The 113471-nt window shown below is 68.9% G+C and carries 109 protein-coding genes, 2 tRNA genes and 1 other RNA gene (2 of these 112 cut by a window edge); 38 read left to right on the top strand and 74 right to left on the bottom strand.

Features of this window, described 5'->3' with window-relative positions; genetic code table 11:
- The 17 genes from JD292_RS02135 to JD292_RS02055 form a co-directional block, all read right to left on the bottom strand.
- Nucleotides 1-686 carry the 5' portion of an FtsK/SpoIIIE family DNA translocase gene (locus JD292_RS02135; protein ID WP_200131090.1) on the bottom strand. The gene continues 2194 nt to the left of window position 1, outside the view, so only the first 686 of its 2880 coding nucleotides appear in the window; its start codon is at nt 684-686; the stop codon falls past the left edge of the window.
- 122 nt (nt 687-808) lie between these two features.
- Nucleotides 809-1831 carry a lipid II:glycine glycyltransferase FemX gene (locus JD292_RS02130; RefSeq protein ID WP_200131089.1) on the bottom strand — a complete coding sequence of 341 codons (1023 nt, stop codon included), beginning with the start codon at nt 1829-1831 and terminating at the stop codon, nt 809-811.
- Nucleotides 1828-3444: a murein biosynthesis integral membrane protein MurJ gene (gene murJ, locus JD292_RS02125; protein WP_200131088.1), complete on the bottom strand. Its 1617-nt coding sequence runs from the start codon at nt 3442-3444 to the stop codon at nt 1828-1830. Before murJ ends, JD292_RS02130 begins: the two co-directional genes overlap by 4 nt.
- Nucleotides 3444-4535 carry a lipid II:glycine glycyltransferase FemX gene (locus JD292_RS02120; protein ID WP_369411109.1) on the bottom strand — a complete coding sequence of 364 codons (1092 nt, stop codon included), beginning with the start codon at nt 4533-4535 and terminating at the stop codon, nt 3444-3446. The genes murJ and JD292_RS02120 overlap by 1 nt, the downstream gene beginning before the upstream one ends.
- Nucleotides 4536-4538: 3 nt before the next feature.
- The gene (locus JD292_RS02115; protein WP_200131087.1) at nt 4539-6215 is read right to left on the bottom strand and encodes a ribonuclease J; all 1677 of its coding nucleotides are present in this window, start codon (nt 6213-6215) and stop codon (nt 4539-4541) included.
- Between the two features lie 15 nt (nt 6216-6230).
- Nucleotides 6231-7208 (bottom strand): 4-hydroxy-tetrahydrodipicolinate synthase, encoded by a 978-nt coding sequence (gene dapA / locus JD292_RS02110; protein ID WP_200131086.1) that lies wholly within the window; start codon nt 7206-7208, stop codon nt 6231-6233.
- A 71-nt stretch (nt 7209-7279) separates the two neighbouring features.
- A complete protein-coding gene (locus tag JD292_RS02105; protein ID WP_200131530.1) occupies nt 7280-7843 on the bottom strand; it encodes a dihydrofolate reductase in 564 nt (187 codons plus the stop codon).
- Between the two features lie 19 nt (nt 7844-7862).
- Entirely contained in the window at nt 7863-8672 is an 810-nt protein-coding gene (locus tag JD292_RS02100) for a thymidylate synthase (protein WP_200131085.1), read from the bottom strand.
- Between the two features lie 116 nt (nt 8673-8788).
- On the bottom strand, nt 8789-10387 hold the full coding sequence (locus JD292_RS02095; RefSeq protein ID WP_200131084.1) for an APC family permease: 1599 nt from the start codon (nt 10385-10387) through the stop codon (nt 8789-8791).
- Nucleotides 10388-10532: 145 nt separating this feature from the next.
- Nucleotides 10533-10994, bottom strand: a complete 462-nt coding sequence (locus JD292_RS02090; protein ID WP_200131083.1) for a tetratricopeptide repeat protein — start codon at nt 10992-10994, stop codon at nt 10533-10535.
- Nucleotides 10991-11746, bottom strand: a complete 756-nt coding sequence (dapB, locus tag JD292_RS02085; RefSeq protein ID WP_200131082.1) for a 4-hydroxy-tetrahydrodipicolinate reductase — start codon at nt 11744-11746, stop codon at nt 10991-10993. Before dapB ends, JD292_RS02090 begins: the two co-directional genes overlap by 4 nt.
- Before the next feature lie 28 nt (nt 11747-11774).
- Nucleotides 11775-13169 carry a M16 family metallopeptidase gene (locus tag JD292_RS02080; RefSeq protein ID WP_200131081.1) on the bottom strand — a complete coding sequence of 465 codons (1395 nt, stop codon included), beginning with the start codon at nt 13167-13169 and terminating at the stop codon, nt 11775-11777.
- A 104-nt stretch (nt 13170-13273) separates the two neighbouring features.
- Nucleotides 13274-15529, bottom strand: coding sequence for a polyribonucleotide nucleotidyltransferase (locus JD292_RS02075; protein ID WP_200131080.1), 2256 nt, complete (start codon nt 15527-15529; stop codon nt 13274-13276).
- A gap of 245 nt (nt 15530-15774) precedes the next feature.
- Nucleotides 15775-16254: an SRPBCC domain-containing protein gene (locus tag JD292_RS02070; RefSeq protein WP_200131079.1), complete on the bottom strand. Its 480-nt coding sequence runs from the start codon at nt 16252-16254 to the stop codon at nt 15775-15777.
- A gap of 121 nt (nt 16255-16375) precedes the next feature.
- Complete coding sequence (gene serA, locus JD292_RS02065; RefSeq protein WP_200131078.1) at nt 16376-17968, bottom strand: phosphoglycerate dehydrogenase; 1593 nt, start codon at nt 17966-17968, stop codon at nt 16376-16378.
- Nucleotides 17969-18134: 166 nt separating this feature from the next.
- On the bottom strand, nt 18135-18458 hold the full coding sequence (locus JD292_RS02060) for a hypothetical protein (protein ID WP_200131077.1): 324 nt from the start codon (nt 18456-18458) through the stop codon (nt 18135-18137).
- The gene (locus JD292_RS02055; RefSeq protein WP_200131076.1) at nt 18455-19045 is read right to left on the bottom strand and encodes a hypothetical protein; all 591 of its coding nucleotides are present in this window, start codon (nt 19043-19045) and stop codon (nt 18455-18457) included. The genes JD292_RS02060 and JD292_RS02055 overlap by 4 nt, the downstream gene beginning before the upstream one ends.
- Nucleotides 19046-19150: 105 nt before the next feature.
- On the opposite strand from JD292_RS02055, the gene JD292_RS02050 reads away from it, so the two are divergent.
- On the top strand, nt 19151-20080 hold the full coding sequence (locus tag JD292_RS02050) for a hypothetical protein (RefSeq protein WP_200131075.1): 930 nt from the start codon (nt 19151-19153) through the stop codon (nt 20078-20080).
- 265 nt (nt 20081-20345) lie between these two features.
- On the opposite strand, the gene ilvC is transcribed toward JD292_RS02050, so the two are convergent.
- The 5 genes from ilvC to JD292_RS02025 form a co-directional block, all read right to left on the bottom strand.
- Complete coding sequence (gene ilvC / locus JD292_RS02045; RefSeq protein ID WP_200131529.1) at nt 20346-21398, bottom strand: ketol-acid reductoisomerase; 1053 nt, start codon at nt 21396-21398, stop codon at nt 20346-20348.
- Between the two features lie 42 nt (nt 21399-21440).
- Nucleotides 21441-21950 carry an acetolactate synthase small subunit gene (gene ilvN / locus JD292_RS02040; protein WP_200131074.1) on the bottom strand — a complete coding sequence of 170 codons (510 nt, stop codon included), beginning with the start codon at nt 21948-21950 and terminating at the stop codon, nt 21441-21443.
- 2 nt (nt 21951-21952) lie between these two features.
- A complete protein-coding gene (locus JD292_RS02035) occupies nt 21953-23746 on the bottom strand; it encodes an acetolactate synthase large subunit (RefSeq protein ID WP_200131073.1) in 1794 nt (597 codons plus the stop codon).
- A 92-nt stretch (nt 23747-23838) separates the two neighbouring features.
- Complete coding sequence (gene ilvD, locus JD292_RS02030) at nt 23839-25533, bottom strand: dihydroxy-acid dehydratase (protein ID WP_200131072.1); 1695 nt, start codon at nt 25531-25533, stop codon at nt 23839-23841.
- Between the two features lie 98 nt (nt 25534-25631).
- Nucleotides 25632-25871: a hypothetical protein gene (locus JD292_RS02025; protein ID WP_200131071.1), complete on the bottom strand. Its 240-nt coding sequence runs from the start codon at nt 25869-25871 to the stop codon at nt 25632-25634.
- Between the two features lie 178 nt (nt 25872-26049).
- On the opposite strand from JD292_RS02025, the gene JD292_RS02020 reads away from it, so the two are divergent.
- The 5 genes from JD292_RS02020 to JD292_RS02000 all read left to right on the top strand — a co-directional run bounded on the left by JD292_RS02020 (nt 26050) and on the right by JD292_RS02000 (nt 29234).
- Complete coding sequence (locus JD292_RS02020; RefSeq protein ID WP_200131070.1) at nt 26050-26268, top strand: hypothetical protein; 219 nt, start codon at nt 26050-26052, stop codon at nt 26266-26268.
- A gap of 135 nt (nt 26269-26403) precedes the next feature.
- Nucleotides 26404-27666 carry a Na+/H+ antiporter NhaA gene (gene nhaA / locus JD292_RS02015; RefSeq protein ID WP_200131069.1) on the top strand — a complete coding sequence of 421 codons (1263 nt, stop codon included), beginning with the start codon at nt 26404-26406 and terminating at the stop codon, nt 27664-27666.
- A gap of 118 nt (nt 27667-27784) precedes the next feature.
- Nucleotides 27785-27857 (top strand) — tRNA-Lys (locus JD292_RS02010).
- An 85-nt stretch (nt 27858-27942) separates the two neighbouring features.
- A complete protein-coding gene (locus JD292_RS02005) occupies nt 27943-28836 on the top strand; it encodes an inositol monophosphatase family protein (protein WP_200131068.1) in 894 nt (297 codons plus the stop codon).
- A complete protein-coding gene (locus tag JD292_RS02000) occupies nt 28833-29234 on the top strand; it encodes a DUF3054 domain-containing protein (RefSeq protein WP_200131067.1) in 402 nt (133 codons plus the stop codon). The genes JD292_RS02005 and JD292_RS02000 overlap by 4 nt, the downstream gene beginning before the upstream one ends.
- Before the next feature lie 5 nt (nt 29235-29239).
- Here the strand turns inward: JD292_RS02000 and gap are convergent, their stop codons facing one another.
- The 11 genes from gap to yczR form a co-directional block, all read right to left on the bottom strand.
- A complete protein-coding gene (gene gap / locus JD292_RS01995) occupies nt 29240-30241 on the bottom strand; it encodes a type I glyceraldehyde-3-phosphate dehydrogenase (RefSeq protein WP_200131066.1) in 1002 nt (333 codons plus the stop codon).
- Between the two features lie 131 nt (nt 30242-30372).
- The gene (locus JD292_RS01990; protein ID WP_200131065.1) at nt 30373-32340 is read right to left on the bottom strand and encodes a hypothetical protein; all 1968 of its coding nucleotides are present in this window, start codon (nt 32338-32340) and stop codon (nt 30373-30375) included.
- Nucleotides 32337-34232 (bottom strand): HSP90 family protein, encoded by a 1896-nt coding sequence (locus tag JD292_RS01985; protein WP_200131064.1) that lies wholly within the window; start codon nt 34230-34232, stop codon nt 32337-32339. Before JD292_RS01985 ends, JD292_RS01990 begins: the two co-directional genes overlap by 4 nt.
- Before the next feature lie 42 nt (nt 34233-34274).
- On the bottom strand, nt 34275-34763 hold the full coding sequence (locus JD292_RS01980) for a type III secretion system chaperone family protein (protein ID WP_200131063.1): 489 nt from the start codon (nt 34761-34763) through the stop codon (nt 34275-34277).
- Nucleotides 34764-34955: 192 nt separating this feature from the next.
- Nucleotides 34956-35327, bottom strand: a transfer-messenger RNA (tmRNA) gene (gene ssrA, locus JD292_RS01975).
- A 171-nt stretch (nt 35328-35498) separates the two neighbouring features.
- Nucleotides 35499-36146, bottom strand: a complete 648-nt coding sequence (locus tag JD292_RS01970) for a TetR/AcrR family transcriptional regulator (RefSeq protein ID WP_369411107.1) — start codon at nt 36144-36146, stop codon at nt 35499-35501.
- Nucleotides 36147-36156: 10 nt separating this feature from the next.
- A complete protein-coding gene (gene smpB / locus JD292_RS01965) occupies nt 36157-36633 on the bottom strand; it encodes an SsrA-binding protein SmpB (RefSeq protein ID WP_200131062.1) in 477 nt (158 codons plus the stop codon).
- Between the two features lie 133 nt (nt 36634-36766).
- Nucleotides 36767-37681: a permease-like cell division protein FtsX gene (gene ftsX / locus JD292_RS01960; RefSeq protein ID WP_200131061.1), complete on the bottom strand. Its 915-nt coding sequence runs from the start codon at nt 37679-37681 to the stop codon at nt 36767-36769.
- On the bottom strand, nt 37678-38838 hold the full coding sequence (gene ftsE / locus JD292_RS01955) for a cell division ATP-binding protein FtsE (RefSeq protein ID WP_200131060.1): 1161 nt from the start codon (nt 38836-38838) through the stop codon (nt 37678-37680). Before ftsE ends, ftsX begins: the two co-directional genes overlap by 4 nt.
- 86 nt (nt 38839-38924) lie before the next feature.
- A complete protein-coding gene (prfB, locus tag JD292_RS01950) occupies nt 38925-40034 on the bottom strand; it encodes a peptide chain release factor 2 (RefSeq protein ID WP_200131059.1) in 1110 nt (369 codons plus the stop codon).
- Between the two features lie 68 nt (nt 40035-40102).
- Nucleotides 40103-41551, bottom strand: coding sequence for a MocR-like transcription factor YczR (gene yczR, locus JD292_RS01945; RefSeq protein WP_200131058.1), 1449 nt, complete (start codon nt 41549-41551; stop codon nt 40103-40105).
- 61 nt (nt 41552-41612) lie between these two features.
- Here yczR and yczE point away from each other — a divergent pair, with 61 nt between their 5' ends.
- Nucleotides 41613-42281 carry a membrane protein YczE gene (gene yczE, locus JD292_RS01940; protein WP_233613231.1) on the top strand — a complete coding sequence of 223 codons (669 nt, stop codon included), beginning with the start codon at nt 41613-41615 and terminating at the stop codon, nt 42279-42281.
- On the opposite strand, the gene JD292_RS01935 is transcribed toward yczE, so the two are convergent.
- The 5 genes from JD292_RS01935 to JD292_RS01915 all read right to left on the bottom strand — a co-directional run bounded on the left by JD292_RS01935 (nt 42241) and on the right by JD292_RS01915 (nt 48013).
- Nucleotides 42241-43668: an APC family permease gene (locus JD292_RS01935; RefSeq protein WP_200131057.1), complete on the bottom strand. Its 1428-nt coding sequence runs from the start codon at nt 43666-43668 to the stop codon at nt 42241-42243. The genes yczE and JD292_RS01935 overlap by 41 nt on opposite strands.
- 278 nt (nt 43669-43946) lie before the next feature.
- A complete protein-coding gene (locus JD292_RS01930; RefSeq protein WP_200131056.1) occupies nt 43947-44747 on the bottom strand; it encodes an ABC transporter permease in 801 nt (266 codons plus the stop codon).
- Nucleotides 44744-45604, bottom strand: a complete 861-nt coding sequence (locus tag JD292_RS01925) for an ABC transporter permease (protein ID WP_200131055.1) — start codon at nt 45602-45604, stop codon at nt 44744-44746. The genes JD292_RS01930 and JD292_RS01925 overlap by 4 nt, the downstream gene beginning before the upstream one ends.
- 9 nt (nt 45605-45613) lie before the next feature.
- Nucleotides 45614-46795, bottom strand: coding sequence for an ABC transporter ATP-binding protein (locus JD292_RS01920; RefSeq protein WP_200131054.1), 1182 nt, complete (start codon nt 46793-46795; stop codon nt 45614-45616).
- A 3-nt stretch (nt 46796-46798) separates the two neighbouring features.
- Nucleotides 46799-48013: an ABC transporter substrate-binding protein gene (locus JD292_RS01915; RefSeq protein WP_200131053.1), complete on the bottom strand. Its 1215-nt coding sequence runs from the start codon at nt 48011-48013 to the stop codon at nt 46799-46801.
- Nucleotides 48014-48457: 444 nt separating this feature from the next.
- Here JD292_RS01915 and JD292_RS01910 point away from each other — a divergent pair, with 444 nt between their 5' ends.
- The 3 genes from JD292_RS01910 (at nt 48458) to JD292_RS01900 (ending at nt 51025) form a co-directional block, all read left to right on the top strand.
- Complete coding sequence (locus JD292_RS01910) at nt 48458-48925, top strand: Lrp/AsnC family transcriptional regulator (protein WP_200131052.1); 468 nt, start codon at nt 48458-48460, stop codon at nt 48923-48925.
- Between the two features lie 2 nt (nt 48926-48927).
- Nucleotides 48928-50322: an aspartate aminotransferase family protein gene (locus tag JD292_RS01905; RefSeq protein ID WP_200131051.1), complete on the top strand. Its 1395-nt coding sequence runs from the start codon at nt 48928-48930 to the stop codon at nt 50320-50322.
- A gap of 76 nt (nt 50323-50398) precedes the next feature.
- The gene (locus JD292_RS01900; protein ID WP_200131050.1) at nt 50399-51025 is read left to right on the top strand and encodes a hypothetical protein; all 627 of its coding nucleotides are present in this window, start codon (nt 50399-50401) and stop codon (nt 51023-51025) included.
- Between the two features lie 94 nt (nt 51026-51119).
- On the opposite strand, the gene rpsO is transcribed toward JD292_RS01900, so the two are convergent.
- The gene (rpsO, locus tag JD292_RS01895; RefSeq protein WP_200131049.1) at nt 51120-51389 is read right to left on the bottom strand and encodes a 30S ribosomal protein S15; all 270 of its coding nucleotides are present in this window, start codon (nt 51387-51389) and stop codon (nt 51120-51122) included.
- A 154-nt stretch (nt 51390-51543) separates the two neighbouring features.
- Here rpsO and JD292_RS01890 point away from each other — a divergent pair, with 154 nt between their 5' ends.
- The gene (locus tag JD292_RS01890; RefSeq protein WP_200131048.1) at nt 51544-52380 is read left to right on the top strand and encodes an inositol monophosphatase family protein; all 837 of its coding nucleotides are present in this window, start codon (nt 51544-51546) and stop codon (nt 52378-52380) included.
- Between the two features lie 119 nt (nt 52381-52499).
- Nucleotides 52500-53699 carry an ABC transporter substrate-binding protein gene (locus tag JD292_RS01885; protein ID WP_200131047.1) on the top strand — a complete coding sequence of 400 codons (1200 nt, stop codon included), beginning with the start codon at nt 52500-52502 and terminating at the stop codon, nt 53697-53699.
- A 30-nt stretch (nt 53700-53729) separates the two neighbouring features.
- Here JD292_RS01885 and JD292_RS01880 read toward each other — a convergent pair whose 3' ends face one another.
- Genes JD292_RS01880 through JD292_RS01870 form a run of 3 tightly spaced genes read right to left on the bottom strand, consistent with a single transcriptional unit; the run spans nt 53730 to nt 55927 of the window.
- Complete coding sequence (locus JD292_RS01880) at nt 53730-54041, bottom strand: DUF6457 domain-containing protein (RefSeq protein WP_200131046.1); 312 nt, start codon at nt 54039-54041, stop codon at nt 53730-53732.
- Nucleotides 54042-54074: 33 nt separating this feature from the next.
- Nucleotides 54075-54686: a molybdenum cofactor guanylyltransferase gene (gene mobA, locus JD292_RS01875; protein WP_200131045.1), complete on the bottom strand. Its 612-nt coding sequence runs from the start codon at nt 54684-54686 to the stop codon at nt 54075-54077.
- Nucleotides 54683-55927: a molybdopterin molybdotransferase MoeA gene (locus JD292_RS01870; protein WP_369411106.1), complete on the bottom strand. Its 1245-nt coding sequence runs from the start codon at nt 55925-55927 to the stop codon at nt 54683-54685. Before JD292_RS01870 ends, mobA begins: the two co-directional genes overlap by 4 nt.
- A gap of 122 nt (nt 55928-56049) precedes the next feature.
- Here JD292_RS01870 and fdhD point away from each other — a divergent pair, with 122 nt between their 5' ends.
- Entirely contained in the window at nt 56050-56955 is a 906-nt protein-coding gene (gene fdhD / locus JD292_RS01865) for a formate dehydrogenase accessory sulfurtransferase FdhD (protein ID WP_200131044.1), read from the top strand.
- Nucleotides 56952-59276: an FdhF/YdeP family oxidoreductase gene (locus tag JD292_RS01860; protein WP_200131043.1), complete on the top strand. Its 2325-nt coding sequence runs from the start codon at nt 56952-56954 to the stop codon at nt 59274-59276. Before fdhD ends, JD292_RS01860 begins: the two co-directional genes overlap by 4 nt.
- Before the next feature lie 30 nt (nt 59277-59306).
- Here JD292_RS01860 and JD292_RS01855 read toward each other — a convergent pair whose 3' ends face one another.
- The 4 genes from JD292_RS01855 to JD292_RS01840 all read right to left on the bottom strand — a co-directional run bounded on the left by JD292_RS01855 (nt 59307) and on the right by JD292_RS01840 (nt 62037).
- A complete protein-coding gene (locus JD292_RS01855) occupies nt 59307-59534 on the bottom strand; it encodes a hypothetical protein (RefSeq protein ID WP_200131042.1) in 228 nt (75 codons plus the stop codon).
- Between the two features lie 182 nt (nt 59535-59716).
- On the bottom strand, nt 59717-60967 hold the full coding sequence (fmdA, locus tag JD292_RS01850; RefSeq protein ID WP_200131041.1) for a formamidase: 1251 nt from the start codon (nt 60965-60967) through the stop codon (nt 59717-59719).
- 61 nt (nt 60968-61028) lie between these two features.
- Nucleotides 61029-61316 (bottom strand): FmdB family zinc ribbon protein, encoded by a 288-nt coding sequence (locus JD292_RS01845; protein WP_200131040.1) that lies wholly within the window; start codon nt 61314-61316, stop codon nt 61029-61031.
- Nucleotides 61317-61389: 73 nt separating this feature from the next.
- On the bottom strand, nt 61390-62037 hold the full coding sequence (locus JD292_RS01840) for an AmiS/UreI family transporter (RefSeq protein WP_200131039.1): 648 nt from the start codon (nt 62035-62037) through the stop codon (nt 61390-61392).
- 291 nt (nt 62038-62328) lie between these two features.
- Here JD292_RS01840 and JD292_RS01835 point away from each other — a divergent pair, with 291 nt between their 5' ends.
- From JD292_RS01835 to moaA, 4 genes are read left to right on the top strand one after another with little or no spacing between them, the layout of a single operon-like run.
- Nucleotides 62329-62733 (top strand): TOBE domain-containing protein, encoded by a 405-nt coding sequence (locus JD292_RS01835; protein WP_200131038.1) that lies wholly within the window; start codon nt 62329-62331, stop codon nt 62731-62733.
- On the top strand, nt 62730-63572 hold the full coding sequence (gene modA, locus JD292_RS01830; protein WP_200131037.1) for a molybdate ABC transporter substrate-binding protein: 843 nt from the start codon (nt 62730-62732) through the stop codon (nt 63570-63572). Before JD292_RS01835 ends, modA begins: the two co-directional genes overlap by 4 nt.
- A 28-nt stretch (nt 63573-63600) precedes the next feature.
- Nucleotides 63601-64458, top strand: coding sequence for an ABC transporter permease (locus JD292_RS01825; RefSeq protein WP_439649257.1), 858 nt, complete (start codon nt 63601-63603; stop codon nt 64456-64458).
- 36 nt (nt 64459-64494) lie between these two features.
- Nucleotides 64495-65658, top strand: a complete 1164-nt coding sequence (moaA, locus tag JD292_RS01820; RefSeq protein WP_233613225.1) for a GTP 3',8-cyclase MoaA — start codon at nt 64495-64497, stop codon at nt 65656-65658.
- Between the two features lie 80 nt (nt 65659-65738).
- Here the strand turns inward: moaA and JD292_RS01815 are convergent, their stop codons facing one another.
- Nucleotides 65739-66161, bottom strand: coding sequence for a molybdenum cofactor biosynthesis protein MoaE (locus JD292_RS01815; protein ID WP_200131035.1), 423 nt, complete (start codon nt 66159-66161; stop codon nt 65739-65741).
- A gap of 50 nt (nt 66162-66211) precedes the next feature.
- Nucleotides 66212-67405, bottom strand: coding sequence for a ThiF family adenylyltransferase (locus JD292_RS01810; protein WP_233613224.1), 1194 nt, complete (start codon nt 67403-67405; stop codon nt 66212-66214).
- Nucleotides 67406-67457: 52 nt separating this feature from the next.
- Here JD292_RS01810 and JD292_RS01805 point away from each other — a divergent pair, with 52 nt between their 5' ends.
- The 4 genes from JD292_RS01805 to JD292_RS01790 are packed head-to-tail and all read left to right on the top strand — an operon-like array spanning nt 67458 to nt 70005.
- Nucleotides 67458-67706 carry a MoaD/ThiS family protein gene (locus JD292_RS01805; RefSeq protein WP_200131033.1) on the top strand — a complete coding sequence of 83 codons (249 nt, stop codon included), beginning with the start codon at nt 67458-67460 and terminating at the stop codon, nt 67704-67706.
- A gap of 7 nt (nt 67707-67713) precedes the next feature.
- Complete coding sequence (locus JD292_RS12415) at nt 67714-68985, top strand: molybdopterin molybdotransferase MoeA (RefSeq protein ID WP_200131032.1); 1272 nt, start codon at nt 67714-67716, stop codon at nt 68983-68985.
- Nucleotides 68978-69514 carry a cyclic pyranopterin monophosphate synthase MoaC gene (moaC, locus tag JD292_RS01795; RefSeq protein ID WP_200131031.1) on the top strand — a complete coding sequence of 179 codons (537 nt, stop codon included), beginning with the start codon at nt 68978-68980 and terminating at the stop codon, nt 69512-69514. The genes JD292_RS12415 and moaC overlap by 8 nt, the downstream gene beginning before the upstream one ends.
- Nucleotides 69511-70005 carry a MogA/MoaB family molybdenum cofactor biosynthesis protein gene (locus JD292_RS01790; protein ID WP_200131030.1) on the top strand — a complete coding sequence of 165 codons (495 nt, stop codon included), beginning with the start codon at nt 69511-69513 and terminating at the stop codon, nt 70003-70005. Before moaC ends, JD292_RS01790 begins: the two co-directional genes overlap by 4 nt.
- A 31-nt stretch (nt 70006-70036) precedes the next feature.
- Here JD292_RS01790 and JD292_RS01785 read toward each other — a convergent pair whose 3' ends face one another.
- Nucleotides 70037-71506, bottom strand: coding sequence for an NCS2 family permease (locus JD292_RS01785; protein WP_200131029.1), 1470 nt, complete (start codon nt 71504-71506; stop codon nt 70037-70039).
- Between the two features lie 150 nt (nt 71507-71656).
- Nucleotides 71657-72028 (bottom strand): FKBP-type peptidyl-prolyl cis-trans isomerase, encoded by a 372-nt coding sequence (locus tag JD292_RS01780; RefSeq protein WP_200131028.1) that lies wholly within the window; start codon nt 72026-72028, stop codon nt 71657-71659.
- Nucleotides 72029-72191: 163 nt separating this feature from the next.
- Here JD292_RS01780 and JD292_RS01775 point away from each other — a divergent pair, with 163 nt between their 5' ends.
- On the top strand, nt 72192-73058 hold the full coding sequence (locus JD292_RS01775) for a fumarylacetoacetate hydrolase family protein (protein WP_200131027.1): 867 nt from the start codon (nt 72192-72194) through the stop codon (nt 73056-73058).
- A gap of 65 nt (nt 73059-73123) precedes the next feature.
- Here JD292_RS01775 and JD292_RS01770 read toward each other — a convergent pair whose 3' ends face one another.
- From JD292_RS01770 to JD292_RS01760, 3 genes are all read right to left on the bottom strand, one after another.
- Nucleotides 73124-73783 carry an immunity protein Imm33 domain-containing protein gene (locus JD292_RS01770; protein WP_200131026.1) on the bottom strand — a complete coding sequence of 220 codons (660 nt, stop codon included), beginning with the start codon at nt 73781-73783 and terminating at the stop codon, nt 73124-73126.
- Between the two features lie 153 nt (nt 73784-73936).
- Entirely contained in the window at nt 73937-75442 is a 1506-nt protein-coding gene (locus JD292_RS01765) for an aspartate ammonia-lyase (protein WP_200131025.1), read from the bottom strand.
- A 66-nt stretch (nt 75443-75508) separates the two neighbouring features.
- Nucleotides 75509-77023 carry an MFS transporter gene (locus JD292_RS01760; RefSeq protein ID WP_369411105.1) on the bottom strand — a complete coding sequence of 505 codons (1515 nt, stop codon included), beginning with the start codon at nt 77021-77023 and terminating at the stop codon, nt 75509-75511.
- 284 nt (nt 77024-77307) lie between these two features.
- Here JD292_RS01760 and JD292_RS01755 point away from each other — a divergent pair, with 284 nt between their 5' ends.
- Nucleotides 77308-78372 (top strand): alpha/beta hydrolase, encoded by a 1065-nt coding sequence (locus JD292_RS01755; protein ID WP_200131023.1) that lies wholly within the window; start codon nt 77308-77310, stop codon nt 78370-78372.
- On the opposite strand, the gene JD292_RS01750 is transcribed toward JD292_RS01755, so the two are convergent.
- From JD292_RS01750 to JD292_RS01715, 8 genes are all read right to left on the bottom strand, one after another.
- Nucleotides 78369-79241: a M48 family metallopeptidase gene (locus JD292_RS01750; protein WP_200131022.1), complete on the bottom strand. Its 873-nt coding sequence runs from the start codon at nt 79239-79241 to the stop codon at nt 78369-78371. The two genes, JD292_RS01755 and JD292_RS01750, sit on opposite strands and share 4 nt — an antisense overlap.
- Nucleotides 79242-79253: 12 nt before the next feature.
- Nucleotides 79254-79823 (bottom strand): LemA family protein, encoded by a 570-nt coding sequence (locus JD292_RS01745; RefSeq protein ID WP_200131021.1) that lies wholly within the window; start codon nt 79821-79823, stop codon nt 79254-79256.
- A 77-nt stretch (nt 79824-79900) separates the two neighbouring features.
- Nucleotides 79901-81214, bottom strand: coding sequence for a D-arabinono-1,4-lactone oxidase (locus JD292_RS01740; RefSeq protein WP_200131020.1), 1314 nt, complete (start codon nt 81212-81214; stop codon nt 79901-79903).
- On the bottom strand, nt 81202-82455 hold the full coding sequence (locus JD292_RS01735; RefSeq protein WP_200131019.1) for an alanine racemase: 1254 nt from the start codon (nt 82453-82455) through the stop codon (nt 81202-81204). The genes JD292_RS01740 and JD292_RS01735 overlap by 13 nt, the downstream gene beginning before the upstream one ends.
- Before the next feature lie 66 nt (nt 82456-82521).
- Nucleotides 82522-82671 (bottom strand): hypothetical protein, encoded by a 150-nt coding sequence (locus JD292_RS01730; RefSeq protein WP_200131018.1) that lies wholly within the window; start codon nt 82669-82671, stop codon nt 82522-82524.
- 9 nt (nt 82672-82680) lie between these two features.
- Nucleotides 82681-83142, bottom strand: a complete 462-nt coding sequence (locus tag JD292_RS01725; protein WP_200131017.1) for a DUF3817 domain-containing protein — start codon at nt 83140-83142, stop codon at nt 82681-82683.
- A gap of 42 nt (nt 83143-83184) precedes the next feature.
- Nucleotides 83185-83258, bottom strand: a tRNA-Leu gene (locus JD292_RS01720).
- Nucleotides 83259-83393: 135 nt separating this feature from the next.
- Entirely contained in the window at nt 83394-85211 is a 1818-nt protein-coding gene (locus JD292_RS01715) for a phosphoenolpyruvate carboxykinase (GTP) (RefSeq protein WP_369411147.1), read from the bottom strand.
- Nucleotides 85212-85371: 160 nt separating this feature from the next.
- Between JD292_RS01715 and JD292_RS01710 the strand changes: the two genes are divergently transcribed.
- The 4 genes from JD292_RS01710 (at nt 85372) to JD292_RS12410 (ending at nt 89042) form a co-directional block, all read left to right on the top strand.
- The gene (locus tag JD292_RS01710) at nt 85372-86835 is read left to right on the top strand and encodes a helix-turn-helix domain-containing protein (protein WP_200131015.1); all 1464 of its coding nucleotides are present in this window, start codon (nt 85372-85374) and stop codon (nt 86833-86835) included.
- Between the two features lie 107 nt (nt 86836-86942).
- Entirely contained in the window at nt 86943-88157 is a 1215-nt protein-coding gene (fdhA, locus tag JD292_RS01705) for a formaldehyde dehydrogenase, glutathione-independent (RefSeq protein WP_200131014.1), read from the top strand.
- A 104-nt stretch (nt 88158-88261) separates the two neighbouring features.
- Nucleotides 88262-88786, top strand: coding sequence for a GNAT family N-acetyltransferase (locus JD292_RS01700; RefSeq protein WP_200131013.1), 525 nt, complete (start codon nt 88262-88264; stop codon nt 88784-88786).
- Nucleotides 88731-89042 (top strand): HTH domain-containing protein, encoded by a 312-nt coding sequence (locus JD292_RS12410; RefSeq protein ID WP_369411103.1) that lies wholly within the window; start codon nt 88731-88733, stop codon nt 89040-89042. The genes JD292_RS01700 and JD292_RS12410 overlap by 56 nt, the downstream gene beginning before the upstream one ends.
- Nucleotides 89043-89123: 81 nt before the next feature.
- Here the strand turns inward: JD292_RS12410 and JD292_RS01695 are convergent, their stop codons facing one another.
- The 6 genes from JD292_RS01695 to hisS form a co-directional block, all read right to left on the bottom strand.
- On the bottom strand, nt 89124-90464 hold the full coding sequence (locus JD292_RS01695) for an NAD(P)/FAD-dependent oxidoreductase (protein ID WP_200131012.1): 1341 nt from the start codon (nt 90462-90464) through the stop codon (nt 89124-89126).
- A 189-nt stretch (nt 90465-90653) separates the two neighbouring features.
- Nucleotides 90654-91136, bottom strand: coding sequence for a DUF501 domain-containing protein (locus JD292_RS01690; protein ID WP_200131011.1), 483 nt, complete (start codon nt 91134-91136; stop codon nt 90654-90656).
- An 81-nt stretch (nt 91137-91217) separates the two neighbouring features.
- Nucleotides 91218-91745, bottom strand: a complete 528-nt coding sequence (locus JD292_RS01685; RefSeq protein WP_200131010.1) for an FtsB family cell division protein — start codon at nt 91743-91745, stop codon at nt 91218-91220.
- 35 nt (nt 91746-91780) lie between these two features.
- Entirely contained in the window at nt 91781-93061 is a 1281-nt protein-coding gene (eno, locus tag JD292_RS01680; RefSeq protein ID WP_200131009.1) for a phosphopyruvate hydratase, read from the bottom strand.
- A gap of 112 nt (nt 93062-93173) precedes the next feature.
- On the bottom strand, nt 93174-93608 hold the full coding sequence (locus JD292_RS01675; RefSeq protein WP_200131008.1) for a VOC family protein: 435 nt from the start codon (nt 93606-93608) through the stop codon (nt 93174-93176).
- A 143-nt stretch (nt 93609-93751) separates the two neighbouring features.
- Nucleotides 93752-95050 carry a histidine--tRNA ligase gene (gene hisS / locus JD292_RS01670; RefSeq protein WP_200131526.1) on the bottom strand — a complete coding sequence of 433 codons (1299 nt, stop codon included), beginning with the start codon at nt 95048-95050 and terminating at the stop codon, nt 93752-93754.
- 180 nt (nt 95051-95230) lie between these two features.
- On the opposite strand from hisS, the gene JD292_RS01665 reads away from it, so the two are divergent.
- The 3 genes from JD292_RS01665 to JD292_RS01655 are packed head-to-tail and all read left to right on the top strand — an operon-like array spanning nt 95231 to nt 97611.
- Nucleotides 95231-96310: a hypothetical protein gene (locus JD292_RS01665; RefSeq protein ID WP_200131007.1), complete on the top strand. Its 1080-nt coding sequence runs from the start codon at nt 95231-95233 to the stop codon at nt 96308-96310.
- Nucleotides 96307-96720, top strand: a complete 414-nt coding sequence (locus JD292_RS01660) for a GntR family transcriptional regulator (protein WP_200131006.1) — start codon at nt 96307-96309, stop codon at nt 96718-96720. The genes JD292_RS01665 and JD292_RS01660 overlap by 4 nt, the downstream gene beginning before the upstream one ends.
- Nucleotides 96721-96771: 51 nt before the next feature.
- Entirely contained in the window at nt 96772-97611 is an 840-nt protein-coding gene (locus tag JD292_RS01655) for a LuxR C-terminal-related transcriptional regulator (protein WP_200131005.1), read from the top strand.
- A 52-nt stretch (nt 97612-97663) separates the two neighbouring features.
- On the opposite strand, the gene JD292_RS01650 is transcribed toward JD292_RS01655, so the two are convergent.
- The gene (locus tag JD292_RS01650) at nt 97664-98422 is read right to left on the bottom strand and encodes a MazG nucleotide pyrophosphohydrolase domain-containing protein (RefSeq protein WP_200131004.1); all 759 of its coding nucleotides are present in this window, start codon (nt 98420-98422) and stop codon (nt 97664-97666) included.
- Between the two features lie 234 nt (nt 98423-98656).
- On the opposite strand from JD292_RS01650, the gene JD292_RS01645 reads away from it, so the two are divergent.
- The gene (locus JD292_RS01645; protein ID WP_200131003.1) at nt 98657-99160 is read left to right on the top strand and encodes a hypothetical protein; all 504 of its coding nucleotides are present in this window, start codon (nt 98657-98659) and stop codon (nt 99158-99160) included.
- A gap of 76 nt (nt 99161-99236) precedes the next feature.
- On the opposite strand, the gene mfd is transcribed toward JD292_RS01645, so the two are convergent.
- The 5 genes from mfd to JD292_RS01620 form a co-directional block, all read right to left on the bottom strand.
- Nucleotides 99237-102902 carry a transcription-repair coupling factor gene (gene mfd / locus JD292_RS01640; RefSeq protein ID WP_200131002.1) on the bottom strand — a complete coding sequence of 1222 codons (3666 nt, stop codon included), beginning with the start codon at nt 102900-102902 and terminating at the stop codon, nt 99237-99239.
- Entirely contained in the window at nt 102899-103489 is a 591-nt protein-coding gene (gene pth / locus JD292_RS01635; RefSeq protein WP_200131001.1) for an aminoacyl-tRNA hydrolase, read from the bottom strand. Before pth ends, mfd begins: the two co-directional genes overlap by 4 nt.
- 165 nt (nt 103490-103654) lie before the next feature.
- Nucleotides 103655-104242, bottom strand: coding sequence for a 50S ribosomal protein L25/general stress protein Ctc (locus tag JD292_RS01630; protein ID WP_200131000.1), 588 nt, complete (start codon nt 104240-104242; stop codon nt 103655-103657).
- Nucleotides 104243-104441: 199 nt separating this feature from the next.
- Nucleotides 104442-105212, bottom strand: a complete 771-nt coding sequence (locus JD292_RS01625; protein WP_200130999.1) for a uracil-DNA glycosylase — start codon at nt 105210-105212, stop codon at nt 104442-104444.
- Nucleotides 105212-105991, bottom strand: coding sequence for an SDR family NAD(P)-dependent oxidoreductase (locus JD292_RS01620; RefSeq protein WP_200130998.1), 780 nt, complete (start codon nt 105989-105991; stop codon nt 105212-105214). The genes JD292_RS01625 and JD292_RS01620 overlap by 1 nt, the downstream gene beginning before the upstream one ends.
- Before the next feature lie 182 nt (nt 105992-106173).
- Here JD292_RS01620 and JD292_RS01615 point away from each other — a divergent pair, with 182 nt between their 5' ends.
- Nucleotides 106174-107502, top strand: coding sequence for a bifunctional o-acetylhomoserine/o-acetylserine sulfhydrylase (locus tag JD292_RS01615; RefSeq protein ID WP_200130997.1), 1329 nt, complete (start codon nt 106174-106176; stop codon nt 107500-107502).
- Nucleotides 107503-107575: 73 nt separating this feature from the next.
- Here the strand turns inward: JD292_RS01615 and JD292_RS01610 are convergent, their stop codons facing one another.
- Nucleotides 107576-108268, bottom strand: coding sequence for a DNA alkylation repair protein (locus JD292_RS01610; RefSeq protein ID WP_200130996.1), 693 nt, complete (start codon nt 108266-108268; stop codon nt 107576-107578).
- A 56-nt stretch (nt 108269-108324) separates the two neighbouring features.
- Between JD292_RS01610 and metX the strand changes: the two genes are divergently transcribed.
- The 5 genes from metX to JD292_RS01585 form a co-directional block, all read left to right on the top strand.
- Nucleotides 108325-109530, top strand: coding sequence for a homoserine O-acetyltransferase MetX (gene metX / locus JD292_RS01605; protein ID WP_200130995.1), 1206 nt, complete (start codon nt 108325-108327; stop codon nt 109528-109530).
- 177 nt (nt 109531-109707) lie between these two features.
- Nucleotides 109708-110760 carry a hypothetical protein gene (locus tag JD292_RS01600; protein ID WP_200130994.1) on the top strand — a complete coding sequence of 351 codons (1053 nt, stop codon included), beginning with the start codon at nt 109708-109710 and terminating at the stop codon, nt 110758-110760.
- Nucleotides 110757-112304: a hypothetical protein gene (locus JD292_RS01595; RefSeq protein WP_369411102.1), complete on the top strand. Its 1548-nt coding sequence runs from the start codon at nt 110757-110759 to the stop codon at nt 112302-112304. The genes JD292_RS01600 and JD292_RS01595 overlap by 4 nt, the downstream gene beginning before the upstream one ends.
- Nucleotides 112301-113104 carry an ABC transporter ATP-binding protein gene (locus JD292_RS01590; protein WP_200130993.1) on the top strand — a complete coding sequence of 268 codons (804 nt, stop codon included), beginning with the start codon at nt 112301-112303 and terminating at the stop codon, nt 113102-113104. Before JD292_RS01595 ends, JD292_RS01590 begins: the two co-directional genes overlap by 4 nt.
- Nucleotides 113101-113471, top strand: the beginning of a protein-coding gene (locus JD292_RS01585) for an ABC transporter permease (protein WP_369411101.1). It continues 841 nt past the right edge of the window; 371 of the gene's 1212 nt are visible here — the first part of the coding sequence; its start codon is at nt 113101-113103; the stop codon falls past the right edge of the window. Before JD292_RS01590 ends, JD292_RS01585 begins: the two co-directional genes overlap by 4 nt.

Raw genomic sequence — 113471 nt, 5'->3', positions numbered from 1 at the left:
AACGCGTAGGCCTCGCGCAGACGGCGCACGATGCGGCCGGGCGGGGTCTTCGTCACGATCAGGATCGAAAACAGCAGCAGGATCGAGAGGATCGGAACCGCCACCCAGATGGTGAGCGCCAGCAGCGGCGTACCGACCATCCAGCCGAGCAGCCCGCCGGCCTCGGCGAGCGCGGGCATGCCGGCGCTCGGCTTCGGCTGGCCCCCGTAGACGTGCGAGAGCCCGGCGACCGCCGTGATGGCGAGGAACAGGCCGACGGCGATGCGGCGGTTGTCCGTGACGCTCGAGGGGTGGTTGAACAGCCACAGCGCGAAGCCGGCCATGATGATGGGCAGACCGAACGCGACGCGACCGAAGAGGCCGCCGAAGGTCCAGGCGTCGAGCTGCACGGCGACCGGCTGGCCGATCAGGAACCACTCGACGATCGCGCCGACGAGCGCGAGCAGCACGAGCAGCATCGGGACGCCGTCTCGGCGGTCCTCGGGAGCGAGGGGTTCAACGCGGAACGCGCGGGCGGCGCCACCGACCGCGTGGGACAGCCCGCGCCAGGCGCGCACCACCACGCCGTCAGTGGGTTCGGGCTCCATGAGCACCTTCGTCTTCGCGGAAGTGCGCGTGCTCGTCGTGCGGGATCCCTGCGAGCGGGAACCGCCCGATTTTTCGCGCGACGAAGCTTTACTGGCCATGCTTCTACGGTACAGGGCACCCCCGACAACGGCGGGTTTCCGCGGCGGCGCGCCAGGAAAAGGCCCGAAAACACGGCGATTCTCGGAGCATTTCTTGGCGCGGTTCCCTGGGCGGCGCGGGATCAGCGGCGGCGGAGCCCCCGCACGATCTTCTTCGCGAGCGGCAGTCCCTCGGTCCAGATCTTGTAGCCCGGCCCGGGTCGATCCCAGGATCCCGCGAGCAGGTTCTCGTGCGAGGCGAAGCCGGTCTTGAACGTCGTGACACCGTCGTTGATGAGGCCGCCGAAGTCGTAGCGAACCACGCCCTGGCGCTTCATTTCGCAGATCACGTGCCATTTCAGGGCGTAATTCGCGCGCAGGCGCTGCCCCTCCTCGCTCATGCCGCCGTAGAGCTCGAAGGCCGTCCGATCCGACTTCGCCATGAACAGGAAGGCGACGGGCTTCCCGTCGATGTAGCTCGCCCACACGGGCGAATCATCGCCGAGCATCGTGAAGGCGTCGTGGTAGTAGGAGTCCTCGTGGAGGCCGAAGTCCGCGCGCTCGCTCGTGGCGTGGTACACCTCGAGGCACTCGTCGAGCTGCGCGATCGTCTCGACCTTGCGGATCTCGAGCGCGGCCTCGCGGCCCGACTTTCGTACGTACTGGCGGTGCTTCTTCGACATGTCGGCCATGAGCTCGTCCTCGGTCTTGCGGAGGTCGAGGATCAGGGTGCGGGCCGGCAGAACCGGGGTCTTCGCCTCGCGCCAGCGGGAGTCGAGCGGGAACTCTCCGGCGTCCTCGTCGGGCTCGATCGAGACGGCGACGGCGCGGCGCGAGCCGAGCACGTAGTCCGCGATCGCGTCGGCGATCTCACCGGGCGCCGGCGCCGAGGCGGGCCGCTCCGGATCGGCGGGATCGTGCGCAACGACGGGACCGCGGGGCGCGTAGACGAAGCCGCCGAGCGGGCCGGGCAGCGCGCGCGTGAGGAGCTGCGAGGCCCCCACGACCTCGCCGGACGAGTCGGTGACGAGCACGCGCTCGGCGCTCCACCGATGCGCCGACTTCAGCTCGCCCCAGCCCCAGAGCTGCAGCGGGTGGCCGCCCAGGGACTTCACCGTTTCATCCCAGCGGGAGCGGTCGGTGCAAGGGGTCACGGTGAGGGTCACGTTCGGTTCCTTCCGAGTTTGCGGGAGACGACGCTCTGCAGTTCCGCGAGCTCGGGCGAGCGGAGTAGACGCAGCGCGAGCAGGTAGATTGCGCAGATCACGAGCGCATCGAGAATGGCGAAGAGGATCGCGGCGAGCACGCCGTAGTCGGCGAAGATCACGCCGATCGCGAGCGTGAGCCCGTAGCCGACGACGAGCGCGGGGATCGCGGCGAGTGCGTAGATCAGGAGGCTCGCGAGGATGCGGGCGCCGTCGATGAAGCCGATCTTGCGGCGCAGCATCGCCACGGCGATCAGGGCCTGGACCACGATCGTCAGGCCGAACACGAGGCCGTAGGCGGGGCCGATCCACTCCTTCGGCAGCAGGAGCAGGCAGAGCGACAGCGCGACGAGCAGGCCGATCTGGATCGAGGTGAAGATGAAGGGCGACTTCGTGTCGGAGAGCGCGTAGAACGCACGCTGCACGACGAACAGGAAGCTGTAAGCCGCGAGGCCCACGAGATAGCACTGGAGCGCGAGCGTGAACTGGTAGACGAGATGAAACTCGCCGCCCAGGTAGAACACGGTGCTGACGAACGGCGCCGTCGAGAACAGCACGACCGAGGCGAGCACCATCACGAGCAGGATCTGCCTCGCGGAGGCCGAGAAATCCTTCTGGAACTCGGGCATATTGCCGCTCTGGCCCGACTCTGCGAGGCGCGTGAAATACGCGGTACCGAGGGACACCGCGAGGACCGAGTGCGGCAGCATGAAGATGAGCCAGGCGTTCTGCATCGCGCTCACGGAGACGCCGGCGCCCGTCGCCGTGCCGATCACCGCCTGAGTGATGAAACCGCTGAACTGCATGACCATGATCGTCGCGAGGCTCCAGCCCGCGATCCGCCCCGTCTGGCCGAGTCCGGTGCCGCGCCAGTGGAAGTCGGGGCGGTAGCGGATCCCGGCCCGACGCCACGAAATGAAGAGCACGAGCGCCTGCGCGATCACGCCGAGCGTCGCGCTGCCGCCGAGAATCGCGATCGCGGTCCCGTCCCACCACTCGGGCGTCCGGGAGCCGCTGCGATCCGTGCCGTACATCAGGATGAACACCACGATGCCGCCGATGGCGATCACGTTATTGAGCACGGGCGCCCACGTAAACGGACCGAACACGCTGCGCGCGTTGAGGACCTCGCCGAGCACCGTGTAGAGCCCGTAGAACACGATCTGGGGCAGGCACCAGTACGAGAACGCGATCGCGAGCGAGCGCTGCGCCTCGCCCCACTGAGGGGTGAGGAGCCACATGATCCACGGCGCGAGCGCCATCACGACGATCGTGCCGACGGTGAGCGCGGTCAGCACGAGCGTGAGGATCTTGTTGATGTAGGCCGCTCCCCCGTCGGGGTCCTTCGCGGCCTTCACGATCTGCGGGACCAGGATCGCGTTGATCATGCCGCCCGCGAGGATCATGTAGAGCGTGTTGGGCAGCAGATTGCCGTTCGCGAACGCGTCGGCTGACTTCGACGAGACCATGCCGATCGCGACGACGAGCAGCATGGACTTCGCGAAGCCGAGCAGCCGCGAGATCATCGTTCCCGACGCCATCACGGCGCTCGCGCGCATGATTCCAGAGGACATCAGTAGTAGGGGTCCTTCTTCAGAGCGAGCGACGCCCGGCGAGCGAGGCGGTCGCCGAGCTTGACCCAGAAACGATACGCCCACGACTTGAGTGGCAGGTCGAACGCCCCGGCGTAGTCCGTGATATCGGGCGAAAAGGACCGCTTGAACTGCCCGACACCGAACAGCGGATGGTCGCGGTCGTCGACTCGCGCCGCGGGTGGCGCGCCGCACAGGTCGTGGCTCACGGCCCCGCCCTCGTTGGCCCAGCGGATGACCTCCCACTGGAGCGCGTGCGAGGCACCGTAGGCCGTCTTCGCGCGCACGGAGGCGCCGTCCTTATAGGTGGAGCGCTCGCCGAGGCGCATCGCGAACGCGCCCGCGACGAGCTCGCCGTCGCGGTGCGCGAGGAACATCTGCCCGTCGCCCGAGCGCTCGAAGCGCTGCCAGAACTCCCGGTAGTAGCTCTCGTCGCGCAGCACGAAACGCCCCTCGGCCGTCTCCTCGAGGAGGCGGAACAGGGCGGCGCAGTTCTCCGCGGTCGCGGGCACGCGCGTCGCGACGATACCGTCGCGACCGGCCCGGTTGATCGAGTTGCGCGCTTTCTTGCCGATTCGCTTGAACACCTCGTCCTCGCTGCCCGAGACGTCGACGATGATCGTCGACGGATTCGGGACGATGCGGACCGTGTCGCGGAAACCGGCGGCGCGGTACTCCCCCGCCGTGTCGAGGCCGGTGCGCGGCTCGACCTTCAGCAGGAACGCGCCGCGGGAGCGCGCCAGCCCCGCGACCGCGCGCGCGGCCTCGATCACGGCGGCAGCGTCCTCGCCGGCCGGGCCGGCGGGAGCGTGCCACCACTCGCCGAGGAGCGGGACGCGCTTCGCGAGGATGCCCACCGCGATCGGCGCGCGGCCGGGCCGCTCGACGATCACGCGATGCTCGAGATAGCGGCCGGCCGATCGCTTGAGCGACAGGTAGGCGTCGCCCTCCCAGACCTCGCCGCCGCCGGGGTTCGCCGCGATGAGCGCGTCCCAGCGGGAGCGCTCATCGTCCGTGGCGAAGCGGGCGGTCGCCGTGGCCACCGCCGCCGCGCCGCCCGAAGCGTGCGTCACGCCCTACACCACCACCACGACGGGCACGATCATCGCCTTGCGGCGCAGTTTCGTGCCGACCCAGCGGCCGATCGTGCGGCGCGTGATCTGCTGCAGCTGATGATGATCGGTCACGCCGTCCTTCATCGCCGTCTCGAGCGCCTTCGCGATCTGCGGCTTGATCTGGTCGAACACCCGCTCGTCCTCGGCTACGCCCTTCGCGTGGATGTCGGGGCCCGAGACGATCTGGCCGAGGGTCGTCTCGACGACGGTGATCACCGAGATGAAGCCCTCCTCGGCGAGCGTGCGGCGGTCGCGGAGGTCGTCGTCCGTGACACGGCCGACGCTCTTGCCGTCGACGTAGATGAACTCGACGTCGAGCTGGCCGACGATGCGGGCGACGCCGTCCTTCAGATCGACGACGGTGCCGTTCTCCGCGATCACGGTGCGGTTCGCGGGAACCCCCGTCTCGATCGCCAGAGCGGCGTTCGCCACGAGCATGCGGTACTCGCCGTGGATCGGCATGACGTTCTTGGGCTTCACGATGTTGTAGCAGTAGATCAGCTCGCCCGCGGCCGCGTGGCCCGAGACGTGCACCTTCGCGTTGCCCTTGTGCACGACGTTCGCGCCGAGCTTCGTGAGGCCGTCGATGATCCGGTAGACACTCGTCTCGTTGCCGGGGATCAGGCTCGACGCGAGGATGACCGTGTCGTCCTCGCCGACCTCGACCTGGTGCTCGCGGTTCACCATGCGGCTGAGGACGGCCATCGGCTCGCCCTGCGAACCCGTTGACATGTAGACGATGCGGTGATCCGGGATGTCGCCGCTCTTCTTGAGGTCGACGAGCACGCCCTCGGGAACATTGAGATACCCCAGATCAGCGGCGATCTTCATGTTGCGGACCATCGAGCGGCCGAGCAGCACGACGCGGCGGCCGTTCGCGTGCGCGGCGTCGAGCACCTGCTGCACGCGGTGCACGTGGCTCGAGAAGCTCGCGACGACGACCTTGCCGCGGGTCTTCGCGATGACCTGCTCGATGACCGGGCCGATGTTCTTCTCGGCGGGCGTGAAGCCCGGCACGTCGGCGTTCGTCGAGTCGGTCATGAAGAGGTCGACGCCCTCCTCGCCGAGCCGCGCGAACGCGCGCAGATCGGTGATGCGGCGATCGAGCGGGAGCTGATCCATCTTGAAGTCGCCCGTGCCGATGACGAGGCCGGCGTCGGTGCGGATCGCGACAGCGAGCGCGTCGGGGATCGAGTGGTTGACCGCGATGAACTCGAGGTCGAACGGTCCGTACTCGACGCGGTCCCCCTCCGCGACGACGCGCGTCACGGGGCGGATCCGGTGCTCCTTGAGCTTCGCCTCGACGAAGGCGAGGGTGAGCTTCGAGCCGACGAGGGGGATGTCCTCGCGCAGCTTCAGCAGATACGGAACACCGCCGATGTGGTCCTCGTGGCCGTGGGTGAGCACGACGGCGACGATGTCCTCGAGGCGGTCCTCGATCTTCGTGATGTCGGGGAGGATGAGGTCGACTCCGGGGTGCTGCACCTCGGGGAAGAGCACACCGCAGTCGACGATCAGCAGTTTGCCGTCGATCTCGTAGACAGTCATGTTGCGGCCGACCTCACCGAGGCCGCCGAGCGGGGTGATCCGCAGGGTGCCCGGCTCGAGCGCGGGCGGATTGTATGCGGGGTTGGGCACTGAGCCTCCTGATTGTTAGCGGGTGGTGCCTGCGATTTTGGGCAGCGCACCGCCGGCAGCCGCGTTGCGGTCCGGCCTGAAGTTCGAAAGGTCGACGCCGGGGACGTCGGTGATGAGGGCCAGCTCGTCCTCGATGAGGGCGGCCTCCCACTCCTCGGGACCGACGAGCGGCAGCCGCACGCGCGGGCTGCCGATCCGGCCGAGGCCGTGCAGGATGTACTTCGCGGCGACCGTGCCGGGCACGTGCGTCATGACGGCGCGCACGAGGGGCTCCAGCTTCTGGTGCATGTCGCGCGCGGTGTGGAGGTCGCCGGCGTTCACCGCGTCGATGATCGCCCGGTACGGAGCGGCCGCGATGTTCGCGGTCACGCCGATGAGGCCCGTCGCTCCGATCGCGAGCTGCGGGACGACGTTCGCGTCATCCCCCGTGAAGTACATGAGGTCCGTCTGGTTGAGCACTCGACTGACCTCGCTGAAGTCGCCCTTGGCGTCCTTCACCGCGAGGATGTTCGGGTGCTTCGCGAGCCGCAGGATCGTCTCGTACTTGATCGGAACGCCGGTGCGACCGGGGATATCGTACAGAATGACCGGCAGATCGGTCGCGTCTGCGACGAGCCGGAAGTGCGTGAGCAGACCCGCCTGGGTCGGCTTGTTGTAGTACGGCGTGACGATCATGACGCCGTCGGCTCCGGCCTTCTCGCTGGCCCGGTAGAGCTCGATCGCGTGCGCCGTCTCATTCGATCCGCCGCCCGTGATGATCTTCGCGCGCCCCGAGGAGACCGACTTCGCCACCTCGACCAGCTTCAGCTTCTCAGGGTCCGTGAGGGTCGAGGTCTCGCCGGTCGTGCCGGTGACCACGATGCCGTCGGCACCGCTCTGAATGCAGTCTTCAATGTGCTTCTCGACCGCGGGCCAATCGACCTCGCCGTCCGCCTGGAAGGGCGTAACGAGCGCGACGAGCACCTGACCGAAAGGATTCTCCTGGTTTGCCACCCGTCCAGGGTACCGGAACCCTCCGACATCCTGCGGATCGGCACCGGCAGGCCCCGATCGTGACGCGCCGATCAGCGCTCGGCGCTCCCGGCTCGCACCCAGCGTTCGAAGCGGTAGCCGAGCCCACTCGCCGACACGGCGGCGACGCCGGGATCGGCGAGCTCCCACTCGGGACCGATCTCGGGGGCGAAGGTATCGGCGCCGGAGACCTCGAGGTCGATGCGGGTCACGATCAGCTCATCGGCGTGCTGCATCGCCTCCCGGTAGAGTTCCCCGCCGCCCATGATCCAGGCGCGATCCGGAACGGGATCCTTGGATACGGGCCGTTCGAGCGAAGCGCCCCCGCCCGCGCCACCTGCGTCCGCCGCGCCGGCTCCTGCGAGCCCGATCGCCGCCTCGAGCGATCCCGCGACGAGCGCGCCAGGAGCCGCGAAGTCCGCGGCCCGCGTCACCACGACGTTCGTCCGGCCGGGCAGCGGCCGGAAACGCTCGGGCAGCGAATCCCAGGTGCGGCGGCCCATGATCACGGGCGCGCCGAGGGTGGTGCGCTTGAAGTGCGCGAGATCCTCGGGGAGGTGCCACGGCATCTCGCCACCGCGGCCGATCGCTCCCCCGCGGGCCTCCGCCCACACCATTCCGAGCCGCACGTCGCCCCTAGACCGCGACGGGCGCCTTGATGCCCGGGTGGTGCTGGTAGTCAACGAGTTCGAAGTCGGCGAGCTCGTAATCGAAGATCGAATCGCGCTGATGCACCCTGATCTGCGGGTACGGGTAGGGCTCGCGCGACAGCTGGCGCTCCACCTGCTCGACGTGGTTGTCGTAGATGTGGCAGTCGCCGCCCGTCCACACGAACTCGCCAGGCTCGAGGCCGGTCTGCTGGGCGACCATGATCGTGAGCAGCGCGTACGACGCGATGTTGAAGGGCACGCCGAGGAACATGTCCGCGGAGCGCTGGTAGAGCTGGCAGGACAGCTTGCCGTCGGCGACGTAGAACTGGAAGAACGCGTGGCACGGCGCGAGCGCCATCTCGTCGAGCTCGCCGACATTCCAGGCCGACACGATGTGGCGGCGCGAATCCGGGTTGTTGCGGATGTCCTCGACGACCTTCGCGATCTGGTCGATGTGCTCGCCGTCCGGCGTGGGCCACGAGCGCCACTGCACGCCGTACACCGGCCCGAGGTCGCCGTTCTCATCGGCCCACTCGTCCCAGATGGTGACGTCATTCTCGCGCAGGAACTCCGTGTTGCTCTCGCCGCGGAGGAACCACAGCAGCTCGATGGCAACCGACTTGAAGTGCACGCGCTTCGTGGTGATGAGCGGGAAGGACTCTGCAAGATCAAAGCGGATCTGCCGTCCGAACAGGCTTCGCGTGCCCGTGCCAGTGCGATCCGACTTCGGGGTGCCGTGCTCGTAGACGTCGCGCAGCAGGTCCTCGTACGGGGTGGGAATCGGGGTGTCGCTCACCCGGCCCAGTCTACCCGGGGAACGCCGGAGGGGGCGTCCCGGTCGAACCCGGAACGCCCCCTCTCGGACGATGTTCGCCACGGGCCGAAGCCCGGGCGCGAATCAGGAAACCCGGATCAGGATCCGAGTCCATCGTCGAACACCATCATCGCCGAGGTGTCGGTGCTCGCCTCAGCGCGCGGCAGCACGCGCCCGCGGAAGAAGTCGGGCGTGAAACGCGACTGGACGAGCATCAGGACGACGCCGAGCCCGAGCACGACGATACCGATGATGCCGACGAGGCCGATCCCCGCGATATTGCTGCCGGAGCCGAACGAGGGATCCAGGCTATCGATCGTGGTCTGCACGAACACGACGAGGAGGATGATGCCGCCGACACCGGGGAGCAGGAACTTCGAGACGAAGGAGCCGAGGCCCTCCTTGAGCGCCGTCTTGCGGAAGTACCAGGGGCTCGCGAGCGCGGTGATCCCGTAGTAGAAGCAGACCATCATGCCGAGCGCGGTGATCGTGTCCCACAGCACGTCCTCGCTGAGGAAGCGCATGATCGCGTAGAACACCGAGGCCACGATCGACGACAGCATGAGCGCGACGTAGGGCGACTTGAACTTCGGGTGGATCTTCTTGATCGCCGACGGCAGCGCCTGGTAGTGCGACATCGCGAGCAGCGTACGCGCGGGAGAGATCGCGGTCGAGTTGATCGAGGCCATTGCGCTCACGAGGATCGCGAGGGAGAGCAGGATCGCGGCCGAACCCATGACCGGGTGCGCGAGCGCAGCGAACACGTTCTCGGCGATGTCGGGGTTGTTGAGGCCGGTGCCCGTTTCTCCGAGGCCGGCGTACGCGACCGTTGCTGCCGCGGTGCCGACGTACAGCACGACGAGGATCGCGACGAGGATCATCGCGGCCTTGCTCTCGGTGGAGAGGCGGCCCTTCGACGGCTTGGTCTCCTCGCCCATCGTGAGGACCGTGTCCCAGCCCCAGTAGACGAAGATCGAGACGGCGATGCCGGCGGCGAAGGCGCTGAAGCTGTCGACCTCGAGCGGGTTGAACCAGGACAGCTCGGGGATCCGGCCGGCCTCGTTCGCCGGGTCGGCCGCCCCGACGAACATGGCGACGATGAACCAGATCAGGATCGCCATCTGGAAGATGACGGTGATGTACTGGAAGATCTTCGTCGAGGTCATGCCCCGGTAGGAGATGAGCGTCGCGAGGCCCATGAAGCCGAGGCAGACGAGGATGTTGATGAACTTGTTGCCCGAGATCGCGGCGATGTCGGGGTTGTTCGTCATGATCGCGATCGACTGGAAGAGGAACTCCACCGCGATGCCGGCGAGGTTCGAGAGGACGAGCACGGTCGCGGCGATGAGGCCCCAACCCGCCATCCAGCCGATCCAGGGGCCGAACGCGCGCGTCGCCCAGGTGAAGGACGTGCCCGAGTCGGGCATGGCGGAGTTCAGCGAGCGGTAGCCGATCGCGACGAGCAGCATGGGGATGAAGCCCATGAGGAAGATCGCGGGCGTCTGGTAGCCCACCTCGCTCGCGGCGGGGCCCACAGCCGCGGTGAGGGTGTATGCCGGGGCGCACACCGAGAGCCCGATCACGAGGGCACCCATGACGCCGACGGTGCCGGACGGGAGCCCCTTCTTGCTCATGCCCGTGACCGAATCCAGCGTGCGTGTCGCCGGTTCGGGCGCGTTCAGATCGTATTTGGCCACGAAACCACCGTGCTTTCCTGCGCAGCCGTGCGCGATATCAACTCCTGACAGCGGTGAAAATCTGGCGGAGTCGTCTGGGCTCCGTCCGCTGTTGTCCGCCGAAGATTGTAAGCCGGTGTAACAGAATTCCCTAATTCTTGGGCGATCAGCTACGGATTTCGTTGTTTTCGAGCTTAATCGCTTGTCGGATCGCCGCTCTGGCGCGCTTTCGGTCACCGCACGCGTCGTACACGATCCCGAGCCGCATCCACGAGGTCCACGATTCCGGGGCGGACTCCGCCTCCTCGCGGTACTTCGGGAACGCGGCCTCGGCGTCCTGACGCACCGGACGCCCCGACGGCAGCGTGGCAACCGGCTCTTCCGGCATGAGACCGAGGTCCGCGAGACGATCGGCGAGGCGCGTCGAGGCGATCCCGAAGCGGATCTCCCGCCACAGCGCCCACACCCCGATGATCGGGAGCACGAGCATTGCGACGCCCATCACGACCGCGACCAGCGTGCCGGACGAGATCAGCGCGATCGCGCGCACGCCGACGAAGACGAAGTAGAGCACGAGCAGGACGCTCATGATCACGACGCCGATGATCGCGCGCAGCCTCGCGCTCAACGCGTCTCCCCGGCCGCGCCGATGCGGTCGAGCCCGAGCAGGCTGTCGAGGCCGACCGTGAGGCCGGTTAGCCCGGTGACGGCCTCGAGTGCCGCGCGGATGCCCGCCCGGTACGCCTCGTTCGAGTGCGTGTCGTGCGTGATCGTCAGGGTTTCCCCGGCCCCGCCGAGGTGCACCTCCTGCTTCGCCACGACCCCCGCGAGACGCAGGCTGTGCACGGGGATGCCCGCGATGAGCTGTCCGCGCGCTGGCTGCTCCGGGAACGGAGCCTCGACCGTGCGGTGTCCGCGGGCCTCTGCCATCTGCTCCGCGGTGCGCACGGCGGTTCCCGAGGGCGAGTCGACCTTCCGCGGGTGATGGGCCTCGACGATCTCGATCGAATCGTAGAAGGGCGCCGCGATCCGCGCGAGGGTGCTGCCGAGCACCGAGCCGAGCGAGAAGTTCGGCACGACGATCGCACCGGTGCCCGGAAGTTCGGCGAGGCGCGCCCGCAGCGCCGCGAGACGCTCGGCGTCCCAGCCGCTCGTGCCGACGATCACCCGCTGCCCGCGCGAGATGGCGCGCTCGACGATCCCGGGCGAGGCGTCCGGGTGGCTCACGTCCACCAGGATCTCCGCTTCGCCGCCCTCATCGGGGCCGCTCCGGCTCGTGAGCCGTGCACCGAGCTCGAACTCCGGATGCTCCTCGATGACTTCGCAGACCAGGGTGCCGAGGCGCCCCGTGGCACCCGCGACGGCGACGCTCACAGACATGCTTCGATTCTACTCTCGGAGATCCTGATCAGCCCGCCGAGAGCTGCGAGCGCGAGGCGTCGCCAACGGCCACGACCGACATCGGCTGCGCGTCGAGGTGCGCGGCGACGGCGCGGATATCCGCGGCGGTGACGGCCGCGAAGCGCTCGAGCGAGGTGTCGAGGTCGAACAGCTCGCCACTGCCGAGTTCGGCGCGGGCGAGCCTGCCCATGCGCGTCTCCGAGTCCTCGAGCGCGAGCGCAGAGGAGCCGGCGATCTGGCCCAGCGCGTCCTCCCGCTCCTCCTCGGTGATGCCATCCTCGGCGATCCTGCGCAGTTCCGCGCGGCTCAGCTCGACGACCTCGGACGCGTTCGCGGGAGCCGTACCGGCGTACATGCCGAACAGGCCGGCGTCGGAGTAACTGGCTCCGAACGAGTAGGCCGTGTAGGCCAGGCCCCGCTTCTCGCGGATCTCCTGGAACAGGCGGCTCGACATTCCTCCTCCGAGCACCGAGTTCATGACGCCGAACGCGAAGCGGCGCGGGTCGCTCGACGAGAAGCCGCGCGTGCCGATCATCAGGTTGATCTGCTCGGACGGGCGCTCCGTGATGTCGACGACGGGCTGGGTGCGCACCGCGGCCGCTCCCCCGTTCGCCCCCGGAGCGGCGCTGGACGCCTCGGAACTCTGCGCGCGCCGCACGGGAGTTGCCGCGCCACCCGTGTGCCAGCGCTCCTCCGGCGACGCGTTGAGCGCCGTGAGCACGAGATCGACGAGCCGATCGTGGTCCACGGCCCCCGCGGCCGTCACGACGAGCGTCGAGGGATCGTAGCGATCCCGATAGTGGCGATCGACGGCATCGCGCCGCGCCTCCCTGATCGTCTCGGGGTTGCCGCCGATCGGCCGCCCGAGCGGGTGATCTCCCAGCACCACCTCGAACAGGCGCTCGCTCGCGACGTCCGCCAGGTCGTCCGATGCCATGGCGAGCTCCTCGAGGATCACGCCGCGCTCCATGTCGAACTCCCCCGGGTCGAGCAGCGAGTTCGTCACCATGTCGGCGAGCACGTTCACCGAGTGCTCAACGTCGGCGTCCCGCACCTTCGCGTAGTAGCAGGTGTACTCCTTGGCCGTGAGCGCGTTGTTCTCCGCGCCGATCCGGTCGAAGCTCGTGGCGATCTGGTAGGCGTCTCGGGTGGGCGTGCCCTTGAACAGCAGGTGCTCGAGGAAGTGCGTGGACCCGAGACTCCCGGGCGCGTCACCGCGTTCCCCCTGTTCATCACGAGATCCGACCCCCACCCAGAACCCGATCGTGGCGCTCCGCGCCCCCGGCATGCGCTCGGTGAGCACGCGCAGCCCGGACGGGTGCACCGTGCGCCGCACGAAACCCCCGCTCAGCTCGGTCTCGAGCTCGGGGGCGTCCAGGGGCAGCTTCACGGGTTCATGCATGCGCACAGCCTATTGGGTACGTCCGACAAAGTCCGTGAACGCGGAAGCGCCCGCCGCTCCCCCTGCGGGGTGCGACGGGCGCTTCCGGGCGGAGCAGTCTGGGACTACTCGGCGGCGGGGGCCTCTTCCGAGACCTCCTCGGCCGCCTGCTCCTCGAGCACGGGCTCGAGCGAGAGCTTGCCGCGGTCGTCGACCTTCGTGATCTTCACGAGCAGCTTCTGGCCGATCGACAGGACGTCGTCGACGCTCTCGATGCGCTTGCCGCCGGCGAGCTTACGCACCTCGGAGATGTGCAGCAGGCCGTCCTTGCCCGGGAGCAGGGAGATGAAGGCGCCGAAGGCGGCGTTCTTCACGACCGTACCGAGGTACTGCTCGCCGACCTCGGGGTTCTGCGGGTTCGCGATCGCGTTGACCTGGGCGCGGGCGGCCTCGGCCGCGGGGCCGTCGGTCGCGCCGATGTAGACGGTGCCGTCGTCATCGATGGAGATGTCGGCGCCGGTCTCGTCCTGGATACCGTTGATCGTCTTGCCCTTGGGCCCGATGAGCTCGCCGATCTTGTCGACCGGGATCTGCACCGTGATGACGCGGGGCGCGGTGGGCGCCATCTCGTCGGGGGTGTCGATCGCCTGGTTGAGCACGTCGAGGATCGTGGTGCGAGCCTCCTTCGCCTGCGACAGCGCGCCGGCGAGGACGTCCGAGGGGATGCCGTCGAGCTTCGTGTCGAGCTGGAGCGCGGTCACGAAGTCCGGGGTGCCAGCGACCTTGAAGTCCATGTCGCCGAGCGCGTCCTCGGCACCGAGGATGTCGGTGAGGGTCGCGTAGCGGGTCTCGCCGTCGACCTCGTCGGAGACGAGGCCCATCGCGATGCCCGCGACGGGCGCGCGCAGCGGCACGCCGGCGTTGAGCAGCGACAGGGTCGAGGCGCAGACGGAGCCCATCGACGTCGAGCCGTTGGAGCCGAGCGCCTCGGACACCTGGCGGATCGCGTAGGGGAACTCCTCGCGGCTCGGGAGCACCGGAACGAGCGCGCGCTCGGCGAGGAAGCCGTGCCCGATCTCGCGGCGCTTCGGGCTGCCGACGCGGCCGGTCTCACCGGTCGAGTACGGCGGGAAGTTGTAGTGGTGCATGTACCGCTTGCTCGTGACGGGCGACAGCGAGTCGATCTGCTGCTCCATCTTGAGCATGTTCAGCGTGGAGACACCCATGATCTGGGTCTCGCCGCGCTGGAAGATCGCCGAGCCGTGCACGCGGGGAATGACCTGGACCTCGGCGTCGAGCGCGCGGATGTCGCGCAGGCCGCGGCCGTCGATGCGGGCGCCCTCGGAGAGGATGCGGCCGCGGACGATCTTCTTCGTGACGGACTTGTAGGCGGCGGACACCTGACCCTCGACCTCGGCCGGGAGCTCCCCCGCCTCGATCTTGGCGGCGATGGCCTCCTTGACGCGCGCCTTCAGCGCGTCGTCGGCGTCCTGGCGCTCCTGCTTGTCGGCGATCTGGTAGATGCCGGCGAGCTCGCCCTCGGCGAGCTCCGCAACAGCAGCGTATGCCTCATCGGTGTAGGGCAGGAAGACCGGGTAGTCCTGGACCTCCTTGGCCGACTGCGCTGCGAGCTGCTCCTGAGCCTTCGCGAGCTGCGAGAGGAACGGCTTCGCGGCCTCGAGGCCCTGCGCGACAACGGCCTCGTCGGGCTTCGTAGCGCCGGCCTTGATGAGGTTCCAGCTGCCCTCGGTCGCCTCGGCCTCAACCATCATGATCGCGACATCCTCGGTGCCGTCGGCCTTCGTCACGAGACGGCCGGCGACAGTGAGGTCGAACACCGCGTCCTGCAGCTGCTCGACGTTCGGGAACGCAACCCACTGGCCGTCGATGAGCGCGAGGCGCACACCGGCGATCGGGCCCGAGAACGGGAGACCCGAGATCTGCGTCGAGGCGCTCGCCGCGTTGATCGCAAGCGCGTCGTAGAACTCGCCGGGGGCGATGCTCAGGACGGTGATGACGATCTGGACCTCGTTGCGGAGGCCGTCGACGAACGACGGGCGCAGCGGGCGATCGATCAGGCGGCAGACGAGGATCGCCTCGGTCGAGGGGCGGCCCTCGCGGCGGAAGAACGAGCCGGGGATCTTGCCGGCGGCGTACGAGCGCTCCTCGACATCGACCGTCAGCGGGAAGAAGTCGAAGTGATCCTTCGGGTGCTTCGACGCGCTGGTCGCCGAGAGGAGCATGGTCTCCTCATCGAGGTACGCAGCGACTGCGCCCTGCGCCTGCTGAGCCAGGCGGCCGGTCTCGAACCGGATAGTGCGCTTACCGAACTTGCCGTTGTCGAGAACGGCCTCGGCGAACTTGATCTCAGGACCCTCCACGGGTGCTCCAATCATCAGGATGAGCACGCGGCTGGGTGCCCGCGTCAGAACGATCGCGGGTGCTGATCAACAGTAGAAGACCACCCTCCTTCGCGGCGCACTGCGCCCGAGAGGGATCCACCACCGAAGACCAGCCGGCCTCGTGCTCGGTTCATCTTTGGTCGTGGGCAAACGCCCACCCCTCCAGTCTACCATCCGGACCGCAAGAAAGCCCGGTTGGGATCGGCCGTTCTCGGAGGCCGCCGTTACCGGTAGGACCCCTCGCGCAGCACGACCCCGTGCTCGAGCCAGGCCTTCATCGCGGCGAGCATGCCGGTCCACCCCATGCAGTTCCCGAACGCGGCCTCGGCGCCGCCGCGCGTCACGCGCCAGGCGCGCTCGGTGATCCGCACCTCCGTGCGCGCTCCTCCGTCGACCGGGCGGAAGACGAAGCTCACCTCGGTGCCAGCCGGATCGGTGAGGTTCGCCGGCTCGCCTGCCCACCGGATCCGGATCAGGTCCGGGGCGTTCGCCTCCAGCACTTCGACCGGGAACGCACCGGGAAAGTCCGCGAAATCCCAGGTCACGGGCTCCCCCGCGGCCAGTCGGCCCGCCGCGCCTCCCGTCGTGAAATAGCGGCTCAGGATCGCCGGATCGGCGACCGCCTCGTACGTCTCCGCGGGGGTTCGCGAAATGAACCCGAACACCGTGAACTCGAGTTCCGTGAGTGCTGCTTCCTCGCCCATGCGCTCACCCTACGCCCGGCAGCGCGATCCCGCGACCCTGATCAGGCCCGGAATCCGGGCCCGAAAACGACGATGGCCCGCCCCGCGGAGCGGAACGGGCCATCGGACACGGATTCGAGGACTACAGCTCCTCGACGTCGATCGTCTGCAGGCGGTCGGCCCCGATCGCCTCCGAGAGCTTCGCGACGAGCGCCTCGTCGATCGGAGCGTCGATCGAGAGCACCGACAGCGCGGTGCCCTTCTTCTCGTCGCGAGCGATCTGCAGCCCGGCGATGTTCACCCCGGCGTCGCCGAGCAGGCCGCCGTAGGTCGCGACGATGCCCGGGCGATCCGTGTAGCTGAACACGAGCAGGTGCGCGGGGATCGGGAGCTCGAGCTCGTAGCCGTTCACCTCGACGATCTTCTCGATCTGCTTCGGGCCGGTGAGGGTGCCCGACACCGAGACCGGGGTGCCGTCGGTGAGGGCGCCGCGGATCGTGATGACGTTGCGGTAGCTCTCCGAGTCGCCGTCCTTGCTGAAGCGGACCTCGACGTTGCGCTGCTCGGCGAGGAGCGGTGCGTTGACGTAGGACACCGGATCGCTCACGACCTTCGAGAAGATGCCCTTCAGCGCGGCCAGGCGGATCGCCTCGACGTTGCGCTCGGCGAGCTCGCCGTGCACCTCGATGTCGATCGAGCCGATCGGGCCGTCCGCGAGGCCAGCGAACACCTGGCCGAGCTTCTCCGTGAGCGGGAGGCCCGGGCGCACGTACTCGTCGATGACGCCGCCCGCGACGTTCACCGCGTCCGGCACGAGATCGCCAGCGAGCGCGAGACGCACCGACTTCGCGACCGATACGCCGGCCTTCTCCTGCGCCTCCTCCGTGGAGGCGCCAAGGTGCGGGGTCACGTTGACGTTCGGCAGACCGGTGAGCGACGCGTCTGCCGGGGGCTCCTGCATGAAAACGTCGAGCGCCGCGCCAGCGATCTCGCCGGCGCCGAGCGCCCCGGCGAGGGCCGCCTCGTCGATCAGGCCGCCGCGCGCGACGTTCACGACGTACGCGGTCGGCTTCATGGCCTTCAGCTGCTCCGCGCCGATCATGCCGAGCGTCTCGGGCGTGCGGGGCATGTGAATCGTGAGGAAGTCGGCGCGCGAGACGAGCTCCTCGAGCGAGACGAGCTCGACGCCGAGCTGCTGCGCGCGCACCGGGGTCACGTAGGGGTCGTACGCGATGAGCTCGACGCCGAAGCCCTTCAACCGCTCGGCGACGAGCGCGCCGATGCGGCCGAGGCCCACGATGCCGACGGTCTTCTCGTAGAGCTCCGTGCCCGTGAACGAGGAGCGCTTCCACTGCCCCTCGGACAGCGAGCCGTGCGCGCGCGGCAGGTGCCGCGCAAGGCCGAGGATGTGCGCGACCGTGAGCTCGGCGGCGCTGATGATGTTCGAGGTCGGCGCGTTCACGACCATCACGCCGGCCTGCGTGGCCGCCTTGATGTCGACGTTGTCGAGGCCGACGCCCGCGCGGGCGATCACCTTGAGCTTGGGCGCCCAGCCGAGCGCCTCGGCGTCGATCTGGGTCGCGGAGCGCACGAGCACGGCGTCTGCGGTGCCGAGCGCCGAGCGGAGCGCGTCCCGGTCAGTGCCGTCGACGTGCACCACCTCGAAGTCGGGGCCGAGCGCGGCGAGAGTTGCGGGCGAGAGTTGTTCAGCGATCAGCACGACCGGCGCAGTCATCAAGCGGGTCCTTCGGGTCAGCGATAGGGAGGCTGCGTGAGCGACACGCAGGACTCCAGTCTACCGCCGCGCGCCGCCGCGGACGCATCTGTGACGTCACGCAACGCGAGCGCGTGCGCGCGCCGGCCCGATCGAAGCGCGGATCGAGCGCGGATCGCCGGCCGGATCAGGCCGAGAAGTAGCTCGTCTGAGGGACCATGTGCAGCACCTCGAGCTGCACGGCAGCCGCGAAGCACAGCCCGGTCGCGAGGAGCAAGATCCGCACCCAGGCCGACCGCTTCCGGGCGAACACGAGCGCGACGGCGAAGACGACGACGGGAAGCGCGATGCCGAACGTCAGCCAGCCCCAGCCCACGGGAGTGAGCGCGACGCCGAGCGAGGCCGCCATCTGCGGCAGGAGCAGGAAATTGCCGATCGCGGCAACCACCATGTACCCGTACAGCGCGGCGATCAGGATCCCGATCGCCCAGACGATGATCCTGCGAGTCATGAGGCACCCCCGGAGAGCAGCGGCAGCGGGAACAGCACGATCGCGCCGATCAGCAGCCAGACCGCGTGCTTGAGCGTGCTCGCCCCGCGGTTCAGCGCGAGGACCGAGACGAACCACAGGATCGGCGCGAGCGGGGCCGCCCAGAAGACGATCTGCTGCAGCACGCCGCCGAGGGAGCCGCTCGCGGACGCGACCTCCTGATTGACGCTCGCGTAGTACTGCGCCCAGCTGAGCCAGACCCAGGCGTAGAGGAGGTAGAGGCCACCGAGGACGCCGAGGACCACGAGGGCGACGTTGGAGAACTGGTTGCTGACCCGTTCTCCCGGTTCCGCGCCCTCCGTCTCGGTCCCGCCGGGTCCAGCTGCCTCGCCGTTCGCGCTGGCATCCGAGCCCGATGGGGCGGCCGCGACCGTCGGCTGCTCGCTCCCGACTCCGGCACCCTCCGCGATCGCGGCAGAGGGCTCGGACCCAGCGGCTGCGGTCCCGGCAGGTTCCGGGGCCGCTGAATCCGCGGAGGGATCCCCCTGAACGGTCCAGCCGCTCGCGATCGCGCTCTCCCGCGCACCGCGCGACGTGTTCTTGCGCATCCTTCGATTCTAGGCGAGCACAAACTCAGAGACCGCCGGGAGCCGCTCCCCCGCTAAACTTCAGGTGCATCGTCTACCCCCCCCCGACAGGAGCCAGGAACCGAAATGACCGAAGCCCCGAAGAAGAAGGTCGTCCGCGTCGAAGCGTCCGAGCCAGCGCGCACCTCCACGCGAGGCACGGCAGCGCCGGGCGGCGCCGAGGCACCGGCCGGTCCCGTGTGGACCCCGACTCCCGAGGCCAAGGCGAAGGCCAACCGGCTGCGCCTCATCTCCTGGGCGGCATGGATCGTCGCGATCGCCGTCGAGGCCTTCGCGATCTTCTGGGTCCTCAAGCAGGTGCCGGTCAACATGGTGCTGCTCATCATCCTGATCGTCGTCACCGGCATCCTCTCGGTCGGCGGCTCGCTCTGCTGGAAGCAGGCGAACCGGCTCGATCCGGCCTCTGAGGCCGACAAGGTGCGGTTCTTCGTGCAGAACCAGCTCGGTGCGATCGTCGCCGTCGTCGCGTTCCTCCCGCTCATCATCCTGATCTTCATGGACAAGAACATGAGCGGCAAGCAGAAGGCGCTCGCGGGAGGTATCGGCATCGTCGTGCTCATCATCTCGGGCCTGTTCGGCACGACCTTCGAGTCCCCGTCGCAGGAGCAGTACGCGCAGGAGACGAACATCGTCCAGGAGCTCACCGGCAAGGACGAGGTGTTCTGGGTGAAGGGCGGCTCGGTCTTCCACGTCTGCGAGCAGGTGCCCGACGTCAACAAGGAGTCGAAGGACGGCCAGATCTACCAGGGCACCGTCGCCGCCGCCCACGAGGCCGGCAAGGACCGCCTCACGAAGCGGTGGCAGAGCGAGGCGACCCAGTACTGCGGGTACACGCAGGAGCAGGTCGACGCGGTCGAGAAGAGCGTCGCGGGAGAGGCGCCGATCGGCACCAAGATCCCGGCCTCCGAGGGCCCGTCGACGGACGCCCCGGCGACCGACGCCCCCGCACCCACCGAGCCCGCAACCGAGGAGCCCGCGACCACGCCGGCGTCCTAAAGCGAAACTCCTGATCGGGCCCCGGCAGCCGCTGCTTGCAGCGCGCGGCCGGGGCCCGACTCGTGCGGAGCGGCGCCAGGGAACGCCCGGCACGGCCGGCCCGGGCCGCCGCCCGCCGCCACGGTACGGCCGGCCCGGGCCACCGCCCGCCGCCCCCGGGTTCCGCGCCCCGGTGGCCGGCACCCGCGCACGCGGAAGGGCCCCGGATCGCAACGATCCGGGGCCCTTCCGAGCGTGCCGCGCGAGCGGCCGAGCTCACCGCGACTTAGCGGGCGGCGGAGCCGTCCACGTAGTCGGCGTCCTGCTGCTGCCACGCGAACAGCTTGCGGAGCTCGAGACCCGTCTTCTCGATCGGGTGGGTCTCCTCCTTGGCGCGGAGCTCCTTGAACTCGACGGCCCCGTTGTCCTGGTCGTCGATGAAGCGCTTCGCGAACGCACCGGTCTGGATGTCCTTGAGGACCTCGCGCATGCGCTCCTTGACGCCGGCGTCGATGATGCGGGGGCCGGAGACGTAGTCGCCGTACTCAGCGGTGTCGGAGATGCTCCAGCGCTGCTTGGCGATGCCGCCCTCCCACATGAGGTCGACGATGAGCTTGAGCTCGTGCAGCACCTCGAAGTAGGCGATCTCGGGCTGGTAGCCCGCCTCGGTGAGGGTCTCGAAACCGGCCTGCACGAGGTGGCTCATGCCGCCGCAGAGCACGGCCTGCTCGCCGAAGAGATCGGTCTCGGTCTCCTCGGTGAAGGTCGTCTTGATGACGCCAGCGCGGGTGCCGCCGATCGCCTTCGCGTACGAGATGGCGGTCTGCCACGCGGTGCCGGTGGCGTCGACCTCGACGGCGATGATGTCGGGGATGCCGCGGCCGGCCTCGAACTCGCGACGGACCGTGTGGCCGGGGGCCTTCGGCGCGACGAGGATCACGTCGACGCCCTCGGGGACCTCGATGTAGCCGAAGCGGATGTTGAAGCCGTGCGCGAACGCGAGCGTCTTGCCCGGGGTGAGCTGATCCTTGATCGACTCGGTGTAGATCGAGCGCTGGTGCTGATCCGGCGCCAGGATCATGATGAGGTCAGCCCAGGCCGCGGCCTCGGCGACGGTCTTGACCGTGAAGCCGGCCTCCTCCGCCTTCTGGATCGACTTCGAGCCTTCCTTGAGCGCGATGATGACCTCGACGCCCGAGTCGCGCAGGTTCATCGCGTGCGCGTGCCCCTGGGACCCGTAGCCGACGATGGCCACCTTCTTGTTCTGGATGATCGACAGGTCTGCGTCGGCGTCGTAGTACATCTCAGCCACTGGGACTCTCCTTTGTTGAGTGGTTATTTCCCGCGCGAGGCGCGGAGGATTGGAAACCGCTGATCGCGGCTAGTTCTTGAACACGCGTTCGGTGATCGACTTGGCGCCGCGGCCCACCGCGATGAGGCCGGACTGCGCGATCTCCTTGATCCCGTACTGCTCGAGGACCTTGAGGAACGCGTCGATCTTGCCGCTGTCGCCGGTGACCTCGATCGTGAGCGCATCGGGGACGACGTCGACGACGCGCGCGCGGAACAGGTTCACGGCCTCGAGCACGTGCGATCGGTTCTGATTGTCTGCGCGCACCTTGATGAGGACGTGCTCGCGCTGCACCGAGTTGGCTTCCTCGAGCTCGACGATCTTGATCACGTTGACGAGCTTGTTGAGCTGCTTGGTGACCTGCTCGAGCAGCGTCTCATCCTCGTCGACGACGACCGTGATGCGGGACAGGCCCTGCATCTCGGTCGGTCCGACGGCGAGGGACTCGATGTTGAAGCCGCGGCGGGCGAAGAGGCCCGCGACGCGCGTCAGGAGGCCGGGCTTGTCTTCGACGAGCAGGCTGAGTACGTGTCGGCTCATGGTTACTCCCCCTCCCATTCCGGGCTGTGGTCAAGTGCGTACTGGACGTCGCTGTTCGACGTGCCCTGGCGGACCATCGGCCAGACCATCGCATCGGCGCTCACGACGAAGTCGATCACGACGGGGCGATCGTTCGTCGCCAGGGCGAGATTGATGGCGTCATCGATCTGGTCCTCGCGCTCCACGCGGATCGCGAGGCAGCCGTAAGCCTCGGCCAGCTTGACGAAGTCGGGGACGCGGGCCGAACCGTGCCCCGTGTTCAGCTCGGTGTTCGAGTAGCGGCCGTTGTAGATCAGCGTCTGCCACTGGCGCACCATGCCGAGCGAGGAATTATTGATGATCGCGACCTTGATCGGGATGTTGTTCACCACGCAGGTGGCGAGCTCCTGATTGGTCATCTGGAAGCAGCCGTCGCCGTCGATCGCCCACACCACGCGGTCCGGTTCGGCGACCTTCGCGCCCATCGCCGCCGGCACTGAGTAGCCCATGGTGCCGGCACCGCCAGAGTTGAGCCACGCGCCCGGGCGCTCGTACTTGATGAACTGGGCGGCCCACATCTGGTGCTGCCCCACGCCCGCGGCGTAGACGGCCTCGGGGCCCGTGAGCTCACCGATGCGCTGGATGACCTGCTGCGGCGCGAGGAGTCCGTCGCTCGTCTCGGCGTAGCCGAGGGGGAACTTCTCCTGCAGGCCGCGGAGGCGAGCCCACCACGGCGAGAGGTCGGCGCACTCGCGGCTGACCTTCGATGTGGAGACCGCAGCGATGAGGTCGGAAATCACATCTGCCGCGTCGCCAACGATCGGCACATCGGCCGGACGGATCTTGCCGATCTCGGCCGGATCGATGTCGGCGTGGATCACCTTCGCGTCGGGGGCGAAGTGGCCGACCTTGCCGGTGACGCGGTCGTCGAACCGGGCGCCGAGCGTGATCAGCAGATCGGACTCCTGCAGCGCGAGCACCGCGGGAACGGTGCCGTGCATCCCGGGCATGCCGAGGTGCTGCGGGTGCGAATCGGGGAACACCCCGCGCGCCATGAGCGTCGTGACGACGGGCGCGCCGACGAGTTCGGCGAGCTGCAGCAGCTCCTCGTGCGCGCCGGCGCGGTTGACGCCGCCTCCGACGTAGAACACGGGGCGCTCCGCCTCGGCGATCAGATCGGCCGCTGCCTGGATCTGCTTGCTGTTCGCCTTCGTGATCGGGCGGTAGCCCGCGAGATCGACGCGGGGATCCCAGACGAAGTCGAGCATGCCCTCCTGAGCATCCTTCGTGATGTCGACAAGGACGGGGCCGGGTCGGCCCGTCGAGGCGAGGTGGTACGCGGCCGCGATCGCGCCGGGCACCTCCTCGGCCGACTTCACGAGGAAGGAGTGCTTGGTGATGGGCATCGTGATTCCCACGATGTCCGCCTCCTGGAACGCGTCCGATCCCATGAGGTGCGAGAACACCTGGCCGGTGATGGCGAGCAGGGGCACCGAGTCCATGTAGGCGTCGGCGATCGCCGTGACGAGGTTCGTCGCGCCGGGTCCCGAGGTGGCGATGCAGACGCCGACCTGGTTGCTCGCGGCCGCGAAGCCCTCTGCGGCGTGGCCGCCGCCCTGCTCGTGGCGGACGAGGACGTGATTGAGCTTCCCGGCGTCCATGAGGGCGTCGTAGAGCGGGAGGACCGCGCCGCCCGGCAGACCGAACACGTCGGTCACGCCGAGGGCTTCAAGACTGCGGACGACGGCTTGCGCGCCGTTCATCCGCTCGCCGCGGCCCTGCGCGGAAGTGGGGAGTGCACTCGGTTCCGAGGTCATTTCTTGCTTTCGTGATCGTGGATGAACGCGGGTGCGCGGCGGGGAACTGTGCGAAGCGCCTCCCCCGCCGCGCGGTGCGGCACGGGGAGGACTCAACCGGTGACGGCGCCCTCGGAGGCCGAACGGACCAGCTTTGCGTACTTCGCGAGAACTCCGCGCGTGTACCGCGGCGGAAGCGGGGCCCAGGTTTCTCTGCGGGCCTCAAGCTCAGCGGGATCTACCAGCAAGTCGAGCGTTTTCGCGGCGATGTCGACCCGAATCAGGTCACCGTCGCGAACCAGTGCGACCGGACCGCCGTCCGTCGCCTCAGGTGCAATATGGCCGATGCACAGGCCGGTTGTGCCGCCGGAGAATCGACCGTCCGTCAATAGTAGTACATCTTTTCCGAGGCCCGCGCCCTTGATCGCGCCCGTGATGGCGAGCATCTCGCGCATGCCCGGTCCGCCCTTGGGGCCCTCGTAGCGGATGACGACAATATCGCCCTTGCCGATCTTGCCCTCGGTGAGCGCGTCCATCGCGGCGCGCTCCCGCTCGAACACCCGCGCCGGGCCCTCGAACACCTCGGCGTCGAAGCCGGCCGTCTTCACGACCGCGCCCTCGGGCGCAAGCGTGCCGTGCAGGATCGTGAGGCCGCCCGTCGCGTGGATCGGGTTGTCGAGGTGGTGAATCACCTCGCCGTCGATCGGATCCGGGTTCAGCTCAGCGAGGTTTTCCGCCATGGTCTTGCCGGTGACCGTCATGACGTCGCCGTGCAGGAGGCCGGCGTCGAGCAGGGCCTTCAGCACGACGGGGACGCCGCCGTGGCGATCGATATCGGCCATGACGTACTTGCCGAACGGCTTCATATCGGCGAGGTGCGGAACCTTCGAGCCGATCCGGTTGAAGTCCTCGAGCGTGAGGTCGACGTCCGCCTCGCGCGCGATCGCGAGGAGGTGGAGAACGGCGTTCGTGGATCCGCCGTAGGCCATGAGCAGCGTGATCGCGTTCTCGAATGCCTTCTTGGTCAGGATGTCGCGAGCGGTGATTCCGAGGCGGAGCATGTTGACGACGGCCTCGCCCGAGCGGTGGGCGAAGTAGTCCCGGCGGCGATCCGCGCTGGGCGGCGCTGCCGAACCGGGGAGGCTCATGCCGAGCGCCTCGGCGATCGAGGCCATCGTGTTGGCCGTGTACATGCCACCGCAGGCGCCCTCGCCGGGTGCGATGGCGCACTCGATGCGCTTGAGGTCCTCTTCGCTCATGGTGCCGGCCTTGCACGCGCCGACCGCCTCGAAAGCGTCGATGATCGTGACTTCCTTCTCGGTGCCGTCGCTCAGCTTGACCCAGCCTGGCGCGATGGATCCGGCGTAGAGGAAGACCGATGCGAGGTCGAGGCGCGCCGCGGCCATCAGCATGCCGGGCAGCGACTTGTCGCAGCCCGCGAGCAGGACCGTGCCGTCGAGGCGCTCAGCCATGACGACGGTCTCCACCGAGTCGGTGATGACCTCGCGCGAGACGAGCGAGAAGTGCATGCCCTCGTGGCCCATCGAGATGCCGTCCGAGACGGAGATGGTGCCGAACTGCAGCGGGTACCCGCCGCCAGCGTGGACGCCCTCCTTGGCACCCTGCGCGAGCCGGTCGAGGCTCAGATTGCAGGGGGTGATCTCGTTCCAGGAGCTCGCGATCCCGATCTGGGGCTTATCCCAGTCCTCATCGCCCATGCCGACGGCCCGAAGCATTCCGCGCGCTGCGGCCTTCTCGATCCCGTCGGTGACGTCGCGGCTCCGCGGCTTCATATCAGTCTCTGCCATGAGCCCAGTCTATGCCCACTCCCATGCCGCGCCGGGACGCAAAGGGCGCCTGGGGAGAGGAACTCCCCAGGCGCCCAGAAGACGTTGCTGTGCGCGAGCTACTTGCCGATCGCGGGAAGAACGGCGAACGGAATCAGGAAGCCGATGAAGGTCGCGACGAGGCCACCGGCGAAGATCCAGAGCTCGGCGGTGCCGAGCGAGGGCTGGAAACCGTAGCTCATGCCGATCATGCCGCCGACGACGAGAACGAGCGAGAAGAGGAAACCGATGGCGGTGACCACGCTCACCGCGCCCTGCGAGCTCTCCTCGAACAGCGCTGCGGACTCCTGCTTAGCCATGTGGCCACCCTCCTGTGTTTCCTCTCGGCCCATCAGGCCGAACTCCGGTCTTGCCCCGCGCGCGGAGCCTCTGGAATCGAGACTACCGCACTCGCCGCTCTCGCCGCTCTCGCGCGGAGGGCGACGCAGTAGAGTGGTCCCGGATCGGACCACCGGCCACGGCCCCGAAGGAGGAATTGTGCAGATCGGCAAGTACGTCACGAGCCCGGGTGTGATCGGGGCAGCCTTCGGCGCGCTCGGCACCGCCCGGAAAACGCAGTCCATGCGCCGCGACTGGCGGCGGTACATCGTGTGGGGCGTCTGGGCCGCCGGCCTCGCCCTCGCGATCGCGAGCGTCGCCATGCAGGAGCAGGACGAGAACGCCGAGCTGGAGCGCAAGGACGCGAAGCAGCACTGAGCCACGGCGCCGGCCGTTGCGGGACACGGCGAAGCCGCCCGTTCCTCGACGGCCGGCCGCGCACGCGCTATTCTGTTCAACGGTGCGTCGGGAAGTCTGGTCGACAATTCTGTTCGTCGACCCGGGAGTTCTTCTATGACCGATCCCCTCCACTCACCCAAAGCCCCGAGCATGCGGGGCCGCAGGCGCCGGATCCTGAGCCTCGTCAACAAGCGCGAGGCCGCCCGCGTCAGCCGCCTGCTCCGCGCGGAGATCGTCGGCGGCGTGCTCGTCATGGCCGCGGCGTTGCTCGGCTTCATCGCGGCCAATAGCCCGCTCGCGGACGCGTACACCGGGCTGCGCGACACCCACTTGGGCCCCTCGGCCATCGGGCTCGACCTGAGCGTGGGGCACTGGGCCTCGGACGGCCTGCTCGCCATCTTCTTCTTCATGGTCGGCCTGGAGCTCAAGCGCGAGTTCGTCTCGGGCGCGCTGCGCCGCTTCTCCACGGCGATCGTCCCGGTCGCGGCGGCCGTCGGAGGCGTCGCGGTGCCCGCGATCATCTACGCGCTCGTGAACGCCGGCACCCCAGCGGCGCACGGCTGGGCGATTCCGACCGCCACCGACATCGCCTTCGCCGTCGCGATCCTCGGCCTGATCGCGCCGCGCATCCCGCCCGCGCTGAGAATGTTCCTGCTGACGCTCGCGGTGGTGGACGACCTGATCGCGATCGGGATCATCGCGGTCTTCTACACCTCGGGGATCGAACTCCTCCCGCTCGCGCTCTCGATCCTGCCGTTCGCCCTGTACGGCTTCCTGGTGCAGCGCTTCCCCGCGTGGTTCGCGCGCTCGCCGTGGGCTCCGTGGCTGATCCTGCTGCCGATCGGGGCGACGGCGTGGGCGCTCTTCCACCTTTCCGGCATCCACGCGACGATCGCGGGGGTGATCCTCGCGTTCCTGGTTCCGGTGAGCGGGCGCGGCGGGACGCAGCTGGCCGAGACCTTCGAGCACCGCTTCCGGCCGCTCTCCACTGGCGTCGCCGTCCCGGTGTTCGCGTTCTTCGCTGCTGGCGTCGCGGTCGGCGGGGCCTCCCGGTTCCCGGCCGATCCGATCGCGATCGGCATCATGCTGGGTCTCGTCCTGGGCAAGCCGCTCGGCATCTCGATCACGACCTGGCTGCTGACCCGATTCACGCGGGCCGATCTCGACCCGGCGGTGCGGTGGCGCGAGCTGATCGGCGTCGGCGCGCTCGCGGGCGTGGGCTTCACCGTTTCGCTCCTCGTCACCGAGCTCAGCCTCACCGATCCGGCGGACGCCGACACGGCGAGGCTCGCGGTCATGGCGGGGTCGCTCATCGCCGTCGCCGTCGCCGCGGCGCTGCTGGTTCGGCCGGCTCGGGCCCGCGCCACGCGCGAATAGACGCGGCTTCACCAGGAGTTCACGCGGGCGACACGCGCGGACTCCTGGGTGATGCCGGGCCGATTTGGGCGGCATTGCTCCCGCGTGCTAACGTAGTTCTGTTGCTCACGGGCAGCGAGCACCTCTAGCTCAATTGGCAGAGCAGCTGACTCTTAATCAGCGGGTTCCGGGTTCGAGTCCCGGGGGGTGTACCGAGGAGAGAAGCCTGGCACAGTGTGAGTCACTGCGCCAGGCTTCTCCGCTTTCTGGCACGCGCTCCCCCGTAGGATGAACGGGATGACTTCCACGCCTCTCCCCAGGTCCTCTGATCTCGAGTTCGCCCTCGAACTGGCCGATCTCGCAGACTCGATCTCGCTCCCCCGTTTCCGCGCGGCAGACCTGAGAATCGACACGAAGCCCGATCGCACCTTCGTGACCGACGCCGACCAGGCGGTCGAGCGCGCGCTGCGCGAGCGCATCGAGGCCGAGTGCCCCGATGATGGGTTCTTCGGCGAGGAGACGGGCCGCGAGGATCGCGGTTCCCGGCGGTGGATCCTCGATCCGATCGACGGCACCTCGAACTATCTGCGCGGGGTCCCGAACTGGGCGACCCTGATCGCGCTGGAGGTCAACGGCGTGCCGACGCTCGGTGTCGTCTCCGCTCCCGCCTTCGGGGCGCGCTGGTGGGCCGAGCTCGGCTCCGGCGCCTGGGGGCAGAACTCGGGCGAGGAGCCTCGACGCCTGCGCGTCTCCGGGGTTTCCGACCTCGAGCACGCCTCGCTCAGCTTCCAGAGCATCGAGCAGTGGGATCTCGCGGGCTACCTGCGCCCGCTGATCGATCTCAGCCGCGCGGTCTGGCGCGATCGCGCCTACGGCGACATGTGGTCGTACATGATGCTCGCCGAGGGCTTCGTCGACATCGTCGCGGAGTTCGACGTGAAGCCGTACGATCTTGCGGCGCTCGTGCCGATCGTGCGGGAGGCCGGCGGCCGTTTCACGGACATCGCGGGCGCGGAGTCCGCGTGGAACGGCAGTTCGCTGGCCACGAACGGCGCCGTGCACGACGCGGTGCTCGGCCTCGTCGCGGATTCGCACGCGGCGCACGCCGGTGACGGCGGCGGTGCCGAAACCGGCACCGGCGCCCCGGCTGCGGCCACGGGTTCACCTGCGGCTCCGGGAGCGGCGCGGTGACCGCGCCGGAGGCTCGGCCGCGCGCCGGCGCCGGGGCGATCGCCCTGGCCGCGGTGCTCGACGTCGCACTCGTGGTGACGTTCGCCGCGATCGGGCGCGGGAGCCACGCGCGCGCGGCGACCGCTGCCGGGCTGTTCGAGACGGCCTGGCCGTTCCTCGCAGGCCTCGCCGTCGTGTGGCTCGCGGGGCGCGTCTGGCGCAACCCGTTCGCCGTCGTGTCGACGGGCATCGTGGTCTGGATCGGCACGGTCGCGCTCGGCCAGCTCTTCCGCTTGCTCTCCGGCGGCACCACCGCGACCGCCTTCATCATCGTGTCCGCGGTGACGCTCGGAGCGTTCCTCGTCGGCTGGCGCCTGATCGCGATGCTGATCCGCCGGCTACGCCGTCGCGGCGCCTGACCCCGCTACTCGGCGGCGAGCCGCTCGAGGAGCCGGGCCGCGCGGTTCGAGAAGCCCCACTCGTTGTCGTACCAGGCGACGACGCGCACGTGCGTGCCGTCGACATGGGTGAGCTCCGAGTCGAAGATCGAGGAGTGCGGGTTCCCGACGATGTCGGTCGAGACGAGCGGCTCCTCCGAGTACTCCATGACCCCGGCGAGACGGCCGTCGGCCGCTTCCCGGTAAGCCGCGAGAATCTCTTCCAGGCTCGCCTCGCGCTTCGTCACGGCGTTGAGCTCGACGATCGAGCCGACGGGCACGGGAACCCTGATCGCGTCCCCCATCAGGCGCCCGTCGAGCTGGGGCAGCACGAGGCCGATTGCCCGGGCCGCTCCCGTCGAGGTGGGGACGATGTTGAGGGCAGCGGCGCGGGCGCGACGCGGATCGTCGTGCGGAGCATCAACGAGGCGCTGGTCCTGCGTGTAGGCGTGCACCGTGGTCATGAACCCGTAGTCGATGCCCACGGCGTCGTCGAGCACCTGCGCGAGCGGCGCGAGCGCGTTGGTCGTGCATGAGGCGTTCGACACGATCCGGTGCTCGGAGGGATCGTAGCGATCGTCGTTGACCCCGACGACGATGGTCAGGTCCTCACCCTTCGACGGGGCGCTCACGAGGACGCGACCCGCCCCGGCGTCAAGGTGGGCGCTGGCCTTCTCGGCGTCCGTGAAGCGGCCCGTCGATTCGAGCACGGCGTCGACGCCGAGTTCCGCCCACGGCAGCTTCGCGGGATCGGCCTCGGCGAGGATCCGGATCCGACGGTCTCCGATGACGAGTGCGTCCCCGTCAACGGTGACCGGCCAAGGCAGTTTGCCGTAGACGCTGTCGCGGGCGAGGAGGCGTGCGAGCGTGCCGGGATCCGTGAGGTCGTTGACCGCGACCACTTCCGCGTCGCTGTCCGATTCGAGGAGCGCGCGGAGCACCCCGCGTCCGATTCGTCCGAAGCCGTTGATCGCGATCCGACCGGTCATTGCTGGGTTCCCCTCGACAGGCTGTGCGGCGCGCGAACGCGTGCCACTCCTTCCAGCATGGCCTGCTTCCCGGCCGCGCGAAAGAGGCACTTCCGGCACGATTTGTGGGGCGATCGGCTCATTTTGAGCGGTTATGCGAGGAGCTGCGCCGTGACCTCGTCCGCCCGGTCCGCACGCCCGGCCTCGCGGAGCAGCTCGATGAACTCCCCCGCGACCTCCGCGCGCGGACCGCGCAGCCGCGCGAGGGTGAACCCCTCGAAGGCCGACTCGTACGCCCACAGGGCGTCCTCGGTGTCACCCGCCTCCCGCTCGAGCCGGGCCGCGAGCCAGAAGGCGTGCGACGCATCTCCGATGAGGCCGATGCTCGCGTACTCCTGCCCAGCGGACAGGGCCTCGAACACGGCCCGAGAGCGATCGAGGCCCTCGGGCAGCGCGGACGGCTCTGCCGCGGCGATCGAGCGCGCAAGCGTGTCGCGGAGTGACGCGCGGCGCGCCACCCACTCGGCCCGCAAGCGCTCCGCGAGCTCCTCCTGCACGCCGTCTGCGGCGAACTCCCCGGTTCGTTCGAGCTCTTCGGACGTGCGGGCGAGGTGTTCGCCCGGGTCGTTCATGCGCGCGGCGGCCGGCGCCCACGCGGCAAGCACCGCGGCGATCGTCTCGGGTTCGGCCTCGCCGGCGCGCAGCTCGGGGATCGCGGCGGCGAACAGCCGCTGCGCGGACGCGTCCTCGCCCGCGAGCATCGCGCTCTGCGCGGCCTCGGCGAGCGCGACTCCCGCGCGGGCGAGCCAGCCTGCCGCCTTGAGCGACTCGGCCGCTGCGGTGTAGCTCGGGACGGCGCGAGCGTAGTCCTGGCGGCCCGCGTAGTGCTCGGCCCTGGCGAGGAGTTCGTCCGCGGTGCTCCGGCCGGGCACGATGGGCGGCGCGGTCGCGGCGTCGTGCGCCTGTCCCGGGGCCGTGCCGACGACGCTGAGCGTGGCGAACGGCGTGATCCCGTCGGTATTGGCACCGCCGCCGATCTCGATGGCGCGTTCGGGGAGCGGCTGCTCAGCGAGCGTGGCCCCGAGCGCCGCATCGACGAGCTCCGCGTAGCGGTCGTTGCCGTTTCGCGCGTCGAGGGGCCCGGCGAGCGAGCGAGCCAGCTCCAGCACGTGATCCCGGAGCTCGCCGACCGTGGCCATACCGGGATCGCGAAGACCCGTGGGCCGGTCCGCCGGCTCGATCGCCGCGGAGAGACCGGCGAGGACGCCGATCAGGAATCGGAGCTGGAAGAGGGGCGTCGAGCCGCCACGCAGGAGCTCGGCATGATCGTTGCGGAGGATCCTGAGCGCCTCGTCGATCCTGCCGCCGCGCGCGAGCGCCTCGAAGCCCTGTCCGCGCGCGGGGGCGAAGCCGCGTGCGCTGCCGTCGTCGGTGGCCATCGCCTTGCGATGCGCGTCGAGGGCGAGGTCGGGCTTGCCGTCCATGAGCGCGGCGAGCGCGAGGGCGTAGTTCGTTCGAGCGGGCTCGAGGTTGCAGGTGTCTTCCTGGGTGAGGGCGAGCTCGATCGCCTCGGGGTAGCGCCGCTCCTCCGTGAGGAAGTCGACCTGCTGGCCGATCGTGCAGGCTCTGCAGTCCTCGAAGTCGTCGCGGAGTCCGGTGATCCAGCGCAGGCGTTCGGCGTCGGCGTCCTGGCGACCGGTGTGCCAGGCCCAGCGGAACTCGGTCATGCGCACCGAGGAGAGGCCGTGGCCCGCGAGTTCGAAGCGGCGGGTCATATCGGCGAAGAATGCCTCGGCCTGCGCAGCGGTGATCTGGGGAAAATCGGGCAGGTCGCCGGCGATCCACTTGAATTCCCAGAACAGGTTGCGCTCGTCGGCGGCGTCGAAGAGTTCGGGGCTGTCGTCCCAGAGGCGCAGTAGCCTGGCGAAGACCACGAACGACTTGGATCCTTCATCGGCGAAGGTGTAGGCCTCGACGAGGTCGAGGAGCGCCGCCGCGAGCTGCGACTTCGGGCCATCCGCCTCAATCCGCCGGGTGATCGCCTCGGCAGCCGCGATGCGCGCGGTGCCGTACGGCATCCTGCGGATGTCTCCGAGCTCGCGTTCGACCGATGCACTCATCGTTCCTCCTCCGGCCGTTGCGGCCCGTCGTCGTTCCCCTGGTCGCGGTCGAGCGCCGAGCCGGTCGGGGCCCCGAGCGCCGCTCCGAGCAGCACGCCGAGCGCCCCGGAGAACGCCGTCGTCTCGGAGCCGCGCAGCCCCTCCCCCGCGAGCATCACGGCTGAGAGGTAGAGCGAGCGCAGTCCCGCCGCGAACACCTCACCCGCCGGTGCGGCGAGGAGCCGCTGCGCGACCTCGCAGTCGTCGTTCAGCACGAGCGTCCGGGTGCGCGCTGCGCGCTCCTCCGCGAAACCGTCGAGGAGCCCGCCCCAGAGGTCCGGCTGCTCGTCGCGTTCGCGGTCGAGGTCACGGCGGTGCTCACCCTCGGCGTCGCGGAGCAGGATCGCCGGAACCGAGTCCGGCGCGAAACCGCGCACGATCACGTCGCAGTCGTCCGTCTCGAGGAGATCCCTCGCTCGGGCGACCGCGTCGGCGACCTCGAGCTCGCGTGCGAGGCTCGGAACGGCGAGAATCTGCACGAGATCGGCGCTTTCGAGTTCGCGGACCCGCCAACCGCCGCGGGATCCGAGTCGCTGTAGCAGGTCGGCGTCGTAGACGTACCCGGCGTTCACGACGGCGAGCCCCTGGGCCCGGGCAACGGCGGCCACGCGGCGATAGGCCTCCGTGGTCGAGGTGTAGACGATCTCGCCCCGGGCGGCGGCCTCGGCGAGGGTCATGACGCCGTCGCTCGTCTCGAAGGGCAGCACTTCTGCGACGAGCTCGAGCATTTCCGGGTCGGTGACGGCGAGCGCGCGCAGCGCGAGGTGGTGCACCTCGATGACGCGGCGCGCGAGGCCGCTCGGGGATCTGAGCGTCTCGGTGACCCACTGCTTCATCTGTGCCCCGAGCGCATCACGGACCGTCATCAGGAGTTCATCGTCGTGGAGCTGCTCTCGCGACGCGGTGGGCGAGAGGGTTTCCGTGTCGATGACCGCGCGTGCGAAGAACGCCCAGTCCGGCAGGACACGGTCGATGCGCTGCCCGAGGAGCATGCGCTTCATGTAGACGCGGTGCTGGCCCGACCCCGGCGAGACGGCCTGCGGGAGCAGGAACGCCACCCCCGAGACTCCCGCGACGGGGAGTTCCAGGTCGATGGCCGCGATCAGGGTGAATCCGAAGGTGCGCTCGCAGTATTCGGCGAGCGCCGCACTGCGCTCCCCGCGAGAGCGGTACTCGACGCGCCACGGAAGCTCGGGCTCCGTGATGCGGCGCCAGGCCGGTTCATCGCCGTCGACGGGCACGAGAACCGAGATGTCGAACGGCAGCAGGGAGCCGTACTCCCTGGCGAGACCGAGCACGGTGTCGGCCGCGAGCCAGTGCGCAGCCTCGGCGCGCGCGATCACGCGAACGGTGGTTCCTACCGGGATCTCCTCGGCGGCACCGCCCTCGTTCGCCGCGAGTTCCGTGACCTCGAACGTGCCCTCGGCGCGGCCCTCCCACAGGATCGGTGCGGCCCCCAGCACCGCCGAGCGGGAGCGCACCTCGATGCGGTCGGCGACCATGAAGGCCGCGAGCATCCCGATCCCGAACTGGCCGATGAACTCGGCGCGGCCGAGGCCGAGCGACGGGTCTCGTTTGGAGGAGCGGCCGATCGTGGCCAGCAGCTCGGCGGCTTCGGCCGCGGTGAGCCCGACGCCCGTGTCGACGACCTCGACGAGCGCCTCCCCCGCGGGGGTCTCGCCGGTGCTGATCCTGATCGTTGCCGGAGCTTCCGGGTCCAGAGCGCGGCGTGCCGTGACGGCGTCGACGGCGTTCTGGATCAACTCGCGGACGTAGACCTGCGGGCCGGAGTAGAGGTGGCGCGACAGCAGGTCGACCATCCCGGCGAGGTCCACCTGGAACCGATCAGACATCGTGCGTCGCGTCCTCTCCCCGTACTCGGTCGGTGCCGCGGCTTAGTCCGCGGGCCTGTACTGCGCCCAGACCTCGGGGAAGGTCTCGTTGACGAGTTCGAAGAACGACATGCCGGTGTTGATGGCGCAGCGGAGGTGCTGCGAGAGCTGCTCGTCGGTGATGCCCGGCTCGTAATCGACGTTGAGCTCGGCGTTGAGACGGCCCTTGCCCTCGTCGTCGCGGCCGACGTAGACCTTCGGCCAGATCTTCTCTGAGTTCCACGTGTTGCAGAGCTCGAGTGCCCGCAGGTAGTCACTCTCCTCGAGGCGGCCGCGCCAGAAGCCGCGCACGCACAGCATCTCGTCCTGCTCGCCGTTCACGAAGAAGAAAAAGCTGCCGTACTCCCAGCCGCCACCGATGTCACCGTCGGAGTCGACGTTGTAGGACCACCCCTCGCGTTCGAGAGCGGCCTTGATGCGCTCCTTGCTGAGCGGCGCGAGACCTCCTGACGCGCCCGGCGCTGGTACGGCATCCTTCGTGAAGAAACCCATGGCGTAGTCCTTTCGCGGTGTCGGCGAGGAGACCCGTGCGGCGTCGAGGGGCCTCAGGAAGAGCCTAGCGGGATCCACTGACAGACTGCGGGCGGAGCGGGATCCCAACCGAATTTTCCCAGGTCTCCGCGCACACCGAACCGCCGTCTTCGACGGCCGATCGGAGATCTCCTCAGCGCGTGATGCGAACCCTGGTGGAGCCGCGGGGAATTGAACCCCGGTCCACTTCGACGATTCCGTGCCTTCTACGGGTGTAGTTCGTGGAGACGTTCTACTCGGCCCCGCGCGTTGTCACGAACACCTCGCGCGACGGGCCCAGCCTCAGAAAAAGTCCCCGCACGCCCTGAGACACGACGTACGAGCAAGCCTCCTAGATGACGCCAGAAATCCGGGGCGGAGGCAGACCCGGCCTGACGGACTCGGTCTCGTGCTTAGGCAGCGAGAGCGAAGTCGGTGCGCTTAGCGTTGGCACCTATGGTTTGCGAAGGGCGTTTACGAGATAACTTCGCGTCCTCGACCCGCTTCTCACAGTCTCAAATCGACGTGTCGAAACCGATCGGCCCCTGGTCTGGGGCGTTCGCATCACGCGCTGTGGAGTTGTCAAACCCGGCGAACCGGGGCGATCCCGGCCGAGCCGGGCATTTCAGTCTAGCAGCGCCCGGCCGGCCGGGCGAGTGCAGACCACACTCCCACCGCGCGGTTCGCGCAGGGCGGACGCCCGCCGGGATCACGCGGCTACTCGGCGCGCAGCGCCGCCGGGCCGATGCCGAGCGCCCACGCGGCAACGTCGCTCACGAAGTGCGCGTACGCCGGCTCGTCGAACGCCGCGGGGTTGTTCGCGTACGCGCCGAAGCCGTCGACGGCCATGAAGATGCGCACGCACGCCGCCCCGGCGTCGGCGATCGGGAACTCACCGGCGGCGATCCCCTCGGAGACGAGCGCCTCGAGCCGCGCCCGGTCGAGCGCTTCCTGCGCCTCGATCACGTCGGCGAGACGATCGTCCCGCCGCGCGAGATGCCGCGCGTTGAGCCACAGCCGAGCGAGCCCCTCGGACTCCTGCCGCTCGACGCGCCGCACGAGCGCGGCGATCCGCTCGGTCGGGGTACCGGAAGCCCCGACGAGCCGGTCCCTCTCCCCCGTCACCGCCGCGGTGAAGGCCTCGGCAACGAGCTCACCCACCGCCGGGAAATAGTGCCCGATCAGCCCCTGCCGCACGCCCAGCCGATCCGCGACGGCGCGCAGCGTGATCCGTTCGAGGCCGTCCTCGAGAGCGATCTCCGACGCGACCGACACGATCTCTGCCCGTCGCTCCGCAGCGGGCTTCCGCGTTCGTGCCGGCTCAGAACGCTCCTCCTGAGCGCTCGACCGCCCGGGCTCGATCACCTCGATCGCCTCAGTCGCCGAGGCGATTCTTCTGCCGCATCGCCCGCTCGGCCTCGCGCTTGTCCTGCCGTTCGCGCAGGGTCTGGCGCTTGTCGTACTCCTTCTTGCCGCGCGCGAGCGCGATCTCGACCTTCGCGCGGCCGTCCAGGAAGTACAGGCGCAGGGGCACGATCGTCATGCCGCCCTCGCGGGTCTTCTGATAGAGCTTGTCGATCTGCTGGCGGTGCAGCAGCAGCTTCCGCTTCCGGCGCGGCGAGTGGTTCGTCCACGAGCCGTTCAGATACTCCGGGATATAGGCGGCGTCGAGCCAGGCCTCGCCGTTCTCGATGAACACGTAGCCGTCGACGAGGGACGCCCGCCCCATTCGCAGCGACTTCACCTCGCTGCCCGTGAGCACCATCCCGGCCTCGTAGGTGTCGAGGATCAGGTATTCGTGACGCGCCTTCTTGTTCGAGGCGATCAGCTTCTCGCCGGTCTCCTTGGGCATGGTCACTCCTCTCCTCTCGAATCCGGAACTCGGACTCGGACACGCGCATGCCGGACCCGGAACGACCGGATCCCCGCGCCGAGACCTGATGTCTGCCGGCGCGAGGATCCAGTCTATCGAGCGTCCGGAGGCGTCACACGCGCAGGTAGCGCGTGATCGCGATCTTCGCGGCGATCGCCGACAGGATCACTCCGACGCCGATCAGAATCGGCGGTACGATCAGCGATTGCTCAACCGTGATGTAGCTCGTGAACGGGACCTCGCTGACGAGGAAGCCCTGCACGAAGAACTTCACGATCGAAACCGAGGCGACGCTCGCGAGCACGGCTCCGATGAGGGCAGCGATGATGCCCTCCAATATGAACGGCGTTTGGATGAACCGGTTCGAGGCGCCGACGAGGCGCATGATGCCGATCTCCCTCCGCCTGGAGTACGCGGAGAGCCGGATCGTGGTCGAGATCAGGAGCATCGCGGCGACGAGCATGAGCCCCGCGATCGCGATCGCCGTGTAGCTCGCGACGCCGAGGAACAGGAAGATCCGGTCGAGCAGGCTGCGCTGATCGGACACGCTCTGCACCCCGGGGATCCCCGAGAAGGTCTCCTTGATGATGTCCGAGCGCGACGGGTCCTTGAGCTTGATCCAGAAGGTCTGGTTCAGCTGCTCGGGCTTCGTGATGTCCACGATCGGGTTGCCCTTGAACTGCTTCGTGAACTCCGTGTAGGCCTGATCGTGATCGACGAAGAAGAAGTCGTCGATGTAGGGCTTCAGGGTGTCGGATCCGAGCGCCGCCTTCACGGCCTCGATCTCCTTCTCTCCCGCGTCCTTCCCCGCGCACGTCGCGCTCTTGTCGAAGTCGGTGCAGAGGTACACCGCCACCTGGGCGCGGTCGTACCAGAACGTCTTCATCTGCTGCACCTGCAGCTGCATGAGGATCGCTGCTCCCACGAAGGTGAGCGAGACGAACGTCACGAGGATCACCGAGATGACCACCGACAGATTCCTGCGGAGGCCGTTCCAGACCTCGCCGAGTACCAGTCCAACTCTCATCGTGCCGGCCCCACATCCGTCTCATCGTCCTTGCCGCGCAGCCCGAGGTGCTCGGCCAGGCTTCCCGTCTCCGACATCTTCACCGGGTCGATGTTCCGATCCGGGTCGAGGAACGTGGGAATCTTGCGGGCGTTGGGCCCGCCGGCCGCGATGGTCTCGTCGAGATCGTCGATGTCGGCGTCGTCCTCTCCGAACGGATGCGGCTCCTCGTACACGGAGGCCGCCCGCTCCCCCGCTCGCGGCTGCTGCTGCTGCGCGGCAGGAGCCTGCTCGGGCAGCGCAGCGGGATACTCGTCGGCGGGAGCCATCTCGGACGCGAGCTGCGCGTCGGCGAGGTCGCCGTCGCCCTCCTCGCCCTCCTGGCGTGCGCCCTGGCCGATCATGTCGGGCGAGAGCGCTGCACGCACCACGGCCTCCGTGGTGCGCAGCACCTGGATTCCCTCCTCCGAGAGATCCGCAACCGGGATCGACGCCGTCTCGCCGTAGCCGCCGCCGACCTCGTCGCGGACGATGACGCCCTGCGAGAGCTCGACGACGCGCTGCTGCATGATGTCAACGAACGCCGCCTCGTGCGTGGCCATCACGACCGTGGTGCCCGAGGCGTTGATGGCGCGGAGCAGCTGCATGATGCCGAGGCTCGTCGCCGGGTCGAGGTTGCCCGTCGGCTCGTCGGCCAGCAGAATCGCCGGCTTGTTGACGATCGCGCGCGCGATCGCGACGCGCTGCTGCTCGCCGCCGGAGAGCTCGTGGGGGAAGCGCTTGCCCTTGTTCGCGAGGCCCACCATTTCGAGCGTGTCGGGGACGGCCTCCTGGATGAAGCCGCGCGACTTCCCGATCACCTGCAGGGTGAACGCGACGTTGTCGTACACGGTCTTATTCGTGAGCAGGCGGAAGTCCTGGAACACGGTTCCCAGGTTGCGACGGAAATAGGGGACCTTGCGCGAGGAGATCTTGCTGAGGTCCTGCCCCAGGACGTGGATCTTGCCCGTGCTCGGCTGATCCTCGCGGAGGATCAACCGCAGGCAACTGGACTTCCCTGAACCGGAGGCACCGACGATGAAGACGAACTCGCCGCGATCGATATTGAGGTCGATCGATTCGAGCGCGGGTCTCGCCGTGCCCCGGTATTTCTTGGTGACGTTCTCGAAGAGGATCATGACGACTCAGACAATACGCGCCGGGGGGCCCGCAAACGTTGAGGCGCGCTGAGTCTTCGGGGTTTCTCGATCCTCCCAGGAAACGCTTAGTCGTCCTTGCTGAGCGAGCGCCAGCGGATTCCCGCGGCGATGAAGCCGTCGAGATCGCCGTCGAACACGGCGTCCGGCTGCGAGGACTCGTGGCCCGTGCGGAGGTCTTTCACGAGCTGCTGACCGTACAGGAAATACGACCTGATCTGGTCTCCCCAGCTCGCCGTGATGGAGCCGGCGAGCTCCTTCTTCTTCGCGGCTTCCTCTTCGCGCTGGAGCAGGAGGAGCCGGGTCTGCAGCACGCGCATGGCCGCTGCGCGGTTCTGGATCTGCGACTTCTCGTTCTGCATCGACACGACGATCCCCGTGGGGATGTGCGTGAGGCGAACGGCCGAGTCGGTCGTGTTGACCGACTGGCCGCCGGGGCCCGAGGAGCGGTAGACGTCGACGCGGATATCGGTCTCGGGGATCTCCACCTCCGTCGCCTCCTCGAGGAGCGGGATCACCTCGACCCCGGCGAAGCTCGTCTGCCGCTTGTCCGCGGAGCCGAAGGGGCTGATCCGGGCGAGGCGGTGCGTGCCGGCCTCGACGGAGAGCGTGCCGAAGGCGTAGGGCGCGTCCACCTCGAACGTCGCCGACTTGATGCCGGCGCCCTCCGCGTAGGAGGTGTCCATCATCTTCGTCGAGTATCCGCGATGCTCGGCCCACCGCAGGTACATGCGGAGCAGCATCTCCGCGAAGTCGGTGGCGTCGTCGCCGCCGGCGCCCGAGCGGATCGTGACGACGGCCGAGCGCTCGTCGTACTCCCCCGACAGCATGGTCTGGACTTCGAGGTCCTGCACGAGCGACTCGAGGGAGGCGAGCTCGGCCTCGGCCTCGGCCGCGGACTCCTCGTCCTCCATTTCGAGGGCGAGCTCCAGGAGCACGTCGAGGTCATCGAGCCGGGACTCGACGCCGCGCAGGCGCTTCACACGGGCCTGGCGGTGCGAGAGCCCGCTCGTGACCTTCTGCGCGGCCTCGGGATCGTCCCACAGGTTCGGCGCGACGGCCTGCTCCTCGAGCTCCGCGATCTCGCGATCGAGCCGCGGAAGGTCGGAGACTGCGGCGATGTCGGCGTAGCTGGCGCGCACGGCTTTGATGCGGGCGTTGAGATCGAGGTCGAGCATGATCCCCGATTCTATCGCCTGCGAGGGTCGCGGCGCGGAAGCCCCCTCCGGAAGCGCCGCTCGCGGTACTAGACGAGCCCCGCGCCCGGGAGCGATCCCCCCGATCCGGCCTCTGATCTGGAGGTCCAGGACTCCGCGAGCGTGCCGATCGCCGCGACGAGCTCGTCCTCCTGCGCGGTGAACGGCAGCCGCACGAAGCGCTCGAACACGCCGGGCGCGCCGAACCGCGGCCCCGGGGCGAGCCGGACGCCGCGGCGAGCGCTCTCCCGGCAGAGCGCGGAACTCCTGGGCTCTCCGAGGTCGACCCAGAGACTGACCCCGCCCTCGGCGTCGGGCGAACGCCAGCCGGGAAGGTGCGCGGCGAGCTGCTCGCGAAGCACGCGGTGGCGGGCCGTGAGCTGCGTGCTGCGCTCCGTCAGGATCTCGTCGTATCGCTCGAGCGCGCGCAGCGCGAGCACCTGCTCCCAGGCACCCGTTCCGAGATCGCCGGTTCGCCTGGACGCCTCGAAGCGCTCGATCAGGGCCGTCGAGGCGCGAATCCAGCCGATCCGCAGCCCGCCCCACACGGTCTTGCCGAGCGAGCCGACCGTGACGACGGCGTCCGCGTGCCACGTGCCCTCGGCGGCCGCCGCGAACGGGCGCACGGAACGCGCGCCCCCGAGGGTGAGCTCCGCGGTCGTCTCGTCGGCGATCACGAGCGAGCCGCGCTCCGCGAACGCGGCGATTAGGGCGGCCCGATCGGCCTCGGGAATGCTCTCCCCCGTCGGATTGTGATGGTCGGGGATCAGGTACGCGAGCCGCGGGCTCACCCGCCTCACGGTGTCGAGACGCGCGGCGGCCGCGCCTTCCCCGACGGGGACCTCGGCGATGAGCGCGCCCGTCGCGGCGAGCGCCTCGCGGGCGTGGGGATAGCTCGGGGCCTCGATGAGGCTGCGGTCGCCCCTCCCGAGGATCGTCCGCGCGATCAGGAAGATCGCGTGCTGGGCGCCGAGGGTGACCATGATCTGCTCTGGCGAGGTCGGCAGGCCACGCGCCGCGTAGCGCGCGGCGATCTCCGCGCGCAGATCGGGCCGGCCGATCGTGTCGTAGCCGCGCTGCGCGAACACCTCGGGGTGGCCGGCGAGGGCGAGCGCGCCGAGCTCGGGCAGGCCGCCCCACGGCTCAGGGCACGCAACGGTCAGGTCGATCGCTCCCCCGGCGCCGGGTTCCTCGGTTCCGGAGGGTCCAGCGGGCCGGGCGCGCACGACGGTTCCCGAGCCCTGGCGCGACAGGGCGACGCGCGCCTCGCGCAAGCGCCGGTACCCGGCGCTCACGGTCGTGCGGCTCACGCCCAGCGCCTCCGCGAGCTGGCGCTCGGCGGGAAGCACGGTGCCCGGCTGGATCGCCCCGTCCCTGACCAGCAACGCAATCGACCCGCTGAGCTCCTCGTATCCGACGCCTCCGTCGCGCCAGTCGCCGAGCAGTTCGACGAGGCGGCGCGCGCCGAGGCGCTGGCTGATAACTCCCGAGGCGACCATGAGGCCACTATATGTTGATTGGCATCTTGTCTACAGGTCCAATATCGAATGGACTGGAGCCATGCTCCTCCGCCTCACCCGCCTGATCCCCGGCCTGCTGCTCTACGGCGTCGCCGATGCGTTCATGATCCGCGCCGTGATCGGCGTCGACCCCTGGACCGTCCTCGCGCAGGGCGTCTCGCTCCGGACCGGCATCGGGATCGGCCTGCTCACGAACCTCATCGGGTTCCTCGTGCTGCTGCTCTGGATCCCCCTGCGCCAGCGCCCGGGCCTCGGCACGATCCTGAACATCCTGCTCGTCGGCCCCGGCATCGAACTCGGCCTGTTCCTCATCCCCGTAACCCAGGTGCTGTGGCTCCGGATCGGCTACTTCGTCATCGGGCTCGTGCTCCTCGCCGTCGCGAGCGGCATCTACATCGGCGCGAAGCTCGGTCCCGGGCCCCGCGACGGCCTCATGACCGGCATCAACGCCCGCTACGGCGTGCCCATCTGGGCGGCGCGCGGGGCCGTCGAGCTCACGGTCCTCGTCGTCGGCTGGCTCCTCGGCGGTAACGTCGGCATCGGCACCATTGCCTTCGCGCTGCTCATCGGGCCGCTCTGCAACATCACGCTGCCCCTCCTCGATCCCGCCGCGCGTCGCGCGAGGGGCCGAGAAGGGGCAGCGAAGGGGAAGGCCGAGAGCGGAGCCGCTAGCGCAGTTCCTCGCCCACCTCTTCCGGAATCTTGTTGAAGCCCGTCACCGGCTGGATCTCGTCGAAGCCGGCGACCTTCTTCCGGAATCCCTTCGTCAGGAAGACCAGGTAGATGAAGCCGAGGACGGTCCAGATGACGCCGCCGATCAGGGCGTCGAGGTGCAGGTTCACCCACAGCACGCCCGTCATCAGGGTGCCGATCGTGGGCAGGACGATGTAGTGGAAGATGTCCTTCGGGGTCTTCCTGCGGCCCTGACGGATCGCGAACCAGGCGATCACCGACAGGTTCACGAAGGTGAAGGCGATCAGCGCGCCGTAGTTGATGAACGCGGCGATCATCTCGAGTGTGAACGCGATCGCGAGCAGGCAGATCGCGCCGGTCAGGACGATGTTGAAGGTCGGGGTGTGCGTCTTCGGGTTGATGTAGCCGAACACCTTCTTCGGGAGGACGTTGTTGCGGCCCATCACGAGCAGCATGCGCGACACCGAAGCGTGCGAGGCGAGACCCGAGGCGAGCGTCGCCGCGAAGCCCGCGGCCGTGAGCACCGCCTTCAGCCAATCGCCACCCACGGCCTCGCCGATGAGCGGCAGCGTCGAGTCCTCGATGTACTGCATGTCGCCGCCCGGGGCGAACTCGTTCCAATCGGGGAAGCGCAGCTGGGTGAAGTAGCCGGCGACCAGGAAGATGCCACCGCCGAGGAGCACCGTGTAGAGGATCGCCTTCGGCATGATCTTCGGGGTCTTCGCCTCCTCCGCGTACATCGTGACGGCGTCGAAGCCGATGAACGAGAAGCAGACGATCGTGGCACCCGTGAGCACGGCACCCATCGTGACGCCGTCGTGCAGGAACGGCTGCATCGACACGACACCGCCGACGCCGGCGCCGCCCGAGAGCTGCACCCACACCATGACCACGAACACCGCCATGACGAGGATCGAGAACACGAGCAGGATCATGTTCGCGTTCGAGGTGCCGCGCATCGTGATGTAGATGATCGTCGTCACGGCGACGCAGTAGACGACGACCCAGATCCAGCCAGGAACCGACGGGAAGAACGCTTCGAGGTAGCTCCGGATGATGAGGCAGTTCACCATCGGCAGCAGCATGTAGTCGATGAGCGAGGTCCAGCCGACCATGAAGCCAGCGTTCGGGTGCATCGACTCGCGCACGTAGGTGTACGCCGAGCCGGCGCTCGGGATCGCCCCGGACATCTTGCCGTAACTGATCGCCGTGAACACCATGACCACGAGCGCCACGAGGTACGCGAGCGGGACCACGTTGTTCGTGTCGCGGCCGACCATGCCGAAGGTGTCGAACACGACCGTCGGCGTCATGTAGCCGAGGCCCAGGCCGACGATGGCCCAGAGCCCCAGGCTCCGCTTGAGGGTTCCGCGCTGCTTGGCGGCCGTCCCGGAATTCGACATTGATTCTCCTCAACAGGCTGCATTCGCGTTCCGGGGAGAATTGCGCCCCTTCGCGCCGTGAATGAGATGGGTGTGCAACCCACAACAGCAACCATCATGCACCCCATGAGCGCCCCGCTCAAAGTGAACACCGCGCCAAACCCCCCGAGAATCCCGATTCCCGCAGATCCTGCGTGTTTCGAGGCGAATCGGCCACGATGTTCACGGGAACGCAAGAAACCGCTCGGATTCGGGACGTAATCCGAAGCCGAGCGGTTTCTTGCCGAGGCGGCGCGCCGCTACTGCCTGGCGAGCCGCTTCTTCTTGTTGATGTTCACCATCTGGACGATGATCACGAGGAGCAGTGCGCCGACGAACACGATCGACGCGAGCACGTTCGCCTGCGCGGGAACACCCTTGAGTGCCGACACGTAGATGAACTTCGGGAACGTGGTCGCCGTGCCGGCGTTGAAATTCGTGATGATGAAGTCATCGAACGACAGCGCGAAGCTCAGCAGCGCCGCACCGATGATGCCCGGCATGAGCATCGGCAGCGTGACCCGCCAGAACACCTGGCCCGGCGAGGCGTACAGGTCACGCCCCGCCTCCTCGATCGCGGGATCGAGCGAGGCGACGCGCGCCTTCACCGCGACGACCACGTAGGAGATGCAGAACATCGTGTGCGCCAGGATGATCGTGCCGATCCCCTTCTCCACGCCCGCGAGCAGGAACTGCGCGGCCAGACCGGCGCCCAGCACGACCTCCGGGGTCGCCATCGGCGTGAAGAGGAGCAGCGAGACGGTCGAGCGGAACTTGAAGCGGTACCGCACGAGGGCGATCGCGATCAGGGTGCCGAGCGTCGTCGCGACGACCGTCGCCACCGCGCCGACGAGGAGGCTGTTCCCGAACGCGGTGCAGACCTGCGGCGCGCCACACGGGTTCTGCCAGTTGTCGAGGGTGAACCCCCGCCAGATGATGTTGTTGCGCCCGGCGTCGTTGAACGAGAACACGATGACGTGCGCGATCGGCAGCAGCAGGTAGATGAGCGCAATCGCCGCCACCACCGGCACGAACGCCTTTCCGAGTGAGAAGTTCTTCACAGCAGATCCTCCGCCCCGCTCTTGCGCACGTATGTGGCCACGATGATCAGAATGATGCCCATCAGGATGATCGATAGCGCCGCGGCCATCGGATAGTTCTGCGTCTGCAGGAAGTTCGACTCGATGACGTTGCCGACCATCGTCGTCGACGTCCCGCCCAGGAACTCGCGAGACGCGTTCACGTAGTCGCCCGACATCGGGATGAAGCTCAGCAGCGTGCCCGAGACGATGCCCGGCATCGACAGGGGCAGCGTGACCCTGCGGAAGGTCGTCACCGGCGACGCGTACAGATCCGATCCCGCCTCGAGCAGCCGCAGATCGAGCGCCTGGAGCGACGAGAACATGGGCAGCACCATGAAGGGGATGAAGTTGTAGACGAGGCCGAAGATGACCGAGAAGTGCGTGCCGACGAAATCGCTCGGCAGAATCGACTTCCACGCCAGCGTCCGCAGCAGGAAGCTGATGAAGAACGGCGCGACCACGAGGATCAGCAGGATCCCCTGCAGCATCGGCTTCGACCGCACCTTCACGCCGATCAGATACGCCAGCGGGTAGCTGATGAGGAGGCCAATGATCGTCGCGACGACGGCGTAGATGAAGGAGCGCAGCAGGTGCGGCCAGTACTCCTGAAGCGCCGCCCAGTAGTTCGAGAACTCGAGGGCCGGCACGTACTGACCGATCCCTCCGCTCGCGTCGGGCGCCTGGAGCGAGGTGATCGCCAGCTGGATGAACGGGGCGACGAAGAAGAGCAGCATGTAGGCGATGCCCGGTGCCAGGAGCACCAGGGCGACCCAGCCGTTCTTCCGCGGCGCCTGCTCGACAACTTTCGTGTTGCCGGAGAACGCGGTGAATGCCATGTCGTCTCCTTATTCGGCGAGCGCGGCCCGGGTCGCGATCGCCTGCGTCGAGAGTTCGGAGGACAGCGCCCCCGTCTCGAGTCGGTCATCGGAGAGTCCGAACGTGTGCTCGACGAGCCAGCTCAGCCACACCTCGTCGCCGAGCGCGGCGCCGGGTCCGGCCTGAAGGTTCTGCGCGAACACCTGCACGGGACCGGCGCCCGGCACCTCGACCGTGTACTGGGTACTCACGCCGATGAAGGAGACGTCGGTGATGCGGCCGGGGCCGATCACGTTCGTTTCGGCAGTGTTCGCCGGCACCTCCCGCGACAGGGTGAGCTTCTCAGGGCGCACGCCCACCGTGATGTCGCCGCTCGTCCGCTCCGAACGGGCGCGGGGAACGGAGATCCTCGTGCCCTCGAAGTCCGTGTGGATGACCTGGTCGGTCTCGCCGGTGACGCGCACGGAGAACAGGTTGGACTGCCCCAGGAAGTTCGCAACGAACACCGTCTTCGGGAGCTCATACAGCTCCTCGGGGGCGCCCATCTGCTCGATCCGGCCCTTGTTCATGACCGCGACCGTATCGGCCATCGTCATGGCCTCTTCCTGGTCGTGGGTCACGTGGAGGAAGGTCAGACCGACCTCCTGCTGGATCTGCTTGAGCTCCTGCTGCATCTGGCGGCGGAGCTTGAGATCGAGCGCACCGAGCGGCTCATCGAGCAGCAGCAGCGCCGGGCGGTTCACGACCGCGCGCGCGAGCGCGACGCGCTGCTGCTGGCCGCCCGAGAGCTGTGCGGGCTTCCGGTCAGCGACGTGATCGAGTTCCACGAGCCTGAGCGCATCGTGCGCCTTCGCCACGGGATCGCCGATCCTGCGCCGCCGCAGCCCGAACGCGACGTTCTCGAGGACCGTCATGTGCGGGAACAGCGCGTAGGACTGGAATACCGTGTTGACCTGGCGCTTGTGCGGCTTGAGCGCGCTCACGTCCGTGCCGCCGATGAGAATCTGTCCCGCGGTCGGGTCCTCGAGCCCCGCGACGAGCCGAAGGGTCGTGGTCTTGCCGCAGCCCGAGGGGCCGAGGAGCGCGAAGAACGAGCCGGCCGGGATTGAGAGATCGAGGTGTTCGATCGCGGTGAAACCCGGGAACCGCTTGTGAATGCCGACCAGCTGGAGGTCGGCGCCTGCCGAGGCGAAATCGCCGTGTGCTGCCATGAGTTAGAGCCCCAAAACGTTCTGGAATGCGGTCGAGTACTTCTTGTCTTCCTCGGCCGTGAGTGTGCGGAAGGAGTGGAGACGCTTCCAGTCCTCGTCGGTCGGGAAGATCAACGGGTTCTTCGCGTTCTCCGGGTTGATCTTCTCCATCGCCTGCTGCGTGCCCTTCACCGGCGGGATGAAGGTCGCGTAGTCGGCGACCTTGGCCATGACCTCGGGATCGTAGTAGTAGTCGATCATCTCCTCGACCCGCTTCTTTGCCGCGGCTGAGGTGCCGTTCGGGACCGTGAACGAGTCCGCGGCGATCATGCCGCCCGACTCGGGGATCTCGAGCGTCCACTGGTTGCCGTTCTCGGCGTTCAGCATCACGACGTCGCCGGTCCACGCCATCGCGGCGAGCGCGTCGCCCGCGATCAGGTCCTGCGTGTAACTGTTGCCCTTGACGTTGCCGATCTGGCCGCTCTTGAGCGCGTCGTCGAGCCACTTGAGCGCCTCGTCGAACTCCTTGTCGCCCCACTTCCCCGAGGGATCGTGGCCGAGGCCCGCGAGCACCATGCCCATCGTGTCGCGCATCTCGCTCAGCACGACGACCTTGCCCTTGAGCTCGGGGCGCAGGAAGTCGTCGAGCGTCTTGATGCCCTGGGGAACGGCCTTCGTGTTCCACACCCAGCCGGAGGCCGGCAGCTGCCACGGGATCGTGAGCTTGCGGCCGGGGTCGACGTCGAGTGCGTCCCACTGCGTGTCGACGAGGTTGGCCTTCACGTTCGCGAGATTGCCGTAGTCGAACTCCTGGATCTGCTCCGCCTCGATCAGCCGCGCGTTCATCCAGTCGGTGAGCGTGATGACGTCGTAGCCCGTGTACTGGCCGAGCTTCAGCTGATCCTTGATCTTGCCGTAGAAGGTGTTGTTGTCGTCGATGTCCTCGATGTACTCGACCTTGTAGCCCGACTGCTTCATGAATTCCTCGAGCGAGGGGAAGGTCTGGGTCTTGTCATCGAAGTCGAGATAGTAGGTCCAGTTCCCCCAGACCACGCCGTCGCCGCTCTGGGCGCCGCCGCCCCCTCCCCCGCCACCGGCGCAGGCGGCGAGACCGAGCGCACCTGCGCTCGCGGCGCCGAGCCCCACGCCGCGCAGCAGTTGCCGCCGGTTGAGCTGGGCGCCACGGATCATCGCGACGATATTTCTGACGATCGGATCTTCGGGCATCGGTCGGGCCATGAGAGTTCTCCCTTGAGTCTCTGACATCGTGCTGCATGGGTCACCGGCCGGATCGCAAACGGCTCCGCTGCCGGTGGTGACTCCGAGGATGGCATACCCCGTGGAGGGTGTCCAAGCCAAAAGGTCAATGTGATTGATTTTTATCGGAAAGGTTATGTTTCGGTGATGTTTGCCACGGAAAAACAGGGCTTGATCACGGAGAACGACCCGATTCCTGTGCGGCGTTCTCTCTGGTGCCGCGCGCTTCGCCCCACTATGGTGGGCCTGGATCGGTCCGCAATTCCCGAGCGCCGCACCCCGGGGGAACCGCGTCGACCAGTGAGCGCTCCGACGCGCCACAGCGCCGTTACTTGCCACCTCTAAATTGAGGTTATTCGCAGAATCGCCATGGCTTTTCTTCGGATTCCTTTGCCTTTTCCGCAATTCACTGCCAGAATCGGTGGCGTGAGCACCAAACGCACGTCGCAGGCGCTCGACTCCACGTCGAAAGCGATCATCGAGCAACTCCAGCGCGATGGCCGTCGATCGTACGCGGAGATCGGCAAGGCGGTCGGCCTCAGCGAGGCCGCCGTGCGTCAGCGCGTGCAAAAGCTCACGGATGCTGGCGTCATGCAGATTGTTGCTGTGACGGACCCGATGCGGCTCGGCTTCAGCCGACAAGCAATGCTCGGCATCCGCGTATCCGGAGACACCAGGGTCGTCGCCGATCGTCTCGCCGAAATGCCGGAGGCAAGCTACGTCGTGCTCAGCGCGGGCTCCTTCGACATCATCGTCGAGATCGTCTGCGAGGACGACGAAGGGCTCATCGAACTGCTCAACGAGAAGATCCGCAAGATCGACGGCGTGGCATCGACCGAGAGCTTCGTCTACCTCCAACTCACCAAACAGAAATACGACTGGGGAACACGATAACCATGTCTTTTGATCCCACCGCTGCGGTTGACGTCCCGGCGCTTCAGGCTTCGGCCAAGCGCCACATGTGGCCGCACTTCACGAACCGGAAGGTGCTCGACGACGGCATCCCCGTGATCACGCGCGGCGAAGGCCACCACATCTACGACGCGTCCGGCAAGGCCTACATCGACGGCCTCGCAGGTCTGTTCGTGGTCAACGCCGGTCACGGCCGCGATCGCATCGTCGAGGCCGCCGCCAAGCAGATGAAGCAGCTCGACTTCATGCCGATCTGGTCCTACGCGCACCCCGCAGCCATCGAGCTGTCGGAGCGCCTCTCCTCCTACGCTCCGGGCGAGATGAACAAGGTGTTCTTCACGACCGGTGGCGGCGAGGCCGTTGAGTCCGCCTTCAAGCTTGCCAAGCACTACTGGAAGATCCAGGGCAAGCCGATGAAGCACAAGGTCATCTCCCGCTCGGTCGCCTACCACGGCACCCCGCAGGGCGCGCTGGCCATCACCGGCATCCCCGACATGAAGAAGTTCTACGAGCCCCTCACCCCGGGCGGCCACCGCGTGCCGAACACGAACTTCTACCGCGCCGACGAGATGGGCGCCCCGAGCGACGATCTCGAGGCCTTCGGCCAGTGGGCCGCGAACCGCATCGAGGAGGCGATCCTCTTCGAGGGCGCCGACACCGTTGCGGCCGTGTTCCTCGAGCCGGTGCAGAACTCGGGTGGCTGCTTCCCGCCGCCCCCCGGTTACTTCAAGCGCGTGCGCGAGATCTGCGACCAGTACGACGTGCTGCTCGTCTCGGATGAGGTCATCTGCGCCTACGGCCGCGTCGGCGACTTCTTCGCCTCGAAGGCCCTCGGCTACGAGCCCGACATCATCACCTCCGCGAAGGGCATCACCTCGGGCTACGTCCCGCTCGGTGCGATGATCGTCTCGGACAAGGTTTCGGAGCCGTTCAACTCGGTCGAGAACACCTTCTACCACGGCTTCACCTTCGCCGGTCACCCGGCTGCTGCAGCCGCGGCGCTCGCGAACCTCGACATCTTCGAGGAAGAGGACCTCAACGGCCGCGTGCGCGAGAACAGCCCGCTGTTCCGCGCCGAGCTCGAGAAGCTCCTCGACATCGACATCGTCGGTGACGTTCGCGGCGAGGGCTACTTCTTCGGAATCGAGCTCGTCAAGGACAAGGCCACCAAGGAGACCTTCAACGAGGAGGAGTCGGATCGACTCCTGCGCGACTACCTGTCGCCCGCGCTGTGGGACGCCGGCCTCTACTGCCGCGCCGACGACCGTGGAGACCCCGTCATCCAGCTCGCTCCCCCGCTGACCATCGGTCCGGCGGAGTTCGCGGAGATCGGCGGCATCCTCCGCAGCGTCCTTAAGGACGCCTCCTCGAAGATCTAAGTTCTTCGATTCGGACGGCCCTCTCGCTTCGGCGGGAGGGCCGTCTCGGCGTTTCGGGGTCTGCTACCGTGAGCGCATGAGCACGAATGAGCCCCAGGATCCCGTCCAGCCGGAGCCGGGTTCGCCCGTGCCCCAGCACCCGCAGCCGCAGCACTACGCCCCTCCGGCGCCGCAGCCCGGGCCGCAGTTCACGCAGGTTCCGCAGCCCGGGCCGCAGTTCGCGCAGGCGCCGCAGCCCGGGCAGCAGCAGTACTTCGCCCAGCCGCGGCCGCAGCCGCAGCAACCGTCGGCGCAGCAGGCCGCGCCTCAGTGGCCGACGCAGCCTCCGCACGCCTCTTCCCCCGAGCTGCAGGCTCCCGGCTCCGGTGCCGTTCCGGCTTCGGTTCCGGGTCGGACCAACGTGTTCGGCATCGTGGCTCTTGCACTGCTTGTGCTCGACCTCCTGATGGGTCCGGTTCAAACCTTCCTCATCATGAGCGTCATGCGCACGAGCGGCGATGGCTCCGGGGTGACGATTGCGGTGATGGTCATCACCATCGTGATCCTCCTCGCCGCTCTGTTGTTCGCACTTCTGGGCGTGCGCCAGCGCGACGCCACCCGCTACCGCTGGGCGGCGATCGGCGCGCTCGTCGCCTCGGTCCTGTCGATTACCGGCACGCTGATCGCCTATCTCGGCAACGCGATCATGTCAGCGGTGATGTGACGCCACCGGCAACGCAGAAGCGCCCGCCTTCCCCTCGGGGACGGCGGGCGCTTCGCAGCGGCGCTTCCGGCGATCACCGGAACCGCAGCGACACCTAGCGGCGCAGGCCGAGTCGCTCGATGAGCGAGCGGTAGCGCGTGATGTCGACGTTCTGGAGGTAGCCCAGGAGACGGCGACGCTGACCGACGAGCAGCAGCAGGCCACGACGCGAGTGGTGGTCGTGCTTGTGCTCCTTGAGGTGCTCGGTCAGATCCTTGATGCGCTGCGTGAGCATCGCGACCTGGACCTCGGGGGAACCCGTATCGCCCGGCTTCGTCGCGTACTCTTCGATGATCGCCTTCTTGACGTCTACTGCAAGTGCCATAGGTGATCCCCTTCCTCTGTGTTGCGCGGCGCCTTCAGCGGGTTGCTGGGGCTCTCTTTATCCGCGGCCGTTCTGACGGCAACCTGGCTATCTTATCACCTCCGGGAGGTTCGGCCCAGTCGGGTGTTCGCCGCCGCCGAGTAGGCTCGATGGCATGACCGCTGCGCCCCTCTCCCCCTCGCTCGATCCGGCCCTGCTCGCGGAGCTCGCGGCGATCGCCTCGGCCGCCGCCCGCAGTACCGGGACCCTGATCAGGGAACTTCGCGAGGACGGCGTCTCCGTGGCGGCGAGCAAGTCGAGCGCAACGGATATCGTGACCCTCGCGGATCGAGAGGCCGAGGCGCATCTCGTGCGCGCCCTCCAGGCCGCGCGGCCCGACGACGGGATCCTCGGCGAGGAGGGCGCGGGCATCGCGGGGACGAGCGGAATCACCTGGGTCGTCGACCCGATCGACGGCACCGTGAACTACGCCTACGGCCTCCCCCTCTACTCCGTGAGCGTCGCGGCGACCGTGGCGGACCCCGGCGCCACCGCGGACGGCCGGCGCGCCGTCGCCGGCGCGGTCTCCGCGCCACGCCTCGACGAGCACTTCGAGGCATGGGAGGGCGGAGGCGCGCGCCTGAATGGCCGCCCGATCGGGATCTCCGGCGCCACCGAGCTCGGCATGTCCCTCGTGGCGACGGGCTTCGGGTACACCGTTGAGCGTCGCACCGAGCAGGCGGAAATGGCCGCGCGCCTGATTCCGCAGGCCCGGGATCTGCGTCGCCTCGGCTCGGCGGCCTATGACCTGTGCTCGTTCGCCGCTGGCCGCATCGACGCCTACTACGAGCGCGGTCTGCAGCCGTGGGACTACGCGGCCGGGCTGCTCATCGCCCGCGAGGCCGGCGGGGCCGTTGAGGGTCGCGACGCGGCGACCCCTCCCGGCGAACCGCTGGTGTTCGCTGCGGCGCCCGGGCTCATCGACGAGCTGCGCCGTGTCGTGCTCGGATAGCCGGATCAGCGCTTCCTTCTGTAAACGGGATTGACCATCGCGTTTACGTTTCGGCCGGACCTGTGGCAGCATGGTCCGAAAGGCGGCTCAGCACACCGCCCGTTTCCAAAGGAGGGAACATGTCGAAACTCCCCGAAGATCCGCTGATCGCGGGAATCGTCAACCGCATTCGCTCGGCGCAGTTCGATCGCCGCCAGCTGCTCCGCGGGGCCGGTCTCGGCGCGGCAATGCTCGGCGCCGGCTCACTCGCCGCGTGCGCGGGAAAGAGCGGCCCGGGCGACGGGTCCGGCGGCACCGTGCGCTGGGCAAACTGGACCTACTACCTCGACTACGACGAGGACAAGGGGGTCTGGCCCACGCTCGACGACTTCATGGAGCAGACGAACATCACGGTCGAGTACTTCGAGGACATTGACGACAACAAGACCTTCATCGCGAAGATCAAGGACCAGCTGAAACTCGGCCAGGACACCGGCTACGACGTGTTCGTCCCCTCGGACACGCAGATCGTCCGCCTCCTCGAGCAGAAGCAGCTGCGGGAGTTCGATCGTTCCCTGCTCCCCAACGTCGAGGCGCAGATGATCGACATGGTCAAGCACGCGTCATACGACCCGGATCGCCAGTGGTCGATCCCCTACCAGGCGGGCATGACCGGCCTCGTGTACAACACGAAGCTCTACCCGAAGGGCATCAAGGAGGTCTCGGACCTGTGGGCGCCCGACCTCAAGGGCAAGGTCAACCTCCTCACCGAGCAGGACGACACGCTCGGCCTCATCATGCTCGAGCAGGGTGTCGACATCGCTGGCGACTGGGGCGACAAGGAATTCGATGCCGCGCTCGAGGTCGTCAAGAAGCAGCTCGCCTCCGGCCAGGTCTTCAACGTCAAGGGCAACTCGTACGTGCAGGACCTGCAGACGGAGGACGTCGTGGCCGGCATGTGCTGGTCGGGCGACATCGCGATCCTGAACGAGGAGGCCGGCGAGGAGATCTGGAAGTTCGTCGTTCCGGAGTCGGGCGCCTCGGTGTTCATCGACTCGTTCTCGATGCCGAAAGCCACGAAGTCGTTCAAGCAGGTGCACGAGCTCATCGATTACTACTACGAGCCCGAGGTCGCCGCACGGGTCGCCGAGTACGTGCAGTACGTGACGCCGGTCGCCGGCGCGCGCGAGGCCATGCAGAAGCTCAACCCCGAGCTCGCCGACAACCCGCTCGTATTCCCCGACGAGGATATGTCGAAGCGGATCTTCGACATGCGCTCGCTCACCGCGCAGGAGGACAACCGCTACGCGCAGGCCTTCCAGAAGGTGCTCGGCAACTAGCGGATCGGCCGATCCGGATCGCGGGGGGCGCTATTCTTCGGCGCCTCCCGCGGCCGGCTGCCAGGTGCTCGCGAGGCCCGTGACCTTCGCGGCGAGCGCGCGCAGCTCCTTCGTTGCCCCCTCGACCGACTCGTCGCGGCCGTGCGCGCCCTGCGCGAAGGCGACACCGAGCAGGAACGTGGTGAGTGGCGCGGCCGGCCGGGCGACGTCGTGCGCGACATCTCGCGCCACGTCGAGGACCGTGGCGATCGACACGATGCTCGGATCGACCCCGAGTTCGGCCGCAGAGGCCGCGAGCCACTCCTCGAGCGCTTCCGGCGGCAGGTAGGTGTTCTGGGTCATGGTATTCCTCCAGTTCAGCTCGGGCTTTCCCCCTCAGTCTGCACCCAATTCACTGCGAGCGCGCGCCCGATCCAGATCCTCGGGCGTATCGATGTCCGCAACATCGTCGGCCGCGGTGTCGAGCCAGGCGATCCGCAGGCCCGAGAGCGCTTGGCGGATGGGCAGCCCGGAGACCGCGCCGAGCGCCGTCACGCCCTCGCGGAGCGGCGCGAGGCGGTAGCGCCCGGCGAGCCACTGCTCGCGGCCATCGGGATCGCGCAGCACGAGGGCGTCGGCGCCGGCCGGCCACCGTGCCCCGCTCAGGCGGCCGACGACCGCGGCGGGGTCGACGAGATCGCACGACAGCAGCAGCGTCTCGGTCGCCGTTGCCGCCTCTGGCCGCTCGAGCGCCGCGGCGAGCGCCGCGAGCGGCCCACCGTACGCCGGCTCCTCGCGGACCCCGATGCACCCGGGCGGGACCGCCGCAGCCGGACCCGCGACGATCACGGCCAGGGCACCGCCGTCGCGGGCCGCGCTCACGGCTCGATCGACGAGCCGTTCTCCGCCGAGTGTGATCGCGGCCTTGTCCCGGCCGCCGAGCCGGCTCCCGCGCCCGCCGGCCAGGATGATCGCGATCGCCGCCTGGGCGCTGCGCCCGCCGCTCACGCGTCCACCAGGATCACGTCGACGGTCTCACCCGCGGCCACGTCGCCGCGTTCCGGCCCCACGAGGGCGTAGCCGTCCGCGCTCCCGTGTCCGCCGACGGCGTGGGAGACGCCTCGCGGATCGACCGCGGGACGGCATGTCAGCCCGGCGTCTGTTTCCGTGACGCGCACGGGCAGCACCTGCAGCCTCCCGGTGACTCCCCGCCACTCGCGCTCGGCGGTGGCCGGCACGCGTAGCCGGGCGGTGCGCGTCCGGCCCTGCATGCGCAGCAGGGCGGGACGCACGAAGAGTTCGAAGCTCACGGCGGCGCTCACCGGGTTTCCGGGAAGCGCGAAGATCCAGCCGCCCGAGCGGAGCGAGCCAACGCACTGCGGCTGACCGGGGCGCACGGCGACCCGCACGGACCGCACTCCCGGTTCGTCCTCGAGGGCGATGCGGACGATGTCGTGCCGGCCCGGTCCGACGCCGCCGCTCGTCACGATGACGTCGCACGCGCCGGCGAGGCCGGCGATCCGCGAGGCGAACGCTTCGGCGTCGTCGGCGCTGACCTCGACGGAAACGAGATCCGCTCCCGCCGCCTCGACGAGCCCGGCGAGGAGGACGGAGTTCGACTCTGGGATCTGCCCCCGGATCAGTGGTTCTCCCGGGCTCGCAAGCTCCGATCCGGTCGCGATCACCGCCACGCGCGGCCGCCTGCGCACCGGCACCTCTGCCACCCCGGCCGCCGCGAGCGCCGCGAGCCGCTGCGCGCCGAGCAATTCGCCGGCCGAGGCGATCACCGCGCCCGCGCTCGTGTCCTCACCCTGCTTGCGGACATTCGCCCCCGGTTCGGGGACCGCGCGGATCCCGACCCGTTCCGCGGCCCACTCGCCGCGCGCCCCGGTCTCGGACACGGTGTCCTCCACACGAACCACGGTGTCGGCCGCGGTCGGGAGCGGGGCGCCGGTCATGATCCTCACCGCGGTCCCGCGCGGCAGGTCGGGGTCCTCAGCGCTCCCGGCTGGCACCTCGCCGACGATATCGAGAAAAACCGGGGCGTCCTCCGCAGCGCCGTCGAGGTCTTCACCCCGCACCGCGTACCCGTCCATCGCGGAGTTCTCCCAGAGCGGGAGATCGTTGACGGCCCGCACATCGGCGGCGAGCGTCAGGCCGAGCCCGTCACGGATAGCGCGATTCTCGATCGGGAGCAGGGGAATTTCTCCCAGGATCCACTCGCGATGCTGCTCGGGAGTACTGGCCACGGACCCGCCCTTCGCCTGCGCGTCCGGAATCTCATCCCGAAACGCCTCGTATTTATGGAAAAACGCCCGCTCAAGCGGGCCGTCACCTTGCCCCCACCTGCTTTCGATGCTATCCAGGAAGTGTGTCACGAATCACCGCTCGCAGGCGAGTGACCCGCATCGCAGCCGGTCGCTCCGTGACCCGGCGCGCCGATTTCCTCGCGGTGGAGGAGCCGCTCGAGATCCGCGTCGGCGGGAAGTCGCTCGCGGTCACCATGCGCACCCCCGGCCACGACGTCGAGCTCGCGGCCGGCTTCCTCGTCTCCGAGGGTGTGATCCACTCCCCCGAGGACTTCACGACCGCGCGCTACTGCGCCGGTGCGACGGCCGATGACGGCAACACCTACAACGTGCTCGACGTCACGCTCGCCCCGGGCGTTGCTCCGCCGGATCCGAGCATCGAGCGCAACTTTTACACGACCAGTTCGTGCGGCCTGTGCGGGAAGGCGAGCATCGATGCCGTTCGCACGCAGAGCCGCTATCGCGTCGACGCTGATCCCCTGTCGATCGACACCTCCCTGCTGATCGGGTTCCCCGACGCGCTCCGCGCCGAACAGGCGGCGTTCGACCGCACGGGCGGCCTGCACGCTGCGGGACTCTTCGACGGGGAGACGGGCGAACTCCTCGTCCTCCGCGAGGACGTCGGCCGGCACAACGCGGTCGACAAGGTCGTCGGCTGGGCCCTCATGAACGGCCGCTTCCCCGCTCGCTCGTGCGTGCTCATGGTCTCGGGTCGCGCGAGCTTCGAGCTCACGCAGAAAGCCCTGATGGCGGGCATTCCGATGCTCAGCGCGGTGTCCGCCCCGTCGTCGCTCGCCGCAGACCTCGCCGACGAGGCGGGGCTCACGCTCGTGGGGTTCCTCCGCGGCGAGACCATGGTCGTGTACTCGCGACCCGATCGCATCACCGATTCAGGCTCCGATGAGGAGCCGAGCCTCGCGCGGGAGGAACCTTCGCCGCGTCTCACTGAAAAGGCGGTAGTCCAATGAGCCCGAAAGCACCCCGCGAGGACTTCTCCGACGACGAGATCGAGGTCGGGCCGCCGAAGGACTACGCTGCCGGTTTCGGCGGCGTGTACCACTCCATGGAGCCCGCGATCCTCGACATGGGCCTGCCGCGCACCGTGCGGCTCATGACGAAGATCAACCAGAAGGACGGCTTCGACTGCATGAGCTGCGCGTGGCCCGATCCGAGCCACCGCAAGATCGCCGAGTTCTGCGAGAACGGCGGAAAGGCGGTCACCTGGGAGGCGACCCCGCTGAAGGTGTCGCGCAAGTTCTTCAAGGAGAACTCGGTGATCTCGATGCTCGACAAGACCGAGTACTGGCTCGGCCAGCAGGGCAGGATCACGGAGCCCATGTTCAAGGACGAGGGATCCGACCACTACGTGCCCGTCAGCTGGGACCGGGCGTTCCAGATCGTCGCCGACGAGCTCAACGCGCTCGACCACCCCAACGAGGCGTCGTTCTACACGAGCGGCCGCGCCTCCAACGAGGCCGCCTTCCTCTACCAGCTCTTCGCCCGCGCCTACGGCACGAACAACCTGCCCGACTGCTCGAACATGTGCCACGAGTCCACCGGCACGGCGATGACCTATTCGGTCGGGATCGGCAAGTCGACGGTCTCCTACAACGACTTCCTCGAGTCGGATCTGATCATCATCATGGGTCAGAACCCCGGCACGAACCACCCGCGCATGCTCACGGCGCTCGAGGACGCGAAGAAGAACGGCGCGAAGATCATCGCCGTCAACCCGCTCCCCGAGGCTGGCCTCATCGGCTACAAGGATCCGCAGACCGTGCGCGGCTACATCGGCAAGCCGCTGCAGATCGCCGACCAGTTCATGCAGGTGCGCCTCGGCGGCGACATGGCCCTCCTGCAGGCCGTGTCCAAGCGGGTGCTGGAGGCCGAGGCGAAGAACCCCGGCCGGGTGCTCGACCACGACTTCATCGAGCGCTACTGCGACGGCTTCGAGGAGTTCGCCGAGCACATCCAGACGATCGACGAGCGCAACGTCGAGCAGGCCACGGGCCTCGCGACCGCCGAGATCGACGAGTTCGCGAAGCGGTACCTCGAGTCGAACCGCGTGATCATCTGCTGGGCCATGGGCATCACGCAGCACCGCCAGGGCGTCGACACGATCAAGGAGATCATCAACCTCCTGCTGCTCCGCGGCAACATCGGCAAGCCGGGCGCCGGCGCCTCCCCGATCCGCGGCCACTCGAACGTGCAGGGCGACCGCACGATGGGCGTGTGGGAGCAGATGCCCGACTCGTTCCTCGACGCGCTCGGCAAGGAGTTCAACTTCGATCCGCCGCGCGATCACGGCGTCGACGCGGTGCACGGCATTCGCGCGCTCGCCGACGGCAAGATCAAGGTGTGGGTGGGTCTCGGCGGCAACCTGCTCGGCGCGATCTCCGACTCGAACCTCGCCGAGGAAGCGATGCGGAAGACCACGCTCAGCGTGCAGCTCTCCACGAAACTCAACCGCTCCCACGTCGTCACGGGGAAGAAAGCCCTGATCCTCCCGGTGCTCGGCCGCACCGAGGTCGACCAGCAGCTGAGCGGCCCGCAGTACATCACGGTCGAGGACTCGGTCTGCGCGGTGCACGCCTCGCACGGCCAGATCGAACCGATCGCGGACACCGTGCGGTCGGAGGTCGCGATCATCGGCGGCATCGCCCACGCAACGCTCGGCGACAGCCTCGGGATCGACTGGCTCGGCATGGTGGATAACTACGACGTGATCCGGGATCACATCTCGCGCGTCGTGCCCGGGTGCGACAACTACAACGAGAAGACGCGCCGCCGCGACGGCTTCGTCCTCCCGAACCCGCCGCGCGACGAGCGCCGCTTCGAAACGGAAACGGGCAAGGCGCGCATCACGGTCAACACGGCCGAACCGGTCGACTGCCCGCCCGGACGCCTGCTGCTGCAGACGCTCCGCTCCCACGATCAGTTCAACACGACGATCTACAGCCTCAACGACCGCTATCGCGGCATCAAGAAGGGCCGCTACGTGATCTTCGTCCACCCGGACGATCTCGCTGAGCTCGGCCTGAGCGACGGCCAGACCGTCGACATCTTCAGCGAGTGGCCCGACCAGCCCGATCGCGTGCTCCGCGGCTTCCGGATCGTCTCCTACCCGACGGCCCGCGGCTGCGCGGCTGCTTACTTCCCCGAGGCGAACGTGCTCGTCCCCCTCGACAGCACGGCGATCGGCAGCAACACCCCGGTCTCGAAGGCCGTCGTGATCCGGCTCGAGCCGTCGTCGACGCCCGCCGGCGTGGGGCGGCCCGTCACGGTCTGACCCGTCAGGTCAGCCCGCCCTGGATGCACCTCATTCTGCGCCCTCTACGCCTGACGCAGAATGAGGTGCCTTCTCGCGCCCTCGACCGTTTCGCGCGGATTGCCAGAGGAGCGCCACGCCCAGGACTACGAGGAACACCTTCGAGAGCACGGCAACGAGGTTCAGATCGAACCAGGCAATCTGAACGCCCGTGAGCGCGGCGCCGATGACGATCAGGCTGACGCCGACCCACACGAGGCCGGGGCTCCACTTGCGCATCGACCCGCTCCTCTCCCGTGATGATTCCCCAGCAACTGGGATCACCCCTCGCACCATTGTGAACGGGAAGAATCACTTACTTCTCGATGCCAGGCGCCCGGAGAGACTTCCCCCGCACGCACCAGCCCCCGCGAGCCTGCGAAGCGAATCGCGGGCCCGCGGGGGCTGGTGCGCGGAACCGCCTAGCCGGCCGCGCGGGGTGCGCCCATGCCCGGATCGATCTGGTGCGGACCGGAGGCCGACGGTCGGACGTCGAAGTCGAAGATCGCGGTCGGCAGGTACACCGTCGCGCACGAGTTCGGGATGTCGACGACGCCGGAGAGGCGGCCCTCGATCGGAGCTGCGCCGAGGAGCAGGTAAGCCTGCTCGGGGCTGTAGCCGAACTTCACGAGGTAGTCGATCGCGTGGAGACAGGCGCGCTGGTACGACAGGTGCGAGTCGAGGTAGCGCTGCTCACCCTCGAGCGTCACCGAGGTGCCCGAGAACGCGAGCCACTGGCTGTAGTTCGGCTCGACGTTGCCCGGCATGAAGATCGCGTTCTCCGACACGCCATAGGTCTCCATGCCGCCCTTGATGAGGTCGACGCGGAGGTCGATGAAGCCGCCCATCTCGATCGCGCCGCAGAACGTGATCTCGCCGTCGCCCTGCGAGAAGTGCAGGTCGCCGACCGAGAGGTTCGCACCGTCGACGTACACGGGGTAGAAGATGCGCGTGCCCTTGCTCAGGTTCTTGATGTCCTGGTTGCCGCCGTTCTCACGCGGCGGGGCGGTGCGGGCGGCCTCCGAGCCGACGCGGCCCCACTCGTCACGCGGCACCCCGCCGAGCACGGCGTGCTCCGCCTCGGGCGGCAGCGCGAGCGGCGGGACGCGATCCGGATCCGTCGCGATCAAGGCGCCCTCGCGGGCGTTCCACTTCGCGAGCAGTTCCGCCGAGGGAGCGGTGCCCATGAGGCCCGGATGGATGAGTCCCGTGAACGAGACGCCGGGCACGTGGCGCGAGGTCGCGGTCTGCCCGGAGAAGTCCCAGACGGCCTTGTACGCGTCGGGGAACTGGTCCGTGAGGAAGCCGCCGCCGTTGCGCTTCGCGAAGATGCCCGTGTAGCCCCAGCCCTGGCCGGCGAGCGGACCCTCCTCCTGCGGGATCGGGCCGACGTCGAGGATGTCGACGATGAGCAGGTCGCCGGGCTGCGCGCCCTCGACGGCGAAGGGGCCGCTCAGCGTGTGCACGGTGAGCAGCGGGGCGTCGAGGATGTCCTGTGCCGAGTCGTCGTTCTTGATCGCGCCGTCGAACCACTCGCGGCAGTCGACGCGGAACGACTCCCCCGGCTTCACCGTTGCGACCGGCGGGATCTCCGGGTGCCACCGGTTGTGTCCGAGTTTCTCCTGGTCGACGAACTTCTTGTTTGAGTCCAGCTTGAAAATGGTTTCGGGCATGAGCCCCACCTTCTTCCTTCATCAGTTGACGGCATCGGCGCCGTCGCGGTGCACCGCCCGGCTATGGACGTGGCAGTTTTGCGTGCAGCGGGTTGCGCGTCACGGGTTGCCGTTTCGCTGGCCCCGCCGTCGGGAGGGACCCGACGACCTGCGGTTCGTGGGCGCTGCGGGCAGCGCTGTCGACGAGCTTGAACGCTGAGGATCCGGCACCCGACAGGTGCGGGGCCGTGACCGCCCGCCGCGCCTCCGCGCCGCAGACGCGGCACTCCGCCGTCTTCGGCACCTCGGCCATCGAGTACATCGCGTCGTATCGGCATCCGGCCTCGCAGCGGAAGCTGTAACTCGGCATCGGGTCTTCTCCTCGGTGTTTCGGTGGTGAGTGGTCGGTGGTTCGGTCGGCCGGTCCGGGGGCCTGTCCCGGCTCAGACGGTGGTCGCGCGTGGCGTCTCGGCTGGCGCGGCAGGGGCGGATCCTGGTCCGGTTCCGGATCGCCGCCCGAGCACCGCGGCGACGACAAAGAGCACGGCCAGGATCACCCCGGCGATCAGCCCCTCGGTCATGCCGGTTCGATAGGCCCCGGTCAGCAGGAGGAAGGCGGGCACTGCCCCGGTCGCGACGCCGAGGAACAGGGCGAACCAGCCCGTCCAGCGGTCGAGCGAGTCCTTGCCGAGGGCGAGCAGCAGGAAGAAGAGGAGCCAGAGCGCGGCCCACGAGAACCAGATCATCCCGAACACCGGGTCGTGCACGGTGGTGAACTGCAGGATCCCATAGACCACGGCGCAGCAGGCCACGAAGAGGGAGAACCAGCCGAGGCCCTCGCCGCTGGCGCCGGTGAGCGCGTTCCATGCGACGTAGAGGTAGGTGAAGCCGAAGAGAAAGAGGCCGGATGCTCCGAGGATGATCGCCGGATCGCCTCCCGACTGCACCAGAATGATCGTCGGGAACACGACCTGCATTCCGCCGACGAATAGGTTCATGGCCGCCGCAGCTTTCGCGGGGATGAGCCCGAGGAGCATGAGCCCGTTGATGCACAGCACCGCGCCGACATACAGTAATCCGACACTGCTCATCTGGTCCCCCTCGCCTCATTGCGAAGAGCCGCCGGACCAGGTTTCGCCCGGCTGCGCTCGGCCGGTGCGCGGGATGCGACCGGCTTATTTGCGAAGCTACCGTAGCCGCGGAGGCAAAGTCAATGACCGCCGCGCGTCCGGATGAAGAACACATTTTTAACCTCTGATCAGGCAAAGTAGTCGCAACGACCCACATAGAAGGCCATCCGGAACAGCTGAGCGGCCAGAGGCTCCGCAACCGCGGAATAAACACGGTGAAGGACCCGCGGGTGCGGCGATAGACTCGCTTTTATGACGCATTTTCGGATCAGCGACGCCGCCGCACTCATCGGCGTGAGCGACGACACCATTCGCCGCTGGGCAGCCGACGGACTCCTCGAATCCGGCCGCGACGCGCAGGGCAAGAAGACCGTCTCGGGCGTTTCGCTCGCGCAGCGCGCGATCGAACTCGCGCCGGACAAGACCGAGTCCGGGCATCGCAGGAGCGCCCGCAACGCGTTCACCGGCATCGTCACCGCCGTGCAAACCGAGGGCCTCATCGCGCAGGTCGAGCTCCAGTGCGGCCCCAATCGCGTCGTCTCGCTCATGACCGCCGAGGCGCTCACCGACCTGGGAATCGAGGTCGGTTCGCAGGCCACCGCGATCGTGAAAGCCACGACCGTCATTATCGAAGCAGAACGGAATCCCGAAGCATGATCAGCACTGCCCCCGCACCGCGTCGCCGCTTCGCGCGCGCACTGTCCGCCGCCGCGGCGATCGCCACGCTGACCCTGCTTGCCGCGGGCTGCAGCGCCCAGGACAACGGGAATCAGGCGAAGGCGTCCGATGAGGCCGCGCAGGAGATCTCTGGCACGCTCACCGTTTCGGCAGCGGCGTCGCTGCAGCCGGCGTTCGAGCAGCTCACCCAGGACTTCGCGCGGGCGCACCCCGGCGTCACCTTCGAGACGCTCTCCTTCGACGGCTCCTCCGTCCTCGCCACGCAGATCATCGGCGGCGCTCCCGTCGATGTCTTCGCCTCGGCCGACGCGAAGAACATGAAGAAGGTGCAGGACGCCGGCCTCGTCGCCGGCGCCCCGACGCCCTTCGCGAAGAGCCTGCTGCAGATCGCCGTGGCTCCGGGGAATCCGCTCGGGATCCACACCCTCGCCGACCTGGCCAAGACTCCAGGCGGGAAGACCCCGACCGTCGTGCTGTGCGCGGCCGAGGTGCCGTGCGGGGCCGCCTCGCAGACCCTCCTCACGCGCGACGGCGTCTCGCTCAAGCCCGCGAGCGAAGAGCAGAACGTCACCGCGGTGCTCACCAAGGTGCAGGCGGGAGAGGCCGACGCCGGACTCGTCTACCGCTCCGACGTCCTGCGTTCCGCAGGAAAAGTCGAGGGAATCGCGATCGAGGGCGCGAGCGAGGCCGCCGGGCTCTACCTGATCGCCCCGCTCAAGGATGCAAAGTCGCCCGAGGCGGCGCGCGCGTTCACCGAGTTCCTCACCTCGCAGCACGCCCAGGAGGTTCTGAACCAGTTGGGCTTCGACCAGGCGTGAGACCGCGATACGGCGAATGGGGCACCGAGTGAGGGCACGCGAGCGCCGGGCGGTGCGCGCCGACGGCGCCGCCCGGCTGCGGGCTCGACCGATCCCCGCCGTTGCCGTCGCACCGGCGATCGTGGGCGGGGCCGTCCTCGTGCTACCGCTGCTCGCCCTGCTCCTGCGCATCGACTGGGCCGCCGTGCCCGCGGTGCTCGCGGCGCCGGAGACGGCGAGCGCGCTCGGCCTCTCCCTCGGGACCGCCGCGCTCTCGACGGTGTGCTGTCTCGCGCTCGGCGTGCCGCTCGCGGTGGTCATCTCGCGGGCGAGCGGGGTGTGGGCGGCGCTGCTGCGGGCGATCGTCACCCTGCCGCTCGTGCTCCCGCCACTCGTGGGCGGGCTCGCGCTGCTCTCCCTGCTCGGGCGCGGTGGAGCGCTCGGCGAGTTCTTCAGCGGACTCGGGATCCAGATCCCGTTCACCACTGGCGCCGTCGTCATCGCGCAGGTGTTCGTCTCGCTCCCGTTCCTCGTCATCGCGGTCGAGGGGGCGCTCCGCGGCATCGATCCCGTCTTCGAGGAGGCCGCCTCGACGCTCGGGGCGTCGCCCTCGTCGGTGCTGTTCCGGATCACCCTCCCCCTCGTCGCCCCGGGCCTCGCGGCCGGTACGATTCTGTGCTTCACCCGCTCGCTCGGCGAGTTCGGCGCCACCGCCCTGTTCGCGGGAAACGCGGAGGGAACAACGCGAACGGTGCCGCTCGCGATCTACACCGCATTCAACGGCGCCGGGGTCACGCAGGACATGGCCCTCACCCTCTCGCTCGTCCTCATCGCGGTCTCGATCGTCGCCCTGGTGCTCCTCCACGGCCGGAGTGCGATCCGGGTCGCAGCGCGCTCGGGGGCCTGATCTTCCCCTGGTAGGGTGATCCCGCAAGGGGGCGCCATGGAAGACCTGATGAAGTCCGCGATCGCGGCGGGTGCCGACGCGGCGCAATCGGCCGGAACCACGGCATCGGAACGCGCCGATACCGACCGCGACCGGGCCGAACCGGGCCGCCGCAGGGCCGCGAGGCAGCTGCCGTCGTCTGGGCTCGCCGACCGCCGCGGGCGGGCGCTCAAGGACCTCAGGATCTCCGTCACGGACCACTGCAATTTCCGCTGCGTGTACTGCATGCCGAAGGAGATCTTCGGCCGCGACTACGTCTTCATGGAGCGCGATGAGCTGCTGAGCTTCGATGAGATCGAGCGTCTCGCCCGCTCCGCCGTGGCGCTCGGCGTCGACAAGCTCCGGATCACCGGCGGCGAACCCCTGCTCCGGCGAGGGATCGAGGATCTCATCGAACGCCTGGCCGCGCTCCGCACGCCGGACGGACGCAAGCCCGACCTCGCGCTCACCACGAACGGCTCGGCGCTGCGCGTGAAGGCCGAGGCGCTCAAGGCCGCGGGGCTCGACCGCGTCACCGTGTCGGTCGACTCCCTCTCCGAGGAGCGCTTCCAGGCGATCAACGATGTGCGTTTCCCGCTCGCCCGCGTGCTCGACGGGATCGAGGCCGCGAGTGAGGCGGGCCTCGGGCCCGTGAAGGTCAACGCCGTCGTGAAGCGCGGAGTCAACGACGACGAGATCGTGCCGCTCGCGGAGCACTTCCGCGGGACCGGCATCACGCTGCGATTCATCGAGTACATGGACGTCGGATCCTCGAACGGGTGGCGTCTCGACGACGTCGTGCCCTCGGCAGAGATCGTGCGCACGATCTCTGCCGTGCACCCGCTCGAACCCGCCGCGGAGGCCCGATACGGCGAGACGGCCCGCCGCTGGCGCTACGCGGACGGCGCGGGCGAGATCGGCGTGATCTCCAGCGTGACCGGGGCATTCTGCGGCACCTGCACGCGCGCCCGCATCTCAGCCGACGGCAAGCTCTACACCTGCCTGTTCGCGAACCACGGCTTCGACCTGCGCGCGCTGCTCCGCGACGGCGCCGACGATGACGCCGTGACCGCCGCGCTCACGGGCGTGTGGGAGACCCGCGACGACCGCTACTCCGAGCTGCGCGCCGCGAACGCCGCCCCCGACCGGGACCGCATCGAGATGTCGTACATCGGCGGCTAGCGCACACGCCCGGTCAGCACCCCCGAATCGCGCGACTCAGCGCCCCGAAGGGGAGGTCGGCCGCACGCTCCGCATCACGGCTACAGCCCGACCCACTCGCTCTCGCCCGCCTCGAAGTGCTGCCGCTTCCAGATCGGCACCTCGCGCTTGATGCGCTCCACGAGCTGCTCGATTGCGGCGAACGCCTCGGCCCGGTGCGCGGCGCTCGCCGCAGCGACGAGGGCGGCGTCGCCGATCCGGAGCGCGCCAACGCGGTGAGCCGCGGCGAGGCGCAGCCCCGTGCGCGCGACCTCCGCCGCGACGCACTCCGCGAGCAGGCGCTCCGCTTCCGGATGCGAGCGGTAGTCCAGGGCGGTCACGCCGCGGCCGCCGTCGTGATCGCGGACAATGCCGTGGAACATCACGAGCGCACCGCACTCGGGCGCCTCGACGGCGTCGCGGATCGCGGCCTCATCGATCGGCGCGTCCGTCACGATCGCGAGCAGTTCGGGGGTGTGCGGCATTCGGCTTCCTTTGTCGTTCGGGTGCTGGCGCTCATCGGGAACGGGGGCGATCATCGCTCGACCAGCTCGGGGGCCGTGCGGGCGAGCCGGTCGATGCCGCCGCGCAGGTACCCGACCCCCGCGAAACCGCGCCCGGCGAGGGCGCGAGCGGCGCGGATCGAGCGCGGGTCGCGTTCGCAGTAGATCACGAGCGGGCGACCGGCCGGATCGGGATCCGGGTTCTCCCCCGCTTCGATCCGGTCCACATCGAGCCACTCGGAGCCGGCGATCCGGCGTTCCTCGCGCTCCGGCGCCGACCGCACGTCGAGCAGCCGCGGCGCGAGGCCGGCGGCGGCGCGCTCCGCGAGCTCCTCGCCCGTGAGCACGGCAAGCCCGGCTGAGCCCTCCGCTGCGGCCTCGGCGCCGGCGGCGCTCGGCTCGATCCCGCACAGGATCTCGTAATCGACAAGCTCGGTGATCGGTTCGGCGTTCGGGTCGCGACGCAGCTCGAGTTCGCGCGTGCGCGCCTGCAGCGCGTCGTACAGCAGGACGCGGCCGATCAGGGGGTCGCCGACACCCGTGATGAGTTTCAGCACCTCCGTCGCGAGCAGCGAGCCGATCGTGCCGCACAGCCCGGGCAGGACACCGGCCTCGGCGCAGTTGAGCACGGCGCCCGCCTGCGGCGGGACCGGGAAGAGATCGCGATACCCGGGCCCGTACTCGTGCCAGGCCACGCTCACCTGGCCGGATCGCTCCAGGATCGCGCCCCACACGAGCGGAATGCCGACGAGTTGGGCCGCGTCGTTCGCGAGGTACCGCGTCGGGAAATTGTCGCTGCCGTCGATCACGAGGTCGTATCCGGCGAAGATCTCGCGCGCGTTCTCCGCGGTGAGGCGCGTGATCAGGCGGTCCACCGTGATCCCGGGATCGAGCCGCGCGACGGCGTCCGCGAGGGAGTCCGCCTTGAAACGCCCGAGATCCTCGGTGCGGTGCTCGACCTGGCGGTGCAGGTTGGAGAGCTCGACGACGTCGTCGTCGAGGATCCCGATCCGGCCGATGCCCGCTCCCGCGAGATACGGCACCGACGCGCAGCCGAGACCGCCCGCCCCGATCACGAGGACGCTCGCGGCCGCGAGGCGCCGCTGCGCCTCCTCACCGAAGCCGGCCATGACGATCTGCCTGCGCGCGCGAGCGGCGGCCGCCGCTGAGAGCTCGGGCAGCGGCGCGACGAGAGGCCCGGGTCGGCGATTCGCGGCGGCATCCATGCCCACCATCCTATGAGCGGGCTGGGCGAGGCGCGAGCGGTAGCATGGCCTCATGGCAGAGTTCACGGTGCGATACTTCGCGGCCGCGGCCGATGCGGCCGGACGCGAGGAAGAGTCCTGGCCCGGTGCGGCCCCGCAGTCCCTCGACGCCCTGCGCGCCGCCCTCGTCGAGCGCTTCGGCGCACCGATGGAGCGCGTGCTGCGAACGGGCTCGTTCCTCGTCGACGGGGCCGTCCGCTGCGACGGCGGGGCGATCTCGGGCGAGCGCGTCGACGTGCTCCCCGCGTTCGCGGGCGGGTAATCCGGCGGTGGCCTCCCGCACGATCGCAGAGCACGCCGAGGCGGTGCGCGAGCTCGTTCAGCCCGCGCTGGAGCGAGCCGCTGCCGACGCCCCAGAGGCCATCGGGATCGCCGACCCCGGTCTCGCGGGCCGCACGGCCGCCGCGCCGCTGCGCTCGGCCATTCCGCTCCCGCCTTTCGACAATTCGCAGATGGACGGGTACGCGGTGCGCGCCTCCGAGGTGGCCGCGCTCCTCGCGACGGATGGCTCGCGCGCGACGCTCCCGATCGGCCTGACCGCTGCCGCCGGAGACCCCCCGCTCACCCTCGCACCCGGCACGGCCTCTCCCGTGATGACGGGCGCCCCGATCCCGCACGGCGCCGACGCCGTGATCCCCATCGAACGGTCAGATCCCGACCGCTTTACCTCTCTCGTGCGGCCCGGCGATGCGCCGTCCCGCGCGCCGGAGGGCACCGTGAGCTTCTCCGAGGCACCCGCCCCTGGCACCTTCGTGCGCGCTTCGGGAAGCGATCTCGCTCAGGGCGAGATCCTCGTTGATCAGGGGGTTCGCCTCACCCCCGCGCGCATTGGCCTGCTCGCCAACGCGGGGATCTCGGAGGTGCCCGTGGTGCGACTCCCCCGCGTGCTGCTGCTCGCGACCGGGGACGAGGTCGCAGGGGCCGGCGAAACACCCCGCCCTGGCCAGATCTTCGACGCGAACGGTCCGCTGCTCGCCGCGGCGCTGCGCGGTGCCGGCGCGGAGGTCGTCTCGCGTCGCGTCGCGGATCAGCCCGCGGCCGTCACCGCACTGCTGCGCGAGGAGGCGCCGCGCTTCGATCTCGTCGTCACCTCGGGCGGGATCAGCGCCGGAGCCTTCGAGGTGATCCGCGAGGCGCTCACCCCGGCCGGCATCGACTTCCTCGCGGTCGCCATGCAGCCGGGCGGACCGCAGGGTCTCGGTGCGCTGCCCGGGGGCACCCCCGTGCTGTGCTTCCCCGGCAACCCGGTAAGCTCCGCGCTCTCGGCCGAGGCATTCCTGCTCCCCCTCCTCCGCTCCTTCGCCGGCCGGACCCCGCGCCGCAGCGAGCACCGCGAACTCGCCGACGCCGTCGACTCGCCCGCCATGAAGCACCAGCTCCGGCGCGGAAACCTCGATACCGACGGCCGGGTGCGCGTCACCCCGCCCAGCTCGCACCTGCTCGCCGACCTTGCTGCGGCCGAGCTCATCGCCCACATCCCCCTCGGCGTCACGCGCCTCGAGGCCGGGGACACCGTCGAAATCTGGAGACTCGATGACTGATCAGCAGCCCGCACACCCGACCAGGGCCGCAAGCGATCCCGCGGCCGCAGCCGACACCCAGGAGGGCCTCACGCACCTCCGCGCCGACGGCAGCGCCCACATGGTCGACGTCACGGAAAAGGCCGTCACGAAGCGCACCGCGCGCGCCGAGGCGTTTCTCGAGACCCGGCCGGACGTGATCGGCCGCCTCGTCGCGGGCGAACTCCCGAAGGGCGAGGCACTCGGAACGGCCCGAATCGCGGGGATCATGGCGGCGAAGCGCACCTGGGAGCTCATCCCGCTGTGCCACCCGCTCCCGCTCACGAAGCTGGCGATCGACTTCGAGCCGGGCGAGGACCGCGTCCGGATCATCGCCTCCGTGACCACGAAGGGCGTGACCGGCGTCGAGATGGAGGCCCTCACCGCCGCGAGCGTCGCCGCGCTCACCCTCTACGACATGATCAAGGCCGTCGACAAGCACGCCGCGATCACGGGCACCCGCGTCCTCGCGAAGGCCGGCGGGAAGAGCGGGGACTGGAGCCTCGAGTGAGCGCGAGGCGCACCGCGGTCGTGCTCGTCATCTCGACGAGCGCCGCAGCGGGAGAGGCTCAGGACCGCACCGGCCCCGTCATCGCGGACTGGCTCGCCGAGCGCGGCTTCGCCGTGGGTGATCCGGTCATCGCGGCCGACGGCGAGCCGGCAGCCGCCGCGCTCGCCGGGACGCTCCACCGAGACCCCGACGTGATCCTCACCACGGGAGGCACCGGCGTCTCCCCCACGGACTGCACCCCTGAGATCGTCGACCCGCTGCTCGACGTCCGCGTTCCCGGACTCATCGAGGCGCTCCGGCGCCGGGGCGCAGAGCAGCTCCCCGCAGCGCTCCTCACCCGCGGTGTGGCGGGGTTCGCCGGCCGCACCTTCATCATGACCCTGCCGGGCTCCCCCGGTGGCGTCCGCGACGGGCTCGCCGTGCTCGATCCGCTGATCGGGCACCTCATACAGCAGCGGGCCGGCAGCGCGGACGGTCACCCGCCGCGCTGACGACCCGCCGCCAGCAATTCGATCCCGGGAACTACCCCGCGATCAGCGCTTCGAGCGGCCCGCGCGCGAAGAACACGACGAATCCGGCCGCCACGACCCAGAGCAGCCAGTGGATCGTGCGCGCCCTGCCGCTGAACGCGTGCACGAGCACCCAGGCAACGAAGCCCGCGCCGATGCCGTTCGCGATCGAGTAGGTCATCGGCATGACCGCGACCGTCAGGAACACGGGCAGCAGCACGCGGAAGTCGGTGAGATCGATGTTCTTGATCTGCGCCATCATGAGCGCGCCCACGATCACGAGCGCCGCGGCCGCGACCTCCGTCGGGACGATCTGCGTGAGCGGGGTGAAGAACATTGCGAGCAGGAACATTCCGCCCGTGATCAGGTTCGCGAAGCCCGTGCGCGCGCCCTCTCCGATGCCTGCCCCCGACTCGATGAACACCGTGTTCGACGACGAGGAGGTCATGCCACCCGCGATCGCGCCGACGCCCTCGACGACGAGCGCCGACTTCAGGCGCGGGAAGTTGCCCTTGTCATCGGCGAGGCCCGCCTCACGGGACAGGCCCGTCATCGTGCCCATGGCGTCGAAGAAGTTCGTGAAGAGGAGCGTGAAGACCAGCATCACGACGGACACGATGCCCACGCGGCTCAGGTCGAAGCTCACCGCGCCGACGAGGCTCAGATCGGGCAGGCTGAAGGGCGCCGAACCGAGCTCCGGAACCGTGAGCCCCCAGCCGCCCGCGTTCGCCACCTCGCCGTCCGCGCCAACGCGCGGGCCGAGGTGAGCGATCGACTCCACGATCACGGAGATCACGGTGCCCGAAACGAGACCGATGAGGAGCCCGCCCTTGACCTTCGCGGCCACGAGGATGCCCGTGATCACGAGGGTGAGCACGAAGATGAGCGTCGGGATCGTGACGACCGAGCCGCCGCTGCCGAGGCCGACGGGCGGCGAGCCCTGGCCCGTCGCGGTGACGAAGCCCGAGTTCACGAAGCCGATAAATGCGATGAAGAGGCCGATGCCGACCGTGATGGCGAGCTTCAGCTCGACCGGGACGGCGTCGAAGATCATGCGGCGCAGACCGGTGGCCGCGAGGATCACGATGAGCACGCCGTTGATCACGACGATCGCCATCGCCTCGGGCCACGTCACGTGGCCGACGACCGAGAACGCGAGGAACGCGTTAATACCGAGTCCCGCGGCGAAACCGAACGGGAGGCGCGAAACGATGCCGAAGAGAATCGTCATCACGCCGGCCGTGAGCGCGGTGACCGCGCTCACCGCGGGGAACGCGAGCGAATTGCCCTCGACATCCACGCCGCTCGTGAGGATGATCGGATTCAGGATCACAATGTAGGCCATCGTGACAAAGGTCACGAGACCGCCGCGGATCTCCGTTCCGAACGTCGAACCGCGCTCGGTGATCTGGAAGAAGCGGTCGATGCCGCCCTTCGGCTCCACCGTCGAACGCGCTGCGGCGTCCTGATCTACCTCTGCCACCGATGACCCCGTTTCCTCAAGCTGAGTGTTGGCTGAACAGAAGTACGTTACCACTGGTCGCGCGGGCGTGTCGCGGCGGGGGCCCGCGAAAACGCCCGATGCCCGCCCAGGAAAACCCGGGCGGGCATCGTGTAACGCGGGGAGCGGGGTTTAGCTCACGCCGAGCAGGTCGATCACGAAGATCAGGGTCTTGCCGGAGAGCGGGTGGCCGCCCGAGGTGCCGTAGGCCTGGGCCGGGGGCACGATGAGCTTGCGGCGGCCGCCGACCTTCATGCCGGGGATGCCCACCTGCCAGCCCTGGATCAGCGCGCGCAGGGGGAAGTTGATCGACTCGCCGCGGCTCCACGACGAATCGAACTCCTCACCGGAGTCGTACTCGACGCCGAGGTAGTGCACATCGACGGTGGAGCTGGCGAGCGCCTCCTCCCCGGTGCCCTCGACGAGGTCCACGATCTGCAGCTCCGCGGGCGCCGGCCCGTCGGGGAACTCGATCTCGGGCTTGGTCTTCGGTGCATCAGTCATGCCCCCTATTCTCGCTGAGAAAGTCACCCCGCAACCAGCGAGTTCGCTCAGAGGGAACCCGGCGCGCCCGAATGCCTCGGGAAAACGGTCGAAATTCTGTTCTGAAGCCACGTTCCGGCCGCTGCATCACCCGTCGGGCGACCGGGTCGGATACCCTGGAGGGGTGAGATTCGCGCACCTGAACCTGTCCCCCGCTTCCGCTCCGACCCTCGCCGCGGTTCGAGAGGATCGATTCGTTCCGCTCTCACAGCTCGGCGAAGACTTCGCGACGCTTCAGGAGCTCATCGCCGCCGGAGACACGGCCCAGCAGCGCGTGCGCGCGGCGGTCGACGCCGCGGATGAAGCCGCGTGGCAGCCGCTCGAGGGCGTGCGCTTCGCCCCCGCGGCGATCCAGCCCCCGATCGTGCTCGCCGTCGGCCTGAACTACGACGAGCACGCGAGCGAACTCAGCCTCGACAACGACTCGGGGCCGGTCCTGTTCTCCCTGTTCCCGAATTCCCTCGGGGCGGAGGACGGCGAGGTGCCGATCCCCACGCACATCAGCCAGGAGGTCGACTACGAGGGCGAGCTCGGGGTCGTCATCGGCCGCTCAGCCAAGAACGTCACCCCCGAGGAAGCGCTCGACTACGTGTTCGGCTACACCGTGATCAACGACATCACGGCGCGCAACATCCAGTTCCTCGAGCCGCAGTGGTCGCGCTGCAAGTCCTTCGACGGATTCACCCCGATCGGCCCCGTCGTCGTCACCGCCGACGAAATCCCTGATCCGCAGGCGCTCGCCATCACGACCGACGTCGACGGCCTCCGCGTGCAGGATTCAACGACCGGATTCATGATCCGCAGCGTCGCCGAGCTCATCTCCTCGATCTCGCAGTCGCTCACGTTGCTCCCGGGAACCGTCATCTCGACCGGTTCCCCCGGCGGGGCCGGCCGCTCGCGCAAGCCGCCGCTGTACCTCGTGCCCGGCACCGACGTCACGGTGACGATCGAGGGGATCGGCGCGCTCACCTCGCACTGCGTGCAGGCGTAGGGGCGCTGCACGCGCACGCCCGGACGCGGCCGGCGTGCCGGCCGGAGGCGCCGCGAACGAGCGATCTACCGGCGCCGTGACAGCACGAGAAGGACGATCCCGACCGCGATCGGCACGACCGTCAGCAGCAGGCTCCCGGTGAGGGCACCGGCCGCGGTGACGGGATCCCTCACGACGGTCGAGGTCGCTGCCCCCGTCGCGATTCGACGCAGAGAACTGACCACGAACAGCCCGCCGAGGATGGTCAGCACGAGACCCGTGGTGAACATGCCCGTGCGCCTGCGCTGCGGAGCCGGGAAGCCCGGATAGCCCTGCAGTCCCTGAGGCGCCTGGTCGCTCGGAGGCCCGTGGGTGGTTGCCTGCGCCGGTATGAAAGCCGAAGTAGCCCCCTCCCCGGTAACCACGGCTCCCGTGCGGGTGTCGACGAGGCGAACCCCGTGGGCGCTCGGCTCCGCAGAAACGCTCGTGCCGACCGGGAGATTCCCGATCGGTCCGAGTGCGGGCTGGAGCGCGACCGCGTGCGCCCAGTCGACGACGAGCAGATTCCCCGGAATGGCGAGCAATTCGGTGGTGTCGGCCTCGCTCATGAGCTGCCAGCCCGTGTCGTACGGGGATCGCGGGGTCCCCCGCACGATCCACCTCGGCGCCGCGGCCCCCTCGAGGACGCTGCGGGACACGAGGCAGGTGTGCCCGGTGGGGATGACTTCGGGAAGAGGGGTGGTCACGGCGGGGCTCCGATCGGCTCGGTTCTCTGGCGCGTTCCGGCGTGTGCTCCGAGCACACGCCGTGGAAAGCCCCCCCGGTCCTCGCCGGATACGCCGCGGGGCGGGAAGAGCATGCGACTCCCCCGCCCCGCACCGTGTCCGGATGCGCCGCGACTACTGCGCCGCGGGCTCCTCGTTGATGATCTCCCCTTCGCCGTCCTCGAGCTTCTCGGGGGCGGGCGCGTGGATCGTGTCGATGACGCCGGTCTCGGGGGCGAGCCCCGCGAGCTTCGACGGCTGCAGGATGTCGTCGAGGGTCGCCTGGTCGAGGAGGCCGTGCTCGACCACGAGCTCCGACACCTTCTCGTTCGTGGCGAGCGCCTCCTTGGCGAGCTTCGCGGCCTCCGCGTACCCGATGACGGGTGCGAGCGCCGTGATCACCGTGACGGAGCGGGAAACCATGTCCTCGAGGCGGGCCTCGTTGGCCGTGATTCCGTCGACGCAGTTCACGCGCAGCGTGTGGCAGGCGCGCTCGAGCCACGTGATCGACTGGAACAGCGAGTGCGCGATGACCGGCTCGAAGGCGTTGAGCTGCAGCTGACCGGCCTCGACCGCCATCGACACCGTGACGTCGGCGCCGGCGACCGAGTAGGCCACCTGCGATACGGCCTCCGGGATCACCGGGTTGACCTTGCCCGGCATGATCGACGAACCTGCCTGGCGGGCGGGGAGGTTGATCTCACCGAGGCCGGCCTGCGGGCCGGAGGAGAGCAGGCGGAGATCGTTCGAGATCTTCGACAGCTTCAGCGCGCTGCGCTTGAGCGCCGCAGAGAACGTGACGAAGACGCCGGTGTCGCTCGTCGACTCGACGAGGTCGCCGGCGGTCACGAGGTCGAGGTCCGTGATGTCGCGCAGGTGCTTGATCACCGACTCCTTGTAGCCGACCGGGGCGTTGATCCCCGTGCCGATCGCCGTGGCGCCCATGTTGACCTCGCCGAGCAGGGAGACGGCCTCGCGCAGGCGGTCGACGTCCTCGCGCAGGGTCACGGCGAAGGCGTTGAACTCCTGGCCGAGCGTCATCGGAACGGCGTCCTGCAGCTGGGTGCGGCCGACCTTGATGATGTGCGAGAACTCGCGGCCCTTCGCGGCGAACGAATCGGCGAGGAGGTTGAGCTCCTCGAGCAGGCTGTCGAGCGAGAACGCGAGGGCAACCTTGATCGCCGTCGGGTAGGTGTCGTTGGTCGACTGGCTGCGGTTCGTGTGATCGTTCGGATTGATGTACGAGTAGTCGCCCTTCGCGTGCCCGGCGAGCTCGAGCGCGCGGTTCGTGATGACCTCGTTCGCGTTCATGTTCGTCGAGGTACCGGCGCCGCCCTGGATCACGCCCACGACGAACTGGTCGTGGAGCATGCCCGTCTTGATCTCTTCGCAGGCGCGATCGATCAGTGTGGCGCGCTGCTCATCGAGTGCGCCGATCTCGAGGTTGGCTCGGGCCGCGGCCTGCTTGACGCAGGCGAAGGCGCGGATGAATTCGGGGTAGACCGAGATCGGGCGGCGCGCGATCGGGAAGTTCTCATGGGCCCGCGCGGTGTGCACCCCCCAATACGCAGCAGCGGGAATCTCCACGCTGCCCAGCGAATCCGTCTCGGTCCGGGTCTGTGCCGACAGGAAGTCACTCACCAGTTATCTTGGCTCCATATTCAAGGGGTGCGGCGGACGCCGCGTGGACGTCCCCCAGCCTACCTTTCAACTACCCGCGGAGCCACCGCGGCGCGGATTGTCGCCCGGCTCGTCCCCGGGCCGGTCCGACTCCGGCGCTTCGGCATCTCGATCCTGATCCGGGCGTGAATCGAAGAGCTCTTCCAGCCGCATAGCCCCGGTCGATGCCGGAGAGCCGTCCTGCGGCGCCGATTCACCGGTGCTGACGACGTGGCCCGGTCTCCTGAGCACCGAGATCGGCGCCGTCAGCGTCTCGAGCTGCTCGTCGCGGTCGGCCTCCGGATCCGGGCGGCCCGCGTGGGTCACGACCCACTCGCCATCGAGGCGACGCAGCCGGAGATCCCGCTCGGTGAGCAGCCAGCCGATGCCCACGGCGAACGCCGCGAAACCCGCCGCGGCACTGATGTACAGGGTCGAGTGCGCCCCGAGCGCGTCGGCTGCGGCCCCGACGAGCGGCGCGCCGATCGGGGTGCCTCCCATGAGGATCGCCATGTAGAGCGCGAGCACGCGGCCCCGCACGGCCGGGTCGGTCGTCGTCTGCACGAAACCGTTCGCGGTCGTGAGCATCGTCGAGATCGCGAGACCCAAAAAGATGAGCGTCGCCGCGAACGTCCAGAACGACGGCATCAGGGCGGCGATGAGGCTCACCACGCCGATCCCGCCGACCGCGATGATCACGACGCGCATGCGTGCCGCAGGGCGCCGCGCCGAGAGCAGGGCCCCGGCGAGCGAGCCGATCGCGAGGATGGAGGACAGCAGGCCGTAGTCGCCGGCGCCACGGCCGAACTCGACCGCCATCGTCGAGGACATCACGGGGAAGTTCATCGCGAAGGTGCCCACGAGGAAGACCATGATGAAGATCACGAGCAGATCGTGGCGCCTCCGAACGTATCTGACGCCCGCCGAAAGTTGTTTGAGCTGGGATTCTCGCTGAACCGGACCGCGCGGTCCGCGGTGCAGCGTGTGGATCGCGAGCAGCGCCCCGAGGACCGCGAGGAACGAGACGGCGTTGATGAGGAACACCCACCCCGAGCCGACGATCGCGATGAGCACTCCGGCGACCGCGGGGCCGATCAGCCGCGCCGAGTTGAAGGAGGCCGCGTTGAGGGCCACCGCGTTCGACAGCAGATCCGGTTCGACGAGGTCGGACACGAACGCCTGACGCGACGTCGTGTCGAACGCGTTCACGATGCCCAGGCCGAGCGCGAAGCAGTACAGGTGCCAGAGTTCCGCAGCCCCCGTGACGAGGAGCGTTCCCAGGCCGGCCGCGAGGAGCATCAGGAGGGATTGCGTGATGAGCAGGACCTTGCGCCGATCGAACCGGTCGGCGACGGCGCCGCTGAACGGCACAAGCAGCAGCTGGGGGCCGAATTGCAGCGCCATCGTGGCTCCCACGGCCGAGGCGTTGTGGTTCGTGAGTTCGGTGAGCACGACCCAGTTCTGGGCCGTCGATTGCATCCACGCGCCGATGTTCGAGACGAACGCCCCACCGAACCAGATGCGATAATCGCGCTGGGAAAGGGATCGAAACGTTCCTGCCACCGTGTTTGCCCTCCCTGACCTCCTCTCCACCATACGCTGAACTATCAGCGAAATTTCCGCTGGCTGAGAACGCGCCATTCGCGATGGCGCCCGCACGGCCCCGTCACCGGGGCCCCGGAATGCGGCCACGCCGAACCCGTGCGCTAGCTGACACGATTCACAGTCACCATCCGGAGTGAGCGCTTCCGGGAGCGCGGGCCGCCGTCATACAATCCGACGCAGAAGTGATCCGAATACCCGCCAGTCTCGGCAACGTCGCCGCAGCTCACCCACCGGAAGTGCACATGCCCCGTCAGATTCCGCTCACAGATCGTCTCGCCCGCACCGTCATGCGGCTGCTCTCTTCCCTCCCGGTCGGCGCGCAGCGCCGGATCGGAGGGAAACCAATCCAGATCGATGGCCAGACCCTCGCCCCCGAGATCCAGATGGGGCTCCGATTGCTCGCGCTGGTCCCGGGCTCGGAATTCACCCGCCTCCCGCTCGAAAAGGCCAGGCGGCAGGTCGACTCGGAGGCCGCAGTCTTCGGGGGCGACGTCCCCGTCGCCACCGTCGCGGACTTCGAGCTCCCCACCCGGAGCGGACGCGTCGCGGCCCGCCGCTACGCGAACGTGCCGCAGCAGGAAACCACCGGCACCGTCGTCTACTTTCACGGCGGCGGCTGGGTGGTCGGGGGGCTCGAGTCCACGGACTCGGCGTGCCGATTCCTCGCGAAGCACAGCACGCTCGAGGTCATCTCCGTCGCCTACCGTCTCGCGCCCGAGCACCCGTTTCCCGCGGGTCTCGAGGACGCGATTGACGCTTATCGCTGGGCGCGCAAGGTGCGACCGGGCGTGCCCGTCGCCGTCGCTGGCGACAGCGCGGGAGGCAACCTCAGCGCCGCCGTGTGCCTGGCGACGATCGACGACCCCATCGGCACTCCGGACTTCCAGCTGCTCTACTGCCCCTGCACCGATCTCAGCACGAAAGCACCCTCGTACGAACTCTTCGGCGAGGGCTTCTTCCTGACAGAGGAACAGATGGACTGGTACAAGGCCCACTACCTGCGGACCCCGGAAGCGGCGCTCGACCCGCTCGCCTCTCCCCTGCTCGCCGACGCCGGGACGTTCGCCAAGCTCCCGCCGGCGCACGTCGCGGTGTCCGGCTTCGACGTGCTGCGCGACGAGGGCATCGCCTACGCGGAACGCCTCAGAGAGGCCGGCGTCCCGGTGACCCTGCAGATCGTCGAGAGCGCGATCCACGCCTTCATCAACATCACCGGCGTGAGCCGGATGAGCGCGCGAGCGTTCCAGGACTCCATCGACAGCCTGGAGCGCGGGCTGAGCGGCAGGGACCGGGCGATCTCGGACTAGAACTTCCCGCCGATGTCCAGCAGCCGCCGGATCCGCTCGGGGATCGGCGGGTGCGTCGAGAACAGGCGCTGCAGGGCGCCAGGTTTCAGCGGGTTCGCGATCCACAGGTGCGCCATGCTCGACTGCTGCTTCTGCATCGGCCGACCGTACTCGGATAGCTTGTGGAGCGCGCTCGCGAGCGCCTCGGGGTGGCGGGTTGTCATCGCGCCGGTCGCGTCGGCGAGGTACTCGCGCTGCCGTGAGACGGCGAGCTGCACGAGCGAGGCGACGAGGGGTGCCACGAGCATTGCGACGAGCCCGAACACCAAGACGATCGGGTTGGAGTTGTTGTTGTTCCGCCCGAAGAACGCCATCCGCACGAGCATGTCCGAGATCATGCCGACCGCGACGACGAGCCCGTAGACGATCATCGAGACGCGGATGTCGTAGTTGCGCACGTGGCCGAGCTCGTGCGCCATGACGCCCTCGAGCTCGGCATCGGTCATGATGTCGAGCAGTCCCGTCGTCGCCGCGACCATCGCGTGCTCGGGATCACGCCCGGTCGCGAACGCGTTCGGCGCCGGATCATCGATGATGTAGATCTCGGGCACCGGCGTTCCCGTGGTGATCGACAGGTTCTCGACGATTCGGTAGAGCCGCGGATGATCGGCCTCGGTGATCCGCCGCGCCCCCGACATGCTGATGGCCTGACGGCCCGCCATGAAGTACTGGAACACGGCGAACGCGATCGAGAAGCCGACGACCCCGATCACGATCCACGGCGAACGATAGATGTACGCGGCCAGCCAGCCGAGCCCGCCGATGATGGCGATGAAGAGGAGGATGATGAGGACGCTGTTGATCTTGTTGCGCCGAATCGCGCGATACACGGCCCCTCCTCGCTAGAACTGGATGCGGGGCGGCTCCGAGATCGCTGCGACGTCCTCGACCTCGAAGAACTCCCGCTCAGCGAAGCCGAAACCGCGGACGAAGAGCGTGTTCGGGAACACCTGGATCTTCGTGTTGTACTCGCGCACGCCGCCGTTGTAGAAGCGGCGGGAGGCCTGGATCTTATTCTCCGTGTCGACGAGGTCGCTCTGGAGCTGGAGGAAGTTCTGGCTGGCCTGCAGCTGCGGATAGGCCTCGGAGACCGCGAAGATGCTCTTCAGCGCGCTCTGCATGTGATTCTCGGCGAGCGAGGCCTCGGCCGGCCCCTTCGCGGAGATCGTCTCGGCCCTGGCGCGCGTGACCTCCTCGAACACCGACTTCTCGTGTGCGGCGTACCCCTTGACCGTCTCGATGAGGTTCGGGATGAGATCGGCCCGGCGCTTCAGCTGCACCGTGATGTCGCTCCACGCCTCGTCGACGCGGACACGCAGCGTGACAAGCGAGTTGTAGGTGATCCACACGTAGCCGACGAGCAGCACGAGCACACCTGCGATGATCAGCCCGGCAATCAATCCACCATTCATACCCGCATCCTAGCGAGGGCGGCTCCGAAGGCGCTGGAGGCTGCGCCTGAGAATCGGCGATCCACCAGCGGATTCTGCTACTCCCCGAGCACCCGCTCGAGATAGGCGTTGCGGAACACCCGGTGGGGATCGAGGCGGTCGCGCACCTCGCGGAACTTCTCGAAGCCCGGGTATCTCGCGGCGAGTTGCTCCGCGTCGAGCGTGTGCATCTTGCCCCAGTGCGGGCGGCCGTCGTGGGCGGCGAGGATCGCCTCGGCGTCGCGGAAATAGTCCGTGTCGCGATCCCCGATGAAGCGATGCACGGCGACGTACCCGCTGCGCCTCCCCGACGCCGTGGAGAGCAGCAGTTGATCGGCGGCGGCCGCGCGGACCTCGACCGGGAAGGACACCCGATGATCGCGGCGCTCGATCATGGTGCGCAGCTCGCGCACCACATCGGGGACGGCCTCGAACGGCACCGAGTACTCCATTTCCCGGAACTTCACGCGGCGCCGGGTCACGAACACCCGATACGACTCGTCGGTGAAGCTGCGGCGGCTGGACACGTTCTCGATCAGGCGGTTCATGGCGGGGGTGATGCGCGGCGCGAGGCTCTGCACGCCCACCACGGCGCCGAGCAGCACGTTGTTCACGACCTCCTCGTCGAGGAAGCGCGAAGCCGTCCCGAGTGGACGCCTGCCGGACTCGAGCGGGAGGCGCGTGTTCGTCTTCGTCCGCGTTCCCCGCGTGTGCGGGAACCAGAAGAACTCGAAGTGATCAGCGGCCTCGCTGCGCTCCTGCCACTCGTCGAGCACCTCGTCGAGCGGGGCGGGCGCCTCGACCGCATTGATGAGGAAGCGCGGAACGCACTGGATCGTCACTGTCACGAGCACGCCGAGCGCGCCCAGCCCGAGGGCCACGGCCGGAAGCAGTTCGGGATCGTGGTCCTCGTCGATCGTCCGCAGCGTCCCGGTGCCGTCGACCAGGGTGACCCCGGTGATCCGGGTCGCGAGCCCGCCGAAGGCGAGGCCCGTTCCGTGGGTGCCCGTGCTCGTGGCGCCCGCGATCGTCTGCCGATCGATGTCGCCCATGTTCTCGAGCGCGAGGCCCAGCGGGGTGAGGATTCCGGGGAGCTCGTGGAGATGCGTGCCGGCCCACAGGGTGACCCGGGATCGCGCGAGATCGGCGCTCTGCAGGCCCCGCAGCCCCGCGAGAGAGATCCGGATCCCCTCGGTGGCGCCGATCGCGGTGAAGCTGTGGGAGGCGCCGATCGGCTTGACGACGGTTCCGGTCTCTCGAGCGAGCCGGATCGCGTCGACGATCCCCTCGGCTCGCTCGGGCGCAAGCTCGAGGGACGGGTGCGAACGCTCCGTTCCGGCCCAGTTCTGCCAGGTCGTGGTCACAGGAAGCACTTCCCTTCTCCGCGGTAGGTGGGGAGCGAGGCGAGCGCCTCGCCGTTTGAGACGGGAACGACCGAGAGCGCGTGCTCCATGATCTCCCCGGACTTCGCGTGCCGGAACCACACCCGGTCCCCCGGACCGAGCGGCACCGCCGCAGCGCCCCGCACCGGGGTCTGGACCTCGCCGGCGCCCTCGCGCGGCTCGTAGCTCAGGCCGGCCGGGTGCACGGGCAGCGGCAGCCGATCGGGCGCGGGAGGCCCCGAGGCGATCCAGCCTCCGCCGAGCAGCGTTGCCCGGTCCGCGGTCGGTTTGCGGACCACGTCGAGCGCGAACCCCACTGCAGGGGCGACGTCGAAACTCGTGTAGTGGTCGAAGATGTGCGGGCCGAACAGACCGCTGCCCGCAGCCACCTCCGTGACGGCGGCCTCCTGGACCGTGCGCTCCAGCGACCCCGTTCCCCCGCCGTTCACGAACTCGAGCGGGGCGATCGCGGAGACCGCTGCGATCGCGGCTGCGCGGCGCTCGGCGAGTTCGGCGGCGCTCGCGCGCTGCACGAACCGCAGCATGAGCGCCTCGGCCGGCTTGCCCGCTGGCTGATCGGCGACGCCGGCGATCTGCGCCTCATAGGCCATGACCCCAACGAGTTCGAAGCCCGGGCGCGCGAGCACCTCGGCCGCGATACCCACCAGCTCGTCCGGGGTGCGCAGCGGCGAACGCCGCACGCCGATGTGGCCGAGTGCCGGCGCGCGCCACGAGGCGTCGAGGTCGAGGCACACGCGGATCGGGGCCGCCCGGCTCGCGGGAGGCGCCGCGGCGTCGATGAGGTCGAGCTGCTCGACGGAGTCGATCATGAGCGCGATCCTGCCAGCGGCCTCGGGGTCGCCCGCGAGCGAGCGCAGCGCGGGGACGTTCGCCGTCGGGTATCCGACGACCACGTCGTCGACCCGATCGGCGAGCCACAGCGCCTCCGGCAGCGTGAACGCGAGCACACCGGAGAACCCCGGAAGCGCGAGCACGGCGTCGAGCACTCCGCGCACGCGCAGCGACTTGCTCGCCACGCGGATCGGGAGCCCGCCGGCCCTGCGCAGCAGCTCGGCCGCGTTCCAGGCGAGCGCCTCGACCGAGAGCGCGACGACCGGTGCCGGCAGCTCGCGAGTCGCGGAATCGAGTGCTTTCCAGTAGGCCTCTGGGTCGGTCCACGGCTTCGCCGCCGCTCGCCGGCGCAGCTCATCGGCTGCGAGATCGAGTGTCATAGTCGAAGTGTATTCGGTGCCATCGGGACGTGCAGCCCAGAGTCTGCCCAGTAAATCGTGTGAAACTCAGTCCCGCTCAATGGCCGCGCGGACCTCGTCGTCCCAGGCGCGCTTCGCCTCAGCGCGCCGCAACCGCCACGCCCGCACCCGCAGATAGAGCGCACTCGCTGCCACGACGAGCAGTGCGGAGACGAGGACGAACTTCGCGGTGATCACGGCGACCCGCTACTTCCCGCCCATCGGAACCGGCGGACCGAGCCACAGCAGCACCACGAACGCGATCGTGACGAGCACCGCGAGCACGACCAGGGACAGCCACGGGCGGTGCAGCACGAAGGCCACGGCGTGCTCGAAGAAACCGCGCGGCCGCTGGCCCTCCGCGCCGAGCCGCCACTGCGCGGGCAGCAGGCCCTTCTTGTCGGCCACCAGCTCGAACGGCAGCGTGGCGAACGGCACGATCGCGCTCGCGAGGCCGAGCACGCCGACGCCCGGACGCCAGCGGGCATCGATCCAGATCAGCACCGTGACGACGCAGTAGCTCAGGAACACGAAGCCGTGCACCCCTCCGGCGGGGCCGACGAGCGCGTCCGTGACGCCCGCCCCGCGGAGAATGAGCGCCGTGATCAGGCCCGCCCAGGTGACGAGTTCGGCAAAGGCAAAAATCCGGAACAGCAGGCGGGGCGACATGGCTCTCATCGTATCGATTCCTCCTGGACAGAGGCCACTCGGTCCCCCCACTGGGACTCGAACCCAGACTCTACCGATTTTAAGTCGGCTGCCTCTGCCAATTGGGCTATGGGGGGCGATCCATCGTCCCACACGCGGTGGGGCGCGCTCGACCGCGGAGGCGAACCGCAGACAACGGAAACAGAGTAGACCCCGCCGTTGGGCAGAACGGCGGGGTCTACGGTCGGTGGGACGCGCTGGGCGTCGGAGCGCTAGGCGCTGAGGCGCTCGCGCAGCCCCTGGAGCTGCTCGCGCAGGGCGGCCGGAACGCGGTCGCCGAACTGGGCGAAGAACTCTTCCGTGAGATCGGCCTCTGCGAGCCACGACTCGGGATCGATCGCGAACAGCTGCTCGAGATCGCCAGCGGGCACGTCGATGCCGTCGAGGTTCAGTTCGCCGTCGGCGGGGACGGTGCCGATCGGCGTCGTGCGTCCCTCGACCTCGCCCTCGACCCGGCGGATGACCCAGTCGATGACGCGCGAGTTGTCGCCGAAGCCCGGCCACAGGAACTTGCCGTCGGCGTCCTTGCGGAACCAGTTGACCTGGAAGATCTTCGGAGCCTTGTCGCCGAGCTGCGCGCCCATCTCGAGCCAGTGGCCCCAGTAGTCGGCCATGTTGTAGCCGCAGAAGGGCAGCATCGCGAAGGGATCACGGCGGAGCTCGCCGACGGTGCCCTCCTGGGCCGCGGTCTTCTCCGAGGAGATCGTTGCGCCAACGAACACGCCGTGGTCCCAGGAGCGGGACTGCGCCACGAGCGGGACGTTCGTCGCGCGACGGCCGCCGAACAGGATCGCGTCGAGCGGGACGCCGTCCTGCTCGTACCAGTCCTGCGCGAGCGTCGGGGTCTGCTGGATCGGCACCGTGAAGCGCGAGTTCGGGTGCGCGGCGACGCGGCCGGACTCGGGGGTCCAGTCCTCGCCCTGCCAGTCGATGAGGTGCGCGGGGACCTCGTCGGTCTTGCCCTCCCACCAGACGTCGCCGTCATCGGTCAGCGCGACGTTCGTGTAGATCGTGTTGCCCCATAGGGTCTCGACGGCGACCGGGTTGGTCGACTCGCCGGTGCCGGGCGCGACGCCGAAGAAGCCGGCCTCGGGGTTGATCGCGTAGAGGCGGCCGTCCTTGCCGGGGCGGAGCCAGGCGATGTCGTCGCCGATCGTCTCGACCTTCCAGCCGGGGATCGTGGGCTGCAGCATCGCGAGGTTGGTCTTGCCGCAGGCCGAGGGGAACGCGGCCGACAGGTGGTAGGCCTTGTTGGTCTCGGTGTTGGTCAGCTTGAGGAGGAGCATGTGCTCGGCGAGCCAGCCCTCGTCGCGGCCCATGACGCTCGCGATGCGAAGCGCGAAGCACTTCTTCGAGAGGAGCGCGTTTCCGCCGTAGCCGGAGCCGTACGACCAGACCTCGAGGGTCTCCGGGAAGTGGGTGATGTACTTGAGGTCGTTGCAGGGCCACGCGACGTCCGCTTCGCCCTCGGCGAGGGGCGCACCGACGGAGTGGACCGTGCGGACCCACTCGCCGCCGGGGAGGATCCCGTCGAGCGCGGCCTGGCCCATGCGGGTCATGATGCGCATGTTGAGCACCGCGTAGGGCGAATCGGTGATCTCGATGCCGAGCTGCGTGATGGCGCCGCCGACGGGGCCCATCGAGAACGGCACGACGTAGAGCGTGCGGCCGCGCATGGCGCCGTCGAAGAGGGGAAGCAGCTCGGCGCGCATCGCGTCGGGGGCGACCCAGTTGTTCGTGGGGCCGGCGTCAGCCTCGTTCTCCGAGCAGATGAAGGTGCGGTCCTCGACGCGCGCCACGTCCGCGGGGTTCGATCGGGCGAGGAAGCTGCCGGGGCGGAGATCCTTGTTGAGCGGGATCAGGGTGCCTGCCTCGACCATCTCGGAGGTGATGCGGTTCCACTCGTCCTGCGAGCCGTCGCACCAGACCACCGAATCGGGCTTCGTGAGCTCGGCAACCTCGGTCACCCACTCGAGCACCTCAGGGTTCGTCGTCGTTGCTTCCGCTCGAACGAGATCTGCGATCGTGATCTCGATATCAATGACCTGGCCGTTGCTCACGCTGGTGCCTCCTCGTGGGTGATTACCCGTTGACAAGATGTGAAGTCATAACCATCTTCGCCCGCCGGTTCACGTCACGTTCACCGATCGGACTGTCAATTTTCCCTCTTTTTGACATATAGTCAAGTTCATGGGTACCGAAGCCAAGTCCCCCAGCTCCCAGTCCGCACTCGATCGGCTGATCCTCGGAAAGCGCATCCGGCACTTCCGCGCGAACGCCGGACTCACCCTCGAGCAGCTCGGCGAGCGGGTCGGCGTCGTCGCGAGCCAGCTCTCCCTCGTCGAGAACGGCCGCCGCGAGCCCAAGATCGCCCTTATCCAAGGCATCTCCCGCGAGCTCGGCGTCGATCCGGCAGAACTGCTCAAACCGGAGGCCCCCGATCAGCGCAGCGCACTCGAGATCGAGCTCGAACGGGCCCAGAGCTCCTCGAACTACCTGAAGCTCGGGCTCCCCCGCGTGAAGACCGCAAAGGGGATGACCGACGAGGCGCTCGAATCGCTCGTCGGCATGCACCGCGAGCTCGCCCGCAGATCCCGGGCAGCGGCGACCACCTCGGAGGAGGCGCGGCGCGCGAACACCGAGATCCGCCTCAAGATGCGCGAGCGCGACAACTACATCCAGGACATCGAGCTCATCGCGTCAGACCTCATGCGCCGGATCGGGCACACCACGGGCGCGGTCACCCACCGCGAGGTGGCCATGCTCGCCGAGCTCCTCGGGTTCACGCTCATCTTCGTCGACGAGCTCCCCTCGAACACGCGCAGCGTTACCGACCTCGAAAACGGGCGCATCTACCTCCCCCCTGCCTCGATCCCCGGCGGCCACGGCCTGCGCTCGCTCGCATTGCAGGCAATGGCGCATCGCGTGCTCGGCCACGCCGAGCCGGTCAGCTACGCCGAATTCCTCGAGCAGCGGCTCCAGATCAACTACTTCGCCTCGGCCTGCCTGCTTCCCGAGGCCCGCGCCGTGGAGTTCCTGCAGCAGGCGAAGCGCAACCGGAACCTCGCGATCGAGGACCTGCGCGACGCGTTCGGCGTCACGCACGAGGCCGCGGCGCATCGCTTCTCGAACCTCGCGACGAGGCATCTGGACCTCCGCGTGCACCACTACCGTGCAGACGGTGCCGGCACCCTCGTCCGCGGCTACGAGAACGACGGCCTGCCCTTCCCCATCGACGACACGGGGTCGCTCGAGGGCGAGATCCTGTGCCGCAAGTGGGGCGGACGGACCGCGTTCAACCGGACCAACCGGACGAGCGAGTACTACCAGTACACCGACACCCCGGTCGGGACCTACTGGACGAGCGTGCAAACCGGCGAGGCCGAGCAGGGACCCTTCGCGATCGCCTGTGGCGTCTCCTTCGACGACACGCGCTGGTTCCGCGGCCGCGAGACCACGGTGCGGGTGAACTCGACCTGCCCTGATCCCGCGTGCTGCCGAACCCCGAACCAGGATCTCCTCAGCCGCTGGGAGGGCAAGGCGTGGGCGAGCGCCCGCATGCACGCCCACGTGCTCTCCCCGCTCCCCACGGGCAAGTTCCCCGGCGTGGACGATGCCGAGATGTACCAGTTCCTTTCGGACCACGCCGAGTAGATCCCGCCTGATCAGGTTCTGCGACGGTTGATTCCTTTCTCGTTCCGGGCAAGACTGGGCGCAGACCCGATCGTCTGGGTCGGGTCTCAGACGAAGGAGGCTCAACGATGAGAAATCTGGCAGTCAGTTACGCGGGTCCCGGCAAAGTCGAGGTCGTCGACACGCCCTATCCAGAATTCGTCCTCAAGGACGGCCCGGGAGTCAACCCGGCGAACGTCGGCAGGAAGGTCGATCACGGCGTGATCCTGCGCACGATCGCGACCAACATCTGCGGATCCGATCAGCACATGGTCCGCGGCCGCACGACTGCGCCCGAGGGCCTCGTGCTCGGGCACGAGATCACGGGCGAGGTGATCGAGGTGGGGCGCGACGTCGAGTTCGTGAAGGTCGGCGACGTGGTCTCCGTGCCGTTCAACATCTCTTGCGGTCGCTGCCGCAACTGCAAGGAGCGCAAGACGGGCATCTGCCTCAACGTCAACCCGGATCGGCCAGGATCCGCGTACGGCTACGTCGACATGGGCGGCTGGGTCGGCGGGCAGGCCGAGTACGTGCTCGTGCCCTACGCCGACTGGAACGTACTCAAGTTCCCTGATCGCGAGCAGGCGATGGAGAAGATCCTGGACCTCGCGATGCTCTCCGACATCTTCCCCACCGGGTTCCACGGCGCCGTCGGCGCGGGCGTCGGCGTCGGCTCCACCGTGTACGTCGCGGGCGCCGGCCCCGTCGGACTCGCCGCGGCCACGGCCGCGCAGCTCCTGGGAGCGTCCGCGGTGATCGTCGGCGACCTCAACCCCGACCGTCTCGCCCAGGCGCGCAGCTTCGGGTGCGAGACGATCGACGTGTCGCTCGGCGATCCAGCCGAGCAGATCGAGCAACTGCTCGGCGCCCCGGAGGTCGACTGCGGGATCGACGCCGTCGGCTTCGAGGCGCGCGGCCACGGCGGCGACTCTGCGACGGAGGCCCCCGCAACCGTGCTCAACGGACTGATGGACGTCACCCGAGCGGGCGGCAGCCTCGGCATCCCCGGACTCTACGTCACGGGCGATCCCGGCGCTGTCGACGAGGCCGCGAAGGTCGGCTCGCTGTCGCTCCGCTTCGGCCTCGGCTTCTCCAAGTCGCACGTCTTCGTGACCGGCCAGTGCCCCGTGATGATGTACAACCGGGGCCTGATGGAGGCGATCCTCGCCGACAAGGTCTCGATCGCGAAGAACGTGGGCGCGACGACCATCTCCCTGCAGGACGCGCCGCGCGGCTACGCCGAGTTCGACGAGGGCGCTGCTCAGAAGTTCGTGCTCGACCCGCACGGGCTGATCGGCGGCTGATCCGACCTGCCCGTGAACCGGAGGCCCCGAGCGTGCTCGTCGAACGCTCGGGGCCTCCCCGTTTCCCGCCCGGACCGCGCGATGAACTGTGCTCGAATGGATCCATGACCCTGGACTGGACCTTCCGCCCCGGCACGCGGGAGGACGCCGACTGGATGGCGGAACTGCGCGCCCGCGTGATGCGCCCCGACCTCGAACGCCTCGGGGTGTTCAGCGAGACCCGCGTGCGGGAACGATTCCTCACGGCGTTTGCCCCCGCGCACACTCGCGTGATCGTCGTCGACGGCCGAGACGCCGGGCTCGTGGCGCTGCGCCCCGGCGAGGACGGACTCTGGATCGAGCACTTCTCCCTGCGCCCCGAGGTGCAGGGGCGCGGGATCGGGGCCGCGGTGTTCGCTGCACTCCTCGCCGACCCCGTCGACCAGGGGGCCACGCTCCGGCTCAACGTGCTCCAGGGCAGCCCGGCGCGCAGGCTCTACGAGCGGCACGGCTTCGTGCTCGACAGCGAGGACGCGGTCGACGTGTATTTGCGGCGGGATCTCCGGGATCGTCCTTCCCCAGGCGAAGGAGAGGGTGGGAACCCGGACCTCAGTCCCCCACCCGAAGATATTCCGCCGCGTACCCGGTGATGAGAGGATCGGAGGGCTGGTCACTCTGGAGAACGTGGCGCGCCTCACCGGAATTGATCTCGAAACGATCGAGTCCTTTCTGAGCGACCCGCGATCCGTCTCGGACGACAAGAAGTATGCACTCGGGCTGAGATGCGGCTCGCTCATGTTAGCCGTCGAGAACGCGAGCCCCTACTGGCGCGTAGCCCCTCCGACCTGGCCAGACCCCGGGCCACAACCCGGGGCTCCGCAGATGAGTCCGCGCAACCACAGCTGAGCAGGGAATCGAAAACGCCCCCGGGAGCTCTCGCTCTCGGGGGCGTTTCTCTGCGCCGGGCTCAGCGGCCCGGGTCGGGAATTACTCCGCGGCCGGCTTCGGGCGCGAGGCGAACTCCTCGAAGATCGCGCGGGGCTCCTGCGAGGCCTCGATGTTCACGATGTCGCGGTTCAGGAAGAAGTGACCGACCCATCCGCCGAACACGCGCCACTTGCGCTCCCACGTGGGGATTGCGAGCCCGTGGTAGAAGCGGTGCGCGAGCCAGGCGAAGTAGCCCTTCATCGCGAACTTGCCCGACTGGAACACGCCCGTGTTCAGGCCGAGGCCCGCGACGGCGCCCTGGTTCTTGTGGTTGTACTCGCGCACGCCCTCGCCGCGCAGCGTGGCGACGATGTTCTTCGCGAGCAGGCGACCCTGGCGGACGGCGTGCTGAGCGTTCGGGACGCAGAAGCCGCCGGGGCCGGGGGTCGAGGAGATGTCGGGGGTCTGCGAGGTGTCGCCGGCGGTCCATGCGCCGTCGACGATCTGGCCGTCCTCGGTGGTGACCTGCAGCGTCGGGCTGCCGATCACGTGGCCGCGCGGGCCGATCGGCAGGTCGGTGCCGCGGAGGAACGGGCGGGGCATGACGCCGGCGGTCCAGACGATGAGGTCGGACTCGTAGTTCTCGCCGGTCGAGAGCTCGATCTTGCCGTCGACGGCCGAGGAGAGCTGCGTGTCGAGGTGGATCTCGACGCCGCGACGGGTCTGATCCTTGACGACCCAGTTCGCGGTCTCCTGCGACACCTCGGGCATGATCCGGCCCATGGCCTCGACGAGGTGGAACTTCGTCTCGTCGAAGGTGATCTCCGGGTAGCGGCGCAGCAGCGCGGTCGCGAAGGAGCGGAGCTCGGAGATGGTCTCGATGCCGGCGAAGCCGCCGCCGACCACCGTGACGGTGAGCAGGCGTGCGCGCTCGGGCGAGCCCGCGGGCAGCGACGCCGCGCGCTCGAAGTTGCCGACCATGCGATCGCGGACGGCCATGGCCTCCTCGATCGTCTTCATGCCGATCGCGTTGTCGGCGATGCCGGCGATCGGGAAGGTGCGGGACACCGAACCGGTGGTGATGACGATCTGGTCGTACGCGAACTCGAAGGGCTCGCCCACGTTCGGGGTGATCGTCGCGGTCTTCGTGGCGCTCGAGATGCCCGTGACCTTTCCGGCGATGTTCCTCGTGCTCTTGAGGTGGCGGCGACGGGCAACCACCGCGTGGCGGGGCTCGATCGAACCGGCCGCGACCTCGGGCAGGAACGGGAGGTATGCCATGTACGGGAGCGGATCGACGATCGTCACCTCGGCCTCACCGGCACGGAGAAGCTTCTCCAGCTTCCATGCGGTGTAGAAGCCTGCGTAGCCTCCACCAACGATCAGAATCTTCTTCGCCACGAAGCATTCTCCTTGATGAGTGTGCGGATCTCGGCCCACGGCGCGGGCACGGAAAAATCGGGCGTTTTACGGCCGACACTCAACTCTACCCTGATTCACAGGCTGCTGGCGCGTTATCGTCAGGAATTGCGCTCTGTACAGCAGAAAATTCGGCGCCGGGAGCGGCTGCGCGGGGCAAACGGAACGGGATCAGCCGGTCCAGCCGCTCCGCTCGAGCGCAAGGTCGCCGATCGGGTTGACGCCGGGACCCGCCGCGAGCGCGTGGCCGATGAGGGCGTGGAGGCACTTGACGCGCGTGGGCATGCCGCCGGCACTCACGCCCGCGAGTTCGGGAACCTCGCCCACCGAGTCGCGGTCGGCGATGTACTGCTCGTGGGCGCGGGCGTAGGCCTCGCGCACCGACTCGTCCTCGGCGAGGAGCTCGTTGTACTCGTTCATGACCCCAGCCGCCTCGAGCCGCGACGCCGCCGCGACGGCCTCGGGATGGCACAGGTAGTAGAAGGTGGGGAACGGCGATCCGTCGGGGAGGCGGGGCGAGGTCGAGACCACCGCGGGCGATCCGTCGGCGGCGCGGGCGGAGATGCCGACGACACCGCGCGCCTCGCGTCCGAGCTGCTCGCTCACCGCGGCGATGTCGGCTTCGGTCGGCGGGGTGAAGGGCGGGCGGGGCATGTGCGTGTCTCCTCGTGAGGTGTGGTTCGTGGGTGCGCTGCGGCGTTGCGCCGCGCTCTGTGCGGTCGGCACCGCGGGACGCTAGGGCTGCGCGGCGGGGGCCTGGGGGTTCGCGGCCTGATCCTTCGCCGCCTGGTCCTTCGCCGCCTGGTCCTTCGCGGCCTGATCCTTCGCGGCCTGATCCTTCGCGGGCTCCGCTGTTCCCGCCTTCAGGAACGAGGCCGCGAGGCCGCCGGTCCAGTCCCCCTCGACCTGCGAGAGCTTGGCGCTCGTCTTCTCGTCGGACTCGACCGGCAGCACGACGTCATCGATCACGTTGAGCTGGGTCTCCCCCGGCACGACATAGAACAGCCGGTCACGGGCCTGCGAGCGGATATACGCGGGATCCTTCCACTTCACCCGCTCCGCTTCCATCTCCGTGACCGCCTCGCGGTGCACGCGGACGCTCTCGCGCAGCTCGGCGATCTCCCGCCGCTGCTGCACGAACGTCGACAGGCTCGGGCTGATGATCAGCGCCCCGCCGATCACGAACACGACGACGAGCGCGGTGAAGCCGCTGAACCGGAGGCTCGAGGCCCATGCCCCGAGATCCCCGGCCCAGCGCTTCACCGCGCCGCCATCGCTGTTCGCGTTCAGTGTTCGTCCTAGGCGGAGAAGCGCGGGAAGGCGCCGCGGCCGGCGTAGCGAGCCGCGCCGCCGAGCTCTTCCTCGATGCGGAGCAGCTGGTTGTACTTCGCGACGCGCTCGCTGCGCGCGGGAGCGCCGGTCTTGATCTGGCCGCAATCGGTCGCAACCGCGAGGTCCGCGATCGTGACGTCCTCGGTCTCGCCCGAGCGGTGCGACAGGATCGCGGTGTAGCCGGAGCGCTGCGCGAGCTGCACGGCGTCGAGCGTCTCGGTGAGCGTGCCGATCTGGTTGACCTTCACGAGCAGCGAGTTGCCTGCGCCCTGCGCGATGCCGTCGGCGAGGCGCTCGGGGTTCGTCACGAACAGGTCGTCGCCGACGAGCTGGACGCGATCGCCGAGCTCTGCGGTGAGCTGCTTCCAGCCCTCCCAGTCGTCCTCGGCGAGGGGATCCTCGATCGAGACGAGCGGGTACTTGTCCATGAGGTCCGCGTAGTACGCGATCATGTCGGCCGCCGAGCGCTTCTCGCCCTCGAAGCTGTAAACGCCGTCGGCGAAGAACTCGGTCGACGCGACGTCGAGCGCGAGAGCCACGTCGCGGCCTGGCTCGAGACCGGCGCGCTTGATCGCCTCGACGATCAGGTCGAGGGCAGCGGCGTTGTGGGGCAGATCGGGGGCGAAGCCGCCCTCATCGCCGAGCGCCGTGGCGAGGCCCTGCTCCTTGAGCAGCGCCTTCAGTGCGTGGTAGACCTCGACGCCCCAGCGGAGGCCCTCGGAGAAGGTCTCGGCGCCGAGCGGCACCGCCATGAACTCCTGGATGTCGACCCCGGTGTCGGCGTGCGCGCCGCCGTTGATGATGTTCATGAGCGGCACGGGGAGCGTGCTCGCGTTGGGGCCGCCCAGGTAGCGGTACAGGGGCAGCTCGGCGGCGGCGGCGGCGGCGTGCGCCACCGCGAGGCTGACGCCGAGGATCGCGTTGGCACCGACCCGCTGCTTGTTGGGCGTGCCGTCGACCTCCTTCAGCACCTCGTCGATGATGCGCTGATCATCGGCTGAGAAACCCTCGATCGCGGGGGCGAGATCGTCGAACACGGCGTCGACGGCCTTGAGCGCGCCCTTGCCGAGGTAGCGATCGGCGTCGCCGTCGCGGAGCTCGTAGGCCTCGAAGGCGCCGGTCGATGCGCCGGACGGGACCGCTGCACGCCCCACCGAGTCGTCGGTCAGGCCGACCTCGACCTCAACGGTCGGGTTGCCTCGCGAATCGAGGATCTCGCGTGCGATCACCGCGTCGATAAATGCCACCATGCGCTCCTTCAGAGTGTGGGGTTGTGCGTTGGGCCGTCCGGAGGACGTCTGCGACGGAGAGCACTCCCCGCCGCGCAACATTCTAGCGGCCGCACCGCTCGGAATCCCGTCAGGCCGCTTCGCGGTCGTGCTCGGGAGGGCCGTCGGTGATCGCCTGATCACCCATCCAAAAGAACTCGAGAACGTTGCCGTCCGGATCTTCCAGGTCGCGCGAGTACATGAATCCGAGTTCCTGGGGTTCCCGCGGCTCGGACCCTCCAGCGGCAAGACCCTTCGCCAGTGTGTCGTCGACCGCCTCGCGGGAGTCGCGGGAGAAGGCGAGCAGCACCTGGGCGCTCGTTCTCGGGTCGATGACCTGCTTGTCGGTGAACGTCGTGAAGAACTCGCGTTTCAGCACCATGAAGTAGACGTCGTCGCTCCACACGACGGCGGCCGCGTTGTCATCGGTGAACTGCGGGTTAATCTCGGCGCCGAGGGCCAGGTAGAACGCCTTGGAGCGCTCCAGGTCGTCCGTGACGAGGTTGACGAAGATCTGCGTTGACATGTGCGCCCCCGTGAGGTGATCGGGCTCCTCCGCGGTCGGGTCGCCGCGGTGGTTCCAGCGTCCCAGCGAAGCCGCCTGCGGTCAACGTGGAACGGGCTGGGAATTCCCGATCGGGAGCACCGTCTCGGTGATGGGCCCGCGGTTCAGGAGCCGAGTACGCGGAACTCGAGCTCGTCCGCCGAGGTCGCGCCGGATCGCACGTTGGCAAAGCGGGAGAATCCCTGCTCCTCGATCCGCGCGAGCAGGGTCTTCATGTTCTTCTGCCGGCGCTCGAGGCGGACGCGGTGCCCCCGATCGACGAGCTCCCGCTTGAGCGCGAGGAGCTCACCGAAGGGCACGTCGGCGTCGTGGACGAGCGCGACAGCGTCGGGGCCCTCGGTCTCGGGCAGTTCGATGAGGTCGACGACCCGCTCGAAGCCGATCGAGAAGCCAACGGCAGGAACGTCCTGGCCGAGAAAGCGGCCGACCATGCCGTCGTAGCGTCCGCCGCCGCCGACCGAGCTGCCGGATCCCGGGTGGGCAACCTCGAAGATCGTGCCCGTGTAGTAGCCCATGCCGCGCACGAGGGTGGGGTCGAAGCGCACCTCGACGCCAGCGGGCAGCGCGCCCGCGAGCGCCTCACCGAGCGCGGACAGGTTCTCGACGCCCTGCTCGGCGGCACCGTCAGGAAGTACCGCGGCGATCGCCTCGCGGGTGAGCGGGATCCCGTCGCCGGCGAGCGCGGGAGCGGCGCCCTCGAGGACGGCTCCCATCCGCTCGGCGGCCTCGGCATCGAGCTCGCGCAGCTCCTCCACGACCCCTGGCACGCCGATCTTGTCGAGCTTGTCGACGATGATGAGCGCGCGATCGTGCGTCTCGGGGGCGAAGCCGCAGTGCGCGAGCAGGCCGAACAGGATCCGACGGTCGTTCACGCGGATCACGCAGCCCTGCAGGCCGAGCTCAGCGAGCGCCTGCGAGGTGGCGGTCACGAGCTCGATCTCCGCGAGCAGCCCCGGCTCGCCGATGATGTCGATATCGGCCTGCACGAACTGGCGGTAGCGGCCCTTCTGCGGGCGCTCCGCACGCCACACCGGGGCGATCTGGATCGCGCGGAACACCGGAGGAAGCTCGGCGCGGTGGGTCGCGTAGTAGCGGGTGAGCGGCACCGTGAGGTCGAAGCGCAGGCCCAGGTCAGCGAGCTGTTCCACGTCGCCAGCCTCGGCGGCTGCTGCGAGCGCCTCGGACGTGATCCCGCGCTTCAGGATCGAGAACGAGAGTTTCTCGTTGTCGCCGCCGAGTCCGGCGTGCAGCCGCGACCAGTCCTCAACGACCGGCGTCTCGATCTCGTCGAAGCCGTGGGCGCGGTAGACGCCGCGAATGATCCCAAGGGCGTGCTCGCGGCGGGCTTTGTCGGCGGGAAGGAAGTCGCGCATGCCGCGCGGCGGGTTCACGGGGTTGGCCATGGTCATCCATTGTTCCACTTCTCGCGGGGCGCGGTGAACGGGGGCGGCGCTCGTTTCGATCCCGGGCAGCCCTCCCCCGCGGCGTACGGCGGCGGGACGATCGCCCCGAATCCTCAGTTGTGCTCCCGCGGCAGCACAAGTTGTGCTAACTTCACAACACAATCACTCGAAGGAGGCTGCATGGACCCCATCACTCTGCTCATCGTCGTTTTGCGGACGCTGAAGGAGATCTTCCCGATCGAATCCGCGCTCACGCTCGGAGTCATCTTCTTCGCCCTCTCCTGGATCGTGCGCAGGCCGGTCGTCACGCTCCCCCAGAGCGGCCAGCACCCCTCGCACCGTCGATCCACGCTCGCGCTGTACGGCATCTGGGCGCCGCTCGGCATCCTCGCGGTGACGGCCATCGCCAACTGGATCACGCTCCACATCCAGGTCACCGCCGTGCACTGGTCGACGGGAGCGCTCACGAGATCCCTTCCCCTGTTCGCTGCGGCGGCGTCCATCGCCATCCTCGGGGTGCTGCTCGCCAGGGAACCGAGGCCCGAGCTCGCGGCGCGCACAATCGGCCCGCATCGCCGGTGGTGGACGAATCTCCCGATCGCACCAGGGATCGCGGCCGGGATCACCGCGGCGATCCTGGGTTGCGTTGCACTCTGGCAGTCGGCCATCGGCGTCGTCCCGCCCGCGGGGGCCAATCGATACGGTATCGGCACGCTCACGGAGGACACCCCCACCTATCAGCAGATGCAGGGCGGGCTCGGCTACTTCGACGGTGCCGGCTGGCTCAACCACGGCACGACGCTCCTCGCCCTCGCGGCCGCGTTCCTCGCCGTCGCAATCGTGCTCGGTCGCGACGCGAGGCGAGCCGTGTCACGCACTGCTTCGCCCTCCCAGACACTCGCCGAGCGCCGCAGCACGGCCCGGCTCGTCGGGCTCGTCGCCCTCGGCGGGCTCCTGCTTACCACGGGCGTCGTCCTGGCTCACGTCGGCTTCACCGGCTCGATCATCGTCTCGGCCACCGGCATGTCCGCTCCCGGCGAGGCCGGAGACACGTTCTACGCGGGATCCGACTACCGGGCGGTCGCCGAGCTGATGCATCGCGGCGGCTACCTCGTCCAGGGTGCTGGCGCGGCGCTCCTGCTGCGCATCGTCGCCGACACGATCCGCGTCCGCCGCGCGGCCGGTGCCCGGTTCAGGCGCGACGCCGACGACTCCGAGACGACGCTCGCGGCCCCCGAGACGACCGAGGTGACGGCGTGACCGCGACGAACGCTCCGGCGGCGCACGACGGCGACGTCGCTCGGACGGGCGGTCAGGAGCCGGAGCGTTCGGCGCCACGCTCCGCCGACGGGATCGCGGAGCTCTTCCGCGGCGCGATCAGGACCGGCCAACTGGGCGATGGCGAACGACTCCCCACGGTGCGGCAGACGGCACGCGATTTCGACGTCGCGCAGGCCACCGCGGCGAAGGCGTATCGCACGCTGGAACAGGAGGGACTCGTGGTCACCCGCACCGCGGCTGGCACGCGCGTCGCTCCGGGAGCCTCCCGCGCGCCCGGAACCGTCGTGGCGCACGCCAGAGCCCTGGTCGAGTCCGCTCAGGGGAACGGCGTCGACCTCGACGAGACCGTGGGCGTGCTCCGCGCCCTGTGGGCGGAGTCGACCGGCTGAGCCGCCGGAACCGTGTTACCGTGTGGTACCTCCGAACCACAGGGAGTTCCGATGCTGCAGCTCACAGGGGAACCGGCGCGACGACTGCTCGCCGACGCCGTCGCCGAGTTCTCGCGCGCCACCGGATTCCCGCTCGCCTTCGGAGGATACGAGTCGGCGGGAACGACAGCGGTGACGTCAGCCGTCGGCAACCGCACCGAGTACCTCACGCAGCTCCGGGTGCGCACGGAACGCGGCCTCGGCGGCCGGGCGGTGAGCGAGCGGCGCCCCCGCGTCACGGGCGACTATCGCCGCTGCCGCCACATCACGCACGACTACGACGCCCAGATTCTCGGCGAGGGGATCCAGGCCCTGTTCGCGATGCCCGTCGTTGTCGACGGCGAGGCCCGCGCGATCCTGTACGGCGGTTCTCGCGAGCGCTCCCCGCGCGCTGCCTTCGTCGAGGCCGGAGCCGCCGTGGCCCGCGAACTCGCGCGGGAGATCCGCATCGAGGATGAGGTCGAACGCAGAGTCGCCGCCCGCTCGGACGCCATGTTCGACGGCGTTCGCCTCGAGGACCTGCGGCTCGGCCACGCCGAGCTGCGTCGGATCACCGCCGATGTCACCGACGCCGGCCTCCGCGCCCGTCTCGCCGCGCTGGAAGCCCGGTTCGCCGGGGGTCCGCGCGAGGCGGCCACCGGCACAGCGACCGCTCCCGTCTCGCTGTCGCCGCGCGAGGTCGACGTGCTCGCCGAGGCCGCGCTCGGGAGCACGAACATCGCGATCGGCCGCCTGCTCGGGCTCACGGAGAGCACGGTGAAGAGCTATCTGCGGGCCGCGATGAGCAAGCTCGAGGCGCCGACCCGCCACGCCGCGGTCGTCGCGGCCCGCCGGATCGGCATCCTGCCGTAGCCTCCCGCTCAGGCCGCGATCGGCTGCACCGCGGAACGGCGCGCGTCGCGGACTATTCGCCCCGGTGCAGGGCGCGCGCGCTCAGGCGTTCGACCGCGAGCCGCAGCGCCCGGTCCGGATCGACGCCGGCGTCGTTCGCGCGGGTGACGAGCGCGAGCATCGCGTCTCCGATCCCCGTTTCGGCCAGCCGGCCCTCATCCGGCCCGATCACCGCCGCGAGCGGCTCGTCCGGATGGATCCTGCCTGCGCCCGGATTGATGAGCCCCGCGCGCTGCAGGCGGTCAACGACCTTCGCCGCGCGCGCGAGCGTCGGCATTCCGGAGGGGATCCCGTCGAGCGCCCCGCGGCTTCCCCGGTCCTCCCCCGCGGCGTCCTCTTTGAGCCGCTCCCACTCGGCGTTGAGTTCTTCGACGGTCATTCGGCCGCGGTCGCCGAAGACGTGCGGGTGGCGCGCGATCAGCTTTTCGTTGAGGGCGTCGGCCACCGAGGCCAGGTCGTAGCCCTCGCCGTCTCGCTCCGCGATGGCCGCGTGGAAGAGCACCTGGTACAGCACGTCCCCGAGCTCCAACCCGACCTCGCTCGGCGGGAGCTCCCGCTCGATCGCATCGATGAACTCGGAGGTTTCCTCCACGAGGTAGCGCGTGAGCGACCCGTGCGTCTGGGCCTCGTGCCAGGCGCAGCCCCCCGGCGCCACCATGGTCCGTACCGTGTCGGCGACCCTGGCGATCGCTGCGGCATCCGTTGTGTTCGCACGGTCGCCGCGGGCGCTGGAATCGGCCTCGTGACGATCGTGCTTCGTTCGCTCGTCCATGACGCAACGATACCGTCAGAGCCTCCGAGCGCACCGCGGCTGATCCGGGCAGTGAGGCTTTCTGCTCAGCACGGCGACGCGGGCCCCGGGCCGGCCGGATCCGGCGAACAGGGGGTGAACTCAATCCATTCCAATTAGAGCCGATGCGTGAAATGCGATTATGCTGATGCTCAACTCGGAGTTTCCTATGGCTTTGGGGACAGTTACATCGATACAAGGAAGTGATTCATCACTATGAAGTCTGTACGCCGCATTGGTGCCGTTCTTGCTACGTTCGGCCTCGCAGCCGCGCTCGTTTCCTGCTCGGGCGGCCAGAGCGTTGCTGACGCGTGCAAGATCACGAACGATCAGATGGAGAGCGTCGTCACGAAGTCGCAGTCCAACGTCAACGCGGAGCTCCAGAAGGCGACCCAGGGCGAGGACGCCGACATCAAGGGCGCATTCGAGCCCGTCACTAAGGCGATCAAGGACGCGCAGACCAAGGTCACCAACGAAGAGGTGAAGAAGCCGCTCGACACCTTCGCCAAGGAGTACAACTCCTTCATCGACAGCGTCGAGGGCGTCGACTTCAAGCAGTTCGCTGACCTGAAGAACCTCGACCCGACCGACCCGAACGCGATGGAGAAGGCCAAGGCCGTTCAGGAGACCGCTCAGAAGCTCCAGAAGGACATGACGGATCACGCGACCAAGATCCAGGATGCCGGCAACAAGCTCACTGAGGTCTGCAAGACCAAGTAGTCGCCGGCTTCGGCCGAGCTGACCAGCGCAGGGCCCCGGATCGTTCGCGATCCGGGGCCCTGCGCGGTATTCCTCGCTACTCGGCCGCGGGATCCTCTTCGAGAAGCGTCGAGAGCACACGCCCGGTCCAGGCGATGATGTCGCCCTCGTCCCCGACCCGGCGCTGCCCCACTCCCGCCAGCGGGCTCCGCGAGGACGCGGTCCCCCCGGGAAGCGGGATCTGCAGCGTGCCCGTTGCCTCGGTGTACCGCGAACCCGGATACATGCGGTTCATCCGCATACGGCGGGAATCGAGAAGCTTGACCGGTTCGATCCGGAGAGACGGACCAGCGGCCACGACCTTCGACAGGCCGAGCCGCGACGCGCGCCGACGCAGGGCCGACACCCCGGCAAGCCGCTCGACCTCCTCGGGCGGCGGCCCGTAGCGATCGGCGAGTTCCTCGAGCACGAGCCCGATGTTCTCCTCGGGCGCCTGCGGGTGCGCCGCCGCCGAGAGCTTCTGGTACGCCTCGAGACGCAGGCGCTCGCTCTCCACGTACTCCTCGGGGATGTGGGCGGCGACCGGCAGCTCGAGCACCAGTTCCGTTGCCCCCTGCACGTCCTCGCCCTTGAACGTGCTGACGGCCTCCCCGATCATGCGCAGATACAGGTCGAAACCGACCCCGGCGATGTGGCCGGACTGCTCGCCGCCGAGGAGGTTTCCGGCACCGCGGAGCTCAAGATCCTTGAGGGCCACCTGCATACCCGAGCCGAGCTCGTTGTTTGTGGCGAGCGTCTCCAGCCGCTCGTGCGCGTGCTCGGTGAGCGGCTTGTCCGGGTCGTACAGGAAGTAGGCGTAGGCCCGCTCGCGGCTGCGGCCCACGCGGCCGCGCAACTGGTGGAGCTGGCTCAGGCCGTACTTGTCCGCCGCGTCGATGATGATGGTGTTCGCGTTCGCGATGTCGAGGCCGGTCTCGATGATGGTGGTCGACACGAGCACGTCGTATTTGCGTTCCCAGAAGTCCTGGACCACCTGCTCGAGCTGGTGCTCGCTGAGCCTGCCGTGCGCGACGGCGACGCGCGCCTCGGGCACGAGTTCGGAGAGGTGCGCGGCGACACGACCGATCGACTGGACGCGGTTGTGCACGAAGAAGACCTGGCCCTCGCGCAGGAGTTCACGGCGGATCGCCGCGGTGATCTGCTTGTCGCTGCGCGGGCCGACGAAGGTGAGGATCGGGTGGCGATCCTCGGGCGCCGTGGCGAGCGTGGACATCTCGCGGATGCCGGTCACCGCCATCTCGAGCGTGCGCGGGATCGGTGTCGCGCTCATCGCGAGGATGTCGACGTTCGTCTTGAGTTTCTTCAGCGCGTCCTTGTGCTCGACGCCGAAGCGCTGCTCCTCGTCGATGATCAGGAGGCCCAGATCCTTGTAGTGAATGTTCTCGGAGAGGAGGCGGTGGGTGCCGATGACGACATCGACCGTGCCCGCGGCGAGCCCGTCGATCGTGTCGCGCGATTCCTTGTCCGTCTGGAAGCGGCTGAGCGGGCGGAGCCGCACGGGGAACCCCGCGAAACGATCCTGGAAGGTCTCGAGGTGCTGGTTCACGAGCAGGGTGGTCGGCACGAGCATCGCGACCTGCTTGCCGTCCTGTACGGCCTTGAACGCCGCGCGCACCGCGACCTCGGTCTTTCCGAAGCCCACGTCGCCGGCGACGAGCCGGTCCATCGGGATCTCGCGCTCCATGTCGCGCTTGACCTCCTCGATCGTGGTGAGCTGATCGATGGTCTCCGCGTAGGGGAACGCCTCCTCGAGCTCGTGCTGCCACGGGGTGTCCGGCGAGAAGGCGAAGCCCTTCGAAGCGACCCGAGCCGAGTACAGCTTCACGAGCTCGACGGCGATGTCCCGGACCGCCTTGCGGGCCTTCTTCTTCGCGCTCGCCCAGTCGCTGCCGCCCATCTTGGACAGCGCGGGTGCCTCACCGCCGACGTAGCGCGACAGCTGGTCGAGCTGGTCGGTGGGCACGTAGAGCTTGTCTCTCGGCATGCCGCGCTTGGACGACGCGTACTCGAGCACCAGGTACTCGCGGAGGGCCTTCGTGGCGTCGCGGCCGATGCCCGTGGGCACCATGCGCTGCGTGAGCTCGACGAACTGACCGATACCGTGCGTCTCGTGGACGACGTAGTCTCCCGCGACGAGCTTCAGCGGGTCGACGACGTTCCTACCGCGCCGCTTCGCGAGTTTCTGACCGCCGGCGGCCTGGGCGCTCACGGCGCGCCCGAAGAACTCGGCCTCCGATGCGAGCAGCAGCTTCGCCTCGGGACTCTCGAAGCCCGTCCAGGCGGTCCCGGCGACGAGGTAGACGATGCCGTCCTCCAGCCGCTCGGGCAATTCGTCGACGATCCGAGCCGCCGCGCCCGCGTCGGACAGGATGTCGCGGGCGCGCTCGACAAGGCCCGTTCCCTGCGCGGTGACGACGGCGTGCCAGCCCGCGGCGAGACGCTCGGCGATCACGCGGATCGCGGCTCCCGTGGCGTCTGCTCCCTGAGCTGCGCGAGGGAACGGCCCCCCTGCGACCGGGATCGCCGTGTCGGACTCGGCACGACCGAGCTCCGCTTCTGCATCCGTTTCTTCCTGATCGGATGGAGAAACCGCGAGGGGCGCCGCGTCATCGCGGACGAAGGTCGAGACGGTCCACCACGGACGCCCTGCGGAGGCGTCGCGGAGCTCCTCGACGGACAGCAGCCCGTTCGAGTCCACGGGGACCGGGGCGTCCGCCCCAGCAGTGGCCGCGTGCCAGGCGGCCTCCAGGAACTCCCGGTTGGTTTCGGCGAGACTCACCGCGCGGCCCGCAACCCGCTCGGGCGAGGCCACGAGCACCGCGCCTCCCTCGGGCATCAGTGCCGTGATCGGGCGCAATCCCGACACGAGTTGCGGGAGCAGGCTCTCCATCCCCTCGACCGGGATGCCCTGGCTCATCTTCTCGAGCAGCGCCGAAAGCGCGGGAAAACGCGGCAGCAGCTCGGCCGCGCGCTCGCGCACCTCGTCGGTGAGCAGGAGCTCGCGCGCGGGCCACAGCTCGACACCCGGCAGCGGGTCGCCGGCACTGCGCTGATCAGACACGGCGAAACGCCTGATCTGGTCGACCTCGTCACCGAAGAAGTCGACGCGGACGGCCTGCGGGGCCTCCGGAGGGAAAACGTCGAGGATCCCGCCGCGCACGGCGAACTCGCCCCGGCGAGTGACCATGTCGACGCGCGTGTACGCGCGTTCGACGAGACCGCGCGCCACCTCATCGAGCCCAGCGGAGTCGCGCCCAGCCTCCAGGACGAGCGGTTCAGCGTTCGCCGCGTGCGGTGACACGGGCTGCAGCACCGCCCGCACCGAGGCCACGAGGATGAGTGGGCGCGAGGGGTCGTGCTCGCGCAGCAGCCGCAGCGCGCGCGCCCGTCGCCCCACCGTCTCCGCGCTCGGGCTCAGCCGCTCGTGCGGCAGGGTCTCCCACGCGGGAAACTCCTCCGTGATCGCCTCGGGAAGGAGCGAGGCGAGGGCCTGCCGTAGGGCGTCGGCCTCGCGGCTCGTGGCGGCGACGAGCAGCAGCGCCCCGGTATCCCCGGCACGCCGTCGTCGCTCGATCAGTCCCGCGATCAGGGGCGCGCGCAGGCCTTCCGCGACCGAGAACTCCGCGTCGATGTTGCTCGCCTCGAGCGCGGCCGAGAAGGACTCCGACGCTTGGAGGAGACGATCGATTCCGCGCAGCGTCATCGCGCCCCCGCTCCGTGGAAGCGCTGCTGCGCCGCCGTGAGCCCTTCATCGACGAGGCTCTCCGCGGCATCGGCCGCGTCCTCGAGCAGCACCGCGACGGCGGCGCGCTCGCTCGACCCGAACGGCTTCAGCACGAAGTCCGACGGGTCCTGGGAGCCGGGGGGCCGTCCGATGCCGATCCGCACGCGCAGGAATTCCGGCGTGGCGATCGCCTTGGCGATGTCGCGAAGCCCGTTGTGTCCTCCGTGCCCGCCCCCGCGCTTGAGCTTGATGGTGTCGAAGGGGATGTCGAGTTCGTCGTGGAGCACGATGATGCGCTCGGCGGGGATCCCGAAGTACTTGGACAGAGCAGACACCGGGCCGCCCGAGGTGTTCATGTAGCCGTTGGACTTCGCGAGCACGAGCTTCGGCCCGCCCGGCCGGAGCCGTCCCTCGGCCACCCGCGCCCCGGCGCGGTGCGATGAGAACCGCCCGCCGATGCGCTCCGCGAGCACGTCGAGCGCCATCTGACCGACATTGTGGCGCGTCGCCTCGTACTTCGCCCCGGGGTTCCCGAGGCCGACGATCAGCCAGGCGTCATCAGACACGCGATTCTCCTCCTGCGTTTCTCGGCCAGCGGATCCGCCAGCCGTCCTCCATCATTTTCGCAGCACCCGCCGACAATCACGGAAACGGTTGCTGATCAGACGCAAACGGGCCCGCCGATCGACGCGATGCGCCGACCCAGCGGGCCCGTAGAGCGAAGCGCCGAATTACTCGGCGGCCTCCTCGGCAGCCTCTTCGCCCTCTTCGTCCTCGGACGCGCCGCGCGGCGTCACGATGTTGACGACGAGGTGCTCCGGGTCGTCGAGGAGCGACGCGCCCTTGGGAAGCTCGAGCGCACCGGCGAGGATCTGGGTGCCGTCCTCGAGGCCCTCGACGCTGACGACGATGTTCTCGGGGATCGAGGTCGCGGGGACGCTCAGGCGCAGCGTGTTGAGCTCCTGCAGAGCGTTCGTGCCGGAGAAGGGCTCGCCCTCGAGGTGGATCGGGACCTCGACCTCGACGGTCTCGCCCTTCTTGACGATGAGGAGGTCGACGTGCTCGATGATCTGGCGCACCGGATCCTTCTGCACGTCCTTGACGAGCACGAGCTGCTTCTTGCCGTCGAGATCGATCTCGATCAGGGCGTTGGCCTGGCGGATGATGAGGCTCAGCGGGTGGGTCTCGACCGAGATGTGCAGCGGGGCCTTGCCGTGGCCGTAGACGACCGCGGGGGTCTGGCCGATGGCGCGGAGCTTGCGGGCTGCGCCCTTGCCGAAGTTCTCGCGCTTCTCAGCGACAAGCTTGTTGTCAACCATGTTGGTTCTCCTTTGCGGGCTCTCGCCCGGATAGTGGCGGCAGCGCCGCCAGGATCGGTGTTCGCACTTGCGCGTTTCACGCAGCGAAAAGGCCCGCTCAGGCAGCCCGTCCCGCGTCGATTACGGGCGCTCTCGCGCCCCTCGCCGAAGTACAGCGGTCAAGTCTACACGATCTCCGACGGCCCCGGGAGCGGTGGCCTCAGTCGAAGAGTCGGTCGCTCGGCCCTCGCTCCACGCGCCAGTCGATCGGCTCGGCGCCCTGCGCTTCGAGCTCGGCGTTCACGCGGCTGAAGGGGCGAGACCCGAAGAAGCCACGGGCCGCGGAAAGCGGCGACGGATGCGCGCTCTCGATCACCGGGACGCCCGGAAGCCGTCGGGCCAGCGCCCGCGCGTCGTTCCCCCACAGCACAGCGACCAGCGGCCCGCCGCGCATGGCGAGCGCATCGATCGCGCGCTCCGTCACGATCTCCCAGCCGATGCCGCGGTGCGAACCGGCCGCGCCCGCTCGCACCGTGAGCACCCGGTTCAGGAGCAACACTCCCTCGTCGGCCCACGCGGAGAGATCTCCGTGCGGAGCGGGAAGGATCCCGAGATCATCGGAGAGTTCACGGTAGATGTTCGCGAGGCTTCGCGGGAGAGGCCGTACCTCTGGCGCGGTCGCGAACGACAGCCCGATCGCGTGGCCAGGGGTCGGATAGGGATCCTGTCCGACCACGAGCGCGCGCACCCCGGCGAGCGGGCGTTTGAACGCCGCGAGGACCCGATCCGGCTCGGGAAGCACCCGGGCGCCCGCCGCCGTTTCCTCGGCAGCCTGCCGAAGCGCCCCGAGCACCTCGGCCGCGACCGGGGCGAGCGCCTCGATCCAGTCGGGCGACACTCCCTGCGCCTCCGCGACCGCGCGGAATCGCTCGAGCGTCGAGCCCGGATCGCCGCCCACGCGATCGGACGCTGGGCCCCCTGACGCGGCCATCAGCCCCTCGGCTCGAGCGGCCCGCGGTGCACGTGGAAGACGCTCGACTGCGCAACGGGCCTGATCACGATCAGATCCTGATTCACATTCGGCGGCTGCCGGAACGCGCCGACGATCACCGCGGCGACATCGCCTGCCGTGAGCGGAAGCACGTCGGCGTAGGGCTTCGCGGCCGCCTCGGCGTCACCCCGCAGCCGCTTCAGCGTGAACTCCTCGGTGTGGACGAGGCCCGGAGCGATCTCCATCACCCGGATCGGCTCTCCAGCGAGTTCCAGTCGCAGCACGTCCGTCACCGCGTGGGCCGCGAACTTCGCGGCGTTGTACCCACCTCCGCCCGCGTAGGCGTCGTGCCCCGCGGTCGAGGTGACGTTCATGATCGACGCCCAGCCCGTGCGCCGCGCACCGGCGCGCAGCACCGGGAGGAGCGCCGCGGTCACCGTGCGCAGCCCGATCACGTTGACCTCGAACATCCAGCGCCACTCGTCGTTCGAGGAGGTCTCGACGGAGTCCGTGCCGAGCGCACCGCCCGCGTTGTTGACGAGCGCCGTCGCTCCCCCGGTCTCGGCGACCCTGGCGGCCATCGCGGCGACCTGTTCCTCGTCCGTGACGTCGCACACGATCGGCATCGCGCCCGTCTCGGCGGCGAGCGCGGCGAGCCGGTCCTCCCTGCGGGCAACGGCAACGACCTCCCACCCGAGTGCGGCGAAGCCGCGCACCACCTCGGCGCCGATCCCGGAGCTCGCTCCCGTGACGACTACCCGATCCGCTGCTCGTTCCATGCTCAGGACCGTCCTCTCCGACCGCCCCTCGGCGGCGCGTTGAGACGAGCCTAGCCGCCACGCACGTTACCTCGCATTGCGCACAGCATTGTCGCTTTCCCGCCTGATCCGTAGTGTCTTCACTGGACGAACTCCACCCCGCCGCACGAGAGCGGCGGCCTCACTCTTTCAAGGAGCACGCGATGACCGAACCGAACGCCTGGGGCTTTGAGACCAAGCAGATCCACGCGGGCCAGGAGCCCGATCCGGCCACCGGATCGCGCGCCCTGCCCATCCACCAGACCTCGTCCTTCGTTTTCGAGGACACCGCCCAGGCCGCGAACCGCTTCGCGCTCGCCGAGCTCGGCCCGATCTACACGCGCATCACGAATCCCACGCAGGACGTCGCGGAGCAGCGGATCGCGGCGCTCGAGGGCGGCACGGGCGCGCTCCTCCTCGCGAGCGGCCAGGCCGCCTCCACGTTCGCGGTGTTGAACATCGCCAACGCCGGCGACCACATCGTCTCGTCGAGCTCGATCTACGGCGGCACCTACAACCTGTTCAAGTACTCGCTCGCGAAGCTCGGCATCGAGGTCACCTTCGTCGAGGATCAGGACGATCCGGCCGCCTGGCAGCGCGCGATCCGCCCGAACACGAAGCTCCTGTTCGCCGAGTCGATCGCGAACCCGCGCTCGAACGTGCTCGACATCCGCGCGATCGCGGATGTGGCCCACGAGAACGGCCTCCCGCTCATCATCGACAACACGGTCGCGAGCCCCTACCTCGTGCGTCCCTTCGAGCACGGGGCGGACATCGTGCTGCACTCGGCCACCAAGTTCCTCGGCGGCCACGGCACGACGCTCGGCGGCGTGATCGTCGACGGCGGCACGTTCCCCTGGTCGGAGCATGCAGACCGGTTCCCTGGGCTCACCGAGCCGGATCCGTCCTACAACGGCGTCAGCTACACGGGCGCCGTGGGCGACGGCATCGCCTTCATCATCAAGGCCCGCGTGCAGCTCCTCCGCGACCTCGGCTCGGCGATCGCCCCGCTCAGCGCGTGGCTGCTGCTGCAGGGCATCGAGACGCTGTCGCTGCGCATGGAGCGTCACGTGCAGAACACGCAGGAGATCGCCGAGTGGCTGGATCAGCACGACGACGTCGCCACCGTCTACTACTCGGGTCTCCCCACGAGCCCCTGGTACGCCGCGGCGAACACCTACGCCCCGAAGGGCGTCGGGGCTGTGCTCTCCTTCGAGCTGAAGGGCGGGGTCGACGCCGGCCGCGCGGTCGTCGAGAACGTCGAGCTGTTCAGCCACGTCGCGAACATCGGCGACGTCCGCAGCCTCATCATCCACCCCGCGTCGACGACGCACTCTCAGCTCAGCCCCGAGCAGCAGCTCACCGCGGGGGTCACCCCTGGCCTCGTGCGGCTGTCGATCGGCCTCGAGCACATCGACGACATCAAGGCGGACCTCGAGCGCGGGTTCGCCGCGGCCCGCGCCGTCGTCGCCGAGCAGGAGGCGAACGCCTGATCAGGGCTCGTTCATCGAGGGGCGGCGGGGAATTCCTCGCCGCCCCTCTTCCGCTTGGCGCGCCCGACGCGCGCTACTCGCCCGCCCCGTTGCCCTCGCCCTCGCGGCGACGCACGATCTCCGCGATCCAGGTCGGCGCGAACGGGGACGTGCAGCCGGGAGGCGTCGGATAGTCCGCGAGCACCCGCAGCCGTTCCCCGATCGCGATCGCCCGCTCCCGGTGCTCCGGATAGGCGATCCCGATCTCCGCGAGCGTCTGATTCTGCGCCCACTGCAGCCGCTCCGGCGCCGCGGCCATTTCTCGCTCGATCGTGTCGAGGAGGCCCTCGAGATCCAGCCCACCCGATCGCTTCGCCACCCGATCACTCGTGAGCGCCCAGCCCGCGCTCGCGACCACCGGGTCCGGGTCAGCGAACCATCCGAGCCGCAGTGCCTCCGCGTGCTTCGACTTCTTCGCGAGCGTTCCGACGAGCCAGTCCTGCACCTTCGGCTGCCGCGCCTCGCGCAGCATGGCGTCGAGTTCCCGTTCCGACAGGTCGCTCGGGCGCAGGATCAGGATCGCGAGCAGCCGCGCGTCGCTGGCCCCGCTCGCCCACAGCTGTCTGGCGAGTTCCGGGTTCCTCCCGATCTCCTTCGCGAGCGCGCGCAGCCGGGTGAGATTGACCGCGTGATCGTCGCCGTGCCGCTCGTTGACCGCGAGAATCTTCGGATCGGCCAGGGCGTCGAGCCGTTTGCGCACCGATCCGGCGCTGAAATCGCTTTCCATGCGGTCGAGCGTAACAATCGCCCGCGGGCCCCTCGCGACCGGCACAATGGGGAGTTATGGATTGGCAGACTCCAGAGGATTCGTTCCCCACGGACTTCATCACGGACGCGCAGCTGCGCGCGCTCATGGGACGACCGCCGATCTCCGGGGGCTGGCGTGACGGCGATCCCGTCGGCGACCGGCAGTTCGCGTCGATCGGCACGGTCACGACCGAGGCGGGGGTCGAACTCCCCGAGGTTCGGATCGCCTACGAGACGTTCGGGGAGCTCTCCGAGCGCGGCGACAACGCGATCCTCGTGTTCCACGCGCTGACCGGGGACAGCCACCTCATCGGATCGGCCGGGCCGGGCCACGCGACCGACGGCTGGTGGTCGGAGATCGTGGGCCCTGGCAAACCCCTCGACACGGATCGCTACTTCGTCGTCGCCCCCAACGTGCTCGGCGGCTGCCAGGGCTCGACGGGGCCCGGCTCGCTCGACCCCGACAACCGCGAGTGGGGCGGCCGCTTCCCCTACCTCACGATCCGGGACCAGGTGGCCGCTGCCGCCCGTTTCGCCGACGCGCTCGGAATCCCGGAGTTCGCCGCCGTGATCGGCGGCTCCATGGGCGGGATGCACGCGCTCGAGTGGGCGATCGGCCATCCGGGCCGGACCCGCCGCCTCGCCGTCATCGCGGCTCCCCCGGTGACGACCGCCGATCAGATCGGCCTCAATCTCGTGCAGCTCGAGGCGATCCGGTCGGACCCGAACTACCGCGGAGGCAACTACTACGACGCCCCCGACGGGATCGGCCCCCACCACGGTCTCGCGACGGCCCGCCGTCTCGCGCTCCTGAACTACCGGAGCAACACGGAGCTCGACGAGCGTTTCGGGCGATCCTGGCAGTCCGCGGTCAGCCCGCTCGGTGGCGGGGGCCGCTTCGCCGTCGAGTCCTATCTGGACTTCCACGGCAACAAGTTCACACGCCGCTTCGACGCGAACAGCTACGTCACGCTCGTGCAGGCGATGAACTCGCACGATGTCGGGCGCGGGCGCGGGGGCGTGCGGGCGGCGCTCTCCACCCTCGAGCTGCCGACGCTCGTGCTCGGCATCCCGAGCGATCGGCTCTTCACGCTCGAGGGGCAGGACGAGATTGCCCTGCACACGCCCGGCAGTCTCGACGGCGACCGGGCGACTCGGATCGACTCCCCCTTCGGGCACGACGCGTTCCTGATCGAGTTCGAGCGCGTCGGCGCCGAGCTCGCGCGGTTGCTCGCGCGATAGCTCGAATCCCGACACGCCCAGGGCGCTCAACCGCCCCTTCCCGCGCGAATTCGAGAAATACCCCTGTTCCGGGGCAATTCAATTCGGATCAATTTCTTACTTTCACCGCGAAGCCACTCCAACAGGTGTTACTTTCGGGATTTCCGGCCCGGATTCTCGCCTCTTGGAAGGGTTCCCATGTCGCATCGCCGTACCCGCCGCAGCTCCCTCGGCCTCCTCGCCGCCGCGATCGGAGTGGCGCTCCTCCTGACCTCGTGCTCTGGCGGGGGTGAGAAGAAGTCGTCCGAGCAGGAGATGGGGCCACTCGACAAGTACATGATGGCGCTCTCTCCCGCCTCGGATATGACCCAGGAGAAGCTCGACGAGCAGCACAAGAAGACCGAGGAGCTGGTCGCGAAGTGCATGGCGAAGGAGGGCTTCGAGTACAAGCCCGATCCGACCAATCACTCGACGATCTCCCCGCCCGACGGGGCGGCCGAGGACGTGGACTGGACCTCGGTGGAGTTCGCCGAGAAGTACGGCTACGGCTTCGTTGACTCGCCATATCTTTCTCAAACCAACCCAGAATCCACGTCTCCCTCCGAACAGGAGGAGTGGGTCGATGTCAACGAGGACTACGTCGCGTCACTCTCCGAGAAGCAGCGCGAAGCCTACTATGAGGCGCTGCACGGCCCCGCGAACTCAATGGATCCCGCCGAGGGCGAGGAGCCGCCAGCCTACGACTGGAAGACCGCAGGCTGCTACGGCGCGGCCCAGCACGAGGTCGAGGGAGCCGACGGCTACCAGGACGCAAGCGAGGACCCCGAGTTCACCGAGATCTTCGACGCCGTGCTCGCGCAGTCGACGAGCCTGCACGGCGACGGGACGACGGGACCGACAAATCCCGAGGTCAGGAAGCTCGACGCCAAGTGGGCCGAGTGCATGGCCGAGAGCGGCATCACGGGGTACGCCAGCACCGGCGCTGCCTCCACCGCCATCATGGAGGAGTCCAATGCGCTCTCCGAGAGCGCTTCCGGCGAATCGGGCGCCGCGCCGAGCAAGGAGAAGTTCGAGGCGCTGAAGAAGAAGGAGATCTCCATCGCGGTACCCGACGCCAAGTGCCGCGAAAAACTCCACTACGAGGAGGAGATCAGGAAGATCGATTTCGCGTTCCAGGAGAAGTTCGTCGCCGAGCACAAGGCCAAGCTCGAGGCCCTCGTCGCGAAGTATGCCCCGAAGAAGAAGTCGTGATCCGGAGCCTTTTTCCCCGGGGACGGAGACGCAGAAAAAACGACGGATCAACGCAGGCGGCACCCGGGACCGCACCCGAGCAACCCGACTCCGAGGCCGATGAGGGCGTCTCGGCGCCCGACGCACTCCCCCGACGCGGCTGGACGGGCATCCGGCTCGTCACCCTGATCGCCGGCGTGGCTGTCGTATCGCTCGTGATCGGCGTTGTGGCGATGCGCTTCATCATTTCACCGGCGGAGCTGGCCGCGCGCAGCGCACCTCCCGACGCCGGCCCGGTGACCGCCGCGATCGAGAAGCGCGCGATCGTCAATACCGTGGTCACACGCGCCGAGATCACCTACGCCGATGCCGTCGAGGTGACGATCGACGGCGGAGGCGGCGAGGGGCGGCCGGTCGTGACCGGGCACGTGCCCAAGGTGGGGACCGTGCTGAAGGCCGGCTCCGTGGCCCTCGAGGTCGCGGGCCGACCCGTGATCGTCCTCCCCGGCGATCTCCCGGCGTACCGAACACTCGGACTCGGAATGAAGGGACCCGACGTCTCGCAGCTCAAGGCCTCGCTCGCGGGAATGGGCTACGCCGTCGGCGACACCTCCTCCGACACGTTCGATGCCGACACCGCGGCGGCCGTCGGCGCCCTCTACGAGCAGCTCGGCTACCCCGCGACCCCCCGCAGCCCCGACGCCCCTCAGGCCGTCAAGACGGCCGAGCGCGGGCTCCGGGACGCTCAGGCGCAGCTCGCGCAGGCCCGGTCTGCGCTGGACGCCGCGGCAGCCGCCCGCGCGAAGAGCGTGGCGTCGGAGCAGGCGGCGGTCGCGACCGCCTCCGACGCCGTGAGCGACGCCGAGGCGGCGCTCGGCGAGGCGCAGGAGGCCGCACTCCCGACGCTCCCGTCGAGCGAGGCGCTCTTCCTCGCGGGCCTCCCCCGCCGCGTGGACGCGGCGAAGGTCGCGCGGGGCGATCTCCTGAGCGGGTCCCCCATGACCGTCTCCGGCGCCACCCTCGCGATCATCGGCAGCATTTCCAGCAAGGACGCCGAGCTCCTGAGCCCCGGCCTCAAGGCCACCTACCCCGGCCCCGATGGCGCCGAGCTCACCGCCACGATTTCGAAGATCGAGGACGCCCCGACGGGCAAGACGCCCGGGAGCGGCCCGGACGGCGGGGAAGGCGGGGAAGGCGAATCCGGCGGGGGCGCTACCGGGACCGGCGGGAAGACCCCCGACACTCAGGCGAAGCGGAAGAGCGTTCGGCTCGACCCCGGCAAGCTCACCGACAAGCAGCTCGAGGCGCTCCGCGGCGCGAGCGTCAGACTGAGCATTCCGGTCGCCGCGACGAAGGGCGAGGTCCTCGCGATTCCGATCGCGGCGCTCTCGACGGGCGCCGGCGGAGAGAACCGCGTCGAGATCCTGACCGGGAAGGCATCCGGCAAGGACACGAGCACCGAGACCGTCGTCGTCACCCCCGGCCTCGCCGCAGACGGCTACGTGGAAATCACCTCGAAGGATCCGCGAATCACCGCGGGAACGCCGGTGGTGGTGGGCCGATGAGGCTTCGCCTTCCCGGTCGCCGACGGCGAGACGAGCCGGGTGGGAACACCTCTCTCACGACACTCCTCGACAACGAAACCCCCGATCAGACAGAGCCGCCGCTCGGCGCGGCACCCGCGGACCCCGGCGCCCCGATCGTGCAGCTCACGGAGATCACCAGGTTCTTCCCCGGTCCGCCACCCGTCAACGCGCTCAGGGGCGTCACCATCACCATCGAGCGCGGCGACTACCTCGCGATCGTCGGGCCCTCCGGATCGGGAAAATCCACGATGCTCAACACCCTCGGGCTGCTCGATCGACCCAGCACCGGAACCTTCGCGTTCGAGGGCGTGGACGTCGCCGAGCTCAGCGACGACGAGCGGACGGCCCTCCGCGCTCGGGCCATCGGTTTCGTTTTCCAGTCTTTTCACCTGCTCGCGACCAGAACCGTGCTCGAAAACGTGATCCTCGCCTGCACCTATGCCGGCGTGCCCCACAGCGAGCGAGAGGCCCTCGCTCGCGAGGCCCTCCACCGCGTCGGACTCGGGCACCGCATCAACGCCTCTCCCGGCCGGCTCTCCGGCGGCGAGCGCCAGCGCGTCGCCATCGCGCGGGCCGTGTGCACCTCACCGCGGCTCCTCCTCGCCGACGAGCCGACCGGCAACCTCGACCGCGAGAACTCCGCCGCGATCATGGACCTCTTCGAGGAGCTCGGCGGCGAGGGCCTCACCATCGTCATGATCACCCACGACGAGAACGTCGCCCAGGCCGCGCGCCGCCGCGCACGGATCAGCGACGGAATCCTCGAGGAGATCGCGTGAGCCGCGGGATCCCGCTCCGCGATCTCGCACGGGAAGCACTCGAGGGCGTCGGCGGGCGACCGTCCCGGCTCATCATCACCCTGATCGGAACCGTTCTCGGCATCGCGGCGCTCGTCGCGACGATCGGGTTCGCGCAGACCGCCTCCGGCCAGATCGCCCAGAAGTTCGACGCCCTCGCGGCCACCCGGGTCACCGTGTCCCCCAAGGATTCGAGCGGCCCCGGCGGCAAGGAGCGCCCCACCTCCCAGCTCCCGTGGAACGCGGTCAGCCGAGTGTCCCCGCTCGCGGGCGTGCAGCACGCGGCCCTCAGCGCGAAACTGCCGACCAGCCTCCGGGTCGAGGCGACACAGGTCACCGATCCATCCGC

It is taken from the genome of Leucobacter edaphi, assembly GCF_016522535.1.
Classification (GTDB): Bacteria; Actinomycetota; Actinomycetes; order Actinomycetales; family Microbacteriaceae; genus Leucobacter; species Leucobacter edaphi.
Note: the sequence above shows the minus strand (reverse complement) of the source record. Positions and strands in the feature narration are given on the sequence as shown.

What these genes read in the sequence shown, in the direction of transcription:
- murJ (WP_200131088.1), bottom strand. Translation starts at nt 3,444, where the DNA reads ATGTCCTCTGGAATCATGCGCGCGAGCGCCGTGATGGCGTCGGGAACG.
- JD292_RS02105 (WP_200131530.1), bottom strand. Translation starts at nt 7,843, where the DNA reads ATGGTGTGGGCGGAGGCCCGCGGGGGAGCGATCGGCCGCGGTGGCGAG.
- dapB (WP_200131082.1), bottom strand. Translation starts at nt 11,746, where the DNA reads ATGTCTGTGAGCGTCGCCGTCGCGGGTGCCACGGGGCGCCTCGGCACC.
- JD292_RS02080 (WP_200131081.1), bottom strand. Translation starts at nt 13,169, where the DNA reads ATGCATGAACCCGTGAAGCTGCCCCTGGACGCCCCCGAGCTCGAGACC.
- JD292_RS02070 (WP_200131079.1), bottom strand. Translation starts at nt 16,254, where the DNA reads ATGGGCGAGGAAGCAGCACTCACGGAACTCGAGTTCACGGTGTTCGGG.
- serA (WP_200131078.1), bottom strand. Translation starts at nt 17,968, where the DNA reads ATGACTGCGCCGGTCGTGCTGATCGCTGAACAACTCTCGCCCGCAACT.
- JD292_RS02060 (WP_200131077.1), bottom strand. Translation starts at nt 18,458, where the DNA reads ATGACTCGCAGGATCATCGTCTGGGCGATCGGGATCCTGATCGCCGCG.
- JD292_RS02055 (WP_200131076.1), bottom strand. Translation starts at nt 19,045, where the DNA reads ATGCGCAAGAACACGTCGCGCGGTGCGCGGGAGAGCGCGATCGCGAGC.
- JD292_RS02050 (WP_200131075.1), top strand. Translation starts at nt 19,151, where the DNA reads ATGACCGAAGCCCCGAAGAAGAAGGTCGTCCGCGTCGAAGCGTCCGAG.
- ilvN (WP_200131074.1), bottom strand. Translation starts at nt 21,950, where the DNA reads ATGAGCCGACACGTACTCAGCCTGCTCGTCGAAGACAAGCCCGGCCTC.
- JD292_RS02035 (WP_200131073.1), bottom strand. Translation starts at nt 23,746, where the DNA reads ATGACCTCGGAACCGAGTGCACTCCCCACTTCCGCGCAGGGCCGCGGC.
- ilvD (WP_200131072.1), bottom strand. Translation starts at nt 25,533, where the DNA reads ATGGCAGAGACTGATATGAAGCCGCGGAGCCGCGACGTCACCGACGGG.
- JD292_RS02025 (WP_200131071.1), bottom strand. Translation starts at nt 25,871, where the DNA reads ATGGCTAAGCAGGAGTCCGCAGCGCTGTTCGAGGAGAGCTCGCAGGGC.
- nhaA (WP_200131069.1), top strand. Translation starts at nt 26,404, where the DNA reads ATGACCGATCCCCTCCACTCACCCAAAGCCCCGAGCATGCGGGGCCGC.
- JD292_RS02005 (WP_200131068.1), top strand. Translation starts at nt 27,943, where the DNA reads ATGACTTCCACGCCTCTCCCCAGGTCCTCTGATCTCGAGTTCGCCCTC.
- gap (WP_200131066.1), bottom strand. Translation starts at nt 30,241, where the DNA reads ATGACCGGTCGGATCGCGATCAACGGCTTCGGACGAATCGGACGCGGG.
- JD292_RS01990 (WP_200131065.1), bottom strand. Translation starts at nt 32,340, where the DNA reads ATGAGTGCATCGGTCGAACGCGAGCTCGGAGACATCCGCAGGATGCCG.
- JD292_RS01985 (WP_200131064.1), bottom strand. Translation starts at nt 34,232, where the DNA reads ATGTCTGATCGGTTCCAGGTGGACCTCGCCGGGATGGTCGACCTGCTG.
- JD292_RS01980 (WP_200131063.1), bottom strand. Translation starts at nt 34,763, where the DNA reads ATGGGTTTCTTCACGAAGGATGCCGTACCAGCGCCGGGCGCGTCAGGA.
- smpB (WP_200131062.1), bottom strand. Translation starts at nt 36,633, where the DNA reads ATGCCCAAGGAGACCGGCGAGAAGCTGATCGCCTCGAACAAGAAGGCG.
- ftsX (WP_200131061.1), bottom strand. Translation starts at nt 37,681, where the DNA reads ATGAGAGTTGGACTGGTACTCGGCGAGGTCTGGAACGGCCTCCGCAGG.
- ftsE (WP_200131060.1), bottom strand. Translation starts at nt 38,838, where the DNA reads ATGATCCTCTTCGAGAACGTCACCAAGAAATACCGGGGCACGGCGAGA.
- prfB (WP_200131059.1), bottom strand. Translation starts at nt 40,034, where the DNA reads ATGCTCGACCTCGATCTCAACGCCCGCATCAAAGCCGTGCGCGCCAGC.
- yczR (WP_200131058.1), bottom strand. Translation starts at nt 41,551, where the DNA reads ATGGTCGCCTCGGGAGTTATCAGCCAGCGCCTCGGCGCGCGCCGCCTC.
- yczE (WP_233613231.1), top strand. Translation starts at nt 41,613, where the DNA reads ATGCTCCTCCGCCTCACCCGCCTGATCCCCGGCCTGCTGCTCTACGGC.
- JD292_RS01935 (WP_200131057.1), bottom strand. Translation starts at nt 43,668, where the DNA reads ATGTCGAATTCCGGGACGGCCGCCAAGCAGCGCGGAACCCTCAAGCGG.
- JD292_RS01925 (WP_200131055.1), bottom strand. Translation starts at nt 45,604, where the DNA reads ATGGCATTCACCGCGTTCTCCGGCAACACGAAAGTTGTCGAGCAGGCG.
- JD292_RS01920 (WP_200131054.1), bottom strand. Translation starts at nt 46,795, where the DNA reads ATGGCAGCACACGGCGATTTCGCCTCGGCAGGCGCCGACCTCCAGCTG.
- JD292_RS01915 (WP_200131053.1), bottom strand. Translation starts at nt 48,013, where the DNA reads ATGGCCCGACCGATGCCCGAAGATCCGATCGTCAGAAATATCGTCGCG.
- JD292_RS01905 (WP_200131051.1), top strand. Translation starts at nt 48,928, where the DNA reads ATGTCTTTTGATCCCACCGCTGCGGTTGACGTCCCGGCGCTTCAGGCT.
- JD292_RS01900 (WP_200131050.1), top strand. Translation starts at nt 50,399, where the DNA reads ATGAGCACGAATGAGCCCCAGGATCCCGTCCAGCCGGAGCCGGGTTCG.
- rpsO (WP_200131049.1), bottom strand. Translation starts at nt 51,389, where the DNA reads ATGGCACTTGCAGTAGACGTCAAGAAGGCGATCATCGAAGAGTACGCG.
- JD292_RS01890 (WP_200131048.1), top strand. Translation starts at nt 51,544, where the DNA reads ATGACCGCTGCGCCCCTCTCCCCCTCGCTCGATCCGGCCCTGCTCGCG.
- JD292_RS01885 (WP_200131047.1), top strand. Translation starts at nt 52,500, where the DNA reads ATGTCGAAACTCCCCGAAGATCCGCTGATCGCGGGAATCGTCAACCGC.
- JD292_RS01880 (WP_200131046.1), bottom strand. Translation starts at nt 54,041, where the DNA reads ATGACCCAGAACACCTACCTGCCGCCGGAAGCGCTCGAGGAGTGGCTC.
- JD292_RS01860 (WP_200131043.1), top strand. Translation starts at nt 56,952, where the DNA reads ATGAGCCCGAAAGCACCCCGCGAGGACTTCTCCGACGACGAGATCGAG.
- JD292_RS01855 (WP_200131042.1), bottom strand. Translation starts at nt 59,534, where the DNA reads ATGCGCAAGTGGAGCCCCGGCCTCGTGTGGGTCGGCGTCAGCCTGATC.
- fmdA (WP_200131041.1), bottom strand. Translation starts at nt 60,967, where the DNA reads ATGCCCGAAACCATTTTCAAGCTGGACTCAAACAAGAAGTTCGTCGAC.
- JD292_RS01845 (WP_200131040.1), bottom strand. Translation starts at nt 61,316, where the DNA reads ATGCCGAGTTACAGCTTCCGCTGCGAGGCCGGATGCCGATACGACGCG.
- JD292_RS01840 (WP_200131039.1), bottom strand. Translation starts at nt 62,037, where the DNA reads ATGAGCAGTGTCGGATTACTGTATGTCGGCGCGGTGCTGTGCATCAAC.
- JD292_RS01835 (WP_200131038.1), top strand. Translation starts at nt 62,329, where the DNA reads ATGACGCATTTTCGGATCAGCGACGCCGCCGCACTCATCGGCGTGAGC.
- modA (WP_200131037.1), top strand. Translation starts at nt 62,730, where the DNA reads ATGATCAGCACTGCCCCCGCACCGCGTCGCCGCTTCGCGCGCGCACTG.
- moaA (WP_233613225.1), top strand. Translation starts at nt 64,495, where the DNA reads ATGGAAGACCTGATGAAGTCCGCGATCGCGGCGGGTGCCGACGCGGCG.
- JD292_RS01815 (WP_200131035.1), bottom strand. Translation starts at nt 66,161, where the DNA reads ATGCCGCACACCCCCGAACTGCTCGCGATCGTGACGGACGCGCCGATC.
- JD292_RS01810 (WP_233613224.1), bottom strand. Translation starts at nt 67,405, where the DNA reads ATGGATGCCGCCGCGAATCGCCGACCCGGGCCTCTCGTCGCGCCGCTG.
- JD292_RS01805 (WP_200131033.1), top strand. Translation starts at nt 67,458, where the DNA reads ATGGCAGAGTTCACGGTGCGATACTTCGCGGCCGCGGCCGATGCGGCC.
- moaC (WP_200131031.1), top strand. Translation starts at nt 68,978, where the DNA reads ATGACTGATCAGCAGCCCGCACACCCGACCAGGGCCGCAAGCGATCCC.
- JD292_RS01780 (WP_200131028.1), bottom strand. Translation starts at nt 72,028, where the DNA reads ATGACTGATGCACCGAAGACCAAGCCCGAGATCGAGTTCCCCGACGGG.
- JD292_RS01755 (WP_200131023.1), top strand. Translation starts at nt 77,308, where the DNA reads ATGCCCCGTCAGATTCCGCTCACAGATCGTCTCGCCCGCACCGTCATG.
- JD292_RS01745 (WP_200131021.1), bottom strand. Translation starts at nt 79,823, where the DNA reads ATGAATGGTGGATTGATTGCCGGGCTGATCATCGCAGGTGTGCTCGTG.
- JD292_RS01735 (WP_200131019.1), bottom strand. Translation starts at nt 82,455, where the DNA reads ATGACACTCGATCTCGCAGCCGATGAGCTGCGCCGGCGAGCGGCGGCG.
- JD292_RS01725 (WP_200131017.1), bottom strand. Translation starts at nt 83,142, where the DNA reads ATGTCGCCCCGCCTGCTGTTCCGGATTTTTGCCTTTGCCGAACTCGTC.
- JD292_RS01710 (WP_200131015.1), top strand. Translation starts at nt 85,372, where the DNA reads ATGGGTACCGAAGCCAAGTCCCCCAGCTCCCAGTCCGCACTCGATCGG.
- fdhA (WP_200131014.1), top strand. Translation starts at nt 86,943, where the DNA reads ATGAGAAATCTGGCAGTCAGTTACGCGGGTCCCGGCAAAGTCGAGGTC.
- JD292_RS01700 (WP_200131013.1), top strand. Translation starts at nt 88,262, where the DNA reads ATGACCCTGGACTGGACCTTCCGCCCCGGCACGCGGGAGGACGCCGAC.
- JD292_RS01690 (WP_200131011.1), bottom strand. Translation starts at nt 91,136, where the DNA reads ATGCCCCGCCCGCCCTTCACCCCGCCGACCGAAGCCGACATCGCCGCG.
- JD292_RS01675 (WP_200131008.1), bottom strand. Translation starts at nt 93,608, where the DNA reads ATGTCAACGCAGATCTTCGTCAACCTCGTCACGGACGACCTGGAGCGC.
- hisS (WP_200131526.1), bottom strand. Translation starts at nt 95,050, where the DNA reads ATGGCCAACCCCGTGAACCCGCCGCGCGGCATGCGCGACTTCCTTCCC.
- JD292_RS01665 (WP_200131007.1), top strand. Translation starts at nt 95,231, where the DNA reads ATGGACCCCATCACTCTGCTCATCGTCGTTTTGCGGACGCTGAAGGAG.
- JD292_RS01655 (WP_200131005.1), top strand. Translation starts at nt 96,772, where the DNA reads ATGCTGCAGCTCACAGGGGAACCGGCGCGACGACTGCTCGCCGACGCC.
- JD292_RS01650 (WP_200131004.1), bottom strand. Translation starts at nt 98,422, where the DNA reads ATGGACGAGCGAACGAAGCACGATCGTCACGAGGCCGATTCCAGCGCC.
- JD292_RS01645 (WP_200131003.1), top strand. Translation starts at nt 98,657, where the DNA reads ATGAAGTCTGTACGCCGCATTGGTGCCGTTCTTGCTACGTTCGGCCTC.
- mfd (WP_200131002.1), bottom strand. Translation starts at nt 102,902, where the DNA reads ATGACGCTGCGCGGAATCGATCGTCTCCTCCAAGCGTCGGAGTCCTTC.
- JD292_RS01630 (WP_200131000.1), bottom strand. Translation starts at nt 104,242, where the DNA reads ATGGTTGACAACAAGCTTGTCGCTGAGAAGCGCGAGAACTTCGGCAAG.
- JD292_RS01625 (WP_200130999.1), bottom strand. Translation starts at nt 105,212, where the DNA reads ATGGCCGCGTCAGGGGGCCCAGCGTCCGATCGCGTGGGCGGCGATCCG.
- JD292_RS01620 (WP_200130998.1), bottom strand. Translation starts at nt 105,991, where the DNA reads ATGGAACGAGCAGCGGATCGGGTAGTCGTCACGGGAGCGAGCTCCGGG.
- JD292_RS01615 (WP_200130997.1), top strand. Translation starts at nt 106,174, where the DNA reads ATGACCGAACCGAACGCCTGGGGCTTTGAGACCAAGCAGATCCACGCG.
- JD292_RS01610 (WP_200130996.1), bottom strand. Translation starts at nt 108,268, where the DNA reads ATGGAAAGCGATTTCAGCGCCGGATCGGTGCGCAAACGGCTCGACGCC.
- metX (WP_200130995.1), top strand. Translation starts at nt 108,325, where the DNA reads ATGGATTGGCAGACTCCAGAGGATTCGTTCCCCACGGACTTCATCACG.
- JD292_RS01600 (WP_200130994.1), top strand. Translation starts at nt 109,708, where the DNA reads ATGTCGCATCGCCGTACCCGCCGCAGCTCCCTCGGCCTCCTCGCCGCC.
- JD292_RS01590 (WP_200130993.1), top strand. Translation starts at nt 112,301, where the DNA reads ATGAGGCTTCGCCTTCCCGGTCGCCGACGGCGAGACGAGCCGGGTGGG.